The following is a 109,126-nucleotide window of genomic DNA, read 5'->3' on the forward strand; positions in this document are numbered from 1 at the left end:
CCGGCCTCGTTCTCCCGCAGGATCCCGATGATCTGCTCTTCCGTGAATCTCGCTCGTTTCATTCCGTCCGTCCTTTCAAGGGCCGGACTCTAGCTCCACGTGGAGGAAATTCTCAGGGGCACGTCAACGGTCCAATGGCCGTGACCTCCACGCCTGTCGCGACGTGCACCGCGGCACATTTCAGAAAGGCTCCGTTGCGGGTCAGCTCGAGAATGACTTCACCGATATCTTCCGTCATCGGTGCCATGCAGGTGGTGCAATACGCAGAGCGTTGAGGCGCTCCCTAGGCGGGAGATCCTGCGACTGCCGGGCCATGACAAACCAGTTCAGCTCTGGATGTGGCCATGGGCAGGCTGTGATCGCCAGGCCTGCCTCATTGGCCAGCCGGGTGATCCTATCTGGCATGTAAGAAACGCACTCGGGATAAACCCACTCCGCCGTCTCCACATGCGCGCCCCTGTCCTCATACCCCAACAACCAGTTAGCCAGGATGAGTCCCCCCGGTGCCAGAACTCTGGCAAACCCTTCCAATGCCAATCTGGTAGGAATCTCGCCCATGTGGGAGAACACGGACTGAGCTATGATGAAGTCAAAGGCTTCGCCAAACGTATCGGCTCGATAGTTGCGATTGTCATCGAACCGCGGACGCTTGAGTGTGCGGATATCGCTGCCTAGTTCATGTGCGAAGCCTTCTTCGATCAGTCGGGTTTCAGGCTCAATCCCGCAATAGCGATCAGGCATCAAATAGGGGATCACCAACCGGCCCAGACGGAGAGATCCACAGCCAAAATCCAAGACACGATGATGCTCACGTAGACCGAGCATGAAAAGCAGGGCGAATTGCGAGCCCGCCGCGAGGTCGTAGCGAGCAGGCTGACCAACAAACGCGCGATGGTGGGAGTAGGCAGATAGTGGCGGACGCGGACCGGTCATGGACGGAGTCTAGCCGGAGACCGCCCGTTCAGCCAACCGGTTCAGGCGACGGCAGGCAGTCGCACCACGTTGCAGTGGGTCCACAAGGCGTCCATGGCCTTGACCAGATCGTCCATCATCGCATCCGTGTGGTTTGGCGACGGCGTGAAGCGCAGCCTCTCGGTTCCCTTGGGCACGGTCGGATAGTTGATCGGCTGCACATAGACCCCGTACTGCTCCAGTAGCATGTCCGAGATCATCTTGCAGTGGACCGGATTGCCGACATGCACCGGCACAATGTGGCTGACGCTGGGCAGGACGGGAATGCCCGCCGCCGCGAACCGCGCTTTCAGCGTCGCCGCGCGCTCCTGGTGCGCCTCGCGCAGCGCGCCATTGGCCTTCAGATGCCGCACTGATGCCAAAGCTCCAGCCGTCAATGCCGGCGGCAGCGACGTGGTGAAGATGAACCCTGAGGCCCAGCTACGCACGGCATCTACGATGACGGCATCGGCCGCGATGTATCCACCCATGACGCCAATGGCCTTGCCGAGTGTGCATTCGACTATGTCGATGCCGTCCAGCACGCCGTCCCGCTCGGCCACGCCCGCGCCGGTCGCCCCATACAGGCCCACGGCGTGGACCTCGTCCAGGTAGGTCAGGGCATTATACTTTTTCGCTAAGGCGATGGTGCCAGCCAAGTCGGCGATGTCGCCGTCCATGGAATAGACGCTCTCGAAGGCGATCAGCTTGGGCGCATCGATCGGAGCGGCCGCCAGCAAGGCCTCCAGGTGCACCAGATCATTGTGCGCAAAGATGTGCCGCTCGCCGCCACCGTTGCGAATACCTGCAATCATCGAGGCGTGGTTCAGACTGTCGGAAAACGTGATCAGGCCCGGCAGTATCCGCTGCAGCGTCGTCAGCGTCGCCTCATTGGCCACGTAGCCGGAGGTGAACAGCAGCGCCGCCTCCTTCTGGTGCCAGCTGGCTAGCTCGGCCTCCAGATCGACGGCCGAGCGTGTAGTGCCCGAGATATTGCGCGTACCGCCCGCACCGGCACCGACAGCGTCGATCTCGGCCTGCATGGCTCCCAACACCTCGGGGTGCTGCCCCATGCCCAGATAGTCGTTGGAACACCAGACCACGACGTCCTGTTCAGAACCGTCCTCGCGCCGACGCAGGGCCCTGGGGAACTGCCCGCGCACGCGCTTCAGGTCGGCGAAGACGCGATAGCGCCCCTCGCCCTTGACCTGCTCTACCGAGCTCTCGAATGCCGCCTTGTAATCGAACAACCCTGACGCTCGTCTGGTCTTTAATCGGTAAGCGGTATGTGCGCCCACAGGCCATAAAAGTCTATCAACGATCGTTGCTAAATCGTCGCAACCGTTCACTTGATAACGATTATCAGGTAAGTTTTTGCCCTAGGTTTTCGGCAACTCATCCAGCTTGCCACGCAGCATCTGCAGGATGGCCGAGAAGTCGCGACCGCCGTAACCCAGCCCGTCGAACATCTGGAACAGCGCCTCGGTCTGGGCCCCCAGCGGTGTCGAGGCCCCCGACTTGGCCGCTGCGTCCTGGGCCAGCTTCAGGTCCTTCAGCATCATTGCCGTGGCGAAACCGCCGTCGTAGTTCCGGTTCGACGGGGCCGTTGGCACCGGGCCGGGCCAAGGATAATAGGTGGTCGTGGACCAGCTCTGACCCGAGGATTTGGCGACGATGTCGAACATCTTCACCGGGTCCAGCCCCAGCTTTTCCGCCAGGCCAATCGCCTCGCACGTGCCCAGCATGGTGATGCCCAGGATCATGTTGTTGCAGATCTTGGCCGCCTGCCCCGCCCCGTGATCACCGGCGCGGAAGGTCGCTCTGCTCATTGGTTCCAGCGCCGCCTCGATGCGGGCGAAGTCCGCCTCGTCACAGCCGACCATGAATGCCAGAGTGCCCGCGTCCGCCGCCATCGTCCCGCCCGACACCGGCGCATCGGCGAAGCCATAACCCGCCTCCTTGGCCAGAGCCGCGACCTTGCGCGCCGTGTCCACGTCGATGGTTGAACAGTCCAGGAGAATAGCTGAGGTCGGTGCAGCGCCGATGATCTGTTCGGCATAGACCTTCAGCACATGTGGCCCGGCGGGCAGCATGGTGATGACCACGTCCGCGTCTTTGACCGCCTCGGTCACCGACCCCACTGGGGTGCAGCCTGCGGCGGCGGCGCGGTCCAGCGCGGCCTGCGACAGGTCAAAGGCCGCCACGGCGTGACCGGCCTTCGCCTGATTGGCCGCCATGCCGCCGCCCATGTTGCCGAGGCCGATGAAGGCGATCTTGGAGGTTGTCATGGCGTCGTCTCCCGGTTCTTGTTTTGCTGGATGGTTAGCTGCTTGCGCGAGGCGACGCCAGCGCGAGCAGCGCGTTCCAAGCGTAACCGAACCTGTTATGCAGACGCGATGACCGACCTTCCCTCACTGCGCGACAGCCTGCATGCCCACGGCCTGCTGGCAAAGAAAAGTTTTGGCCAGCATTTCCTGCTGGACCTTAATGTGACACGCAAGATCGTGCGGCTGGCCGGCCCATTCGACGGGCGGGCCGTGATCGAGGTGGGTCCGGGTCCGGGCGGGCTGACGCGGGCGCTGCTGGAGAGTGAAGCGGGCTCGGTCGTGCTGGTCGAGAAGGATCCGCGCTTCCTGCCTCTGCTGAGCGAACTGGATGACGGCTCCGGACGATTGAAGATCGTCGAGGGCGATGCGCTGAAGGTGCGCGAGGCCGATCTGGTCGAAGGCCCGACGCATCTGGTGTCCAACCTGCCCTACAATGTCGGCACGCCTCTGCTGATCAAATGGCTGACGGGGCCGTGGACGCCGCATGCCCTGACCCTGATGTTCCAGAAGGAAGTGGCCGAGCGGATCGTGGCCGCGCCGGGCGACGACGCCTATGGCCGTCTGGCCGTCGTCTCCCAGGCCGTGGCCGAGGCGCGGCTGGTCATGCATCTGCCCGCCGCTGCCTTCACGCCGCCGCCCAAGGTGGCCTCGGCTGTCGTGCATCTGACCCCCCGCCCCAACCGGCCCGATGCGGAGACACTGAAGCGGCTGGAACGGGTCACCGCCGCCGCCTTCGGCCAGCGCCGCAAGATGCTGCGCTCCAGCCTGAAACCGCTCGGCGGCGCGGCTTTGTGCGAGGCGGCAGGGATCAGTCCGGAAGACCGGGCCGAGGTCATCGATCTGGCAGGTTTCCTGAGGCTGGCCGCCGCGCTCAAATAGTCTCCAGCAAAAAGGGCCGCCCACGAGGAGCGACCCTTACATTGTCAGCCAGAAACGAGGCTTGTCGTCAGGCGCAAGACCCCGCCAGAGGGGAGGTCAGGCTCAAACGGCTTGCCGCGTGAGGCGTGAGACAATGAGACATTCGACCACCTCCTTTCAATGTTGAACACTGACAGGAATGTAGCGATCGCTCGCCGTCCTTCAAGGTTTAGACGGCCTCGTTCAGCAGCCCGTCGCGATAGGTCTCGACCCACAGATTCCGCGCCCGGCGGCTGCGCTCGGCGTGATAGATGTGGGCCAGCTCGGCATAGGAGCGGTCGAAGTCGTCGTTGACGAAAACGTAGTCAAACTGGTCGCAGTGCTCGATCTCGCCCTTGGCATTGGCGATTCGGCGCTCGATGACCTCATCGGCGTCCTGCGAGCGCGTGACCAGTCGGCGGCGCAGCTCCTCCAGGCTGGGCGGCAGGATGAAGACGCGCACCGCATCCTCGGGGCATTTCTCGGCGATGTCGCGGGCCCCTTGCCAGTCGATGTCGAACAGGACGTCACGCCCCTCCGACAGGGCCTTATCGATGGGCGCGCGGGGGCTGCCGTAACGGGCCCCGTGAACGTCGGCCCATTCCAGAAAGGCGTCGGCGTCGATCAGGCGCTGGAACTCCGGATCGTCGACGAAATGATAGTCGCGGTCCGCGACCTCGCCCGGACGGATGGCGCGGGTGGTCATTGATACCGACAGCTCCAGCCCGCCGTGGTCGGCCATCAGGCGGCGGCACAGCGATGTCTTGCCCGCGCCCGACGGGCTGGCAACGATCAGGAGAACACCCCGGCGGGGCGTGCGTTCATTCGACATTCGAAACCTTGGGGCGGGCGACTCTGCGACTGGGCGCCGTCCTACTCCAGATGCACGTCATTGGACAGGCTGAGGCGCCGTTTGAGGCGTCGGCTGCTGTGGCACGCGGATCACCTGGGCTCCGGGCGGGACCACGACGCCGGGCGGCAGTTCCTGGGCAGGGTCCGTGGCTCCGGCATCGACCGCAGGCACTTCGGGCGGCAGGCCGGCCTTGCGCCGCTCGATCTCGCGCCAGCGGGCGACATTGGCCAGATGCTCCTGATAGGTGCGGGCGAAGGCATGACCACCCGAGCCGTCCGCGACGAAGAACAGGTCCTCGGTCCGCAGAGGGTTCAGAACGGCGGCGATGGAGGCCTCGCCCGGATTGGCGATGGGCGTCGGCGGCAGGCCGTCGATCCGGTAGGTGTTCCAGGGATTGGCCGCTTCCAGCTCGGACTGGCGGATGCCGCGCCCCAGGGGACGGCCCTTGGTGATGCCGTAGATGATGGTCGGATCGCTCTCCAGCCGCATGCCGGCGCGCAGACGGTTGGTGAAGACCCCGGCGACACGAGGGCGCTCGGCGGCAACGGCGGTTTCCTTCTCGACGATGGAGGCCAGGATGATGGCTTCGTCCAGGGTGCGGGCGACCGTCGCGGGGCTGCGCTGGGCCCAGAGGCGGGCGACAGCCTCGTCATGGGCGCGCTGCATGCGGGCGATGACCGACGCCCGGGTCTCCCCACGCGCAACCTCATAGGTTTCGGGCCACAGGGTGCCCTCCTCCGGAACCTCCTCGACCTCGCCGACCAGCACCGGTTCCTTCATCAGGATGTCCACCGCCTGGGCCGAGGACCAGCCTTCGGGCAGCGTCACGAAATGGCGAACGACCTTGCCGTCGACCAGCAGATTGATGACGGCATTCAGCGACGCGCCACTGGGTACCTCATACTCCCCCGCCCGCAGGCGGCGGGCCGAGCCGTTCAGGGCGACGGCGGCCTTGAATAGGTCGGTCGAGCGGATCACCCCTTCGGACTTCAGCTGAGCAGCGATGGCATTGACGCCGGACCCGCTGGACAGGGTCACAATGGTGGTCTCGCCGCTCCGCGCCGATGGACCGGGCGCATACAGCACGGCCCACAGCGCGATCAGGGCCGCAATGACGAAGAAGCCGAACGTGCCGGCCGCCGCCAGCAGGGCGGTCCTGCGCCCCGATCCCCGTTCGACGGACCGCCCGAACACCTAGTCGACCTTCCTGAAGATGACCGAGGCATTGGTGCCGCCAAAGCCGAAGCTGTTGGACATGGCGACATCGATCTTCATCGGCTTGCCCTTGTGCGGAACCAGATCGATCGGCGTTTCCATCTCGGGGTTGTCCAGATTGATGGTCGGTGGCGCGATCTGGTCGCGGATGGCCAACACGCTGAAGATCGATTCGATCGCGCCCGCAGCCCCCAGCAAATGTCCCGTCATGGACTTGGTCGATGACACGGCCAGGTTCTGGGCATGGTCGCCGACCAGCCCCTCGATGGCCTTCAGCTCGATCCAGTCAGCCATGGTCGAGGTGCCATGGGCATTGACGTAGTCCAGGTCCGAAGGCTGCAGCCCGGCCCGCTTCAGCGCCGCCTTCATGGCGCGCAGACCACCCTCGCCGTCTTCTGACGGGGCGGTGATGTGATAGGCGTCGCCGCTCATGCCGTAGCCGACGACCTCGGCATAGATTTTCGCCCCGCGGGCCCTGGCGTGTTCGTATTCTTCCAGGACCATGATCCCGGCCCCCTCGCCCATGACGAAGCCGGCGTGGTCCTTGTCATAGGGGCGGCTGGCCTTTTCGGGCGTGTCGTTGAAGGCGGTGCACAGCGCCTTGCAGGCCAGGAATCCCGCGATGCCGATGGGCACGATCGAACTCTCGGCCCCGCCCGCGACCATGACGTCCGCGTCGTCCAGCGCGATCATCCGGGCCGCGTCGCCGATGGCGTGGGCCCCGGTGGCGCAGGCGGTGACGACGGAGTGATTCGGCCCCTTCAGCCCGTGGCGGATCGAGATCTGGCCGCTGGTCAGATTGATCAGGGCCGAGGGGATGAAGAAGGGACTGACCCGACGCGGCCCCTGTTCCTTCAGGATGATGGCGGTGTCGGCGATGGGGCCCAGACCACCGATGCCGGAACCAACCATGACACCGGTGCGCTCGCGGTCCTCGTCGCTCTCGGGCTTCCAGTTGGCATCGGCCAAAGCTTCGTCGGCGGCGGCGATGGCATAGACGATGAAGTCGTCGACCCGCTTGCGATCCTTGGGCGACATGACCTTTTCGTGGTCAAACACGCCCGGCTGGTCCGGTGCACCGCCGCCGCGCCCATCCACCGTCGGGATCTCGCCCGCGATGGTGCAGCCATAGCCTTCGGTATCGAAGCTGGTGATCGGACCGATGCCCGAGCGCCCTTCCACGATGCCCTTCCAGTTATGCTCCACCCCCCAGCCGAGGGGTGTGAGAAGGCCGAGGCCGGTGACGACGACGCGACGCATGCGTGGCTGCTCCTTACAGAATCCAGGCCGTGAAACAGTAATGGCCGCCGGACGCCCCCGCTAGGGGGACATCGCGGCGGCCATCGATGCCGTGCGAAAAGGTGCTGGCGATCAGCCGGCCAGCTTCTCGTCGATGAACTTCACGGCGTCGCCGACCGTCTGGATGTGCTCGGCGGCGTCGTCCGGGATTTCGATATCGAATTGTTCTTCGAAGGCCATGACCAGTTCGACGTTGTCGAGCGAGTCAGCGCCCAGATCGTCGATGAAGCTGGCCTTTTCGGTGACCTTGTCCGGATCGGCGTCCAGGTGGTCGATGACGATCTTGCGGACGCGTTCCAGGGTGTCGGACATGGGTGTCTCTGCTTTTGGGGCCGCCGGGGCGGCTGTTGTCTCAAATCCTGCCGTAGGACGGCGATGGCGGCGACGCAAGCCTTCAACGAGGGATCGCGCCAACCGGTCTGCGGGGTTTAGCACAGTCGCGACGGGTGAAAATACCCCTCGTCGGCTCTACACCATCGCCATGCCGCCGTTCACATGCAGGGTCTGGCCCGTGACATAGGCGGCTTCATCGGACGACAGATAGACCGCGGCGGCGGCGATCTCGTCGCCGGTGCCCAGGCGGCCGGTGGGGATATTCTTCAGGATGGTCTCGCGCTGCGCATCGTTCAGCACATCGGTCATCGGCGAGGCGATGAAGCCCGGCGCGATGCAGTTGACGGTAATGCCGCGCGACCCGACTTCCTGCGCCAGCGACTTCGAAAAGCCGATCATGCCGGCCTTGGAGGCGGCATAGTTGGTCTGGCCGGGGTTGCCGGTGACGCCGACGACCGAGGTAACGCCGATGATCCGGCCCGAGCGACGCTTCATCATCCCCTTCATGGCGGCGCGCGACAGGCGGAAATAGCTTTCCAGATTGACCTTGATGACGTCGGAGAAATCCTCGTCCTTCATTCGCATCAGCAGGCCGTCCTTGGTGATGCCGGCATTGGCGACCAGGATGTCCAGCGGGCTGCCCGCGGCTTCTTCGGCGCGGGCGATCAGGCCGTCGACGGAGTCAGCGTCCGACAGATTGGCGGCGGCGGCGAACGCACGCTCGCCCAGATCCTTGGCCAGATCCTGCAGCACGGCTTCGCGCGTGCCCGAGAGGACGACGGTGGCACCCTGGGCATGCAGGGCGCGAGCGATGGCCCCGCCGATGCCGCCGGTCGCGCCGGTAACAAGGGCAGTCTTGCCGGTGAGATCAAACATCATCTTTTCCTTATGTCTCAGAGCGACTTCGCGAACGCTTCCAGGTCTTCGGGCGTATTCAAGGCCACGCTCTCCGCATCCGGGGCGATGCGTTTGGCCATTCCGGTCAGGACCTTGCCCGAACCGATCTCGGCGAAGCGGGTGACCCCACCCTCCCCGGCCATCCACTCCATCGACTCGCGCCAGCGGACGCGGCCTGTGACCTGTTCGACCAGCAGGCGGCGAATGACCTCCGGGTCGGTTTCCGGGCGGGCGGTGACGTTGGCGACCACGGCGACCGACGGGGCGACGATCTTGGCGTCGCTCAGCGCCTCGGCCATTTCGTCGGCTGCGGGCTGCATCAGCGGGCAGTGGAAGGGGGCCGAGACGTTCAGCGGAATGGCGCGGGCACCCAGTTCCTTGGCCCTTTCGATGGCGCGGTCGACGGCGGCCTTGTCGCCGGAGATGACGATATTGCCGGCGTTGTTGTCATTGGCGACGACGCAGATGCCGACCTCCGAGCCCGCAGCGGCGGCCGCCTCGGCCATAGCCAGATCGGTCTTGGGCCCGATCAGCGAGGCCATGGCCCCCTGCCCCACCGGCACGGCGCGCTGCATGGCCTGACCGCGCAGTTTCAGCAAACGAGCGGTATCGGCCAGGGTCAAGGCCCCGGCGGCGCACAGGGCCGAATACTCACCCAGTGAATGCCCGGCGACGAAGGCGGCGCGGGTGACATCCACGCCGAACTCGACCTTCAGCACGCGGGCGGCGGCCAGGGAGACGGCCATCAGGGCGGGCTGGGCATTTTCGGTCAGGGTCAGATGATCTTCCGGCCCCTCGCGCATCAGGACCGACAGCTTCTGGCCCAGGGCGTCATCGACCTCGGCATAGACCTCGCGCGCGCTGGCAAAGGCGTCTGCCAGAGACGCGCCCATGCCGACCGACTGGCTGCCTTGTCCGGGAAACAGGAGGGCGAGGGTCATGGATTGATCCGTAGTCCGTTGATTCAACGCCGCACGGGTTAGGCGAAAGGTGTCGCAGCGGCAAGCCGGGCCGCAAGAGCCGCTACTGGAACAACCCGATCAACTCCCGCCCCGCCAGGACGGCAAAGAGAACCGTTGCCCCGGTCAGCATCAGGTTCGATAGCCGGCCATTGCGCCATTCCCTCGGCACGCGATCGCTGTTCAGCAGCCACAACAGAGTCCCGGCGAGGAACGGCATGAAGACGCTGCCCAGCACCCCATAGGCCACGATCAGACCGAAAGGGCGATCCATGAACAGCAGGGCGATGGGCGGGATCGTCAGCCACAGGGCGTAGCCCCGGAAGGCCCGACTGCGCTCACCCCGAACAGCATCGTCTCCAGCCCGACCCCGGACGTGGGCGATGAAGTCGGCGAACATCAGGCTGACGCCCTGCCAGACACCCAGCAGACTGGAGAAGCTGGTCGCCCAGAAGCCGATCAGGAACAGGATCGAGATCGGTCGCCCGAACCGGTCGCGCAGCACCTGATCCAGATCCAGCAGGCCACGCTCGCCGCCCTGCAGCGCTATGCCCGCGCTGAACAGCAGTTCGGCCCCTACGATCAGCATGGCCACGACGAAGACGCCGGTGACGACATAACCGACGCGATTGTCCAGCCGCATAACCCGCATCCAGCCCGGCCCCTTCCAGCCTTTGGCATTCAGCCAGTAGCCATAGGCCGCCATGGTGATGGTGCCGCCGACCCCGCCGATCAGGCCAAGCGTATAGAAGGCCGAACCCGGCGGCAGGCTGGGCCACAGGCCGGTGGCGAGCGCGGGCAGGTCCGGCGCGACGATGACCGCCAGGCCGATGACGGTGACGAACATCACCCCGACGCAGGCGGTCATGACCTTTTCAAAAAGGCCGTAGTGGCCGAACCACACGAAGGCCAGGCCCGCCAGTCCGCTAATGATTCCCCATGCCTTGAGGTCGAGGACCGGAAACAGGGCCGCCAGCGGCAGGGCCGTCGCGGTCATGGCCGCCGCACCATAGACGAAGCCCCAGATGACGACATAGACGCCGAAATAGACGCCCGCCCAGTTCAGGGCGCCACCCAGACCACCCACCCGAAACGCGCCGCCCAGGCTGGTCCAGCCGTCAAAGATCGTGCGCTCGCCCGCCAGGGTCCAGCGCCCGACCGCCTCGGCCAGGGCGATCTTCAGCACAGTCCCCACGATCGCCGCCCACAGCAGGGCATAGCCGAGGCGTGATCCTGCGATCAGGGTGGCGACCAGATCGCCCGCCCCCACGCCTGTCGCGGCCACGACAATGCCGGGCCCGATCAGGGTCCAGCGGTTGCGGATGGGCGTCTCAAAGGTGCTCATGCCCCGACGCTAGTGCGCTTCGCCCGGCTAGAACAGCACCGCCGGGTTCATGATCCGCTGCGGGTCAATGGCCGCGCGGATGGCCTTCATGGTGCGGATCTCCAGCGGCGACTTGTAGCGCCGAGCCTCGTCCGTCTTCAGACGACCCAGACCGTGCTCGGCCGAGATGGAGCCGTCGTAGCGGGCGACGATGTCATGGACGATGCGCGACCCTTCCTCCCACCGCGCCAGGAAGGCCGAAAGATCGGCCCCCGGCCGGCACAGCACGTCGTAATGCATATTCCCATCGCCGACGTGGCCGAAGGCGCTGACCCGCGCGCCCGGATAAAAGCGCTCCACTGCCGCCGTCGCCTCATCGAGGAAGTCGGCGATACGCGAGACTGGGACGGAGACGTCGTGTTTCCAGCCGCCCCCCTCAGGCTTCTGGGCGGCGGACTGCTCCTCGCGCATCTTCCAGAAGGCTGCCCGCTGGGCATCGTTCTGGGCGATGGCAGCATCGGTGATCAGCCCGGTCTCGAAGGCCGCGCTCAGCAGCCGCTCCATCCCCGCCTCGGCCCCACCCGGCTCTCCGGACACCAGTTCGATCAGGACATACCAAGGCGCGCTGCTGTCCAGCGGTTCGCGCGTATCGGGGATGTGCCTGAGGGCAAACTCGACCCCTAGCCGCTTCATAAGCTCGAAGGCCTCGACCCCGCCACCCGTCTCCGATTTGGCCTTGGCCAGAAGGTCGATGGCGGCGTGCGGACTATCCAGACCCACCACGGCAGTCGCCCGGCTGCGCATGATCGGAAACAGCTTCAGCGTGGCAGCCGTGACGACACCCAGCGTGCCCTCCGCTCCGATCAGCAGTTGTTTCAGGTCATAGCCGGTGTTGTCCTTGCGCAGCCGTTTCAGGCCGTGGAACACCTCGCCGTCGGGCATGACCGCCTCGATGCCCAGCACCAGATCGCGCATGACGCCATAGCGGATCACGGCCGTGCCCCCCGCATTGGTCGAGATGACGCCGCCGATGGTCGCCGTGCCCTCAGCCGCCAGACTGAGCGGGAACATCCGGTTGGCGACAGCGGCGGCCTGCTGCGCCTCCAGCAGGGTCACCCCCGCCTCGACCGTCATGGCGTCGTCCAGCGGGGTGACATCGCGGATGGCCCGAAGCTTGCGCGTGGACAGCAACACCTCGCCGTGAGGAATCTGGCCCCCGACCAGACCGGTATCCCCGCCCTGGGGCACGATGGCTATGCGATGCTCGGCGCAAATTCGGACGGTCCGGGCGACCTCCTCCGTCGAGCGTGGGGTCAGCATCAGTGGGGTATTGCCCTGCCAGCGATTGCGCCATTCCGTCAGCCAGGGCGCGATGTCGGCCGGATCGTCTGTCCAGCCGCCGGGACCGAGGGCGGATTTCAGGGCGGTGAGGGCTTCGGGTGACGGGGAGGTCATGCGTCAGTTGTGTCAAAGTCATGGGCAGGGCGGAAGGGCAAAGCTAGGTTGAGGCATGACATCGGCCATTTCATCACCCATCCCTGCCGTCGGCGTCGTTTGCTTGCGCGGTGCCGAGGTCCTGCTCATCCGACGTGGCAAGCCGCCGCGGGTGGGCGAATGGAGCCTGCCGGGCGGGCGGATCGAGCCGGGCGAACGGGCCACGGACGCCGCCTTGCGTGAACTGGCCGAGGAAACCGGTGTCACGGCGCGGATCACTGGCCTGATCGACGTCGTGGACGGAATCTTCGCCGAGGCGGGGTTGCACTATATCCTGATCGACTATGCGGCCGAATGGGTGTCTGGGGAGCCCATCGCCGGCGACGATGCTCTGGAGGCGCGGTTCGTACCGCTGGATCAGGTCGAGGCTCTGATCGAATGGGCCGAGACGCGGCGCATCATCGCCCTGGCCGCCTCTCAACGGTAAAGATTACGCCATTGTCATCTTCGGCGTGTCCGGTTTCGCTGACGTTGGGCGAGCGGTGGTGCTAGGCTGAGCGCACAAGGGGAGGCTGTTGATGCTGTATTTCGCTATTTTCCTGGTCGTACTGGCCTTTGTGCTGCTGTTCAGCGTGGTCAAGATCGTGCCCCAGGGGCGCGAGTTCACCATCGAGCGGTTCGGCAAATATACCCGCACCCTGACCCCCGGCATCAGCCTGCTGACCCCCTTCGTGGAGCGGGTCGGGCGGCGCATGAACATGATGGAACAAGTCCTTGATGTTCCCCAGCAAGAGGTCATCACCAAGGATAATGCCATGGTCAAGGTGGACGCCATCGTCTTCATCCAGGTGATGGAGGCGTCGGCCGCGGCCTACCGGGTCGAGAACCTGCCCTATGCCATCACCCAGCTGTGCTCGACCAACCTGCGGACCGTGGTCGGGTCGATGGAGCTGGACGAGGTGCTGTTCCAGCGCGACAGCATCAACTCGCGCCTGCTGACCGTCATCGACGCCGCGACGGAGCCCTGGGGCGTCAAGGTCAACCGGATCGAGATCAAGGACCTGACCCCGCCAGTCGACATCACCAATGCCATGGCCCGTCAGATGAAGGCCGAGCGCGAACGCCGCGCCGTCATCACCGAGGCCGACGGCGAGAAACAGGCCGCCATCGCCCGCGCCGAGGGGGCCAAGCAGGCCGCCATCCTGGAGGCCGAGGGTCGCCGAGAAGCCGCCTTCCGCGACGCCGAGGCCCGCGAGCGCGAAGCCGAGGCCGAGGCCAAGGCGACCGCCATGGTGTCGGAAGCCATCGCGCGCGGTGACGTCAACGCCATCAACTACTTCGTCGCCCAGAAGTATGTGGAGGCCTTCGCCGAACTGGCCCGCAACCCGACGCAGAAGACGGTCATCGTCCCCGCCGAAATGTCCGGCCTGGTCGGCACCATCGCTGGCCTGGGCGAACTGGTCAGCCTCGCCAAGGATCAGCAGCAGTCTCGCAGCGACAGTCGCACCGCCGCACCGGTCCGCACCACGCCCCCTGCCCCGCCGCGTCCGCGCGGCTCTGTCCCGCCCACGGAGTAGGTCATGGACACCGTCGTCGATTTCTATGTCGCCAGCCCTTTCTGGATCTGGCTCGCGCTTGGCGTCATCCTGCTGGCGGTCGAGGCGGCCTTCTCGACCGAATGGCTGCTGTGGCCGGCGGTGTCGGCCGGCGTCGTTGCCGTGCTGACCGCCGTCGGCGTGCGGCTGGGCTTCGGGATAGAAATCCTGATCTTCGCCGTCCTGACCATCGCCTTCACCCTGCTGTCCCGTCGTCTGATTACTCGCGTCAATCCGACCGACACGCCCGACATCAACGCCCGCGACAGTCGCCTGATAGGCCAGAGGGCCCAGGTCATCGAGGGCTTCGTCGACGGTCGCGGGCGGGTGTTCGTCTCCGGAGCGGAATGGCCGGCGGACCTTGAAGGCGCGGCACCTAGCGTGGGCACCAGCGTGATCGTGGAAGGGGTCAATGGCCCTCGACTGACGGTGCGATCCATCTAGAGGCTACGTCCCTCGCATATCCTCGATGCCGCGATTCGCTAGCTGGTCGGCGCGTTCGTTCAGCTCGTGCCCGGCGTGGCCCTTGACCCAGTGCCATTTGACCTCGTGCCGGGCGCGCGCCGCGTCGAGACGTTTCCACAGGTCGTCGTTCTTGACCGGCTTCTTCTCGGCCGTCTTCCAGCCTCGGGCCTTCCACGGGCCGATCCATTTGGTGATGCCGTCCATAACATAGCGGCTGTCTGTATGCAGATCGACGCGACACGGCCGGGTCAGGGCCTCCAGCGCGCTGATCGCCGCCATCAACTCCATCCGGTTGTTGGTGGTCAGCGCCTCCCCGCCCCACAGCTCCTTTTCGTGCCCACCGCCCGTCTGCAAGATTGCGCCCCAGCCTCCGGGGCCGGGATTGCCCTTGCAGGCACCGTCGGTGTGGATGATCACGTGACTCATTCGCGCGTCCTAACAGGTTCGCTTGGCGTCGCGCCACTGAAGCGCCTATATGCGGGTCAAGATTCAGACGGGGCGCAGCGTCGCCCGACCGAGGAGAGAGTTCCGTGGGTTCATTCAGCATCTGGCACTGGGCCATCGTCGCCATCGTGGTCCTCCTGCTGTTCGGCGGACGTGGCAAGCTGTCCGCCATGATGGGCGACGCCGCCAAGGGCGTGAAAGCCTTCCGCGATGGCCTGAAAGACACCGACGAGACCAAGTCGTCGGACCAGCAGCGCGCGGGTGCCCTGCCCCGCACCGACGCCGAAAAAGAAGACCTGAAGCAATAGCCGCATCCGGCTGAGGAAACTGACGGATGGGTGGTCTGGGCCCCGGTATCGGGGGGTTCGAGTATTTGGTGATCGCAATCGTGGCCCTCGTTGTTGTAGGGCCCGAGCGGCTGCCGGTGCTCCTGCGCAAGCTGGGTAAACTGGTCGCCAAGGCGCGCGGCATGGCCAACGAATTCCGCAACAGCTTCGAGGACATGGCCCGTCAGTCCGAGCTGGATGAGCTTCGCAAGGAGGTCGAGGCCCTGCGCACCGGCGGAACCATGCACGCCCTCGGTGCCGATGCCGACGCGGCCTTCAAGGACATCCGCGCCGATCTGAACAAGCCGCTGGAGCCCGCGCCCGAACCCGCCGCCATGCTCGCTGCGCCAGATGAATGGCCGGACAGTCCGCCAGTCATGGCTCCCTTGGACACACCGCCTATGGAAGCCGAGCCACAGCCCGTCGCCGCCAAACCCCGCGCCCGCAAGACGTCGGCCAAGCCCAAGGCAGCGGCCAGGCCAAAAGCGACGACCACGAACCGCAAGCCCACCGCCGCCAAACCCCGCACGCCCCGCGCCAGCAAGGTGGACCTGTGAACCGGGCCGAGGCCGACGAGGCCGAGATCGAGGCGTCGCGCGCGCCCCTGATGCAGCATCTGATCGAGCTGCGCGGGCGGCTGATCGTCTGCGTCGTGGCCTTCATCCTGGCCTTCTTCGTCTGCTTCTTCTTCGCGGCCGACATCCAGATCTGGCTCATCAAGCCGTTCCAGGCCGCCTATGCCCTGCACGCCACGGCCCAGGCCGAGGGCGGGCACGGGTCAAATCCGTTCGAGCTGATCGCCGTCACCCTGGGCCTGCACCCCCTGCCCGCCGGGGCACCGACCGATCTGGTGCTCCAGGCCACCGGGCCTTTGGAACAGCTGTTCACCAAGATGAAGGTCGCCGGGTTCGGGGCCGTGGTCCTGGCCTTCCCCGTCCTGGCCTGGCAGCTCTACAAATTCGTGGCCCCGGGCCTGTACCGCAACGAAAAGGGTGCCTTCCTGCCCTTCCTTTTCATCGCGCCGATCCTGTTCGTGATTGGCGGGGCGCTGGTCTATTTCGTCATGCTGCCCTTCGTCATGTGGTTCTCGCTGAGCCAGCAGATTGTGACCGAAGGCATCTCGGTTCAGCTGAACACCAAGATTTCCGAATACCTCAGCCTGGTGACCTCGTTGATGCTCGCCTTCGGCCTTTGCTTCCAGTTGCCGGTCGTGACGACCCTGCTGGGTATGGCCGGTATCATCAGCTCGAAGCTGATGAGCGAAGGCCGTCGCTATGCTATCGTGGCCGTCGTCGTCGTCGCCGCCGTCGTGACCCCGCCCGACCCCATCAGCCAGCTGATGCTGGCCGCGCCCCTGGTCCTGCTCTACGAAATCTCGATCTGGTGCGTCCGGCTGATCGAGCTTCGCCGCAAGAAGGCGGATGAGGCCGAGGGGCTGACGGTCTAGGACAGCCGATCGCGGAAGGTGGTCCAGTCGAAAGACTTCACGACCCGCAGATCGTCGGTGTCGCTGTTCCACAACACGATGTCCGGCAAAGCGACGCCATTGAAGGTGGTCGTCTTCACCATCGAATAGTGGGCCTGATCCAGGAAGGCGATGCGGGTGCCAGACATCGGCCGTTCGGCGAATACATAGTCGCCGATGGTGTCGCCGGCCAGGCAGGACGGGCCGCCCAGGCGGACGGTGACGCCGGCTTCCGGTTCACGCAGCATGGCCGGGCGATAGGGAGCCTCGATTACATCGGGCATGTGGCAGGTGGCCGAGATATCCATGATGGCGATGGGCATGCCGTTGTCGAAGGTGTCCAGCACCTCTCCGATCAGAATGCCGGCATCCAGGGCCACGGCCTCGCCCGGCTCCAGATAGACCTGGACGCCGTGACGCCGGGCGATGTCGCGCAGGAAATCGACCAGCTGGTCGGTCTGGTAATCGGCACGGGTCACGTGATGGCCGCCACCGAGGTTGAGCCATTTCACACCAGCCATCATGGGAGCAAGCTTCGGTTCCACGGCGGCCCAGATGCGGGCCAGGGGCTCGAAATCCTGCTCACACAGGGCATGGATGTGCAGGCCGTCGACGCCCTGCATATGCTCGGGCTTCAGCTGCGACACCGGAAACCCGAGACGCGAACAGGGCTGGGCCGGGTCATACTTGGCCACCTCCCCTTCCGAATGTTCGGGGTTCAGGCGCAGGCCGATCTCGAACACCTGGCCCTCGGCGCGGGCGGCCGCGATCAGATCGGCAAAACGCGCGATCTGCTGCGGATTGTTGAAGATGACGTGGTCCGACAGACGCAGGATTTCGGGCAGGTCCTGCGCCGTATAGGCGGGCGAATAGGTGGTCAGCTCGCCCTTGTAGAACTGCCGCGCCAGGCGCGCTTCCCACAGGCCCGACGCACAGACGCCGTCCAGATACTCGCCCACGACATCGGCAAGCGACCACATGGAAAACGCCTTGAGCGCCAGCAGCACCCGGGCGTCGGCCCGGTCGCGCATATCCTTCAGCACCGCCAGATTGCGCCGCACCGCCATCTCGTCGACCACGAAGGCGGGCGAGGCGACGCGATTCAGGTCGAAGCGGGCAAACGCCCCCGGATCACCGGCTCGGGTTTCCATGCGTCAGGCCGCGATCAGAACGGCAGAGGAGCGTCCAGCTCCTCGACCGTCCAGGGCAGGCCATGCTTGTTCAGCATGTCCATGAAGGGATCGGGATCCAGCTGCTCGATGTTGAACACCCCTTCGCCCCTCCACTGGCCGGTCAGCATCAGGGCCGCGCCGATCATGGCGGGAACGCCGGTCGTGTAGCTGACGGCCTGGTTGCCGGTTTCGGCATAGGCTTCCTGGTGATCGCAGATGTTCTTCACATAGACGGTCTTCTGCACGCCGTCCTTTTCGCCGGTGGCGATGGTGCCGATGTTGGTCTTGCCCTTGGTGATGGGTCCCAGCGACGAAGGCTCGGGCAGCAGGGCCTTCAGGAATTCGATCGGGATGATCTCGCGGCCCTGGAACATCATCGGCTCGATCGAGGTCATGCCGATGTTTTCCAGCACCTCGAGGTGCTTCAGATAGCTGTCGCCGAAGGTCATCCAGAAGCGGATGCGCTTGATCTCCGGATAGAATTTCGCCAGCGATTCCAGTTCCTCATGATACATGAGGTACATGTTCTTGGGGCCCACACCCTCGAAGTCGAAGGTCTGTTTGTGGCTGAGCGCCGGGCCCTCGACCCACTGGCCGTTTTCCCAGTGACGCGAGTTGGCGGTCACTTCGCGCAGGTTGATCTCGGGATTGAAATTGGTCGCGAACGGCAGGCCGGTGTCGCCGCCGTTGCAGTCCAGGATGTCGAGCGTGTCGATCCGGTCCAGCAGATGCTTCTTGGTATAGGTGGCGAACACCGACGTAACGCCGGGGTCGAAGCCGCTGCCCAGCAAGGCCATCAGACCGGCCTCCTTGAAGCGATCCTGATAGGCCCACTGCCACTTGTATTCGAACTTGGCCTCGTCACGGGGTTCGTAGTTGGCGGTGTCGAGGTAGTGCACGCCGGCGGCCAGGCAGGCGTCCATGATGGCCAGGTCTTGGTACGGCAGGGCCAGGTTGACGACCAGCGCCGGCTCAACCTGCTTGATCAGGGCCGTGGTCGCCGCGACGTCATCGGCATCGAGCGCGGCGGTATCGATATCGACGCCAAAGCGCGCCTTCACGGATTCGGCAATGGCGTCGCATTTGGACTTGGTCCGGCTGGCCAGGGTGATGTGCGAGAAGATGTCGGTATTCATCGCCATCTTGTGGACCGCGACGGAACTGACGCCGCCCGCACCGATAACCAGCACCTTGCTCATTCAAGCACTCCTTAGGCTCAACAGATCGTAGGCCGGACCGGGGTCCGACGATTGGGGGCGGCTCTTATCACGCGGCGCCCCGCTTCGCTAACCCGATGCCCCAGGAATGTGACGGCATGACCCGCGACAGGTGGTCCGGACACGAAAAACCCCGGACGGCGGACCGTCCGGGGCGCTTTCGTCAGGCTGACCAGCCGATCAGCAGCTGTAGTACATGTCGAACTCGACCGGGTGCGGATGCAGTTGCAGACGCATGACCTCTTCCATCTTCAGCTCGATGTAGCTGTCGATGAAGTCGTCATCCATGACGCCGCCCTTCTTGAGGAAGGCGCGATCCTTGTCGAGGCTCTCGAGGGCCTCACGCAGCGAGCCGCAGACCTCGGGGATGTTGCCGCGCTCTTCCGGCGGCAGGTCGTACAGGTTCTTGTCGGCCGGTGCGCCCGGATCGATGCGGTTCTCGATCCCGTCCAGACCCGCCATCAGCAGGGCGACGAAGGTCAGATAGGGGTTGCCCATCGGATCAGGGAAGCGGGCTTCGATACGCTTGGCCTTGGGCGAATTGACCCACGGAATACGGATCGAGGCCGAGCGGTTGCGGGCCGAATAGGCCAGCTTCACCGGGGCTTCATAGCCGGGGACAAGACGCTTGTAGGAGTTGGTCGTCGAGTTGGCGAAGGCGTTGATGGCCTTGGCGTGCTTGATGATGCCGCCGATGTACCACAGACACATATCCGACAGACCGGCGTATTTGTCTCCGGCGAACAGCGGCTTGCCGTCCTTCCAGATCGACTGGTGCACGTGCATGCCACTGCCGTTGTCGCCAAAGGTCGGCTTGGCCATGAAGGTGGCGGACTTGCCGTAGGCAGCGGCGACGTTGTGGATCACGTATTTGTAGAGCTGCAGCCGGTCGGCCATGGTCAGCAGGTCGCTAAACTTCAGACCCAGCTCATGCTGAGCCGGGGCGACCTCGTGGTGGTGCTTTTCGGGTTGCATCCCCAGGTCGCGCATGACCCCCAGCATCTCGCCGCGCAGGTCCTGGGCGCTGTCGGTCGGGTTGACGGGGAAGTAGCCACCCTTGGGTCCCGGGCGATGGCCCATGTTTCCTTCCGAATACTCCGCACCCGTATTGGCCGGCAGTTCGATGGAGTCGTAGGTGTAGCCGGTGTCGTGCGGCTGGGTGCTCCAGCGCACGTCGTCGAAGATGAAGAACTCGGCTTCCGGTCCGAAGAAGACGGTGTCGCCCACGCCCGCCGACTGGACATAGGCCAGGGCCTTCTTGGCCATGGAGCGGCTGTCGCGGTTATAGGGCTCGCCCGTGTCGGGGTTCAGCACGTCGCAGAACAGGAACAGGGTCTTCTGCTGATAGAAGGGGTCGATCCAGGACGAAGACAGGTCGGGCTTCAGCAGCATGTCGCTCTCGTTGATCGCCTTCCAGCCCGCGATCGACGAGCCGTCGAACATGGTCCCTTCTTCCAGGAAGTCCTCGTCGACCAGGTCGATGTCGAAGGTGACGTGCTGCATGCGCCCCTTGGTGTCGGTGAAACGGAGGTCGACGTATTCGACGTCACCCTCCTTTATCTCCTTGAGGATCTTGGCTGCGGCGCTCATTTTGAAGGTCCTTCGGTCTTGTCGGGGAGGAGAAAGACGACCCCGCCCGAAAGCGTGGCCGGGTGGATGTCGGTCGGTCAGACGGCCTGTGCGCCCGTCTCTCCGGTTCGGATGCGGATGACGTCCAGCACGTCCGATACGAAGATCTTGCCGTCGCCGATCTTGCCCGTGCGGGCCGCCGTCTGGATGGCCTCGACGACCGAAGACACCATGTCGTCGGGAACCACCACCTCGATCTTGATCTTGGGCAGGAAGTCGATGACGTATTCGGCCCCGCGATACAGTTCCGAATGCCCTTTCTGGCGGCCATATCCCTTGGCCTCCAGAACGGTCATGCCCTGCACGCCGGCGTCCTGGAGCGCTTCCTTCACCTCGTCCAGCTTGAACGGCTTGATGACGGCTTCGATCTTCTTCATGGGCAACCCCGCGCGGGCTTGGAATGGCTATCCGCTCGGGGGGTAAAGGGACATTGCATTGCACAATTACGCAAGGGTATTTTCGCATCTGTCGTCATCCGTGAACGGAGAACCGGCGTGAGCAGCCAACCTCCCCTGCCCGACTGGCGCGACACCCTGCCCTGGCCAGGACCAGAGACGCACAAACATCAGCGTGGACGACTGGGCGTCGTGTCGGGGCGCGCCTATCAGACCGGGGCTGCCCGGCTGGCTGCGCGGGCCGGTTTGCGGATCGGTGCGGGCGTCGTCCGCATCCTGTGTCCGCCGGATGCCGTGGCGGTGATCGCCCCGGCGATCGAGGCCGTCATGCTGACGCCCTTCGGAGCGGTCGAGGCCTTGATCGAAGCGACCGAGGGCATGGATGCGGTCGTGATCGGACCGGCAGCCGGGATAACCGATGGGACGCGGGCCAATGTACGAGCACTGGCCGCGACGGGCGCAGCCCTTGTCGTCGATGCGGACGCCCTGACCGTCTTCGAGGGCTGGCCCCAGGATCTGTTCGACGTTCTGGACCGCGACGACGTCCTGACCCCGCATGAGGGCGAGTTCAAACGGCTGTTCCCCGGCCTGCTGGACAAGGGCCGCGAGACGGCGGCGCGAGAGGCGGCGAAACGCGTCGGCTGCATCGTCCTGCTGAAGGGACCCCAGACCCTGATCGCTGCGCCCGACGGACGACTGGCGGCAAATGACAACGGCACCCCCTGGCTGGCGACGGCGGGATCGGGCGATGTGCTGGCCGGGATGATCGGCGGCCTGATGGCCCAGCGGATGGACAGTTTCGACGCCACCCGCGCCGCCGCCTGGATGCATGCCGAGGCGGCGCGCGGGTTCGGGCCGGGCCTGATTGCCGAGGATTTGCCAGAGCGGCTGCCCGCAGTGCTGAGCGCCCTCTACGATCAGCGCTCCAAAGGCCTGTGACCGCGCGCCCGGTTCAATTCGTCATCAAAGCCGACTATCTGCACGCCTTCGCTTTCGGAGTGCCGCCTTGCTGATCGTCCTGTCCCCGGCCAAGCGGCTGGATTTCACCGAAGTCGCCGATGCGCCCGCCACGGCGCGGCGGTTCAGGGAAGACACGGCATCTCTGGCCGTCACGACCAGGCGGCTGACCCGACCGGACCTGCGTCGGCTGATGTCCATCTCCGACAAGCTGGCCGATCTGAATCGCGAGCGGTTTCAGGCCTTCGATCCCGAATCGGATGACGGCATCCAGGCAGCGTTCGCCTTTGCAGGTGATGTCTATGAGGGGCTCAGCGCGCGCGAACTGGACACGAAGGCTCTGAACTGGGCGCAGGATCACCTGCGCATCCTGTCCGGCTTCTACGGCCTGTTGCGGCCGCTGGATCGCATCCAGCCCTATCGGCTGGAAATGGGCACACGATTGAAGACCCGCCGCGGGTCCAGCCTTTACGATTTCTGGGGCGACCGGATTTCGCAGCAGCTGAACGCCGACGCCGAGGGTCAGGCCGATCCGACCCTGATCAATCTGGCCAGCCAGGAATATTTCGGAGCGGTCGACGCCAAGGCCTTGAAGCTGCCGGTCGTGACCCCGCACTTCAAGGAACAGAAGGATGGGGAGGCCCGCATCATCTCGTTCTTCGCCAAGAAGGCCCGCGGCTCCATGGCCCGCTTCGCCGTCGACGAACGGATCGACAAGGCCGAGGATCTGAAGGCCTTCGACCGCGACGGCTACCGCTTCGACAAGTCCGCATCCACCGACGTGGACTGGATATTCACCAGGTCGGGAAATTCGTGATTCCTTGTGTCGCCTTCGCAAACGCGAACGGCTAGGCTGACCACGGATTCCAGTTTGCGAGACGACCATGGTTCAGCAGCCCGCGCGTAACGACAACGCCACCTCCGACCAGCGCCTGCGCGACATCGGCGATCTGAACGGACAGGTCGCCGTGATCTCCGGCTCGACCTCGGGCATCGGTCTGGCCATCGCCAGAGCCGTGGCGCAGCGCGGCGGCAACGTCGTCCTGAACGGACTCGGCGATGCGGACCAGATCGAACGGACACGGGCGGGTCTGGAAGCCGAGACCGGCGCGCGCGTTCTGTACCATCCCGCCGACATGACCCACGGCGATCAGGTCGCCGACATGGTCGCCTTCGCCAAGACCCAGCTGGGACGCGTCGACATCCTGGTCAACAATGCCGGCATCCAGCATGTGGAGGCGGTCGAGGCCTTTCCCACCGACAAGTGGGAGCAGATCATCGCCATCAACCTGTCCTCGACCTTCTACGCCACCCGCGCCGCCATCCCGATGATGAAGGCCCAGGGACGCGGGCGGATCGTCAACATCGCATCGGCCCACGGCCTGGTCGCCAGCCCGTTCAAGTCGGCCTATGTCGCGGCCAAACATGGCGTGATCGGCTTCACCAAGACCGTCGCTCTTGAGCTGGCCCAGGACAATATCACCTGCAACGCCATCTGCCCCGGCTTCGTCCACACACCCATCGTGGACAAGCAGATCGACGACCAGGCCCGCACCCGCAACATGTCCAGGGAGGACGTGCTGAAAAACGTCATCCTGGGCTCCCAGCCGACCAAACAGTTCGTCACCACCGATCAACTGGTGGGCATGTTCCTGTACCTGGTCAGCGATCTTGGGGCCTCGGCCAACGGAGCCAGCTTCTCCATCGACGGCGGCTGGACCGCGCAGTAGCCGCAGAGGAAGGGGCCGAGACGATGCCGAAGACGTCCGCCCCGAAACGCCGTCCCGTCAGCCTGGCCCTGCAAGGGGGCGGCTCGCACGGTGCATTCCAGTGGGGCGTGCTGGACCGCCTGCTGGAAGACGAACGGCTGGACATCCGCGCCGTCACCGCCGCCTCGGCCGGGGCGATGAATGCGGCGGCCCTGATCACCGGTCTGGCGAAAGGCGGGGCGGAGGGTGCGCGGGCGCAGCTGGATCTGCTGTGGCGCGAGGTGAACCAGGCGGGCGGCCGCAATGTCTTCGGGGCCTCTGCGGGCAGTGCGCCGGGCTGGTTGAAGGACAGCGCCGCCTGGCGGGCGGGGGAAACCCTGGCCCTGTCCCTCAGTCCCTATCAGTTCAATCCCTTCAATCTGAACCCGCTTAAGCGGGTGATCGCCACAGCCGTGGACTTCGACGCGGTACGCCACTCCGACATCGCCCTGTTCGTCTCGACCACAGCGGTCCGTCAGGGGCGGGCCCGGGTGTTCAAGACGCCGGAGATGACGGCGGATATCCTGCTGGCCTCCGGCTGCCTGCCGCATCTGTTTCAAGCCGTGGAGATCGAGGGCGAGCCCTATTGGGACGGCGGCTATCTGGCCAATCCGGCGCTGTGGCCGCTGTTCTATGCCGATACGCCCGACGACATCCTGATGCTGCCGCTCAACCCGTTCGCACGCGATCAGGTGCCCCGCGCCGCCGACGAGATCGCCGATCGCCTGAACGAGATCGTCTTCAACGCCCCGCTGGTTGCCGAACTGCGCGCCGTGGCCTTTGTTCAGGAACTGATCGAGGCCGGCACGCTGAAACAAACGGGCAAGGACCGCTATCGGCGACTGTTGATGCACGCCATCGAGCCCGGCCCGTGGCTGGGCGGCCTATCCCTGTCCAGCAAGTTCGACACGGAGTGGAGCTTTCTTAACGACCTGAAAGCGCGCGGGCGCGAGGCAGGAGAGCAGTGGTTTGATAAGTGTTTCGACGCGGTGGGCGAGCGTTCCAGCGTGGATGTGCGCGAGCGGTTTCTCTAGCCGACGAACCCTGCCGCCCGCCTGAGCCGGTCGTTGATCGCCTCGCCCAATCCCTCGTTCGGAATAGGCGACACCGCGATCCCTGCAGGTCTGTCGCGATCGGCCTCGCGCAGCAGGCGGAACAGGCTGGCCGCCGCCTCACGCACATCTCCGGACAGGCTCAGGCTCCAGCGGGGATCGCCCACACCGTGACCGAAGCCGAGTAGAATTTCACCGTGTCGCCGCTCCGTCGCCTCGATCCGGACCGGCGCATCAGGAGCATAATGCAAAGTCAGCCGACCGGGCGAGCGGTGCCCCTCCCCCGCCGTATCCAGCGGGCCGATCAGCGCTTCAATCTCCTGACGCGTCACCGCTCCGGGCCGCAGCAGGGCGACGCGGCCGTCCAGCACCGACACCACCGCGCTTTCGACCCCGACGGCACATGGGCCACCGTCGATGGCGGCGGCGGCGGATGCCCCCGTCTCCTCCACCGCGTCGACGAAGGTCGTCGGGCTGGGCCGACCGGAACGATTGGCCGAGGGCGCGACGACGGCCCCGCCGAAGGCCGAGATGACCGCGCGGGCGCGGGCGTGGCCGGGAACGCGGACCGCTACACTGTCCAAACCCGCTCGGGCCAAGTCGCAGACCGCGCGGGTGTCCCTGACCGGAGCCACCAGGGTCAGCGGCCCGGGCCAGAAGGCCTCGGCCAGGCGACGGGCGCGATCGTCAAACACAGCCAGGCTCTCAGCCTGCGCCGCGTCGGCGACATGGGCGATCAGGGGGTTGAAGCGCGGACGGCCCTTGGCCTCGAAGATCGAGGCGACGGCGGCGGCGTTGGAGGCGTCGGCAGCGAGCCCATAGACGGTCTCGGTCGGCAGGATCACTAGTCGGCCCGCGCGCAGGGTGTCAGCCGCTTGCGCGTCCGAGGCCGACGTCAGGCGGGACGCGCCTGAAGCTGCACCCGCACGGTCACCCGCCTGTCCACCAGCCTGTTCCACGGCGCCGTCGTCCCTATGCCGAACTGTGTGCGGTCCACCACGAACGCGCCGGTCAGATGCGCCCGACCGTCGGTCAGACGCAAGTCCACCGGAAAGGCCAGCGGCCGCGTCACGCCCTTGATCGTCACATCGGCCCGCGCCGTATAGCGATCCCCGCCCAGCGGCTCCAGCGACTTCAGGGCGAACCGGATGGCGGGATATCGCGCCGCATCCAGAAAGCCCGCCCCCCTGGCCCGCGCGGTGACGGCGGACGGCTGCATGCGCAGCGAGCCGGTCTGGACCGTCACATCGGCACGACTGGCCGCGACATTGTCCGGATCGAAGACGATGTTCCCGGACCACTGCTCGAACCGGCCCGAATGGGTCCCGCCAAAGGCCCGCACGGACATCTCTATGCGTGAGGCGTCCCGCTCGATGGTCCAGTCGCTTCTCCCCTGCGCGCCTGCGGTCAGGCCGAACAGCGCCAGTGCGAGGAGCAGCCGCCGGATCATGGGCGACGCGGAATCAGCGGGATCATCCGGTGCAGGACGTTGTCCCGGTCGATGAAGTGATGCTTCAGCGCGCCCAGCACATGCAGAGCGATCAGGACGTACAGCCCCTTCACCACCAGGCCGTGGATGTCCATCAGCAGGCCCGCCGTCTCGCGCCCGCCGCCGATGGGCAACAGCGGCCAGTTGAACAGGCCGAACCAGACGATGTCACGCCCCGTGGCCGAGGATGCCGCCCATCCCGTCAGCGGGATGACGATCAACACGACGTAGAACAGCACATGCGTCACTCGCGCCACCAGCCTTTGCCAGACCGGCAGGCGCGACGGCAGGGCGATGGCCGGATTGGCCACCCGCCATGCAATCCGACCGAGCGTCAGCACCAGTATCCCCAGCCCCACCGACTTGTGCAGATTGATGAAGGTCCTCTGCGGGTCGCCCACCTCGTGCGCCGTGATCAGCAGGACTTGGGTCAGGACCAGTGCCGCAATGAGCCAGTGCAGGATCAGCGAAACGGTCGAATAGCGATTGCGGGGTTGGGCCACGATGACTCCTGCTCTGATGACCCCACCTTGGCCCAGCTTGCGCCTGTGGCCAAGCGTCCGCTTGCAAGACAGGGAGCGATCACGGCAAAAGTGGGTATCGATCTGCAACCGAGTGCCCGCCCATGACCTATCGCGCCCCGATCCGCGACCTGATGTTCACCCTGACCGAGGTTGCCGGCATCGACGATGTCGCCGCCACCGGGGCGTTTCCCGATTATGACGGCGAACTGATGGGCGCGGTGCTGGAGGCGGCGGGCCAGTTTTCGGAGGGCGTGCTGGCCCCCCTGAACAAGATCGGGGATCAGAAGGGCTCGCTCTATGCCAACGGCACGGTGACGGCCGCGCCCGGTTTCGCCGACGCCTATCGCCAGTTCGCCGAGGGCGGCTGGACGGGCCTCACGGCTTCCGCCGAGGCCGGCGGGCAGGCCCTGCCCAAGGCGCTGGAACTAGCGGCCTATGAGACTGTGCATTCCGCCAACATGGCCTTCGGCCTGTGCCCCATGCTGTCGCTGGCCGCGATCGAGGCGCTGGAGGCCCACGGCACGGAAGAGCAAAAGCGGGTCTATCTGCCTAAACTGGTCAGCGGCGAATGGACCGGGGCCATGGTCCTGACCGAGCCGCATGCGGGCTCGGACCTGGGCTCGCTGACGGCCACTGCGACGCCGAACGGCGACGGCACCTATGCCCTGAACGGCCAGAAGATCTTCATTACCTGGGGCGACCACGACGCCACCGACAACATCGTGCACATGGTGCTGGCTCGCCTGCCCGGTGCGCCCGCCGGGCCCAAGGGGATCAGCCTGTTCCTCGCCTCAAAATTCCACGTGAAGGAAGACGGCACCCTGGGCGACCGCAACGCCTTCCGGCCCGTCGGTGTTGAGCACAAGCTGGGCATCCACGCCTCACCTACCTGCGTCATGAGCTATGAGGGCGCGACGGCGACGCTTGTGGGCCAGCCTAATCAGGGCCTGTCGCACATGTTCGTCATGATGAACGCCGCGCGCCTGGCCGTGGGCGTCGAGGGCGTCGGCATCGCCGAAATGGCCTATCAGCACGCCTTGGCCTACGCACTTGATCGCAAACAGGGCCGCTCGGTCTGGACCGGCCAGTCCAATGCCCCGATCATCGACCACCCGGACGTACGCCGCACCCTGTCGGTCATGAAGGCGAAGATCGCCGCCGCCCGAGCCATCTGCCTTGCCACCGGCGTTGCCGCCGACCTGGCCAAACACGCCGCCACTGAAGAAGATCGTCGTCGCTGGAAAGGCCGCGAGGACCTGTTTACCCCCATCGCCAAGGCCTGGTCGACCGACATCGGCTGCGAGGTCGCGTCACAAGGCGTGCAGATCCACGGCGGCATGGGCTTCATCGAGGAAACAGGTGCGGCCCAATACTATCGCGACGCCCGCATCGCCCCGATCTACGAGGGCACCAACGGCATCCAGGCCATGGACCTGGTGGGCCGCAAACTGTCGATGGACGGCGGTCAGTCGGCCAAGGACCTGATCGCCGAGTTCAAGGCCACCCTGCCGGCCCTCGGCCGACTATATTCCGGCAAGCCCGTTGAAAGGTTCGCCAATGCCATCGAGGCCGTGCAGGACGCCACCCTCTGGATCCTCGACCGCAAGGCGGCGGCCGATGGGGCCGCCGACGTTCTGGCTGCGGCCGACGGCTATCTGAAGCTGCTGGGCGACGTCACCGGCGGCTGGATGCTGGCCAAGGGCGCGCTGGCCGCCAAGGCGCGTCTGGACGACGGTGGCGGCGACACCGCCTGGCTGGAAGGCAAGATCGCGCTGTACGAAGTCTATGCGGCCAACGTCCTGGGCCACGCCTCCAGCCGCCTGGCCACCATCGGTCAGGGCGGCGCGTTGCTGGAGCGGATGTCGGCCGAGGTGCTGGCGGGCTGATCCAGCAGGGCCACCGCCTCGCGGATATAGGCCGAGTGCAGGACGAAACCGATCCCGGTGCTCTCGCCCCGCACCCGCATCTCCTGCGCCAGAATGCCCGCGATATAGGGATGATCCGGCGCGGCTGTGGCTGACGTGCGCCTGGCCGACGGAACCCAGAATACCGGCCCGCCCGAATTGCCGGGGAAGACCGCAAAGTCCAGCAGGAAGCTGGGGAAGGCGTCGACGGGCGTCAGTGGCCAGGACGCGATCCGCCCGGTCTTCAGGATCGCAAACCCCGCCGTATTGGCCGAATAGCCGTGCGGATAGCCCAGCGTCAGCATCTCGTCCCCCGGCCCGACCTGCCAGCGCTCGAAAGCCTCGCGGTCGGCCAGCCAGTCCAGCGGAATGGCCGCTCGGGCGAAGGCTGGTGGAGCCGAAACCTCCATCACCGCAATGTCGCGCTCGGGATGCCGCGTCCAGGCCGCCTGCCCTTCCTCGGATCGGATACGAACCGGCTCGGGCGCGAACCGCCAGCGCCCCTCGGGCATTTGCACCCGCCAGCCGATCCGGGCCTCGGGCTTCGCCATCCCGTCCAGCACATGGGCGGCGGTGACCAGCACGGTGCGCGGCTGGCCGTCCGGACGCGGCGCGTCGATCAGAAATCCGGTGCCCACCCGGCGCGTGCCGTCATCGTTCGGCTGGTCGATCTGGACCGTCGCATTGATCAGCCCGACCGTCAGGTCCCACGTGGGGGCAGCGACATCCTGAGGGGGCGGCAGCAAGTCGAACATGGCGTAATCCCACGATGGGCGTTTGTTCATTTGACGGCGCGGCGGCACCGCGCACAAGGTGCGGCCCTCACCGACAGGGGCCGATCATGAACCGCCGCGACCTTCTCGCCACCTCCGCCGCCGCCCTCGCTGCGACCGCCCTTCCTGCCAACGCCCTCGCCCGCCCGTCTGGAGCCCCGATGCCGCAAAACCGCCCCGTCCCGCCGGTCGCCAAGAAGATCCCGGTCACCATCGAACAGCTGGGCCGCACCCGGACCGACGACTATCAGTGGATGAAGGACGACAACTGGCAGGCGGTGCTGCGCGACCCGACCCTGATCAAGGCCGACGTCAAGGAACACCTGACCGCCGAGAACGCCTATCGCGAGGCCATGCTGGCCTCCACCCTGCCGCTGCAGGCCACGATGTTCGAGGAGATGAAGGGCCGGATAAAGCAGGACGACAGTTCCGTCCCCGCCGCCGACGGGCCGTGGGAATATTATGTCGAGTACAAGACCGGCGATCAGCATCCCCGCTACATGCGCGTCGAACGTCAGGGCACCTTCATGGTCGACGGCCAGCCGGTCACAAAGAATTTCGTCGTCGCTCCGACTCCGCAACTGCTGCTGGACGCCAATGAACTGGCGAAGGGCAAGGCCTATTCGGAAGTCTCGGCCGCCGACCACAGCCCCGATCACAGCCTTTTCGCCTATGCAGAGGACGCGCAAGGGTCCGAGGTGCACCAGATTTATGTGAAGGACCTCGCCACCGGCGAGGTCCTGCCCGACCCGATCGGTTCGGCGGGCGGCAACTTCGCCTTCTCACCCGACAGCCAGTGGATCTTCTGGACCAACCGTGACGACAACGGCCGCCCCGACAAGATCTTCCGCCGTCCCGCGCGCGGTGGCGAGACGACGCTGGTTTATGAAGAAACCGACGAGGGCATGTTCCAGGGTGTAAGCGTCACCGCCGACAACCAGTTCATCGTCATCTCCATCGCCAATCAGGAAACGTCTGAGGCGCGGATCATTCTCGCCGCGACCCCGACGGCCGAGCCCGTCGTGCTGGAACCCCGCCACGTCGGCCGCCTGTACGATGCCGACCACTGGGGCGACCGCTGGGTCATCCGTACCAACGCCGACGACAGCGTGGACTTCAAGATCGTCGAGGCCCCGACCGACAATCCGGCCAAGGCCAACTGGACCGACCTTGTCCCGCACACGCCCGGCCGCTTCATCGAGGGCGTGTCGCTGGTGAAGGACTTCATCGGACGTCAGGAGCGCGCCGACGCCAATACCAGGATCGTCATCCGCGACCGCGCCGGTGCCGAGCACGAGATTGCCGTCGACGAACCCGCCTTCTCCCTCTCGCTGGCCGGGGCGTCGGAGTTCGACACCACGATCATGCGCTATGGCTACAACTCGCCGTCCACCCCGACCTCGACCTATGACTACGATCTGACGACGCGCGAACGAACCCTGCGCAAGGTGCAGGAGGTGCCGTCGGGCCATAATCCGGAAGACTATGTGGTCGAGCGGCTGAACGCGCCGGCCAGCGACGGCGAACTGGTGCCCGTCACCATCCTGCGGCGCAAGTCGACGCCGGTCGACGGCTCAGCTCCGCTGCTGCTCTACGGCTATGGCTCCTACGGCATTCCGATGGCGGCCAGCTTCTCGACCTCGCGGCTGTCGCTGGTCGATCGCGGCTGGATCTATGCCATCGCCCACATCCGGGGCGGGTCGGACAAGGGCTGGAACTGGTTCCTGTCGGCCCGCAAGATGACCAAGAAGAACACCTTCACCGACTTCATCGCCGCCGCCGAACATCTGATCCAGCGCCGCTATGCCACCGCCGGCAACATCGTGGCCCAAGGCGGGTCGGCCGGTGGCCTGCTGATGGGTGCGGTCAACAACATGCGGCCCGACCTGTGGGCCGGCGTGATTGGCCAGGTGCCCTTCGTCGACGTCATCAACACCATGTCGGACACCAGCCTGCCGCTGACTCCGCCCGAGTGGCCGGAATGGGGCAATCCGATCGAGGACGCCGAGGCTTACGATTACATGATGAGCTACAGCCCCTACGACCAGGTCGAGCCCAAGGCCTATCCGGCGGTCCTGGCCACCGGCGGCCTGTCCGACCCACGCGTCACCTATTGGGAGCCGGAGAAGTGGGTCGCCAAACTGCGGCCCGCGACCACCTCGGGCAAGCCCATCCTGCTGAAGATCAACATGGAAGCCGGGCACGGCGGGGCCTCGGGCCGCTTCGATTTCCTGAAGGAAGTCGCCCACGACTACGCCTTCGCCATCTGGGCCATCGACAAGGAGTGGGAGACGGCCTGAATCTGAAACGCCGCAGCCATGCACATTGTGGCGGCGAAGGTCTAACCCTATCCTTACCGCATGGTGTGGCTGCGGACAGTGATGATGCTGGCGGGAGTCTTCGCCGTCCTTTGGCTGGGCGGCGTCTCGACCCATGCAGTCGCCGATTCCCCGTTTCCTCCCTGTCATGAGGCGATGTCCAGCCACAGCAAGCCCGTCCAGCAGCATCATGCGCCGGATAAGGCCATGAAGAGCATGGCCTGTTGTGTAGCCTGCGTAGCCGGGCTCGATGTGCCGGTGATGCGGACAGTCGCGCACCGTATCGCTGTGCCGGTTTCCGACCGTGCCGAAGTCGTGCCGACCGGACGCATACCCGCGCCGGAGCACGGCCCGCCAAAAGCCTGATCAGGCCCACCACCGCCGGCGCGGCCCCGTGCCACGCCCTGATCAGACATTCTCCTATCAAGGAGCCTTCATGGCTTTCCGCTTCATCGCGCCCTTAGCCGGCGCATCCCTGCTCGTGCTCGCCCAAGTGGCCAGTGCGCAGGATCACACGCACCATCCGGCTCCGCAGACGCAGCCGTCGGTGCCCGGGCCCACCCCCTACTCCGACATCCATGCCGGTCACGACATGAGCCGAATGCAGGTTCAGCCGGCCACCATGGGTCATTCCGGCCACCACATGACCAGCCCACTCGGTCCCTGGCCCATGAGCCGCGATGCCTCAGGCACCAGCTGGCAACCCGACGCCGGGCGGCACGCCGGCGTCCACTGGAGCGATGGAGACTGGACCTTCATGGGTCACGCCCTGCTGAACCTGACCTATACACGTCAGAATGGAACGCGCGGTGACGACCAGACCTTCGTCTCCGGCATGATCATGGGTGCGGCACGACGTGACTTCGCCGACGGCTCGACCCTGAACTTGCGGCTGATGGCAAGCCCTGACCCGTTCATGGGCAAGTCGGGCTATCCCTTGCTGATGGCGGCGGGCGAGACAGCGGACGGGATCAACCCCCTGATCGATCGCCAGCATCCGCACGAACTGTTCATGGAAGCCTCGGTTAGCTATTCACGCCGCCTGTCCGATAGCGGCAGCGTCTTCGCCTACATCGGTTACCCCGGCGAGCCCGCGTTCGGCCCGCCCGCCTTCATGCACCGCATGAGCGCGATGGATGGCCCGGAGGCACCGATCACCCACCACTGGCTGGATTCGACGCACATCGTGTTCGGCGTAACGACCCTGGGCTGGGTCCATGACGGCTTCAAGCTGGAGGCCTCGGCCTTCAAAGGGCGCGAGCCGGATGAGGACCGGTTCGATTTCGACGCTCCTCGGCTGGACAGCTGGGCCGTGCGCGGCAGCTGGAACCCGTCACCCGAATGGTCGCTACAACTGTCTTATGCCGACGTCTCCGCGCCCGAGCAGCTAGAGCCTGACGAGGACGAGACCAAATGGTCGGCCAGCGCCATCCATGCTCGCAGCATCGGTAGCGACGGCTGGTGGTCCTCCACCTTGGCCTGGGGCCGCAAGACCAACGATCACGACGAGTCGAAGGACGCCTGGCTGGCCGAGACCGCTTTCAGCCCCGATGATCGCTGGACCGTTTTCGGACGAGCCGAAAGAATCCAGACAGATGAACTTGTTCCCGGTATCGGCGGCGGTCACGGCCCGCTGTACGAGGTCGCCAAGGTCTCGGCAGGTGTGATCCGTGACTGGCAGATCGCCGACAACGTTCGGTTCGGCGTCGGTGCACAGTATAGCGTCAACCACGTGCCGAACCGGCTGGAAGCGATCTACGGCGGCGATCCGGACGGTGGGACGATCTTACTGCGCCTAAAGATCGAGTAGGGGCTCCAGCGCCGCGTCGCGGGAGCGATCCTGCGGCGCGGCAAAGGCCGCTTTTATTCTTCCACAAGTGAAGAAGGATGGCTGGGGAACTAGGACTCGAACCTAGAACGACGGTACCAAAAACCGCTGTGTTACCATTACACCATTCCCCAGCAGGTCCGGCGTTTCCGGGGCCGAACCGCCGGAAGGCGTGCGAGATACGACAAGGGACGGCGGGATGCAAGGACCGGTTTTCAGACTATTTTCAAAGCCGTCGTTTCGCCGCTTGCGAGGGCTCGACCCCCTCGTTATACACCGCCTCCTTAAGTCGGAGTGTGGCTCAGCCTGGTAGAGCACTGCCTTCGGGAGGCAGGGGTCGGAGGTTCGAATCCTCTCACTCCGACCATTTTTCTGGCGCTAACGCTCGCCCCTCGGGGCTCGCTGGTTGGGCGGCATGTTTGGCCGCTACCGCTCACCGCGCGGCGGCTCGCTGCTTGAGCGGCGCATTGTTCCCGATCTTCTATTCAGCCTTGGCCGCGACAGCGTTCAGATGCGCGCCGACGGCTTCGATGGTGCGCTTGTTCAGAGCCTTACGGCGCGACAGGAGCTCGGGCGAGCCCGCATCGTAATCAGCCATCAGGCGATCGACGAACTCGCCTGACCGGACCTCGGCCAGAACGTCGTCCATGGCGCTGCGCGAAGGCTCACCGATAATGCGCGGCCCGGTCAGATAAGCCCCATACTCCGCCGTATTGGAGATGCGGGCAAAGGCCCCGGCGATCCCGCGCTCGTACATCAGGTCGGTGACCAGCTTCAGCTCATAGAAGGTCTCGAACCAGGCGACTTCAGGAGGATAACCGGCCTGGACCAGCTTCATGAAGGCCGCATCGACCAGCTCGGCCGTCCCGCCGCACAGGACGACCTGCTCACCGAACAGATCGCTTTCGCATTCGGCGGCAAGGGTTGTCTCCAGGATGCCCTTTCGCCCGCACCCCAGCGCCGCCGCATAGGACAGGCCCAGGGCATGCGCTCTACCTGAGGCATCCTGATGCACGCCGAACAGGCAGAAGACCCCCCGCCCTTCCTCGTACAGATCGCGGATGCGCGGCCCGATACCCTTGGGCGAGGCCAGGATAACGTCCAGATCGGCGCGCGGCTGGATCAGGCCAAACCTCACCGACAGGCCGTGGGCAAAGATCAGGGCGGCACCTGGCCGGATATTCGGCTCGATCTCGTCGGTCCAAAGATCGCGGTGCGCCTCGTCCGACACCATGACGGCGATGACATCGGCCCCGGCCGTCGCTTCACCCGCGGTCAGGACGGGAAAGCCGTCAGCTTTAGCCTTCGCCCGCGTGCCCGAGGTCGCCTTCAGCCCGATGACGATGTCGGTGACGCCCGAATCGCGCAGGTTCAGCGCATGCGTCCGGCCCTGGCTGCCATAGCCGATGATGGCGACGCGCTTGCCGCGAATGATCGACACGTCGCAGTCGCGGTCATGGAATACAGGCAGAGGAGCCGCTAGGGTCTGGGTCATGAGCACACAGATAGCGATTTCGGACGTGGTCGGCTTCTGGAAAGGAGCCGGTCCGCAAAAGTGGTTCGCCAAGGACGATGCCTTCGATGCCGAGTTCCACAGGCGGTTCCATGATGCCCATGTCGCGGCGGCGCGACGCGAGCTGGACCACTGGATAGAGACACCGGACGGGGCCCTGGCCCTCATGATCCTGCTGGACCAGTTCCCCCGAAACAGCTTTCGGGGCACTGCGCATCAGTTCGCTACCGACCCCCTCGCCTTGATGTTTGCCAATCAGGCGGTCGAGCGCGGGCATCACCTGGCGTTCGAGCCGCAGCTGAAGAACTTCGTCATCCTGCCCTTCGAACATTCCGAGCGGCTGGAGGATCAGGACCGCTATCTGGCCTTGGCGGACGGCGACGAAGAGCTGGTGAAATGGGGCAAGGTCCACCGTGACATCATCGTTCGCTTCGGACGGTTCCCCCACCGCAACGCCATGCTGGGCCGCGAAACGACGCCCGAGGAGCAGGCGTTTCTGGATGAGGGCGGTTTTGGGGGATAGGTCGTCTACATTGTGGACGGCACGACCATGGACCGGTGATTCGTGGCGCGAATCAGCGGCACACTTACGGTCATGAGCGCCGCCTTCGATTTCGCCGACATCCAAGCCCGCAGCGAGGCCGCGCCTGCCGATCATCCGGAATGGCAGTATCTGAATCTGCTGCGCGACATCCTGGACAATGGGGCGCGGCGCGACGACCGGACGGGCACGGGGACGCTGGGCGTGTTCGGACGCCAGATGCGCTTTGATCTGTCCAAGGGTTTCCCGCTTCTGACGACCAAGAAGCTGCATCTGCGGTCGATCATCGTGGAGTTGCTGTGGTTCCTGCGCGGCGAGACCAACATCGGCTATCTCAAGGACCACAACGTCCGCATCTGGGACGAATGGGCCGATGCCGAGGGCGAGCTGGGACCAGTGTATGGCAAGCAGTGGCGGTCCTGGACCGCGCCGGATGGCCGGGTCATCGACCAGATCGAGAAACTGGTCCACGGGCTGAAGACCAATCCCAACAGTCGCCGCCACATCGTCACGGCCTGGAACCCGGCGGACGTGGATGACATGGCCCTGCCGCCCTGCCACTGCCTGTTCCAGTTCTTCGTGGCCGACGGCAAGCTGAGCTGCCAGCTGTATCAGCGCAGCGCCGACGTCTTCCTGGGCGTGCCGTTCAACATCGCCTCCTACGCCCTGTTGACCATGATGATCGCCCAGGTCGTGGGGCTGGAGCCCGGAGAGTTCGTCCACACCTTCGGCGACGCCCACCTGTATCTGAACCACGTCGAACAGGCCGAGACCCAGCTGAGCCGCGAGCCGCTGTCCCTGCCGACCATGACCATCGCGCCCAAGCCTGACCTGTTCGCCTTTGGGCTGGAGGATTTCGCGCTCAGCGACTACGCCCCCTGGCCGCACATCAAGGCCCCGATCGCGGTCTGACTTAGCGCCACCCCCCTGACTGGACTTCACTCCATGCGCCTCATCGCCCTGCTGCTCGGCTTGGCTCTTTGCCTGAGCTCGCCTCTGTCTGCTGCTTTAGCTCAGACCCCGACACCCGATACGCCAGCCGGTGTTCAACACGCGAGCCTGTCTGCACCCGACGGACGCCTCATCGACGTCAGCATCTGGCCCGCCGTTCAAGAGCGGGGGGTGGTCGTATTCAGCCACGGGCTCAACAGCAGCCCCGAGCCCTACAACCGCATTCTCAAGGCCTGGGCCGATCATGGCTACACCGTGGTCGCCCCGCTTCACGTGGACTCTCTCAGGCATCCTGACCATGCCCGTTACGACAATCGGGCGGCTTTCGCCGCACGGATTACGGACCTCGCAGTGGTTCGGGGATATGTCGGCAACGCGCATCAAGGCAAACCCGTGATCGCTGCGGGACACTCGTTCGGTTCATTGCTGTCATTGATCTCGGCTGGGGCGGTCACCGCTGCCGGCCCGATGGGCGATCCCTCGGTCAAAGGCGTCATTGCCTTCTCATCGGCGGGTGATCTGCCGGGCCTCGTAAACCCGCAGACCTACGCCACGATGGCGCCCCCCCTGCTGATGATCACGGGCGATGCCGATATTGTCCCTGGCTTCGTTTCGGACTGGACCCAGCACCGCAGCCCGTTCGACCGCAGCCCGGCCGGCGACAAATATCTGATGGTGGTCGACGGCGGAAACCACGAACTGGTCGCCCGGTCGGACGACGCGATCTTCACTCTGATGGAGAACGCGACCGAGACTTTTCTGGACGCCTATGCGCTTGGAGACGCGACAGCCAAACAGACACTCACAACCTTGCCGATGCCTGATCGCGTCACGTGGGAACGCCGCTGACCATGGATTTGTCCGCGCTGTCCGCACAGGTGCTGCGCATCTCCGACATCTATGCCGCCGAGCACGGGATCGACCGGTCCGGCGACTGGGCGCTGTTGAAGCTGCAGGAAGAGCTGGGCGAGTTGACGGCCGAGCATCTGCGCGTCAGCGGGCGGGCGCGGGGTTCGGCGGATGCGCAGGCGCAGGCCGATGAGGCGGCGGACTTGCTGGGGATGCTGCTGATCTACTGTGACGGCGCGGGCATCGACCTCGAACAGGCCATGCGCCGCAAATGGCTGAAATGGCTGGATCAGGCCGCGGACTGATCCGCCGCCACCATCTTCATACCAGCCAGCGTCTGCCGTAGATCTGATGGATAGGCCTCGACCCATTCGACGGCGATGCTGTTCTTCAGCGCACCCATGGCCATGGTGGCTTTGAGCGCGATGACTTGACCGGCAACGGCGGGAACGACGACTTCGGCCTGATGGTTCTGCGCCCCCGCCAGACCGCCGAAGCTGAACGCAACGATATGATGGCCGGGTATCAGATGCAGGGCCGTGAAGCGCGGGCTTTTCAGCTGGGCCACTGGTCGGCCATCCAGATGGACGTTCATCCCCGCTGCCATCCCGACGAAGCCTTCGCGATAGACGACCAGCAAGGCATGGCCGGTCGCAGGCTGAAAGGACAGAGCGGCATCGCGCGCCTCGCCGCTGGCCATCGCCACCTTGCGGTTGCCCGCCAGATTGCCGCCGATCAGGGCTGTGAACGCCCCCAGCAACCCTCCCAGAATCCACGGCGCGATGCCGAACGACGTTCCTAGGCTGGCCGCCCAGGCCCCGAGACCAAACGCAATCACGAAGGCGACTACGAAACCGACGAAGCACCACAGGGCGATCTTGTTCACGAAACACTCCTACGCATCGACAACGCTGTTGCGGTAAAGCCTGACCGGATGCGCGGTTGCCGCTCGGCCGGATGTAATCGGGCACAGGATTGGGTAAGAACAGTTCACCGTTCCCCCAAAGTCAGAGGTTTCTCTTGCCCCTTGCCCGTATCGCCCTGGTCGTCGCGCGGGGCCGCAACGGCGTGATCGGCCGCGACGGCGACCTGCCCTGGCGGCTGCGCAGCGATCTGCAGCGGTTCAAGGCCATCACCGTGGGCAAACCCTGCATCATGGGCCGCAAGACCTGGGAAAGCCTGCCGCTGAAACCTCTGCCGGGGCGGCTGAATATCGTGCTGACCCGCGACGAGGCCTATGGGACCGACCATTCACCCAAGGGGGCTCTGGTCTGCACCAGCCTGGACGAGGCCATCGAGATCGCGCGCGAACAGGCCGAGGACGACGGGGTTGACGAAATCTGCGTGATCGGCGGCACGGCCCTGTTTGAAGCCACGCTGCCCCGTGCCAAACGGCTTTACATCACCGAGGTCGACGCCGCGCCGGATGGGGACGCCGTGTTTCCGGATTTCGACCAGACCGCCTTTGCGGAAACAGCATCAGAGGCGCACACCGCGGGCGATAAAGACGACCACGATTTCGTCTTCCGCGTGCTGGACCGCCGCTAGGCGCGGTCCTTGACCTCCGGCATCGCATCGGTGCCACACAGACGGTCCCAGAAGCGCAGGTGAAGGCCGAAGTTGGTCTTCATATGGGTATGGTGCCGACCGTGATGTGTGGCAGTGATCAGGTGACGACCCAGCGGTGAGCGCACCCAGCGATCCGGCCACATCTCCCAGCCGCAATGGTTCATCACCGCCGTCACGGTCATCACTGTCAGCAGCAGGGCCACGACCCAGACATTGATCGGGATCAAGAAGACCATCAGCGGCAAAAGCCAGGCCGTCAGCACCGCCTCGATCGGATCGAAGGCGAAGCTGGCAAAGGGACTGGGCTCACGCGAGCGGTGATGCCCGGCATGGGCGATGGCGAACAGTCGCGGATGATGCAGCAGCCGGTGCGTCCAGTAATAGTGGGTGTCCTGCACGATCAGCAGCAGCAGGAAACTGACTGGCAGCCACCACAGGCCGTACTGCGCCGGGTCCAGATACATCCGCGTCCCGCCCGCCTTGAACGCCTCCAGCGCTATGGCGGCCGGCAGGGCATAGATGGGCGTGGCGATCAGGGAGAAGCGGATTTCCTGAAGCATCAGACGGCGCGACGGGCGGTCCCGGTTCAGCTGCCGCCCCAGGCCCCGCGCCCTGCCCCACTGCATCCACCAGACCCCGCCCGCGATCAGCAGATACCGCAGCCCGATGATCAGGCTCAGCCAGGCAGTGGAGATCAGGACGTCGAGGAGCAAGGGAGGTTCTAGGGACTAGGTTTCAGGTTCTAGGGTGGCTTGATGCGCACCGCCCTGCCTAGACCCTAGCCCTAGAACCTATCTCCTGAAACCTAGAACCTAGGTGAGCGTCGCCATCGCCGAACGATCGAACGCCATCAGTTCGTCGTTGCGGCCGTCGCGGACCTTCTCGACCCAGCGCGAATCGGCCAGCAGGGCGCGACCGACGGCGATCAGGTCGAACTCGTCCCGCTCCATACGCTCGATCAGGCCGTCCAGCGACGCCGGATTTGAGCCCGCCCCACCGAAAGCTGCGATGAACTCGCCGTCCAGTCCAACCGAGCCGACGGAGATGGTCGGCTTCTTGGTGATGACCTTGGCCCAGCCGGCGAAGTTGAGGTCCGAGCCCTCGAACTCCGGCTCCCAGAAGCGGCGCTGTGAGCAGTGGAAGACGTCGACGCCCGCGTCGGACAACGGCAGGAGCCACTCGGCCATCTCGTCGGGATTCTGAGCGATCTTCGCGTCGTAGTCCTGCTGCTTCCACTGCGACAGGCGGATGATCAGGGGAATATCGGGGCCCAGGCCCTCACGCACGGCCTTGACGACCTCGACGCCGAAGCGAGCGCGCTCCGCGATTGTCGGGCCACCCCAGCGATCGTCCCGTGCGTTCAAACCCGCCCAGTAAAACTGATCGATCAGATAGCCGTGCGCGGAATGGATTTCAGCGGCGTCGAAGCCCAGATCGCGGGCTGCGCGGGCCGACCGACCGAAGGCGGCGATGGTGTCGGCGATGTCCTCTTCGGTCATGGCCTCATACTTTTGCTTGCCCGGAGCGACGAGACCGGAGGGGCTGTCGACCTGACCCAGGGGTTGCCAGTCCGCACCCTGTCCGCGCGCCGCGCCGACGTGCCAGATCTGTGGCGCGATCAGGCCTCCCGCGGCGTGAACCTCCTCTACCACCTTCTTCCATTCCGGCAGGGCCTCGCCATGAAAGACCGGGACGGCGGCGTCGTTGCGGGCGGCGGGCCGTTCGACCACCGTGCCTTCGGTGATGATCAGGCCCACGCCGCCCTCGGCCCGCCTGCGATAATAGGCGGCGACGTCGCTGGTCGGGATGCCGCCCGGCGAAAAGGACCGCGTCATCGGAGCCATGACGATGCGGTTCGGCAGGGTCAGGTTCTTGACGGTAAACGGACGGAACAGGGTCTCGACGGACATCGCGGTCTCTTTGGCAATCATCCCGGGGGAGCGGGACTGGAACCGCCAAGGTGGCGATTCAGGTTGCGTTTGAAAACCCTGTCGGGCCGAAAAAATTGGCTAGCCGCACGCCTCCTTCTTCGGGGCCGTGTCGGGGAAGTACCGGCGACCCAGCCACAGGGCGACGGAGACCAGCAGGATCAGCACCGGCACCTCGACCAGCGGCCCGATGACTGCCGCAAAGGCGACCGGCGAGGCCAGGCCGAAGGCGGCGATGGCGACGGCAATGGCCAGTTCGAAATTGTTGGAGGCCGCCGTGAAGGCGAGGGCCGTGGTGCGCGGATAGTCGGTCTGGATTAGCCGTCCCATCAGAAAGCTGACGATGAACATGACCAGAAAATAGATCGTCAGCGGAATGGCGATACGCAGGGCATCCAGCGGCAGGGCGACGACCTCGCCGCCCTTCAGACTGAACATGGCCGTGATCGTGAACAGCAGGGCGATCAGGGTCACCGGCCCGATGCGGGGCAGGAACCGCGTCTCGTACCAGTCGGCCCCCTTGCGGGCGATCAGCACGCGGCGGGTCAGAAAGCCGCCTATGAATGGCAGACCCAGATAGATCAGGACCGCGATGGCTATGGTCCAGAAACCGACGTCCACCACGCTGCCCTCCAGCCCGAACAGCGGCGGCAGGACCGTCAGGAACAGCCAGGCATAGACGCTGAAGAAGGCAATCTGGAAGATCGAGTTGAAGGCCACCAGACCGGCCACATACTGATTGTCGCCCCGCGCCAATTGGTTCCAGACCAGGACCATGGCGATGCAGCGGGCCAGGCCGATCAGGATTACCCCGGTCATGTATTCCGGCTGGTCGCGAAGGAAGATCACGGCCAGGGCGAACATCAGCACCGGACCCAATACCCAGTTCTGAAACAGCGACAGGGCCAGCACCCGCTTGTCGGCAAAGACCCGCGGCAATTCCTCGTACTTCACCCGCGCCAGGGGCGGATACATCATCAGGATCAGGCCGATGGCGATGGGGACATTGGTCGAGCCGACAGACAGGCTGTCGATCCAGCCCGGCAGGCCGGGCACCACGGTTCCGAGCAGAACGCCCAGCGCCATGGCCACGAATATCCACAAAGTAAGCCAGCGATCCAGAAAGGACAGGCGGGCTGGCCTGGCGACGGCGGCTTCGGTCATCCGCGAACCCGGCGTCCATCGCCATCGACGACGACCTCTCCATCTTCCTTGGTGAAAGGCTTGAGCCCCTCGGCCGGCAGCAGATCCAGAACCACCTCCGACGGGCGACACAGTTTGACGCCCAGAGGCGACACCACCAGCGGCCGGTTCATCAGGATCGGATGCGCCTCGACGGCATCAAGCAGCTGGTCGTCGGTGAGGGACGGGTCGCCCAGACCCAACTCGGCATAGGGCGTGCCCTTCTCACGCAGCAGGTCTCGGACACTGCCGCCCATGCGCTGGACCATCGACGCGACCAGGGCGCGGCTGGGCGGAGTCTTCAGATATTCAACGACATGCGGCTCGATCCCAACATGCCGGATCAGCGCCAGTGTGTTGCGCGACGTACCGCAGGCGGGGTTGTGGTAGATGACGACGTCCATGGGGCCTCAGGTGCAGCAGGGGGCCAGTTCGGCCACCAGGGGTTGGCACAGTTCCGATCGGCCCTGGCAGCAGTCCTTGACCAAAAACAGCACCAGATCGCTGAGTTGGCTCAGGTCGGCGCGATAGATGATCGAGCGGCTGTGGCGCGTCGCCGTGACCAGACCGGCGCGAGACAGCACACCCAGATGGGCCGACAGGGTATTGGCCGGGACCGACAGACGATCCGCAATCTCGCCCGCCGCCAGCCCCTCGGGCTCATGACGCACCAGCTGGCGGAAGGTCTCGAGACGTGTCGATTGGCTGAGCGCCGCAAAGCCAAGCAGGGCGGTTTCGGTTTCCATAGTTCCACGATAATGGAATTATGGATTCCTGCAAGACAGGATCGCCGTTCAGGTCAGCGCCAGAGCCTCTCGGACGGCACCGGCGAAGACCATAAACCGCTGGGCGACGTTGCCATCCGGCTCATTGACCACAACGGGCCGACCCGCATCGCCACCCTCGCGTAAACTGGCGTCCAGCGGCAGATCGCCGAGATAGAGCAAGTCCAGCCGCACCGCCTCGGCCTTGGCCCCTCCCCGCCCGAAGACGTCGCCGCTCATGTTCTCGATCAGGCCGAGAGTCGGCACCCCGACCTTCTGGAACAGGGCATGCGCCCGGCGGGCATCGGCCAGGGCGACTTCCTGCGGCGTGGAGACGATGACGGCGCCGTCCAGCGGCGTCTTCTGGATCAGCGTCAGCTGGACGTCGCCGGTACCGGGCGGCAGGTCGACGACAAGGATGTCCAGCGGAGCCTCTGCGGTGCCCCACCGCGTCTGGGTCAGCATCTGGGTCAGGGCCTGGGACGCCATCGGCCCGCGCCAGACCATGGCGTCGCCCGCCCCGGTCAGCAGGCCGACGGACATGGCCTTCAGCCCGAACGCCTCATGCGGCTGCATCATGCCGTCCCGGTATTCCGGTTTGCCGGAGAGGCCCAGCATCGTCGGCAGCGACGGGCCATAGACGTCAGCATCCAGCAGGCCCACGCGCAGCCCCTGCGCCGACAGGGCCGCCGCCAGATTGACCGCGACCGTGGACTTTCCCACCCCGCCCTTGCCGCTGGCGACGGCGAGGACACGGTGGACATACGCGGGACGGTCGGTCGGAACAGGAGCCCTGGCGCGAGTCTGATCCAACGCCTGGGGCGACAGGGAGGCGGTGCGGACAGGCTTGGTCGCGGGTGCGGTCTCGGCGGTCAGGACGACCGACACGCGGGTCATTCCAGGCAAGGCCTTCAGGGCAGCCTCTGCGGCTTCGCGGATCGGGGCGTACAAGGCGGTGTCGCCAGCCGGCACCTCCATGACGAAGCCCGCGCGATCGTCGGCGACGGTCAGCCCCTGCGCCAGTCCAGCCGCGACCAGCCCCTGCCCGGTCTTCGGGTCTAGGATGCCATCAAGGGTGGCGATGACGGTGTCGCGGTCGGGCAATGGCGCGGCCTCTGGAAAGAGCTTCGGGGTTGCGGGGCGTGTGCGGGCCTTCTATCGCCGAAAGCCCCCTTTCTGCGAGCGCCGATTTGTCCCGACCGCCCCTGATTGAACTGATCGCCGGCCCGACCGCCTCAGGCAAGTCGGCCCTGGCCATGGCGCGGGCACGCGAAACCGGAGCGGTCATCATCAATGCCGACAGCCAGCAGCTTTATGCCGATCTGCGTGTGCTGACCGCCCGGCCTTCGGTCGAGGACGAGGCAGAGATCGAGCACCGACTGTACGGGGTGGCCGATGCGGCTGAGGCCTGGTCCGTCGGTCGCTGGAGCCGGGCCGTCATGCCGATCCTTGCCGAACTGGCGGAGGCTGGGCGTCCGGCGCTGCTGGTCGGGGGGACGGGGCTGTATTTCATGGCTCTGACCAAGGGGCTGGCGGACATTCCAGATGTACCCAACGAAGTCCGCGATGCCGTCGAGCAGGGCTTCAATGCCGAAGGCGAGGTCGTCTTCCGCGATCGACTGTCCGCCTTCGACCCGCAGGCGGCACAGCGGATCGAGACGGGCGACCGTCAACGCCTGATCCGGGCCATGTCAGTGGCCGAGCACACCGGCCGAGCGCTCAGCGACTGGTCCGCCGACACGACGCCTCTGCTATCCCCGGGATCATGGACCGGCAGCATCGTCGAACCGGACAGGGCGACGCTCTACGACCGTTGCGACCGGCGCGTCGAAAGCATGATCTCGGACGGGGCGCTTGACGAGGTTCGGGCTTTGATCCGGCGAAACCTCGACTCCGCCCTGCCCGCGATGAAGGCCGTGGGCGTACGCGAATTGTCGGCGCATCTTGAGGGGACGACCACCCTGGACCAAGCCATCGCCGCCACCCAGAAAGCCACGCGGAACTATGCCAAGCGACAACTGACCTGGTTCCGCCACCAGACGGCGGATTGGCCCAGAGCGCGCTGAGATATTGAACCGCCACGCTGGCTAGTCGTTGTGGCTTCATGGACCCGCACGACATTCAGGACCGGGGCCTTTTCCCCGAAGGCCCGGCCGATCCGGCGGCAACGCTCGCCTTCGACGCGAGCCTGTGTCCCGAATGCGAAGGGCGCGGCACCCTGACGTCGGGCGACACCTGTCCCGTGTGCGAAGGCACCGGCAAGGCGACGGGACGCACCGGCGGCGGCTGAGGACCTTACGGCACCATGCCTCTTTGAACCTGTCGGCGGATGCCCTATATTGGTTCTGCCGGAGCTTGCTCCGGATATGGCGATAAACGCGCTTGTAATAAGCGGACCGGACCCGGGTGCGATTCCCGGCGGCTCCACCATTTTCTCCCGCGTATCGGCGGAAGGTATGGGGCCGACTAGCATCGACGGACGTGTAAAGAAGACTGCTTTCGCTCGTCCTGGCCCACCGTATCGGGCCATTTTCTAACTGCGAACGATAACTTCGCTGGGGAATACGCCGTCGCCGCGTAATGCGGTTCCGGTAATTCCAACTTAAGTCCTGGGGGTTCAGATCCTCAGGCGGGGCCGCCAGGGGGCCTGCCAACAGAACCCCTGGCACTATTTCCTTCATCGCCATCTTTCGCCCGTCGCGCGGCCCCGCTACACCTCGCGCGAACACGAGAGCGATCCATGGCCGAAGAGACGCCCCCCGTCGACGAGATGCACTACGACGCCTTGGCGCAGGATGCCCTGCGCGGCGTCATTCGCCTGGCGCTGGAGCGGGCCGCCATGCCCGAAGGCATCCCCGGCGCGCACCACTTCTACATCACCTTCAAGACCCGCGCGGCGGGCGTCAGCGTGCCGCCGGACGTTCTGGCCAAATACCCCGAAGAGATGACCGTGGTGCTGCAGCACCAGTATTGGGACCTGACGGTCGAGCCGACCCGGTTCTCGGTCATGCTGAAGTTCGGCGGTATGCCAAAGGTCCTGTCCATGCCCTATACGGCCGTGACGCGGTTCTACGATCCCTCGGTCCAGTTCCTGCTTCAGTTCGAGGAACCGGTAACGGTCGACGAGATCGTGCAGGAGATCGAGGCGGCCGAGCCCGCCAAGGCCCCCGCCCCAAGCGACGATGACGGTCCCAAGGTCGTCTCGCTGGACCAATTCCGCAAGAAATAGTCGATCGCTTCAGCGGCGCGGGAACGACCTGATCGTGATCCGCTCCCGCTCGCCCTGACGGCGCTCGACCAGCAAACGGGCGACCTGGCTGTCGTCGTGGAACAGATAGCCCTTGATCGCGTCCAGCAGGGCCTTGGCCAGATTGTCCAGGTCCATCCACGGCGGATCGCCGATATGCTCCATCAGGATTTCGACGGTGTAGTCGCCATAGGATGGCCGCGACGACCACTCCTTGCGCATGAATTCATAGACCAGCGGCTTGTAGTATTTGGCTTGGGTCGTCAGGCCCTCGATGGTGATCTCGACGACGTCGCCGACCTCACGGGCGCGGACCTTGCCGGTGCCGATCCAGCCGGCGGTCATGCCCTGGCCTCTGGTCGCATTATGGCCGCTCCGTCCTTGCCCCTTTGCGCCTCCGTGCTACACGCCTGCGCATTCCTCCGCCATGTCTGAGAGAGCCGCCCGCGCCATGACCGACCACCGCACCGAGACCGATACCTTTGGCCCGATCGAGGTCGCCTCGGATCGCTACTGGGGCGCACAGGCGCAGCGCAGCCTCGGCAATTTCAAGATCGGCTGGGAGAAGCAGCCCCTGCCCATCGTCCGCGCCCTAGGAATCGTCAAACGCGCGGCCGCCGAGACCAACATGGCGTTGGGCCGTCTGGACCCCGCCATCGGCGACGCCATCGTCAAGGCCGCAGACGAGGTCATCGAGGGCAAGCTGAACGATCACTTCCCGCTGGTGGTCTGGCAGACCGGATCGGGCACCCAGTCGAACATGAACGCCAATGAGGTGATCTCGAACCGCGCGATCGAGATGCTGGACGGCGAGATGGGATCCAAGAAGCCGGTCCACCCCAACGACCATGTCAACATGAGCCAGTCGTCCAACGACACCTATCCGACGGCCATGCATGTCGCCTGCGCCGAAGAGGTCGTCCACCGCCTGCTGCCAGCCCTTCAGACCCTGCATAACGCCCTGAACGACAAGGCGCAGGCGTGGAAGGACATCATCAAGATCGGCCGCACGCACACCCAGGACGCCACGCCCCTGACGCTGGGCCAGGAGTTCTCCGGCTACGTCCAGCAGGTCGCCAAGGGTATCGAGCGGATCGAATCCACACTGCCCGACCTCATGCAGCTGGCCCAGGGCGGCACGGCCGTCGGCACCGGCCTGAACGCGCCGGTCGGGTTCGCCGAGGGCGTGGCCGACAAGATCGCCCAGATCACCGGCCTGAAGTTCACGACCGCTCCCAACAAGTTCGAGGCGCTCGCCGCCCACGACGCTATGGTAATGAGCCACGGCGCGATCAACACGGTCGCGGCCAGCCTGTTCAAGATCGCCAACGACATTCGCTTCCTGGGCTCGGGGCCCCGCTCGGGCCTGGGCGAACTGGCCCTCCCGGAGAACGAGCCGGGTTCGTCGATCATGCCGGGCAAGGTCAACCCGACCCAGTGCGAGGCGCTGACGCAGGTTTGCGTCCAGGTGTTCGGCAACCACGCCGCCATTACCTTCGCAGGGTCACAGGGCCATTTCGAGCTGAACGTCTTCAACCCCGTGATGGCCTACAACTTCTTGCAGTCGGTGCGGCTGATGGCCGATGCCGCGGTCAGCTTTACCGAGAACTGCGTCGTCGGCATCGAGCCCCGGACCGACAACATCGAGCGTGGGCTGAACAATTCTCTGATGCTGGTCACGGCCCTGAACGGCAAGCTGGGCTATGACGCCTGCGCCAAGATCGCCAAGGCCGCTCACAAGAATGGCACGACCCTTCGCGAGGAGGCGGTCGGCGGCGGCTATCTGACCGACGCGGAGTTCGACGAAGCCGTGCGACCCGAGAAGATGATCTCGCCGGGGTGATGCATCTAGTACTGAGCGATGGTCGCTCCCCCTGCCTTATTGGCAGCGTCAAACCAGTGGTCAGGCCAGTCTGCAAGACTTCGAGTGATCATTCACTCGAGGAATTGACCCTAGATGACGAAGTCATAGACGATGTCGGCCAACGTGTGGTCCATCGTTCGCGCTGGCGCATCGCCCGTCGGGCAGTTGACCAATCGCGCCGGAACGCCGGCCACGGTGCATCCCGCCGGAACCGCCTTCAGCACCACCGACCCTGACGCCACCTTGGCGTAATCGCCGATCGCGATATTGCCCAGCACCTTGGCTCCGGCCCCCAACAGCACGCCGCGACCGATCTTGGGATGGCGATCGCCGCGCTCGGCGCCCGTACCGCCCAGAGTCACGCCATGCAGCATCGAAACTTCATCACCGATCATCGCCGTCTCGCCGATGACGATACCGGTGCCGTGGTCGAAGAACAGACCGGATCCCAGCGTCGCGGCCGGATGGATATCAACCTGAAACAGTTCCGACATCCGGCCCTGCATGTGAAAGGCCAGGGTTTCTCGCCCTTGTTGCCACAGCCAGTGCGCCACACGATGCGCCTGGATGGCCTGAAAGCCTTTGAAGTAGAGAAATGGCTGCAGCAACGACCGGATCGCCGGGTCGCGCTCGGCCACGGCCTGCAGGTCCGCCGCGGCCGCCGCCACGATCGCCGGATCGCCCTCGAACGCCTCGCGGCAGACCTCGCGCACCGACATCGGCCCCATCTCGTCATCGCCGATCTTGCGCGCGATCTGGAAACTGAGGGCGGCGGCCAGATCGCCATGCGCCAGGATGACGGCGTTCAACTGCGATGCCAGCAGTGGCTCATCCCGCGCCGCCTGCTCGGCCGAGGCGCGCAGCATGGCCCAGGTGTCGGGGGTTTGATCGCTCGCGGCGACGACTTCCAGCCTGGTCATGTCCGGCTCCTTCAGTGCGCGATCATAGGCCTGACAGCAGGGCCTTCGCCAATTCGGGCGGCAGTTCGCCCTCCCGCGCCATATGATAGGCCCGCAGGGCTGTCGCCACCGTAAACATGTCGCGCACCGCTCCGTTGCCGATTTATCGCAACAGATCGCCGAACGAGACGCGGACGACCCTGATGATCTCTGTCGGGTCCGGCGCGATCGGCACGGGCGTCAGCCCCCAGGCCAGCCAGGCCATGGCCCGTTCGTCTGTGACGGAGTTGCTCATCTCGGCCTTTAGCGCCTCGCGCCAGTGCGCGGCCTCCAGCCCCGCCTCCTCGGCCAGTTCGCGTTTGGCCCCTTCCAGCGGATCCTCGTCGAAGGGCGCGCCTCCCTCCGGCATTTCCCACGACCAATTCATCAGGGCGAACCGCTGTTGGCCCACCAGGGTGATCGTTCCGTCGTCATGGATCGGCAGCACCCCGACCGAAATATTCTGCGGCCGCATCACGACATAATCGGCATTCAGGCCGGTCGGCGCGGTGGCCGCATGACGGGTCAGCCGCATCCAGGGATTTTCGAACATCACGCTCGATCCCGCGTCCTCCCAAGCAGGCGGACGATCGCTCCCGTCGTCCCATGACGGGGTCGGCCTGTCGGCGTCGAAGGCTTTTCGGAAGTCGCTCATGCGACCGGGTATGGCGCCGACCCGCGCCCGTGCCTAGCTAGACCGCATGACCGATACCGATCTTGGCCTGGCCCTGCCGCTCCCCGTCGCCTCCACAGAGCTAGAGGATCGCCTCGCCCGCCGTCGCTCGGCACCGGCCCAGGCTCTGAGCATACCCGGCCCAACACGCGAACAGGTCGCCCGCATCCTCGAACTCGGGGCGCGAACGCCCGACCACGGCAAGCTCTTCCCCTGGCGGTTTGTTGTCCTCGGCCCAGAAAGCCGCTCCACACTCGCCGAGGCGTTCACCCCCCTGGCCCAGAACCAGCCGCAGCCGGACAAGGCCCGCGCCGTTCTGGGCAAGCTCACCGCCGCGCCCGTCACCATCCTGGTCGTGTCCAGCCCCGTGCCGAGCCAGAAGGTGCCGGTCTGGGAGCAGCAACTGTCCGCCGGGGCCGTCTGCATGAACCTGGAACACGCCGCCGGAGCGCTCGGCTTTTCTACCAGTTGGATCACCGACTGGTACAGCTATGATGCCGACGCGCTCAACCTTCTGGGGCTGACCGAGGGCGAACAGGTCGCCGGCTTCATCCACATCGGTACGTTGGCGGACCCGCCTCTGGAACGGCCCCGCCCGGACCTGTCGGTCAAGGTCGAATACTGCGATTAGTTCGGCTGTCCTGCCAGATAGCGGCTAGTCAACATCGGCTTGCCCAGCCAGTAACAGAGCTCCGCTGGCCGCTCGACGTCCCAGACGGCGAGATCGGCGATCTTGCCGGCTTCGATCATGCCGATGTCACCCTGTAGTCCCAGAGCCTTGGCCGCGATGCGTGTGGCCCCCGCCAGTGCCTCTTCCGGGGTCAACCGGAACTGCACGCAGGCGAGGTTCAGGGCCGCCGTCATCGACGTCACCGGCGACGTCCCGGGATTGCAGTCCGTCGCCACGGCCATCTCCACCCCATGCTGTCGAAACAGAGCGATGGGTGGCGGCGTCGTCTCGCGCAGCATCAGATAGGCTCCTGGCAGGAGCACGGCGACCACGCTCGCCTGCGCCATGGCCCGCACGCCCGCCCCGGTCGTGTGCTCGACATGGTCCGCACTCAGGGCTCCGTACTTTGCCGCCAGCTCTGCCCCGCCACCGTCCGACAGCTGATCCGCATGCAGCTTGACCGGCAGTCCCAAATCCCTCGCCTTGTCGAACAACCGCGCCACCTCGTTGGTCGAAAACGCTATGGGCTCGCAATAGGCATCGACCGCATCGACCAGGCCCTCGGTATGGGCAGCAGGCAGGATGTCGTCGATCGCCAGATCGACATAGGCCGCGCGGTCCGCGCGGTGTTCCGGCGGCACCGCGTGCAGGCCCAAGTAGCTGGTGCGGACCCGTACCCCCGCCTCGCGCCCGATCCGCCGCGCGACCCGCAGCATCTTCAGCTCGCTCTCGCGATCCAGGCCATAGCCCGACTTGATCTCGACTGTCGTCACACCGCTGGCCTTCAGCCCCTCCAGCCGGGTCAGGGCACTGGCGTAGAGGTCATCCTCCGACGCCGCCCGCGTCGCCGCCACGGACGATACGATCCCGCCCCCAGCACGCGCGATCTCCTCATAGGTCGCGCCGCCCAGCCGCTGTTCGAACTCGCCGGACCGGTCGCCGCCGAAGACCAGATGTGTATGGCAGTCGATCAGCCCCGGCGTCACCCAGCGGCCGTCCAGACGATCCGTCTGCACCGCTTGGTGTGAAGGCAGGTCGACGCGAGCCCCGACCCAGGCGATGCGTCCATCACGCACCAGAATAGCCCCGTCCTCGATTGTTCCGTAAGGCGCGCCGCCGGGCACCATCGTGGCCAGCTGGCAGTCGGTGATCAGGCGGTCGGCCCGGATCATCGCTGCTCGAACCCGGTTAGTAGTTCGCAGAACCACCGCCCGACCGTCAGCGACCCCAGATCGCCGATTTCCAGGGACGGATCGTACTCCGTCAGATCCACAGCCCTGACCCTGGCGCAGGCCCCGATGACTCGCGTAGCCTCGAAGAAGTCCTGCACCGACACGCCGACCGGCCTCGCCCCCGGTGACGCCGGCCACTGACTGCGGTCGATCAAGTCGATGTCGAAGTCGACATAGATGACGTCGCAAAGAGCGGACAGCCGCTCCAGCTCCTGCGCCACGACGGTCGCCAGCCCCTGATCTCGGCATTCGCGCGCCGTCCGGACCGCTATCCCCGCAGCCTTGGCCTTATCATGCGCCCGGCGCGTATTGGCAAAGGGGGCCAGCCCGACCTGACTAATCCGCTCCCCTGCCAGACCGTCCTCCAGCAGAGCCTGCACCGGATTGCCGTTGGTCAGCCCTTGATCCGTGTCGCGCAGATCGAAATGCGCATCCAGCGTCAGCAGGCCCGTCCGCGCCAGACCCAGCCCGTGCACACCGGGCCGCGTGATGGCGTTGTTGCCACCGACCAGTATGGTCAGGTTGCGCCCACCCTGCGCCGCAACCGTCTCACGAACAGGATCGAAAGCGTTGGCCGGCGAAACGGCCTTTAGCGCTAGGTCCCCGGCATCGTGCACACGGGTTGTCAGCTCGCGTTCCGTCTCGACATCGTATGTCGAAAAACGCGGCAGCACGGCCCGGAACGCCTTGGGCCCCAGATCGCAACGCCCCGGCGTCAACGACCGCTCGTTCAGCCCCGCCCCGATCAGGGCGACCGGCGCATCCGGGTGATCGCCGATCAGGTCGGCCACGCTGCGCCAGCCCAGCGCCTCTGAGTCTTCCAAGGTCATGGGCGGGCAGCGTAGAGAGACGGCCATGTCGACTCAACAGATGAACACTCGCGTCATCCGCAGCCCGCGCGGCCTCGAGATGACCGCAAAAACATGGGCCGCCGAGGCCGCCCTGCGCATGTTGATGAACAACCTCGACCCCGAGGTCGCCGAACGGCCCGAGGACCTGGTCGTCTATGGCGGGATCGGCAAGGCGGCGCGGGACTGGGCCAGCTTTGACCGGATCGTAGAATCCTTGCGCACGCTGGAAGCCGACGAGACCCTGCTGGTCCAGTCGGGCAAACCAGTCGGGGTGTTCCGAACGCACACGGACGCGCCGCGCGTGCTGATCGCCAACTCCAACCTGGTGCCCAAATGGGCGACCTGGGAGCATTTCAACGAACTGGATCGCAAGGGTCTGGCCATGTACGGCCAGATGACGGCCGGGTCGTGGATCTACATTGGCACCCAGGGCATCGTTCAGGGCACCTATGAGACCTTCATGGAGGCGGCGCGCCAGCACTGGGGCGGCGACACCTCGGGCAAATGGATCCTGACGGCGGGCCTGGGCGGCATGGGCGGGGCCCAGCCGCTGGCGGCGACCATGGCGGGAGCATCCTGCCTGGCCATCGAATGCCAGCGCAGCCGGATCGAGATGCGATTGCGTACCCGGTATCTGGACGTGATAGTCGAGACGCTGGATGAAGCTCTGGCCCTGATCGACGAGGCAGGCCGGACCGGAAAGCCCATATCCGTCGGCCTGTTGGGCAATGCGGCGGAAGTGCTGCCTGAAATGGTCCGAAGTGGCATCCGCCCCGATCTGGTGACGGACCAGACCAGCGCCCACGACCTGATCAACGGCTATCTGCCGGCCGGCTGGACCGTTGGGGAATGGGAGGACAGGCGCGTCTCCGACCCCACCGCCGTCGAGGCCGCGGCCCGCAAATCCTGCGCCATCCACGTTCAGGCCATGCTGGACTTCCAGGCGGCAGGCATCCCCGTCACCGACTATGGCAACAACATCCGCCAAGTCGCCTTCGACGAAGGCGTGACCGATGCCTTCAACTTCCCCGGCTTCGTCCCGGCCTATATCCGCCCGCTATTCTGTCGCGGAATCGGCCCGTTCCGCTGGGCGGCCCTGACCGGCGATCCGGACGACATCAAGAAGACCGATGCCGCCATGAAGCGGCTGTTCCCGGACAATGCGGGCCTGCACCGCTGGCTGGATATGGCGGGCGAGCGCATCGCCTTTCAGGGCCTGCCCGCCCGCATCTGCTGGATCGGCTTGGGCGACCGCCACCGCGCGGGCCTGCTGTTTAACGACATGGTTGCATCGGGCGAGCTATCCGGCCCCATCGTCATCGGCCGCGATCATCTGGACAGCGGCTCTGTCGCCAGCCCCAACCGCGAGACCGAGGCCATGATGGACGGCTCCGACGCCGTGTCCGACTGGCCGCTGTTGAACGCCCTTCTGAACACAGCCTCCGGCGCCAGCTGGGTCTCGCTCCACCACGGCGGCGGCGTCGGCATGGGCTACAGCCAGCATTCCGGCGTCGTCATCGTAGCGGACGGCACGCCCGAGGCCGCCGCGCGTCTGGAGCGCGTCCTCTGGAACGACCCCGCCACGGGCGTCATGCGCCACGCAGACGCGGGCTATGACATCGCCGCTTCAGCCGCCCGTGAACACGGGTTGAACTTGCCGAGCCTGAAAGCCTGATCATGAATGCTATCACCATCGGCTCTGGGCCACTGACCCTCGCTCAGCTTCGCGCCGTGCTCGAAAGCCCGGTCACGGTAGGTTTGACGGACGCCGCCTGGGCCGATGTCGACAAAGGGGCTGCCACGGTCGCGACCATCCTCGCCGATGGCCGCACCGTCTATGGCATCAACACCGGCTTCGGCTTGCTGGCCAACACCAGCATCGCGCCCGAAGACCTTGAAACCCTTCAGAAGAACCTGGTTCTCAGCCACGCCTGCGGGGTCGGGCCGCTGCTGGACGATGCTGTGGTCCGTCTGCTGATGGTGCTCAAGATCGCCAGTCTGTCCAAGGGGGCCTCCGGCATCCGGCGCGACACGCTGGAGACGCTGATCGTCCTGGTCAATGCCGACATCCTGCCCTGCATCCCTTCGAAAGGGTCGGTCGGGGCCTCGGGCGATCTGGCACCCCTGGCCCACATGTCCTGCGTCCTGATCGGCGTCGGCGAGGCCCGCTCGGGTGGCCAGACGCTATCCGCCGAAGACGCCCTGACGCGGGTCGGCCGTTCGCCGCTGACCCTGGGACCCAAGGAGGGTCTGGCCCTCCTGAACGGGACGCAATGCTCCACGGCGCTGGCTCTGGCCGGTCTTTTCGCAGCCGAGGCCACCTTGGCCGCCGCCATCGCCGCCGGGGCCCTGTCGGTCGATGCGCTGAAAGGGTCGGACGCGCCGTTCGATGCCCGCATCCACGCCCTGCGCGGCCAGCCAGGCCAGATCGACGTCGCCGCTCGTTTGCGTGCGCTGATGGCCGGTTCGGCCATCCGCGACAGCCACCGGGACGACTGTTCCAAGGTCCAGGACCCCTACTCCCTGCGCTGCCAGCCCCAGGTCATGGGGGCAACGCTGGACGTCCTGCGCAATGCCGCCGTTACGCTGGAGCGCGAGGCCAATGCCGTGACCGACAATCCGCTGGTCTTCATCGAGGACGGCGATGTCATATCCGGTGGCAACTTCCACGCCGAACCCGTTGGTTATGCAGCAGATCAGATCGCCATGTGCCTGTGCGAGATCGGCAATCTCTCGGAGCGACGCACCGCCATCCTGGTCGACCCCAAGATGAGCGAACTGCCCGCCTTTCTGGTCAGGGAAAGCGGCCTGAACTCCGGCTTTATGATCGCCCAAGTCACCGCCGCCGCCCTGGTCGCCGAGAACCGCATGGTCGCCCATCCCTGCGTCATCGATACCGTCCCGACGAGCGCCAACCAGGAAGACCACGTCTCCATGGCCACCCACGGCGCGCGCCGCCTGCTGGACATGGCCGAGAATACGGCCACCGTCGTCGGGATCGAACTGCTGGCGGCAGCGCAGGGGCTGGAATTCCACCGCCCCCTGACCTCCTCGCCCGAACTGGAGCAGGTTTTTGCCGTCGTCCGCGAGGCCGCCGCCCCCTACGCCAGCGACCACTATTTTGCCCCGGACATCGCCCGAGCGACCGACGGCGTGCGGGCGGGCCGGTACCGGGCTTTCGCTGGGGACCTGTTGCCGTCGGCCTAGTTCTCGAGTGCCGCGGCCTTCAGAGCCGTCAGATTGGCCGAGCCGGTGACGAAACAGGTCGTCCTCAACTGGCGAATCAGGATCTGGAAGTGCTCCACGACCGCCTCGGTCGAGACGGTGGCCGCCGCCAGCACGCCCGCCGCCTGACCGACCACATCGGCCCCCAGACGAATCGCCTTGGCCGCCTCCACGCCGTCGCGGATACCGCCCGAGCCGATCAGCATCAGGTCCGGACAGGCGGCGCGGACCTCGACAATCGACCGTGCGGTCGGAATGCCCCAGTCGGCAAAGGCGGCCGCATGCACCTTGTCCGCCGGATCGGTCGCCCGCTCACCCTCGACCGTCGCCCAGTTCGAGCCGCCGGCCCCGGCCACATCGATGGCGGCCACGCCCATTTCGGCCAGTCGCCGAGCGGTCGCGCCCGAGATCCCCGCACCCGTCTCCTTGACCACCACAGGCGCATCCAGCGCCTTGACCAAGGCCTCCAGCGCCGCGCCGACGCCCCACCAATCGCGGTCGCCCTCGGGCTGGCAGGCCTCCTGCAGGGGGTTCAGATGTACGATCAGGGCGTCCGCCGCGATCATGTCCAGCACCCGCCGCGCCTCGTCGACCCCGAACCCCTGCGTCAGCTGGGCCGCACCGATATTGGCCAGGATCGGCGTGTCCGGGGCCTTGAGCCTCAGGGCCATGTCCAGACCCGCACCTTGGCCCTCCAGCGCCGCCCGTTGCGAGCCCACCGCGAGAGCGATGCCCAAATGCTGGGCCGCCTCGGCCAGCCGCGCATTGATCGCCTCGGCCCGCGCCGGTCCGCCTGTCATCGAGCTGATCAGCAGCGGGGCCTTCAGCCGCCGCCCCAGAAAGTCGACGCCCAGATCGATCTTGCCGTGATCCAGGTCCGGCAAGGCTTCGTGCACGAAACGGATATCGCTGAACCCCGCATCGCGCCCGTGCCGCGCCTTCCCCGCCAGGATCACGTCCAGATGCTCGTCCTTGCGGTTTCGGATGGCGTCGTTCTGCATGAAATCGACCCTAGCGGCGAGCGGTCGCTGTTGGAACCGAAACCGAGCGGGCGTAGTGTCTCGCCATGATCGCCGTCTGGTTCACCCTTCTGACGCTCGCCGTCTTCTTCGCCATGGAGGGCGTGGCCTGGTGGACGCATCGCTACATCATGCACGGTCCTCTGGGCTGGGGCTGGCATCGCGACCATCATGAGCCGCACGACAAGGCCTTCGAGGTCAATGACCTGTATGGTGTGGTCGGCGCGCTGGTCGGGACGGGGCTGTTCGTCCTCGCCTGGCTGACAGGCCTGTGGTGGGTCCGCGCCATTGCCCTGGGCGTAACCCTGTACGGCCTCGTCTACGCCTTCGTGCACGACGGTCTGGTGCACCAAAGATGGCCATGGCGATGGATGCCGAAGAACGGCTATGCCCGTCGCCTGGTGCAGGCCCACAAGCTGCATCACGCGGTCCAGACCCGCGAAGGAGCCGTGTCTTTCGGCTTTGTCTTCGCCCCCGACCCGCATCGCCTCAGCGCCACGCTGAAGGCCCGCCGCGCCGCGCGCGCAGCCGACCTGCCCGCAGAGTGATTCTGTCCCCGATCACACGGACCCGGCAAACGGTGATCGGGCTTTCGCTGGCCGGACTGATTGTCTGCAGCTGGGTCGCCCTGCACGTCTGGGGCATCTTCTTCCAGCCTCTGACCTGGCCGGCCGTCATCGCCGCGCCGCTGCTGATCCTGACGCAGAGCTGGCTTGGGGCCGGCATGTTCATCGTCGCGCACGATGCCATGCACGGCTCGCTGGCTCCCGGCCGACCCCGTCTGAACGCCATGATCGGCCAGGTCTGCGTCGGGGCCTATGCGGCCTTCTCGTTCCGCCGCCTGAACGTCTGCCACCATCAGCATCACCGCAGCCCGGGCAGCGCCGACGATCCCGACTTCCACGCCGGGGATCCCATGCGGTTCGGACCGTGGTTCTATCGCTTCTTCACCCGCTACTTCGGCTGGCGCGAGTTCGCCATCGTGACGGCGGTGCTGCTCGCCTATCTGTTTATCTTCAAAGCCTCGCCCCTGAACGTCGCCCTGTTCTGGGGCCTGCCCGCCATCCTCAGCGCCCTGCAGCTGTTCGTCTTCGGCACCTGGATGCCGCATCGTCATGAGGCGTCAGGCGCGGCCTTCGCCGATCATCACAATGCCCGGACGGTGCCCATGCCGTGGCTGGCCTCGCTGCTGACCTGTTTTCATTTTGGCATGCATCACGAGCATCACCTGAGCCCGAGCACCCCCTGGTGGCGGCTGCCCGAAGCGCGGCGCGAAGCGCTTAGACTCGCGTCCACAGGGCCGGCCGCGGCGGCGGGGCCTTTCCACGATCCAGCACCTGGGTCCAGATCGCGATAAGCGCACCCCGCCCGAACAGCCACAGCTTCATGGCCCGCCCAACCGACACCCGCCGTTTCCAGACGCCCGGCCCGCCCCGCGCCACCTTGCGGCCGATCTCGCGATAGACCCCACGCGCCGCCGCGATCGCCATCGACGAGCGGAACGGCAGGCCCCGCAGCCCGTCGCGCGCGCTGTCGTAATAGGGCTCAGCCGCATCCAGCAGACGGCAGGTGACGGCGTGCACTGCCGCGCGGTTGGCCGGATCGGCCACAGCCTCGGGCGTCGGCGCGACCCCCGCCTCGCGCAGCCAGTCGGCGGGCAGATAGACCCGTCCGCCTTGCGCATCCTCGATCACGTCGCGCGAAATATTGGTCAGCTGGAACGCCAGTCCCAGATCCTGAGCCCGACGCAAAACCTCGGCGTCCGTCACCCCCATGACCCGCGCCATCATCACCCCGACGACACCCGCGACATGCCAGCAATAGGCCATGACGTCGTCCATTGTACGATAGTCGTGATGCTCCACATCCATGCGAAAGCCGTCGATCATGTCGATGGCCCAGCGCTCGGGCAGGCGATGGCGCAGCGCCACCCGCTGGAAGGCCGCAAAGGTCGGGTCTGACATCGGCTCGCCCGTCATGGCGCGGCGGGTCATGTCGTACAGCCGCGCCAGCCGACGCTTTTGCTCCTCGACCGTCAGTTCCTCATGGCCGAAGCCATGGTCCTGGCCATCGATCTCGTCGTCGCAGGCCCGGCACCAAGCGTACAGCAGCCAGGCATCCTCGCGCACCTCCGGCTCGAACAGCCGCGAGGCAGAGCGGAAGCTCTTGGACCCCTTGACGATCGAGGCCTTGGAGGCGGCGAGGACGGCGTCGGTCATGCGATGGCCTTCGCATCCTCCAGCATCAGACCCGCCGTCGCCTTGGCCGAACCGACCACGCCGGGAATGCCCGCGCCCGGATGGGTCCCGGCGCCGACGACATACAGGTTCGAGACCTTGTCATCGCGATTGTGCGTCCGGAACCAGGCGCTCTGCGTCAGGATCGGCTCCAGCGAGAAGGCCGAGCCCAGATGGGCGTGCAGGTCTTCCTTAAAGTCGCCGGGCGTATAGATGCGCGTGGTCACCAGATCGCGCCGCAGATTGGGGATGTAGCGCTCTTCCAGATAGTCGATGATCTTTTCGCGATACTCCGGACCCTTGACCGACCAGTCGATGTCGGCGGCCCCCAGATGCGGCACCGGCGACAGGACATAGTGGCTGCTCATCCCCTCCGGTGCCATCGAAGTGTCGGTGGCGCACGGGGCGTGCAGATACAGGGAGAAGTCGTCCGGTAGTTTCGGCCCCGCGAAAATCTCGCTGATCAGCTCGCGATATCGCGCCCCGAAACAGATGGTGTGATGGGCCAGCTGCGGCTGCGGCGTCTTCAGGCCAAAGTGCAGCACGAACAGCGACATCGAGAACCGCTTGGACTTCAGCGACTTCGCCTTGGCCTGACCGCGTGCGGTGTGGCCCAGCATCTCGTCATAGGTGTGGACCACGTCGGCATTGGACGCGACCATGTCGGCCGGGATGACCTCTCCACCTTCCAGCCGCACGCCGGTAGCGCGATCGCCCTGCATCTCGATGCGTTCGACCGGCGCATTCAGGCGGAAATCACCGCCCAGGTCCTGGAAGAACTTGACCAGTCCGGCGATCAGCGCCCCCGTCCCGCCGCGTGCGAACCACACTCCCCCACGCCGCTCCAGCGCATGGATCAGGGCATAGACCGAACTGGTCTTGAACGGGTCGCCTCCGACCAGCAGCGTGTGGAAGCTGAAGGCCTGGCGCAGGTGCGGATCCTCGATATAGCGCGCCACCATGGCATGGACGCTGTTCCAGCTTTCCAGCCGCGCCAGCTCCGGTGCCGCCTTGATCATCGACCAGAAGGACTGGAACGGCACAGCGCCCAGCTTGATGTAGCCTTCCTGGTACAATTCCTCGGAATACTGGTGGAACTTGTTGTAGCCCTCGACGTCCTTGGGATTGAAGGCTGCGATCTGGCGCTCCATCGCTGCCTGGTCGTCGTTGTAGTCGAAGGATTTTCCGTCTTCCCAGCACAGCCGATAGAAGGGATCGACCGGCATCAGGTCGACATAGTCCTTCAGTTCCGACCCCGTCCCCTCGAACAGTTCCTTCAGGCAGTCTGGATCGGTGATCACGGTCGGACCGGCGTCGAAGGTAAAGCCGTGTTCTTTCCAGACGTAGGCGCGACCACCCGGCTTGTCGCGCTTCTCGACAAGGGTCGTCTGAATGCCCGCGCGTTGCAGGCGGATGGCCAAGGCGATACCGCCGAAACCGGCTCCAACCACTACGGCCCGACGTGCGACTTGATCTCTCATGGTCGTGATCCCTGCCCCGACTCGCGAAGCTGCTGCAACGCCTTGCCCACGGGGACAGGCGGTTTTCCCGCAAGCAGGCGCAGCTTGTCGAGCGTGGTGATGTGCCCTGCGTAGAAGCGCCGCACGAGGCTTTCGCGCAGGCCGTAGAACCGCTGAAAGACGCGCCACCGCTCTTCCGGTTCCGCAGCGCGGAACAGCATGCGGTTCAGCAGGCGATAGAAGGCCCGATCCGCCCACGTCGCCTTGGAGTGCGTCTCCGTCAGCCGACGCAGCCCTTCGGAACTCAAATCGTCGCTGGCGGCCACCAGACGCGCCAGTCTGACCGCGTCAGGCAGGGAATAGCCGGTGACCGGGTGAAACAGCCCGGCCCACAGGCCCGCCCGCGCCACGGTTGGCTCCTCAGCCCAGAACGCGTCGATGTCGCCATCCAGGGCGATCGGCAGGACACCTTCTTCCTCGGCCACCACCGCCTCGACGCTCCAGCCGCGCGAGCGGATATAGGCGTCGATCCGCCCCCTAAGCGCCCCACGATCCAGTTCCGGCGTATCGGCATAATAGGTATCCTCGATCATCAACGTCCGGTCGTCGAACGGCAGCAGATAGACGAAGCGATAGGCTCCGTACTGGCGCACCGTCGCATCCATGATGGTCGGGCGGGTCAGGCCATGGGGCTCCGTGAGGCGTACCGTCCGCCCGACGAAATTCTGCCAGCCCAGGTCCAGCGTCCGCGTCGGCCTAGGCCCGCGCGCATCGATGACGCCCCGCGCCGTCAGCCTGCGCTGGTCCGACAGCGTCACTCCTGTCGTCTCGACCACCACCGCTTCTCCAGCGATCAGCCGATCCCTCAGCAAAGGGGCCACGGCTTTGTGCAGCCGCTCGGACGTCATGCTGTTGTACGGCGTCGCCAGCACCCGCGACCGCGCCGGAAAATAGACCTCATGCCCCTCGGCCCAGCGGTGCGCCACGGCGGGTGCCAGCCAGGCGCGATCCCGGTCTTCCAGATCGCTGTCGAAGAAGGACCAGGTGTGGTTGCCACCGATCCTCCCGTCCCGCTCGATAACCGCCAAGCGCAGGTCGGGCCGGTCCAGCGCCAGCCGCCAGGCGATCAGCCCCGCCGCCAGCCCGCCGCCGACCAGGATCAGATCATAGTCGTCGCCAGCATCACCCATGCAGTGGCTCTAGCACGTCAGGCGGGGCGACAAAGCGTCAGGGCTTCTTCTCGACCGTCAGGGCATAGCTGCCGGTCTGTCCCTGGACAAAAGCTCCGGCACGAATTTCATAGGTTCCGTCGGCAGGAGCCTTCCACTCCAGTTTGGCATGAGTATCCGACAGGCTGTCATCGTCCGATCCCAGGATTTCGAACTCGCCGTCCACCTGATCGCGTCCGATGAAGACCACGCTATCGAATTCGTTGGACACCATGGTCAGAACCAGTTCCTCGTCCTCCTTCAGCGTCACGCGATAGGCGTCGTAGAAGCTGTTGTCGGCAGCGGTGGCGTCGGTCTCGGTCAGTGTGCCCCGCGCGGTCGAGCCGACCAGCAGGCTGCCCGGCTTCGGCTGCGGCCCCCGGTCAATCAGTTCCAACGAATACAGTCCCTCGCCTTCCGACCCCAGGGGCGAGGCGCGCACCACATAGGTGCCGTCCTCCGGGATGGCGAAGTCCAGCCGCGAATCGGTACCTTCGCTCAAGCCGTCGTCATCGGAGGCCAACATGGAGAAGTCGCCCTCCGCATTACCGATCTGAAGATAGGTGTCGAAATCGCCCGAGCGCATGATGGCGCGCACGCGCTGCCCCTCGGAGGCGGTGAAGCTGTAGGCCTCGAAATGGCGACCGTCGCCGTCCTCATTGTCGGTTTCGCTGATCTCACCCTGGACCGTGGCCCCAAAGGCGAGCGGCTGGGGCGGCCGGTCAGGCTCGATCTCGGAGACCTTCAGGCTGTAGTCGCCCGTCGCGTCGGAGAACCCGCGCGCCGAAATGACATAGGATCCTGTCCTGGGCAGGATGAAGTTGATCCGGGCGTTCAGTCCCTCGGGCCCGCCGTCGTCGTCGGTGGCCAGGCTGGTCTCAGCCTCGTCGAACAGCTCCAGATAGCTGTCGAAATCCGAGGCCGTCATGTCGATACGAATGCGCTGACCCTCGCGCCCCTCGAACCGATAGCGATCGGCGGCAAAGCCGTCGGCGCTGCGGCCGTCGTCTTCGGAAAGTTCGCCCTCCACCGTGTCGCCGATGGCGATGGCCGTCGCCGCGATGGGAGCCGGCCCCTCCGACAGGCTCAGCTTGTAGTCGCCGGTACCGCTGTCCGACAGCGAGGTCGCCCTTACGACATAGCTACCTGCCTCCGGAGCCGTGAAAATCAGCCGCGAGTTCAGCTCCGTATCCGGCCCGTCGTCGTTCATGGCCAGTTCGGTGAAGACCTCGCCCTCCATCCGCCCCACCCGGACCACCGGATCGAAGGCACTGGAGACCAGATCGAAGGTGAACCGCTGGCCCGCCTCGGCTGTGAAGACATAGGCGTCGTAGTGCCCGCCCTCGTCCGTCTCCGCATCGTCGTCGGCCAGGGCACCGTTCCGCGTCTGACCCAGCGCGATCGAGCCAGGCTCCGGGGCCGGTACAGCCGGAGGCCGCTCCGTCAACGTAAGGGTGTAGTCGCCCCCCTCAAGCCCGGACAACGTTCGGGCATGCAGCAGATAGTCGCCGTCCCGGCTCGCCGTAAACCGCAGCCGCGAGTCGGTACCATCCCCCAGACCATCGTCATCGGACGCCAGCGCCTCGTCCTGCCCGCCCTCATAGATGGCCAGATAGGCGTCGAAATCTTCCGCCCGCAGCGTAAACTCCAACCGCTGCCCTGCCGCCGCCCGGAAGCGATAGACGTCATAGCGATACTCGTCATCGACCCCCACAGGATCGTCGGCGGTCAGGGCTCCCTGCACTTCGGTGCCGACATCCAGCGTCGCGACCGGCGGCGCGTCCGTCGATTGCGCCAGGGCGGGCACCGCGTTGAACAGCGCCAGCGCGCTGACGGCGGCGAGAATGGTCTGACGGCGCATGCAAATCCCTCGTGAAGTCGCGCCGATCATAGACGCCGAACCGGCCTGTCTGTAAATCGCTGACACCGCACGATTCCTGACTTCGGAGCCGAAACCATGACGGCCGCCCTCGCTCGCGCCTCCCTGATCGACGGCAAGGCGTTCGCCGTCGGACTGGTCGAGCGCGTCGCCGCCGCCTCCGCCCGGCTGGAAGCGACCCATGCCGTCAAGCCGGGCCTGGCGGTCGTGATTGTCGGCGAAGACCCCGCCAGCCAAATCTACGTCCGCAACAAGGGCGAGACGACCCTGCGTGCCGGCATGCGCTCCGAAACGCATCGCATGGCCCAGACCATCGGCCAGCATGAGCTGCTGGCCTTGATCGCCACGCTGAACGCCGACCCCGGCATTCACGGCATTCTGGTCCAGCTGCCCCTTCCCGCCCACATCGACAGTGCCGCCGTTCTGGGAGCCATCGATCCCGACAAGGATGTGGACGGCTTTCACGTGGTCAATGCCGGGCGGCTGGCCGTTGGCCTGCCGGGTCTGGTGCCCTGCACGCCGCTGGGGTGCCTGATGCTGCTGAAGGCGGAGCTGGGCGATCTGTCGGGTCTGAACGCCGTCATCGTCGGCCGCTCCAACATCGTCGGCAAGCCGATGGCGCAGTTGCTGCTGGGCGAAAGCTGCACCGTCACCATCGCCCACTCCCGCACCCGCGATCTGCCTGCCCTGTGCCGCACCGCCGACATTCTTGTCGCCGCGGTCGGTCGTCCGGAGATGATCCGGGGCGACTGGATCCGGCCCGGTGCCACCGTCATCGATGTCGGCATCAACCGTGTCCCCTCTCGCGATCCGGACAAGGCGGCCCAAGGCAAGACCCGGGTCGTCGGCGACGTCGCCTTCGACGAAGCCGTTGAGGTCGCCGGCCGGATCACCCCCGTCCCCGGCGGCGTCGGCCCCATGACCATCGCCTGCCTGCTGGCCAACACCTATACCGCCGCCTGCCGAAGCGCGGGGATAGCCCCTAACGATCTGAGCGCTTGATCGCTGTAGGCCGCGCAGATTCTGCCCTCGCTATCATTCCGCTAGGCATGGGTCCCAGCTGGGTGCCAAAACTGGCGGACAGCTGGCAGGCCGGTCATCTGGCCTCCACCGATGTGGGGGTGGCTCAGAACCTGTCGGCTTATGCCCTGATCCAGGCCGCCACCTTCATCGTCGTCTACCTGCTGACCTCGATCCAGCCCGTGCGGCGCTGAGTGACGCCCCGTCAGGTGCGTCAGGCGCGGATTCGCAAGGCGGCCCTGCAGCAGTTTCTGGCCCAAGGCCAGCACGTGCCCGAGGCCCGGACCGGCGTCCTGCTGTTCGCCTGCGCGGCCGATCGTCAGGTCGAGGTCATCGCCGACGAGGGCATTCACAGCCGGGTCGAGCCCGAAGTCTGGGCTGACGCCGCTCAGGCGCTGGCCCAGGGCCTGAAAGCCGGTGATCCTGTCGATGGCTTCCAGACGGCTATCGGCCTGTGCGGCGATGTACTGGCCCGACACTTCCCGCCACGGCCGCTGAACCGCAACGAGATCGCCGACAAGCTGGTCGTAATGTGACGCGTCTGTCAGGACGTCGCTTTGGCGTCGCAATCGGTGGCCATAGACCCTATCCGTTCGACTGCGCTTCTCACGGACCCGTATGCCCCGCCTGCTGACCTATAATGTGCATCGCTGTGTCGGGACCGACCGACGGCTGGACGTCGCCCGCGTCGCCGCCGTCATCGCCGAGCAGGAGCCGGACATTGTCTGCCTTCAGGAACTGGACGTCGGCCGCGCCCGCACCGGCCATGTCGACCAGGCCGAAGCCATCGCGCGCGACCTGGCCATGACCTTCCACTTCAACGCCGCCATGCGGATCGAGGCGGAGGAATACGGCGACGCCATTCTCAGCCTGCATCCTGAGCGGCTGTTGAAGTCTGGTGCTTTGCCAACCGTCCGCGGCGTGCCGGGGCTGGAGCCGCGCGGGGCTCTCTGGGCCGCGATCGATTTCGACGGCGTGACCCTGAACGTGATCAACACCCATCTGGGGCTGGTCCCGCGCGAACAGCGCCTTCAGGCCGCCGCCCTCATCGGCGCGGGTTGGGCCGGCCATCCGGACTGCAAGGGCCCGACCATCCTGACCGGCGACTTCAACGCCACTTCCATGACCCGGCCCTACAAGACCTTGACCCGGCATCTCGCCGATGCCCAGCGTCTGTTGAATTTGAAGCCATCGGTGAAGACCTTTCCTTCGACCTTTCCGACCATCCGGATCGACCACGCCTTCGTCACGCCGGACATCGTGCCGACGCGCATCTGGGCCCCGCGGTCGCCGCTGGCGCGCGCGGCCTCCGATCACCTTCCGCTGGTGATGGATTTCGAGATCAGGCCGACTGCAGCGGCAGCCGTCGCCGCGACCGGATCCTCCGCTTCCACGGCCTGAAGGCATCGGCGGTCGAGGTCGGATCACCCAGCTGAAACTCGGCGATCAGCCGCTCGATATTGGATGGAGCCGTTGCACCCAGTACCTTCATCCGCCCGGTATCGAACCGTAGCACCGCTTCGCCCACCGATCGGCTCAAGGCCTCGGCGGCGGCAAAGGCGTCGGTGTCCACGCCGATCCAGTGGCCCAGGGTCCTGTGTCGGAACCGGGCGATGGCCGCCCGCCCCTCCTCCGTGCCTGGCCGGGCCGCGATGTCGCATTCGGTATCGAACCCCAGCGACCGGTTGTTCAGATTGGTCGAGCCGATCCTCAGGATGTCGTCGTCATAGATCGACACCTTGGCATGAACGATGATCCGCTCATCTCCCTTGGTCCACGGCGTGAAGGCAAAGAACCGGTTGTGCCGGTCCGCCTGCTCGAGCCTGTACAGAACCTCTGACCGCGCCGTATCCATGGTTATCCGGTCAAACCAGCTGGGACTGGTACCGGTCGAGACCAGCACGATCTCCGGCCCGTCCCATTCCTCCAGCCGTTCGGCCAGGGCCGCAGCGATCACGGGCGAGGTGAAATACTGATTCTCCAGATAGATCAGCCGCTTGGCCTTTTTGATCAGATCCAGATGCAGGGCCTCGTTCTCCCGCACCTCCACCTTGGAATGCCAGCGCGGCTCGGTGCGAGCGATAGCCACGGGCGTGTCGCGCATGTCCGGCTCGACCTCGTCCGGCCAGGGATCATTGTCCGTGACATCCGGCAGGGTCTTCTCCCAAGTCGACTTGAACCAGCGATGCCGCGCCAGATCGCCCAGCGCCCTGGCCGCCGGCCCATCCATGACAGCCATGACCTCATGACGCGGCGAACAGATAACGCCCGACGGCTGGCACCGGCGCGGATCGCCGTCCAGATGCTCGGACGTGTCCCAGCGATCCGTCGCGATGTCGCCGCCTCCGACGAAGGCCACGGCATCGTCGATGATCACGACCTTCTGGTGATGGCAAGCCCCCGGAATGCCTGGATCGAGCCGGAACTCCACCATCCGCTTGCGAAACCAGCGTTGCGACTTGTGCGGATAGAAGCCCTGCGAGGCCGCGATCAGCAGCGGCGACTTCCAGATCAGCATCCGGACATCCAGCTCGGGCCGCGATCGCACCAGCCGACGCAACTGATGGCCGATCTGGGCCTGATGGTCGTGATGATGGCTCTCGGGGTCCAGCCGCGTGCGCGGGTCGAACTGCCAGCCCAGGATGACGATCGACTTCTGCGCCTTGGCGATCGAGGATCGCAGGGCTTCGAAATAGGAGTCGTTCTCCATCAGCACGGCCAGCCGACCGGCGGTTTCGACCCGCCAGCAATTCCGTCCGGGCTCGAAGGCCTGATCGTCCGCATCCGTCATGGTGCGACCCTAGCGCAAAAGCGTGACAACCGGTCCAGCCGAATGCTGAAGCTGCCACCCTTTCGACATGGATTGCCCAACCGCCGCTTTGCGAGCATACTGTCTCAGTCATTCTGACAGGGGACGTCGCCGATGCAGGCGCTTATCGAATTGATCGCGGGGTTCGTCGCCATGCTGGTGGCCGTCGCCCTGTCGCAATTCGGCATGAACGTCGATGTGCCGAACAAGCCTGAACGCGAAATCCGCCGCGTCCAGGACTGCGGCGATCAGCGCGCATCCACGGTGATTGTCGTAGCCGATAGCCCCCAGCGTAGCTGCTGATTCGTCCCCCGCCTTTCGACCTGAATCGCCTTTTCCCCTGTCGATTGAACCGCTAGGGTTTTCCTCGTCCACCCGGCGTCGCGCCTCGATGCCCTCTCGTGACGAGTTCGACGCACTATGAAGTCCCGCCAACGGCCTCCTCTGAACCTGTCATCCCTCGATCCCGTCGAGCCGGATCAGCATGACGAGGGCACAGCCGTCGCGGAGCCTGCGCCAGACCCCGCTCTCGACCTCGACCGTCCCATGTCCGAACGCCGTCGGCGTCGGTTGGCCGAGGAACAGGCTCGTCAGGCTCAAGCCCAAGCCGTGGGTCAAATGCGGGCCGAAAACCTTGCCGCCCCGGAACGGGCCGTAGCATTGGCGTCCGAGCCAGCCAAATCGTCTGCACAAGCCCCATTGGCACCGTATGACACGCAAGCGCTTCAGGCGACGGGCCGGGCGCGCAAGGCCGCCGCTCCGGGTGAAAACCGTGCCTATCTGATCGCTGGCCTCGCGTCCGCCGCCTGGGTCGCCGGCGTCGTCGCCTGGCTGACGTATGAGGTCAGCGCGGGCACCGCCGAGCTGGAGCCGCTCCGTCTCGCCGTCTATGCCCTGATCGCCCTCGCACCCGTCGGCCTGGCCATCCTGCTGGCCCATGCCGTGCGTCAGGGGGCCGGTCTCGCCGCCGAAACCCGCCGCGCGCGCGAACTGGCCGAGGCCTTGGTCGCCCCTACCGCGCTCGCGGCGCAGCAGACGGGCACCGTGCTGCAGTCCCTGCGCAACGACATCGATCTGGCCTCGGTCGCCGCTGAACGCGCCCGACACGACATGACCTTGCTGCGCGAGGCCCTGGTTCAGGAAACCACCCGCCTGACCGACGCCGCCGATGTCGCTGGCAGAACCGCTCGTCGTCTGGTCGAGCAGCTGGGGGCCGAGCGCAACGAGATGCAGGCCTTGGGCACCCGCCTCGACGCCCAGGCCACCGGCGTGGCCGATGCGGTCGAGCGCCAGTCCCGCATGGTCATCGACGCCTCCGACCTGGCCCAGACCCAGTTGCGAGAAGCCGAGGCCGCCCTCGCCGCTCGTGCCGCCGACCTGGCCGCCGCCGCCGGAGAGGCCCAGGACGCCGCCCGCCTCGCCGCAGATGACCTGGCCCGCCAGACCCTGCGTCTGGAGAATGCTGGCGCCGGCGTCGCCGAACAGATCCTCTCCGTCGAGGAAGGTCTGGGCCAGCAGCGCGCGGCCCTGGTCACCGCAGCCCTTGGCTTGCGCACCGATCAGGAGGATTTCTCGGCCCAGGTCGAGAGCCAGCGCGCCCAGCTGACCGAACAGCTGTCCGCCACCCGCTCCGTTACCCAGGATCTGGGCGACACCACCCAGCGCACAACGGAATCGATCAAGGACCTGGTCGAGGCCGCCACCGACCAGTTCCGCGCCCTCGTCGACATGTCCCAGCGCGAGGCCGACGGTTTCGACGCCGCCACCAAACTGGCCCTCGACAAGTTCGAGACCCTTGCCGCAGAGGCCCGCGACGCCCTGGTCGAGGAAACCCGGCGCGCCCTCGCCGCCCTTCAGGCCACAGCGGAAGAGTCGCGCCAAGCCGCCACCGAGGCCGCCGATCTGGCTCAGGTCCGCGTCGACCGCCTGGGCGAGGCCCTGTTCGAAGCGGCCCAGAAGGCCGATCAGGCCGCTGATACCCGCATCGACGGCGCGCGCCGGATCGTGGCCGAAACCGCCGGCATGGTCGATGAGGCTGGCGAACGCGCCCTGATGCGACTGGAAGCCACCGTCGAACGCATGAACGACGCCCTGGCGCGCATCGACGCCACTATCAGCGACCTGGACGACCGCACCGCCCGCCTGCCGCAGGAGGCCCAGTCCCGCGTGGAGGCCGTCCGCACCTCCGTCGAACAGGGCCTCGCTGCCCTGTCCGCCGCATCGCAGAAGGCCGCGGCCGATACCGAAGCCCTGGATGTCGGCTTCCAGGAACGCGTGCGCCGCAATTACGACATGCTGACCGAGGCCGTGCGGCTGATGGGCGTCGTCTCCGGCGAGCCTGCCGGTGGACGCCGACGCGAGCCGACGCCGGTGGCTCCGCCGCCCGTCGTCGAGGCCCCGGCCCGGCCCGACCCCGGCCTTCGCCCGGCCATCGCGCCCAAGGATGAAAACCGCGGCTTCGGCCAGCGCATCCGCCCGGTGCCAGAGCCCGAACCCCAGCCGGCCAACACCTTCGAACGCGAAACTTCAGGCCCGGCTGCGCGCGACGACGAGCCGCTGGATCTCGACACACCCCTGATGCCGCCGGTCGCGACCGAGGCTCTGGGCGAGCGCATCACGGCCGCCATTCGCCGCATGGGGGTCGACCCGAATGCGCTCCTGCCCCGGTCCCGCGTCGAAGAGGCGGCCCAGGCCGTGACCGCCGGCGACCCCGATCGCGCGCGTCAGATCGTGCGCCGCGTCGCCCCCGCCGCCGTACGCAGCGTCTCCCGCCGCGTCCTGACCGATCCGGACATGCGAGCCGATGCCGAGGCCTATGTGCGGGCCGTCTCCCGCGACCTCGGCATGCGCGCTGCGGCGCGAGATGGCGCAGGCGTGCTGGGTCAACTGACCTCCGACGGCGGCCGCGCCTATATGCTGCTGGACGCCGCCATCGGCGATCTGGGCTAAGCCCTCGAACGATTGTGTATTGACGGGACCCGCCTGTTTCCGACACGGTCCCGCCATCTGTCACAGTATCGTCATGCACAGGCGGGGGCCATGCTCGACACCCGATTGCTAGAGACGCCGGACACCCGACCGGCGATCGCCATCTGCGCCTATGAGATCGGTGACACCGGCTGGGATCCGGTCGAGGACCTGTCTGGCGAGCCCTGGAATCCGACGGGCGCGCGAACCCTGGCGATCGACCCCGCCGCGCCTGACGCCCTGGTCGCCACCCTCAGCGAAGCGCTCGGCTCTCCCGCCTGCCGCGGTCTTCTGCTGGTCGGACGAACGCGGCAGGAGGGCGGGTTCAAGCTGCAGATCCGCACCGAAAACCGCTCCCTTGACGGCACCCACAGGGGCAATCCCGACGGCCCCGGCGTCGCCCGCGCCACCGCCCCCACCGCCGAAATGGTGCGCGAAATCGCCGAAGCCGGTCTGAAGGCCAGCGTCAGCTCTGAGACCGAGGACGATGTCGGCAGCTATCTGCTGTATCGCGTCCTCGCGGCCCTGCCAGAGGGCATGGATACCCCGGCCGTCGGCCTGCTGCGCGCGCCCGTCGATGCCGCTGACGACCATGTCCAGAAGGCGGTCAAGGCCGCGGCCCAGGCGATCGCCCGGCATCTGGCCCCCCTGCCCCGTCCCCGCGCGGCCTGATCGCTCGCCGGGCCAGCCCCCCGCGCAGCATCAGCGCCGCCGCCAGCCCTAGACCAGCCAACACCACCATCGCCCAATAGCCGCCGGCTCCGAAGCGGTCGTACAGCGGCCCCGACACCATCGTCGCCAGACCGATCAGCACCCCGGCCGACAACACCGAACTCAGCGTCTGCGCCGCCGTATGCCCGTCCGATGGCGACAGCCGCTCCACCAATTGCACCCCCGCCAGGAAGGTCGCGGCAAAGGTCAGGGCATGCAGCGCCTGCAGCGGCCACAGCGCCCACAGCGGCGGTGCCATCGCCATCAGCGACCAGCGCAGGATGGAAGCGACGCATCCGATCACCAGCAGGCTCCAAGCCCCTATGCCGACCCGTCTGCGCCAGGGCTCCACGACCCACATCAGCGCGATCTCGACCACCACACCAAACGCCCAGAGCTGACCGGTGACCGCCGCACTGACCCCCTGCGACTGCCACAGGATGGCAGAGAAGCCGTACTGGAAGGCATGCGCCGCCTGAACCGCCCCGACGGCGAAAATGGCGAGCATGAAGACCGGATCGACCAGCAGCCGGCCCACTCCCTTGAACCGCTCGCGACCCCGCACCGTCGCGCCATCGGTCACGCGCTCGCTCGGCAGGACGACCGCGGCGACGACCACAATGCCCAGGGCCGCTACCACACTGGCGACGATCACCGCGTCCACCGGTGCACGCAGCAGCAGCGCCCCCATCCCCAGATTGGCCAGAACGAAGGCGGCCGACCCCGCGCCTCTCGGCAGCGAAAACGTAAAGCCATGCCGGGCCGCCAGCCGCAGGGTCAGCACATCGCTGAGCGGGATCAGCGCCGCCGCCGCCGTCGCCCCGACGAACCAGCCGATGGCCCAGCCCGCAAAGCCGCTCGCCAGCCCGGCCCCGGCATAGCCCGCCGCCATCACGGCCCCCAGGATGGCGATAGGGGCTCGCCGCGTCTGGAACCCGTCGGCCCAGACGGCCAGCGCAGGCCCCGTCACCAGCCGCCCCAGCATGGGGGCCGCCAGCAGCACGCCGATCTCGGCCCCGCTCAATCCCTGCGCGCGGAACCACAGCCCCGCGAACGGCAGGGTCACGCCATTGGCCGCGAACAGCAGTACATATTGCAGGGCCATGCTGGCGGCGGGGCGGACGGCGGGCGACATGAGACGGAGTCTAGCAGACCCGCCCGATTCCATGCTCTATCTAGTGTTCCATGATACTGTCACGCTTGCTCGCCCCCTTCGCCTGTCTGAACGGTGCCATGGCCGTCGCCCTGGGGGCCTTCGCCGCACATGGTGCCGGTCCTGCGGTCAAGACCCTGCTGACGACCGGGGCCCAGTATCAGATGATCCATGCCCTGCTGGCTCTCGTCTGCGTTCTCTGGCCGTCGCGTGACCGCCTGATCCTTATCGCCGGAGGAATGGCCGCCGCCGGTGGTCTGATCTTCTCGCTGGCGCTTTCCGCCATCGCCCTGCTCAGCCTGAAGGCGATGGGGGCCGTCGCTCCGATCGGCGGCCTGCTGATGATCCTGGCCTGGCTTCTGTTGGCCGTCTGCGCCCTGCGCGTTCCCTCAAAATCCGCCTGACCGGGCGAATACGAAAGACCGTTTACAGTATGGCTTTTCCCGCGCCCTCGACCCGCCGCGACCTCTATCCCGAGATCGAGGCCTATCAGACCGGCTTCATGGCGACCGACAGCGTCCATGAAATCTACTGGGAACAGAGCGGCAATCCGGACGGCATTCCGGTCATCGTCCTGCACGGCGGTCCCGGCGGAGCGGTCAATCCGGGCATGCGTCGCTATTTCGACCCCTCGAAGTATCGCATCGTCATGCTGGACCAGCGCGGCTGTGGCCGCAGCCGTCCGAACGCCTCGCTGGAGGACAACACCACCTGGACCCTGATCGCCGACATCGAGCGGCTGCGCGAACAACTGGGCATCGACAAATGGGTGGTCTTCGGCGGCAGCTGGGGCTCCACCCTGTCGCTGGCCTATGCCATCACCCATCCCGACCGCGCCCTGTCCCTGGTCCTGCGCGGCATCTTCCTGCTGACCAGGCCCGAACTGCACTGGTTCTATCAGGACGGGGCGTCCCACATCTTCCCCGACGCCTGGGAGCGGTTCCTGGAGCCCATCCCCGAGGATGAGCGTCACGACCTGATGGGGGCCTATTACAAGCGGCTGACCGGCGACGATGCGGCAGAACGCGACCGCTGCGCCATCGCCTGGTCCAGCTGGGAGGGCGAAACCGTCAGCGTCCAGGGTCCCGACGCCCGTCCCGACCGCTTCGCCGAGGCCGAATTCGCCGTGGCCTTCGCCCGGATTGAATGCTGGTACTTCATGAACGGCGGCTTCTTCCCCGAGGAAAACTGGCTGCTGAACAACGTCCACCGCATCCGCCATCTGCCCTGCTGGATCGCGCAAGGGCGCTTCGACGTCGTCACCCCCATGACCAGCGCCTGGGCCCTGCATCGCGCCTGGCCCGAGGCCAGACTAGACATCGTCCCCGACGCCGGCCACGCCTCCAGCGAACCGGGCATCATCGACAGCCTGGTCCGCGGAACCGATTGGGCGGCGGGGGTCTAAAGCCCCAGCTTGCCCTTAAGGATGTCGTTAACCGCGGCCGGATTGGCCTTGCCGCCTGTCGCCTTCATCACCTGACCGACAAACCAGCCCAGCGCCTGAGGCTTCTCGACGACGGCCGCGACCTTGTCGGGATTGGCGGCGATGATCTCGTCGATGGCCTTTTCGATCGCGCCGGTGTCGGTGACCTGTTTCAGGCCATGTTTCTCGACGACCTCTGCGGGTGAGCCCTCGCCGTTCCAGACGTGGTCGAACACCTCCTTGGCGATCTTCGACGAGATGACGTTGGTCTCGATCAGTTCGACCAGCTGGGCGACATGGGCGGCGGGCAGCGGGTTGTCGCTGAAGTCGCGGCCATCGGCGGCCAGGCGGGCGGACACCTCATTGGTCACCCAGTTGGACACCAGCTTGGCGTCGCGGCCCTTGGCTGCGGCTTCGAAATAGTCGGCCTTGGCCTGTTCCGAAATCAGCACCACGGCGTCGTATTGCGACAGGCCATAGTCGGCCATCAGCCGACGTCGCTTGGCGTCCGGCAGTTCCGGCAGGTCGGCCTTGATGGAGTCGATCCAGGCCTGTTCCAGCTCCAGCGGCAGCAGGTCGGGGTCGGGGAAGTAGCGATAGTCCATCGCCTCTTCCTTGGACCGCATCGAGCGGGTCTCACCGGCTGTGGGATCGTACAGGCGCGTCTCCTGATCGATCTTGCCGCCGTCCTCCAGGATTTCGATCTGGCGCCGGGCCTCATAGTTGATGGCCTGGCTGATGAAGCGGAACGAGTTGACGTTCTTGATCTCGCAGCGCGTGCCCAAGTGCGAGAAGTCGCCGGTTTTCTTGAAGCGGGCATAGCCGCCCTCGCGGCAGACCGAGACGTTGACGTCGGCGCGCAGATTGCCCTTCTCCATGTCACCGTCGCAGGTGCCCAGATAGACCAGGATGGTGCGGATCTTCTTGACGTAGGCCACCGCCTCTTCCGGCGAGCGGATGTCCGGACGAGACACGATCTCCATCAGGGCCGTGCCTGCGCGATTCAGGTCGACGTAGCTTTCTGTCGGCGAAAGGTCATGGATCAGCTTGCCCGCATCCTGTTCCAGGTGCAGCCGCTCAATGCCGACGTTGAAGAAGCTGCCGTCCTCGGCCTCCACCTCGACGACGCCCTCGCCGACGATGGGGAAATACAGCTGGCTGATCTGATAGCCGGTGGGCAGGTCGGGGTAAAAGTAGTTCTTGCGGTCGAACTGGCTGCGCTTGTTGATCTGCGCATTCAGGCCCAGGCCCGTGCGGACCGCCTGTTCGACGCAGTGTTTGTTCAGCGTCGGCAGCATGCCGGGAAAGCCCGCATCGACCAGCGACACCTGCTCGTTCGGCCCCGCGCCAAAGCCGACGGCGGCTCCGGAGAACAGCTTGGCCTTCGACGCCACCTGGGCGTGGATTTCCAGCCCCATGACGATTTCCCAGGCCCCGGTGCGGCCATGGATGAGTTTGTCAGTCACGCTCACCACCACTTCTCCGGCTTGGCCACAAACCCTGCCGCGTCTTCCAGCGCGCTCGCCACCTGGAACACTGTCGCCTCGTCCAGCGCCTTGCCGATGACCTGAAGGCCCAGCGGCAAGCCGCCACTATCCAGACCCGCTGGCACCGAAATCCCCGGCAGACCCGCCAGATTGGCGGTCACGGTGAAGATGTCGTTCAGATACATCTGCAGCGGATCGATCTGCTTGTCGCCCAGCGCAAAGGCCGCCGACGGCGTAGACGGGGTGACGATGGCATCGACCTTGTCCCACACATTGTCGAAGTCCTCGGCGATGCGGCGGCGGACCTTCAGCGCGCGGACGTAATAGGCGTCGTAGAAGCCAGCCGACAGCACATAGGCCCCGATGGTCAGGCGGCGCTGGACCTCCTTGCCGAAGCCCTCGGCGCGGCTGGTCTCGTACAGGTCCGTCAGGCTGGTGGTGCCCTCGGCGCGGTGGCCAAAGCGCATGCCGTCATAGCGGGCCAAGTTGGACGAGGCCTCGGCCGGGGCGACGATATAATAGGCCGGCAGGGCATATTTGGTGTGCGGCAGGCTGATCGGCACGATCTCGCAGCCCGCCGCCTTCAGCCAGGCGATGCCCTGGTCCCACAGGGCCTGGATCTCGGCAGGCATGCCGTCGACGACATATTCGGCGGGCACGCCGATGCGCAGCCCCTTGACCGACTTGCCCAGCGACTGGGTCCAGTCCGGCGTTTCAATGTCGAGACTCGTCGCGTCCTTCGGATCGAAGGAGCACATGGAGCGCAGCAGGATGGCGGCGTCCTCGACCGTCTTCGTGATCGGCCCGGCCTGGTCCAGCGAACTGGCGAAGGCCACCATGCCGAAGCGGCTAGCGCGGCCATAGGTGGGCTTGATCCCGACCGTGCCGGTGAAGGCGGCGGGCTGGCGGATCGAGCCGCCGGTGTCGGACGCGGTGGCGGCCAGGCAAAGGTCGCCAGCGACCGCCGAGGCCGAACCGCCGGAAGAGCCACCCGGCGTCAGTTCGGCGTTGGAGGTCTTGGACTTCCACGGATTCTTGACAGGACCGAAGGCCGAGGTCTCGTTGGACGAGCCCATGGCGAACTCGTCCATGTTCAGCTTGCCCAGCATGACCGCGCCGTCGGCCCACAGGTTGGCCGTGACGGTCGATTCATATGGCGGCACGAAGCCGCGCAGCATGTTCGACCCGGCCGTCGTCTGGACGCCCTGGGTACAGAACAGGTCCTTGATGCCCAGCGGCGCGCCTTCCAGCGCCCCGCCCTCGCCCCTGGCCAGGCGAGCGTCGGAGGCCCGCGCCATCTCCAGCGCCTTGTCTGTGGTCTGGACGACGAAGGCGTTCAGCGTCGGATTGGCGGCGTCGATGTTGGCGACGAAGGCCTTGGTGATTTCCTCGGACGAGAAGTCGCGGGCCTTGAGGCCGTCGATGGCAGCCTTGAGGGTCAATTTGGTCAGGTCGGACATTCTACTCGACCACCTTGGGTACGACGAAGAAGCCGTCGGCGGAGCGCGGCGCATTGGACAGGACGGCCTCGACCTTGCCGCCGTCGGTCACGACGTCGTCACGCAGGCGCATGGGCTGGGCCACATTGGAGGTCATGGGCTCCACGCCGTCGATGTCGACCTCGTCCAGCTGCTCGATCCAGGCCAGGATGCCGTTAAGCTCCTTGGCCAGCGGCTCCAGCCGGTCCTCGGGGGTCTTGATGCGGGCGAGGTGGGCGACCTTGCGCACCGTCGCGGCGTCGATGGCCATGCGGCCCTCCAGAAACAGTTCCAAGCGGGCGGGATTAGCGGCCCCGACTGGATTTCACAAGGATTCAGACGCCGCAACGGCTTTGACAGCGGGGCCGTGTGCGCCTACCGCCGCGCGGTGACCGAAATGACCCTCGAAGCCCTGTCCGCATCGACCCCGCCGGGAACCGCCTGGCTGGGGCTGGATCTGGGCGAGAAGACCATCGGTGTGGCCGTGTCCGACACCAGCCGGATGATCGCCAGCCCGCTGTCGCTGATCCGCAAGGTCAAGTTCACCCAGGATGCCGAGACCCTGTTCAAGATCATGAACGGGCGCGGTGTGTCGGGTCTGGTTATCGGCCTGCCGCTGAACATGGACGGCTCAGAAGGGCCACGCGCCCAGTCATGTCGGGCCTTTGCGCGCAATCTGCAGCGGTTGCGGCCGGTCCCCTACGCCTTCCAGGACGAGCGGCTGTCGACCAGTGCGGTGGAACGGTTCCTGATTGAGGACCTGGACCTGAACCGCAAGCGACGCGCCGATGTCGTGGACCGCACGGCCGCCGCCTGGATATTGCAGGGTGCGCTGGACCGGTTGCGCGCTTCCCCTCCCGCCTGACTGGCCCTATAGCCGGGCCTCGATGAGACAGCCCGACGCCCTCACCGATCTGATTCGCGAACGGCTGATGCCGTTTCCAAAGGCCCATTTCCTCGCCGCCGGCGACCTCAATGCCGCGATCGCCCCTGCCCTGCTGGATCTGGCCGACGCCTTCGTCGATCTGAACCGGTCCAATGCCAAGGGCCTGGACCTGATGCGCGGGCGCACGGTGGTGAACCTGTTCTTTGAAAACTCCACGCGGACCAGCGCTTCGTTCGAGATCGCGGCCAAGCGGCTGGGGGCGGATGTGACGGCGCTGTCGCCCAATACGTCCTCCGTGGCCAAGGGCGAGACCCTGATCGATACGGCGGCGACGCTGAACGCCATGAAGCCGGACGTGCTGGTTGTCCGCCATTCGGCTTCCGGCGCGGCGGATTTGCTCAGCCAGAAGGTCGGCTGTGCGGTCGTCAACGCCGGCGACGGGCGTCACGAGCATCCGACCCAGGCCCTGCTGGACCTGCTGAGCCTGCGCCGGGCGTTCGGCGATGTGGGCGGTCTGACGGTCGCCATCTGCGGCGACATCGCCCACAGCCGCGTGGCGCGGTCCAATGTGGCCCTGCTGTCGATGATGGGCGCGCGGGTGCGGCTGATCGGGCCGCCGACACTGGTGCCGGGCGATGCCGACCGCTGGGGCTGTGAGGTGTTTCACGACATGAAGGACGGTCTGCAGGGCTGCGACGTCGTGATGATGCTGCGTCTTCAGCTGGAGCGAATGGAGGGCGCGCTGGTGCCTTCGACCCGCGAATATTTCCGCTTCTGGGGCCTGGACCGCGAGAAGCTGGCCTGGGCCAAGCCCGGAGCGAAGGTCATGCATCCGGGGCCGATGAACCGGGGCGTGGAGATCGATTCCGACGTCGCCGACGACCTGTCGGTGTCCCTGATCCAGGATCAGGTCGAGATGGGCGTGGCGGCGAGAATGGCAGTCCTCGCGGCCCTGTCCGTACGGCTGGATGGAGACGCGGCATGAGCGCTCTCGCAATCCTGAACGCCCGCCTGATCGATCCGGCGTCCGACTATGACGGCCCCGGCGCGGTGCTGGTCGAGGACAGACAGATCGTCGAGGTGATCCGGGGCACTCATGCGGTCGCGCCCGCCGGTATCAAGGTCATCGACGCCGACGGCCGCTGTCTGGCCCCCGGCCTGATCGACATCCGGGTCAAGACGGGCGAGCCGGGCGCCGAACCCAGGGAGACGCTGAAATCGGCGGCCCAGTCGGCGGCGGCCGGCGGCGTCACCACCATCGTCATCCAGCCCGACACCGATCCGGCGCTCGACGACCCGGCCACGATCGACTTCATCCAGCGGCGCGGGGCCGCGCTGGGGCTGGTCAACGTCCGCGCCGCCGGGGCCGCCACCCGGACCTGCGACGGCCAGCGCATGGCCGAGATCGGTCTGATGGACGAAGCCGGTGCGGTGTACTTCACCGACGTCGACCGCGTGATCTCCAATACCCGCACCCTGCAGCGGGTCATGAGCTATGCCACCACCTTCAACGCCCTGATTTCCTGCCGCCCGGCTGATCCCTGGCTGTCGGAGGGGGCTGTGGCGACCAGTGGCGAACTGGCCACCCGACTGGGCCTGTCGTCGGTGCCCGCCATCGCCGAACGCATCCAGCTGGAGCGTGATCTGGCCCTGGTCGAACAGACAGGCGCGCGCTTCCTGGTGGACCAGATTTCGACCGAGGGCGCGCTGGAAACCCTGGCCCGCGCGCGCGCCAAGGGACTGGAGATCGCCGCCTCGGTGTCGGTCAACCACCTGTGCTTCAACGAGATCGACATCGGCGACTACCGCACCTTCTACCGGCTGGACCCGCCGCTCCGCAGCGAGGCCGACCGACAGGCCCTGATCGAGGCGGTGCGCGAAGGCCTGATCGACGTCATCACCTCCGCCCACGCCCCGGCCCCCGCCGAGGACAAGCGTCGGCCGTTCAGCGAGGCAACGCCCGGAGCCATCGGGCTGGAAACTCTGCTGCCCGCCGCCCTGACCCTGCATCACGAGGCGGGGCTGGACCTGCTGGATGTGCTGCGTCCCTTGACCCATGGCCCGGCCAGTCTGCTGGGCTTTGACGCGGGGCGCTTGGCCGAGGGCGCACCCGCCGACCTCATCCTGTTCGACGCCAACGCCCCCGTTGTGATCGACGCCGCCACGCTGAAATCCAAATCCAAGAACTCGCCGTTCGACGGCCGCCGCCTGCAAGGCAAGGTCTTGCTCACCGTCGTCGGTGGCCGCATCGTCCACGGCGACGTCTGACAGGAGCGAATCAGTTGCCCGAACCCGCCATGCCTTTCGCGGCTATGCTCGCCCTTATGGCGGTTGGCGGCTATCTGCTGGGCTCCATTCCGTTCGGCGTGATCCTGACGCGGCTGGGCGGCGCGGGCGACGTTCGCAGCATCGGCTCGGGCAATATCGGCGCGACCAATGTGCTGAGGACCGGGCGCAAGGACCTGGCCATCGCGACACTGCTGCTGGATGCGGGCAAGGGCGCGGCGGCTCTGCTGCTGGCCAAGTTCCTTCTGGGCGGTGCGAGCCAGAATGCCGAGATCGCGGGTGCAGTAGCCGGTGGGGCGGCGTTTCTCGGCCACCTCTTTCCCGTCTGGCTGAAGTTCAAGGGCGGCAAGGGCGTGGCGACCTTCTTTGGCCTGATGCTGGCGGCCTGGTGGCCGCTGGGGCTGGCGGCGGCGGCGATCTGGCTGCTGACCGCGGCCTTGCTGAGAATGTCGTCGCTGGCGGCTCTGGTCGCATCGGCCGCGGCTCCTTTGATTGCGCTAATTCCCGTGGCCGCGCTGAAACTGCCCGCGCCTCAGCCCATTGCCGTGCTGGCGGCGCTCACCGCCGTGCTGATCTGGGTTAGGCACCACGAGAATATCGCCCGGCTGCTGAAGGGCGTGGAACCGCGCATCGGGGCCAAGTCGGCGTGAGCACAGGCCTGAGCGAAGCCGAGCGGTTCGCGCGGGTCCGCCTGGCCCGGACGGACAAGGTCGGCCCAGTCACCTTTCGCCAGTTGCTGGATAGGTTCGGCAGTGCGGCTCGCGCGGTCGAGGCCCTGCCCGACCTGATCCGCAAGGGTGGCGGCACAGGTCATACCCTGCCCACCGTCGCGTCCGTCGAGGCCGAACTGGCGGCGGGCGAGCGGATCGGCGCGCGGCTGATCGTGCTGGGCGAGACCGACTATCCCGAAATGCTGGCCGCGCTCGACCCGCCGCCACCCCTGCTCTGGACGCGGGGCGATGTCAGGCTGTTGGCCCGGCCCTGCATCGGCATAGTCGGCGCGCGCATCGCCTCGGCCGGGGGCCAGCGAATCGCCCGTGGTCTGGCCCAGCAACTGGGTCAGGCGGGTCATGTCGTGGTGTCGGGTCTGGCGCGCGGCATAGACGGGGCGGCCCATGCAGGCGCGCTGGAAACCGGTACGGTCGCGGTTCTTGGCGGCGGGGTGGACGACATCTATCCGCCCGACAATGCCGACCTCTATGTCCAGATCATGGAGCGCGGCTGCATCGTGTCCGAAAGCCCGGTTGGGGCGCGAGCCCAGGCGCGGGACTTTCCTCGCCGCAACCGCATCATCTCAGGACTGTCGCGCGGAGTGATCGTCGTCGAGGCCGAGATTCGCTCCGGCTCGCTGATCACGGCGCGACTGGCCGGCGAACAAGGGCGCGATGTGTTCGCTGTGCCCGGCTCACCGCTGGATCCACGCTCAAAAGGACCAAACGAACTGCTGCGTCAGGGAGCAATACTCTGCGAGGGACTGGAGGATGTGGAGCGGGCGTTCAACACCCTGCGGACCCTGCGCGAACCGGAGCACGGCAACCCGTTCGACGGCGCGCCGGACGAACTGGACGAGGCCCTGATTGAACAGGTGGCAGGTCTGCTGTCCCCCACGCCGACGCCCCGCGACGAACTGGCCCGGGCGCTGGGCGTCTCGATCGGCACGGTGGCCGCAGCCCTTCTGGAACTCAGCCTGGCCGGCCGCGCGACCCTGCTGGCCGGAGGCCTGGTGTCCCGCTAGCTGGCCCGCCGGCGGCGCGCGGTCGGATCGCGCACAGGCTCGACCACCTTGGGCACATTGGCCAGTCGGGCTGCGGCCTCGAGAGCCTGGGCCAAAGCGGGGTCGCCGTCCCACAGCGCCATCTGCGCCAGCTCTGTCGACATGGCGCGGATGTACTCCCGCACCGGATAGTCGCCCAGATCGACAGCCCGCTCTGTCTGCCTGGGCTCGGAGGTCGTTGCCGTCTCGGTTCGCATGCCCAATCCCTCTCTCGCACCGATCATTTGTTGCACAACCACTGGTTCGTTCGCAATCTGGAACACAATCATGAATATCTTCTGACACGGGTGCGATTGACAGCGAGGCTTGAGCCAACCACCTTCCCGGCCCTCTGAAAGGCCCCCTCCCCGCATGAACCTCGTCGTCGTCGAGAGCCCCGCAAAGGCCAAGACCATCAACAAATATCTCGGCTCGGACTATACGGTTCTGGCCTCCTACGGTCACGTCCGCGACCTGCCGTCCAAGGATGGCTCGGTCCTGCCTGACGACGATTTCGCCATGTCTTGGGAGATCGACGCCAAGGCCTCCAAGCGTTTGAGCGAGATCGCCGAGGTCGCCAAGAAGTCCGACCGCGTCATCCTGGCCACCGACCCCGACCGCGAGGGCGAGGCGATCAGCTGGCATGTGCTGGAGATCCTGACCAAGAAGAAGGTGCTGAAGGACACGCACGTCGAGCGCGTCACCTTCAACGCCATTACAAAGTCGGCCGTGCTGGAGGCCATGGCGGCCCCGCGCCAGATCGACATGGAACTGGTCGAGGCCTATCTGGCCCGGCGCGCGCTGGACTATCTGGTCGGCTTCAACCTGTCGCCGGTCCTGTGGCGCAAGCTGCCGGGCGCGCGCTCGGCGGGCCGTGTGCAGTCGGTCGCCCTGCGCATCGTCGTCGATCGCGAGATGGAGATCGAGAAGTTCAAGCCTCAGGAATACTGGTCCGTCGAGGCTGACCTGAACGCCGACAGCCCGCCCTTCACGGCGCGATTGGTCAAACATGCCGGCAAGCGGGTGCAGCGTCTGGACATCGTGTCTGAGGCCATGGCGAAGGCGGCGCACGACGCCATCAACACCGGAACATTCTCCGTTACCTCCGTGGAGAAGAAGCCGGTCAAGCGCGCGCCCAGCCCGCCCTTCATGACCTCCACTCTGCAACAGGAGGCCAGCCGCAAGCTTGGCTTCACGGCGCAGCGCACCATGCAGGCAGCCCAGAAGCTGTACGAAGGGGTGGATGATCAGGGCGGCCTGATCACCTATATGCGGACCGACGGGCTGTACGTCAGCCCGGAAGGCATCGCCCAGGCGCGTGAAGTCATCGGCGACCGCTTCGGTCCAGCCTATGTCCCGGAGCAGCCGCGCTATTACAAGACCAAGGCCAAGAACGCCCAGGAAGCGCACGAGGCTATCCGCCCGACCAACATGACCCGTGCGCCCGAGACCTTGCGTCTCGATGGCGACCTGCAGAAGCTGTACGAACTGATCTGGAAGCGGACGATCGCCAGCCAGATGGAGTCGGCGCGTCTGGACCGCACCACGGTCGAGATCGAGGAGCCGACCGGCCAGACCGCCCTGCGCGCCACCGGTCAGGTCGTGGCTTTCGACGGCTTCATGGCCGTCTATGAAGAGGGTCGCGACGACAAACCCAAGGACGGTGCCGACGACGAGGACGACACCACCCGCCTGCCCGCGCTGAAGGAAGGGGCCGTCGCCCAGGTCGATGAGATCCGTACCGACCAGCATTTCACCGAACCGCCGCCGCGCTATTCGGAAGCGACCCTTGTCAAGAAGCTGGAAGAGCTGGGGATTGGCCGGCCTTCGACCTATGCCTCCATCCTGACGACGCTGCGCGACCGCGAATATGTCCGCGTCGACAAGAACCGCTTCTATCCGGAGGACAAGGGGCGACTGGTCACGGCTTTCCTGGAGCAGTTCTTCGCCAAATGGGTCGAATACGACTTCACCGCCGCGCTGGAAAACCGGCTGGACGAGGTTTCGGCGGGCGATCTGGACTGGAAGGTGCTGCTCCGCGAGTTCTGGACCGACTTCCATGCCGCGACCAGCGCGGCGGGCGAGCTGCGGACCACAGCCATTCTCGATGCGCTGAACGAGTCCTTGGGGCCACACATATTTCCGAAGAAGGAGGATGGGTCCGATCCGCGCGAATGCCCCCTGTGCCATCAGGGTCAGCTGAGCTTGAAGACCAGCCGGTTCGGGGCCTTCGTCGGCTGCTCGCGCTATCCCGACTGCAAATTTACCCGGCCTGTGGCGTCTCCCGATGCGACGGACGGCGGGGCCGAGGGGGGCGATCGCGAACTGGGCGTCGATCCCGCGACCGGCCAACCTGTTCAGCTGAAGATCGGCCGCTTTGGCCCCTATGTCGAAACTACCCCCCCCGGCGAGGAGAAGCCGAAACGTTCATCCCTGCCCAAGGGCTGGTCGCCCGCGTCGCTGACGCTGGATCAGGCCCTGCGCCTCCTGGCCCTGCCGCGCGAGGTCGGGCCGCATCCCGAGGACGGCAAGATGATCACGGCGGGCCTCGGTCGCTATGGCCCGTTCGTGCTGCACGCCGGCACATATGCTAATGTAGCCGACATCGACGAGGTGTTCGAGGTCGGGCTGAACCGTGCCGTCGTCCTGCTGGCCGAGAAGCGGGCGGGCAAGTTCGCCGGGCGTGGGGCAGCGGCAGCGCCGCTGAAGGACCTGGGTGCGCACCCGGAAACCGGCGAGCCTATCCACGTCATGGCCGGCCGCTTCGGTCCATATGTAAAGTCGGGCAAGATCAATGCGACCCTGCCCAAGGGCACGGCCCCTGAGGACCTGACGCTGGACGAGGCCCTGCCCCTGCTGGCAGCGCGGGCTGCGGCGGCACCGGCCAAGGGCAAGAAGGCTCCGGCCAAGAAGGCGGCACCGAAGAAGGCGGCGGCGAAGAAGCCTGCTGCCAAGAGACCAGCGGCAAAGAAGAAGGCCCCGGTGACAAAGGCCGAAAGCTGATCCCTCTCCCCTCGGCGAGACGACTATTTCCCGAGTAGCCGATCCCGCGCCGCATTCAGCCGTGACGCCAACCCCTCCGTGCCGCCCTGATCGGGATGAGCCCGGCCCATCAGGCGTTTCCAGGCGGCGTTGATTTGGCCGGGGGTGGCGTCGGCAGTGACGCCGAGCAACGACCGGGCCTCGGCATCAGTCAGGCCCGCGCTGCGGGGTGGCAGCGGGCGGTGGCGAGAGGCGAAGGTCAACCACAGTCCCGCGCCAATCAGGCCGACGGCGGGCAGCCAGGCGCTGCGAAAGGCCAGCAGGACGCCACAGCCGATCAGGACGGACGCGAACAGCGTCGCCGCAACCCGCCAGTGGGCCCGCCCGCGACGGCCGGAGTCCCGCTCGGTCTGACGGCCCAGCCGGATCAGGGCCCAGACGGCGACGGCGGCCAGGGCCAGCCAGGCAAGGCTCATGTGGTCACTGTGATCACGCCGCCGCGTCGAGCGGCGTCGACAGGGACGCGTCTTCCAGACCCAGGGCCTGCATAAGGTTACGCATCTCCTGACGCGCCGCGACATGGGCCAGCGACACCGCGACCGGGCGAATGTCGTTGTTCAGGTCTGCCACGGTCAGGCCAAACGGAAACAGCTCGCGATAAATGACCCTGTCGCGCAGGCCCGGCCCCATACGGAAGCCGACGCGCTTGGACAGTTTCTGCATCCGCTCTTCCAGGCGGCGGCGGTTGCGCGCCTCGGCCACAGCCAAGCGGTTGGCGACCACGATCCAGTCGATGGTGGCGTTGCGGCCGCGCGTGATCGCCCGCTGCTTGCGCGCCTCCCAGACGCTCTCGGAATAGATGGACGGCTTGATCAGGTCCATCGTCCCGGGATCGACCTGACCCAGCAGGTCGAAGTCGACGAAACTGTCATTCATCGGCGTGACGATCTGGTCGGCCAGGCCGTGGGCCAGCCGCGACAGGACGGTGTCACCGCCAGGCGTATCGATCAGGATGACGTCAGCGTTGGCCTGTGCCTCGGCGAAGGCAGCCTGGAACGTCGCGGTCTGCTCGGCCTCGTCCGCGCGGGCCAGGGCCTTGCCGTCGCCCAGATCAGGCTCGGTCGGCATGGGCAGGGGCTGCTGGTTGGCGGCGGACCAGGCGGCACGATTGGCGAAGAAGTGCGACAGCGACCGTTGGCGCAGATCCAGATCGATGATGGCCACCCGCTTGCCCGCATGCAGCAGGCCGGTGACGATGTGGATGGCCAGGGTGGACTTGCCGGCCCCGCCCTTTTCATTACCGACGACGATGACTGTGGGATCCGACATGGATGCGCTTGCCTCGATGCGACCGCCGACTCAGACGCGCGGTCATAGGCCTACAGGGTCGCGTCCGGCGCGCCGGACGTCAACGAGACCTTAACAGCATAACTGTGGATGCTCGAGCGTGGATGTCTCAGGTGGCGCGGTGGCACCACGGGTCATCGATCCCGGCCGCCGCACAGACGGCAGGCGCACCGGCGGGCGGCGTCTGGACCTTCAGCCGCACCAGACGGCGGCCGTTGACCTCAACGGTCTCGTAAACCGGCGTCAGCCCTTCCAGCGCCCAGGCGGCGCTGCCGGACTTCAGCCGGGCCCACGCCGCGCGCGCCGCTTCCTCGCTGGCATAGGCGCCCAGCTGGACCAGACCGGACGAGGGTCGCATGACCGTTTCCAGCGGCACATCCTGCGCGTGAATGGCCGGGCGCAGTGCTGCACCGTCTGCACCGTCTTCAACCTGCCGCACAACCGCGCGCGACACGACCGGCTTGACGGTATCGGCCACGCCATCGACTACGGCGTCCGTCGCCGAGGCGATGCCGTCACGCGCGTCCCAGAAGTCGTGCACATCCATGACATCGACCTTCAGCGCGGGTCGAAGGCCACCCTGCGCCTGCGCATTCACGGACTGACTTTTCGGCTGCGCCTGGCCTTCCAGCGGAATGTCGGCCACCTGCTGGGCCATCGTCTCGAAGCGGTGCGGGTCCTCGACGGCACCACAAGCACTGATCCCCGCCATGGCGAGCAGGACCAGCACTGGACGGACGCAAGCGACGAAGGTCATAAGGCACACCCTGCCACAGCGATTTTGAAAGCGGGTTAATGGACCAGACGATCCCTCCTACCCTGCCGCTCGTCACCACCGTCGCCGATCTACGCGAGACTGTCGGTGGCTGGAAGAAGCAGGGCCTCACTGTTGGCTTCGTCCCGACCATGGGGGCGCTTCACGAAGGGCATCTGACCCTGGTGCGCGAGGCCGGTCAGCAGGCCGACCGCGTGGTGGCCAGCGTTTTCGTCAATCCGACCCAGTTCGCGGCGCATGAGGATCTGGGCTCCTATCCGCGCCAAGAGGCGCGCGACGCGGAACTGCTGGCCGGCGCAGGATGCCACCTGATGTTCGCCCCGACGACGGGCGATATGTATCCTGAGGGGTTCTCCACCGGTGTCAGTGTGGGCGGACCGTCCGAAGGACTGGAGACCGACTTCCGCCCCCACTTCTTCGGCGGCGTCGCGGTGGTGGTGGCCAAGCTGCTGAACCAGGTCCAGGCCGATGTCGCCGTCTTCGGCGAGAAGGACTACCAGCAGCTGATGGTCGTGCGGCGCATGGTTCGAGATCTCGACATCCCCACTCGCATCGTCGGTGCCCCGACCCAGCGCGACGGCTATGGCCTGGCCCTGTCGTCGCGCAACGCCTATCTGTCAGCCGACGAGATCGAGGTGGCCCGGCGGCTGAACGGGATTCTGGCGTTGGCCGCAGCCGATGCGACGGCTGGAGCTTCGGTCGCGGAGATCGAGGCCCAGGCGGCCAGATCCCTTCTGGAGGCCGGTTTTGCCAAGGTGGACTATGTCGCCATCCGACAGGCCGACAGTCTGGCGACCTTCGACGCGGATAGGGTTGATCAACCGGGACGCATCCTCGCCGCCGCCTGGCTGGGCAAGACCCGGCTGATCGACAACATGGCGGTGCCGGCGGGCTGAACCGGTTCGCTAAGCCAGGTTGAGAGACATCTCCCCGCCCACCCATTCCACCCGCGACCGACGCCGCGCGTCATCCGCTGCCGCGTCATTACCCAACGCCGTCTCGGCCTGCGCCAGGACGAAATAGCTGTAGGGGTCGCTGGGCCAGTCTTCCAGCAGTTCGAAAACCTTGGCCCGCGCTGCGGCGGCGTCGCCCTTTGCCAGCAAGGCGGCGGCCAGGCTGCGGCGGATCGGGTACCAGATGATGGGAGGGTCGCCGCCCTCCTCGCCCATGCCCTGAATTTCGGCAGCACGACCGAACGCGGTGACGGCGGCGTCCGCATCGCCCGCCAGCATGGCCGCACGGCCTTCCAGGATACGCTGGCTGATCTCGACGAACCCGGCCCGCATCTCGACCATGGGTCCGGTCGCGAAGGACGGATGGCCACGCAGGGTAGCGATGGCCTCTGCCTCGGCTCGAACGGCTGCGACGTCACCGGCCCGCGCCGCCGCCTCACCCCGGGCATAGTGCCAGCTGATCTGCATCATCGGCAGGCTGTCGGCCGGCTTCTTCAGGGCGGCGACCTGCTCGGGCGACCCGTAGCGGCCATACAGGGCATAGGCATTGTTCGACATGGCCTGACGCCACAGATTGTCCGGCGACACCTCCGGATAGGTGGTCAGAAACCCTTCGGCCAGCCTCAGCCCCTCCTCGGCCCCGCCCACCATCAGCGCTCCGCCCATGCCGAAATGCAGGTTGTGGCCATGCAGCGGCATGCCGACCACTCCGCCCGGAGGAGCCGCCAGTTCGTTGTATCGCTTGTCCAGCGCCACGGCGTTGACGTTGGACATCATGGCGTCCTTGTAGCGCCCAACGCGATAGAAGGTGTGCGACGGCATGTGCACCAGATGGCTGGCCGACGGTGCGAGACGCGCCAGCCGCTCGCCGTAGGGTATGGCCTTGTGCGGATCGTCCGACCATTCGGTCAGGTGGATATACAGGTGGATGGTGCCGGGATCGTCCGGGGCCTTCGCCAGCGACGTCTCCAGAATGCTCATGGCTCGGGGGATGGCCGGATCGGCGGCCTTGCCGTCGTCGTCCCACCATGTCTCGGCCTTCAGCATCCAGGCATCGGCGGTCAGGGCGGCCAGGGTCACATCATCCGGATGGCGCAGCGCAATGCGATCCATTCGGGTGGCATAGCGTTCGGCACGCGTGGCCTCGCGGCCTGAATAGCGCTGGATCAGGGCGTCGATCATCTGGCGCTGCATCGGCGTGGCATGGCGGCCTAGACGACGGGCGTCGCGCGCGGCCTTCAGCGCCGTGAACTGACTGTCGGGATCGTTGCCGCCGCCGTTCAGGTTGGGCCCCAGCGCCCAGGCCTCGCCCCAGGCGCACATGGCGCAGCTCGGATCGAGCAAGCGGGCCTTGCGAAAGGCCCGCACCGATTCCGAATGCTCGAACGCCCAGCGCAACCTTATGCCGTGGTTGAACCAGGCCTGGGCTTCGGGATTGGCCGTATCGATCAGAAAGCCGCCGTCGCCAAATCCCTCGACCATAACCATGTCGGCCACGGGCGTGCCGCTATCGGCCGTGCCCGCGCGTCCGCAGACCTGCGGATTTTCGATCAGCTCCCGCGCTGCTCGATCCGCCGTCGCATCGGCCACGGCCGCAGGCGCACACATTATGCTGCCCAGACAGACGCCCGCCAGAAGAATGGTCCGCATGATCGTGTCTCCCTGCCCTGATACATCATGGACCGGGAGACGCGTCAGGCCAAGATCACCCGCAATCGACCGACTTGATGATGCCCGTCGCCTGATCGAAGCGCACATTTAGCCGATCGGGCCGCAGGTCGCGGGTCGTCGGACAGGTCGTGCAGACGATCCGAACATTGGCGTCGGGCGCGAAGGTCACCACGCCAACATGCGTGCCCACCAGCGACTGGGCGTCCGCCGCGTTGCAACGCTGCGGTCCACCCGCGACCGGCACGGCGGGCGCCGAGGCCTCCATCGGTGCGCATGCCGCAGCGCCCAAGGCTGCGACGGCAGCGATTGCCAGCGCCCTCATCCGCATTTGACCTGACGGATCACGCCGGTCGCTTCTTCATAGACGATGTTTAGTCGCGTGGGATTATAGTCCATCGTCACCGGGCAGGTCGTGCAGGTCACGCGCCAGGTCTCGTTGGCCGGCTTGGCGGGCAGTTCGGAGCGATTGCGGCCCACGAACCGCTGATACTGGTCGGCCTTGCACTGGGTCGGGCCATCGGCGGGCGGCATGGGCGTAGTCGTATCCTCCATCGGCGCACAGGCGGCGACCATCAGGCCGGTGGCGGCGAGAACGACAGTCAGGGTCTTCATGGCTTGGTCTCCCTAGGGTTCAGGCTTATCCGCAGCGGACCTGTTCGACGATCTCGGTGCGTTCGTTGAAGAAGATGTTCAGGCGATAGGGCGAATAGTCTTCGGTGATCGCGCATGTCGTGCAGGCGACCCGACGGTTCACAACCTGCACCGGCACGGGGATTTCGGTCTTGGGCTTGCCGACCAGCCATTGCAGTTCACCCGCCTTGCAGAGGTCAGCGGTCGGATCCTGCGGCACACGGCTGCCCACCGGCTGATTCAGCTGGGCTTCCTCGATGGTGCGCGGAGCCACGGCATCCGAAGCGGGCGTCGAACACGCGGCCAGTCCGGCCAGGGCAATCAGGCCGCCTTTTCCCAGCGCCCCTCGGGTGATTGTTTCCAGTAGGCCAGATTGGCCCCCGCGTCCTTCAGCGTCTTCCAGCGTACGCGGGCGCCGGTCAGCGCCGTCTCGTTCCGTCCGTCGAAGATGATGAAGCATCGCTGGAAACCCTCCGTTGCGCCCATGTCTGAGCCGTCCACGATGAACAGCGCCTGAGCGCCGTTTGGGTTCTCCGACGATTCGGTCAGCAGTATGGGCTGACGCGCCGACTCAGGCTGGTCCGCGCGGCCGTGGGCCAGAAAACTGTCGTCCCGATAGGTCCACAGCCGGGCGTCGAGGTCTTCCAGCAGCCGCGCATCCGAAGACCGGACCAGCGCCCGCCAGCCGCGCTCGCGCGTCTTCTCCAGCAGGCCGGGCAGCACCTCGTCCAGCGTGGATCGCTCCAGATGGTAGAACCAGATTTCCGGCTTGGCGTCAGACACCCGGCTCTACCTCTGCAGTCCCTCAGCCTTCGTAGGAATCCGCCACCATGCGGTCCAGGGTGCGCACACCCCAGCCGACAGCACCGTCGGGAACGGTCGGATTGCGGCTGTCCTTGACCCAGGCCACCGGCGCGATGTCGATGTGCGCCCAGGGTGTGCCATTGGTGAAGCGCTGCAGGAACAGGGCCGCGGTGATCGAGCCACCGGCGCGCCCGTTGCCGGTGTTCTTCACATCGGCGATCGGGGTGTCGATGTGGCGCTCGTAGAAGGTCGGGATCGGCATGCGCCAGGCGTTCTCGCCGACCTTGGGTGCCGCAGCCAGGAAGTTATCGGCCAGTTCGTCGGAGTTCGAGAACACCCCGGCGTACTCCAGCCCCAGGGCGATGATCATGGCACCGGTCAGGGTCGCCAGATCCAGCATGAACTTCGGCTTGAACCGCTCCTGCGTGTACCAGAGGCAGTCCGCCAGAACGAGGCGACCCTCGGCGTCAGTGTTCAGCACCTCGACGGTCTGGCCGGACAGCGACTCCACGACGTCACCCGGACGCTGGGCATTACCGTCGGGCATATTCTCGACCAGGCCGATCACGCCGACCGCGTTCACCTTGGCCTTGCGGCCAGCCAGCGCATGCATCAGGCCGGTCACGGCGGCCGAACCGCCCATGTCCCACTTCATCTCTTCCATGCCATCGGCGGGCTTCAGGCTGATGCCGCCGGTGTCGAAGGTGACGCCCTTGCCGACAAAGGCGATGGGCTGGTCGCCCTTGGTGCCGCCATTCCACTTCATGATGGCGACCTGGCTCTCGCGGCGGCTGCCCTGGCCGACGGCCAGCAGTGTGCGGAAGCCCAGTTTCTCGAGCTCCTTCTCGCCCAGGATCTCGACCTCGAGGCCCAGTTTTTCCAGGCCCTTGACGCGCTTGGCGAACTCGACCGGATAAAGAACGTTGGCGGGCTCGGCCACCAGATCGCGCGCAAACTCGACGGCCTCGGCCACCGGCGACAGGGCATCATAGGCGGCCTGGGCGGCGGCGACATCGGCGGCGACGACCCGGATCGTCTCGATCGACGGCGTCTTGGCGGGCTTTAGCGTCGTGCGGTATTTCAGGAAGCGATAGGCCGCCAGACGGGCGGCAAAGGCGGCGCGGCCCGCTTGCTCAGCGGTCAGATAATAGGCGTCGATTGTCAGTGAGGTTGCGCCCGACATTTTGACCGCGTGATAGGCGGCACCGGCGGCGGCTTCCAGCGCCAGGTCGTCGAACTTGTCGGCCTCGCCCGCGCCGGTCAGCACGATGGATGCGGCATTGACGCCCGCCGGTGCAGCCACGACCAGGGTGCTGTTGGTCCCGCCGGTAAAGCGGCTGTGGCTCATCGCCTTCGTCAGGCTGCCACCGGTCGCGGTGTCCAGATGGGTGCCCATGCCGACGAAGGCGCGGCCTTCGTGGACCAGGACAGCCAGAACCTCGGCGGCTTCGGCGGATGTGACGAACTCGATCTTCATGGACAACTCCCGCCGGGTGTTACGCCCTCGGCTGGCGATGGGTAGGACAAGGGACGCCACCGGTTTCGCCGGGGCATCGCGGTGTGTATTAGATGCGCTCCGCAGCCGCCACCCGCAACCGGGCGATTTCCACCGTTCATGACGCTGATTCAGAGATATCTCTTTCGCCAGATCGGCCGTCCCGTGGCGGCGGCATGCGCGGCCCTGGCCGGGATCGGCATTCTGAGCCAGAGCCTGGACCAGCTGGAGATCATCGTCGAACGTGGCCAGAGCGTTTGGGTCATGCTGAAGCTGACCCTTCTGGCCGTGCCTCAGCTGCTGGCGGTGATCCTGCCCATCGGCCTGTTCGTCGGCGCTCTGATCGCCCTCACCCGACTGCAACGCGAGCAGGAGCTGACGGCGGTTTTCGCCTCTGGGGTGACGCGATGGGCCGCGATTCGCCCCGCCATCCGTCTGGCGGCGATCGTGGCGATACTGACGCTCCTGATCACCACCATCGTCCAGCCCTGGGCCCAGCGCACGGCGCGCGCCGAGGCCTTCGCCATCCGCTCCGACATCGCCGCCCTGCTGGTCGAGGAAGGCGAGTTCGTCGAAGGTCCCGACGGCCTGACCGTATATGTCCAGCAGATCGAACAGAGCGGCCTGCTGAAGAACCTCTTCATCTACCTGCCCGACGGCGACGACGCGACGACCTGGGATGCAGCCGAGGCGCGGTTCGAGCGCATCGACGGCGCGCCGATGCTGACCATGCTGAACGGCTCGACCACCCGCTATTCCAGCCGGGGCGTTCTGACCTATGGCTCGTTCGACCGGAACGTCTTCGACCTGTCGCCCTACATCGACGCGACCGAACGTCCCCGGTTCAAGCCGACCGATCTTTATCTGACCCAGCTGTTCGACCCGGCCCCTCAGGACGTCGGCACTGTCGGATCGCGCGGTGAGCTGACGGCAGAGGGGCATGCCCGGCTCTCGGCCCCGCTCTATGCCCTCATGGCCATGGCCATGGCGCTGGCGGCCATCATGGGCGGGCAGTTCAGCCGCACCGGCTATTCCCTGCGCATCGCCAAGGCGGCGGCCGCCTTTCTCGTCGTGCGGGTGGTCGGCTACGGCATCGTGGCCGGCAGTGCCTGGAACAGCTGGCTGAACATCCTGCAGTATCTCTTGCCGATCGTGGCGACGGCGATCGCCCTGCGTCTGCTGTTCCGCGCTTTGAAGCCCCGTCGCAGCCGCCGCGTGAGACGCGCTCTGAAGGCTCAGGCCGCATGACCCGTCCGACACTTACCGCTCCGCTGTTCCGCCTCGGCCGGATCGAACGCTATGTGCTGGTCCAGCAGGCGCGTTCGCTCGCCGTGGCCCTCGGCATAATCGCCGCCCTGATCATGCTGATCGACTTCGTGGAGATATCGCGCGGCGTCGGCTCGGATGTCGATCTGTCGGCCGCGCGAATCCTGGGCCTCATGCTGCTGAAGTCGCCGCAGGTGATCGTGCAGCTCCTGCCCTTCGTCTTCCTGTTCGGAACATTGGCGGCCTATGTCGGCCTGAACAGGCGCAGCGAGCTGATCGCCATGCGCGCGGCCGGACTGTCGGCTTGGAGGTTCGTACTGCCCGCAGCGGGCGCGGCTTTTCTGTTCGGCGTGCTGACCGTCACCGTGTTGGGACCAATGTCGGCTTCGGCGGACGGACTATTCCAACGCGAGCGCGCACGGCTGTCCGGCTCGGTCGCCGGGGCCGACAGCAATCAAGCCGTCTGGATCCGCGAAGGCGACGACACGCGTCAGATGGTCATCCGCGCCGCGCGTCAGGATCGCGCCAGCGCCCGCCTGCTGGACGTCACCTTCTTCATCTACACCGCCGATGCCGACGGACTTCGCCAGTTCTCCGAACGCATCGATGCCCAGTCCGCGGCCCTGGCCCAGGGCCGATGGCGCCTGACCGATGCCCTGGGTGCCCAGGCCGGCCAGCGCGCCGTGCGCTATGCCACCCTGGACCTGCCCTCCAGCCTGGCTGACGACGAGGCATTCGAGCGATTTGCCCGTCCTCAGTCCACACCCTTCTGGTCCCTGCCCGGCCAGATCGCGCGCATCGAGGCGGCAGGCTTTTCGTCCACAGCCTATCGTTTGAGGCTGGACCAGCTCCTGGCCACACCCCTGATGTTCGCCGCCATGTCCATCCTCGCGGCCGCCTTCTCCTTGCGGCTGATGCGGTTGGGCGATCTGGCCAAGATGAGCACGGCGGCCGTCGTGCTGGGTTTCGGCTTCTTCTTCGTCAATCAGGCGGCGTCGGCTTTTGGCTCGGCAGAGGTCATACCGCCCTGGCTCGCGGCCTGGCTGCCGCCCTTGATGACGGCCCTCGCGGCCTTCACCTTGCTGTTCTATACCGAAGACGGCTAAGCGACCTGTTCGCCTGCGCCTTCCGTTTTCCCACCGATCCGAGTGACCCTGTATGCTGCGTAAGCGCCCTGCGCCCGAAACGGTCGGTTTGCGTCTGCGGCTGATGGCCGGTGCCGCCGTCCTGGCCATGGGTGCGACCGCACTGCCGGCCCTGGCCCAGGATACGGCGCCTGCCCAACCGGAACCCGACGGCCTGATCCAGGGGGCCGCCTATATCGAGGCCGACGCCGTCACCCGCGAGGGCGATATCGTCTCGGCCGTAGGAACGCTCGACCACCGCGCGCTCGGCCGCTTCAGCGGCAGCACCCTGCGGGCCCGCCAGTTCAACTACGATCTGGGTCTGGGGATCGCCTCCGCCGACGGTCAGGTCGAACTGACCGACGACGAGGGCAACACCGTCTTCGCCAGCTATCTGGAAACCGACTCGGATCTGAGGGCAGGCGTGGCGGTGGACTTCGCCACCCGTTTCGCCACCGGGGCCAGCCTGATGGCGGCCACGGCCGTCAGACGCAGCGAGAACGTCAACCAGCTGAACTACGCCATCTTCACGCCCTGCCCCATCTGCGACGCCGAGGGCAATCCCAAGGAACCCAGCCTTTCGATCCAGGCCGAGACCGTGGTGCAGGATGAAGGGCTGCGCGCCATCCTGTACCGCAACGCCGTGTTTCGCGTCGGCGGCGTGCCCGTCTTCTACCTGCCCTATTTCGCCCACCCCGATCCGACGGTCGAGCGTGCCTCGGGCTTTCTGGTGCCCATCCCCAGCTATGACGAAGGGCGCGGCGTCAGCCTGGAGGTGCCGTATCTGCAGGTCGCCTCGCCGTCCGAAGACTGGCTGATTAGCCCTCAGGTCAACACCCGCGTGGCACCCTTCCTGAACCTGCAATGGCGACGCAGGTTCGAGACGGGCACCGTCGTTGTCCGTGCCGGCGGCACCTATGAGCGCAACTTCGGCGACTTTGATCTGGACGGCGACGGCCGGGCCGAGAGCAACGTCGATTTCGGCGACCGCACGGCCCGCAGCTATCTTCTGGCCCACGGCTCATTCGATCCCGCCGGACCGTGGCGCGCCGGATTCACGGCCGAACGCACCTCCGACAAGACGCTCTTCGACCGCTATGACGTCCGCTCGCCCTATCAGGACAACGGCCTGTACTACGGCGACGAACGCCGCCTGATCAGCCAGCTGTATCTGGAGCATCAGACCCCGCGCTCCTACGTCTCCGTTGCGGCCTTCACGATCCAGAGCCTGCGTGTCGCCCAGTTCGATCCGGTCACGCCAGCGCTGAACGTCTTCGAGACGGACGGCTCCCTGCCGGTCGTCGCGCCGTTGATCGAAGCCCGTTGGGAACCCGAGGGGCCGATCTTCGGCGGGCGTCTCAGGCTCAAGGGCTCGGCGGTGTCCCTGTATCGTGACGACTACGTCGGCGGGCCAGTCCTGCGACCCGAGATCATTCCCACCGGCTCGACCCTGGGGCTGCCCGGCGTGGACAGTCGCCGCGTCTCGGGACAGGTGGAATGGCGGAGCACCCTCATTTCGCCCATGGGCATTCGCTGGGAACCCTTCGTCGATCTTCGCGCCGACATCTATTCCGTGGGTGATCTGCCGCCGATGATGGGGCTGGAGGAAGAGGCCATCACCAGAGGCCGTGCGACGGCCGGCGTCGATGTCAGCTATCCCCTGATCCGCCAGATGGGGCCCGGTGCCGACCTGATTCTGGAGCCCATGGCCCAGCTGTCGATCTCGTCGGATCCCGACCTCGATCCCCGCGTGCCGATCGAGGACAGTCAGGCCGTCGAACTAGACGAAAGCTCGCTGTTCCGCATCGACCGCTTCCCCGGCTACGACCTCTATGAAGGCGGCGCGCGCTTCACGGCCGGGGCCCGGGCCACGCTGCGTTGGGACAACGGTCGCCAGGCCAGCCTGTTCGTCGGCCGCAGCATCCGCGACGCCCAGGAAAACGCCTACCTCGCTCCGCTCCCGGACGATCCCGCCCGTTTGTACGACCCCTCCGGCCTCGGCTCGGACACTTCGGACTGGGTCGTGCAGGGCAGTTTCTCGCCCTCGGACCGCATCCGCGGCTGGGGTCACGCCACCATCGATTCTGCTGGAGAAATCCGCCGCGCCGAGGCGACCGTCGATGGGCGCTGGGGCCGCCGCAACCTGGCCAGCGTCAGCTATATCATCGACCGTTCGAACCCTCTGGAGGGGCCGAACAACCGGAACTACGAGTTCGTGCAGCTGACGGGCCAGCAGTTCGTTTACGGCAATTGGGGCGTGGCCGTCACGGGCATCGCGGACCTGGAACGCGATCTCATCACCCGCTCCGAGGTCGGGCTGTTGTTCGACGACGACTGTTACCGGTTCGAACTGGGGTGGCGCCGGGACAACACACGCGTCAGACCGACCGGCCCGTCCGAGGGCGTCTATGTGCGCCTAAACCTCGCCACTTTCGGCGGTACAGGGTATTGATCAAGCGAAAGGCGCTGAACGCCGCGCGACTCGGGGATATGCGAGACGCGATTTCCGGGCCGATCCGGGATCAGCGCCGCCACAGGAATCAGGACTGACATGCGTTTCGAGCGTTCCATCACAGGCCTAGCGGTCGCCGCCCTGCTGTCCAGCACCGCCCTGGCCCAGACGGCCCCGCAGACGCCGGGACCCGCGGCCGCCGGCGTGCCCAATCCGGCCGGACCCGCGACGCCTGCGGCCGCGCCTGCCCCTCAGTTTCAGCTTGCCGACGGCGTCCTGGCGACGGTCAACGACAGCGTCATCACCGGTTTCGACCTGCGCCAGCGGATGCTGCTGCTCATTGCCCAGACCCAAGTCCAGCCCACGCCGGAAAACCTGCCGGCCATTCGTCAGCAGGCGCTGAACCTCATCATCGACGAGCGACTGCAGAACCAGGAACTCGACCGCTATCCCGATATCAAGGCGACGGATGCCGAGGTCGAGGAAGAACTGACGGCCATGGCCTCCGAGGTCGGGGCAACCGCAGAGGCCTACGCCCAGTCCCTGGCCCAGTTCGGCATCCGCCCCTCGACGCTGCGTGAGCAGCTGCGTACCCAGATCGGCTGGCAGCGGCTGGTCGGCGGTCGCTTCCAGAGCCGCGCCCGGGTCAGCCAAGGGGCCGTGCAGGCCGCTCTTCGGCAGGCGACCGAAGCGGCCCTGAAGAAGCAGTATCTGATCGGTGAGATCTACATCGAATCCGCGCGCGTCGGCGGTCAGCAGGCAGCCTTGAACGGCGCGACCCAGCTGGTGCAGCAGATGGTGCAAGGTGCCCCCTTCCAGGCGGTGGCTCAGCAGTTCTCGGCTGCGCCTTCCGCCACCCGCGGCGGCGATGCCGGCTGGGTGGTCGAAGGCACGGTCCAGCCCGCCCTGCAGCAGGCCATGGATCAGCTCAGCCCCGGCGAACTGTCCCGTCCCATCCCTGTGGAAGGCGGCGTCTACATCCTGTACATGCGCGACAAGCGCGACGGTTCGACCTCCAGCCTGGCCCAGATCAAGCAGATGATGGTCGAACTGCCGGCGACGGCGACGGAGGCCCAGGTGGCCGCCGCGACCCAGCGTCTGGAGGCCCTGCGCCCGCAGCTGACGTGCGACAACATCCTGGCCCGCGCGACGTCGGAACAGGGATTGCTCGGCACTGATCTGGGCGAGGCCGATCCAGCGAACCTGCTGCCTCAGTTCCAGCAGGTCGCCCGCTCCGGTGCGGTCGGTTCGATCAGTACGCCGATCCGCACCCAGCTGGGCGTCCATCTGCTGGCCGTCTGCGGACGTCGCGCGGGCGGGGCCGAGGCTCCGAACGCCCAGCAGGTCGAAAACCGCCTGTTCGGCCAGAACCTGGCCACCCTTGGCCGTCGCTATATGCGCGACCTGCGTCAGGACGCGGCGATTGAGTTCAAATCCTGATGGTCTCGCCCCTGCCGCTGGCCCTGTCGATGGGCGAGCCGGCAGGTGTCGGGCCTGAGATTATCGCCAAGGCCTGGGCGGCGCTGAAGGAAGGCGGTCAGCCCTTTGTCGTCATCGGCGACGCGTCGCTCATGCGCGCTCAAGGTCATCCGGTGCAGGCCATCACGTCTCCGGCCGACGCACCCGGCGTGTTTGCGCGAGCCATTCCTGTGCTGGACCACCCCCTTTCAGCACAAGTCGTACCCGGTCGCCCGGACAGCGCCAATGCCGGGGCCGTGGCCGACTGGATCGAACAGGCGGTCAATCTGGCGCTGAATGGGCAGGTGGGCGGGATCGTCACAGCCCCCATCGCCAAGGCCCCGCTGTATGCCGCAGGGTTCCGCTTTCCCGGACATACGGAGTTCATCGCAGAACTGACGGCCGACGTGCCGTTCGCCGACACGCGCGGGCCGGTCATGATGCTGACGGCCCTGGACCTGAGGGCCTGTCTGGTGACCATCCACGCCTCCCTGGCCCAGGTGCCTGAGTTGGTCACGATCGAGCGCGTGTGTCGAACCGCGCGGGTGGTGCACGAAGCCATGCGGCGTGATTTCGGTATCGCCCGCCCGCGTCTGGCTCTGGCGGCACTGAACCCGCATGCGGGCGAGGGTGGAGCCATGGGGCTGGAGGAAATCGAAATCCTGGCCCCCGCCGTCGAAATCCTCCGCGCCGAGGGCATCGACATCTCCGACCCTCGCCCCGCCGACACTATGTTCCACGCCGAGGCGCGCGCCGGCTATGACGCCGCCGTCTGCCTGTATCACGACCAAGCGCTGATCCCGGTCAAGACACTGGATTTCTGGGGCGGCGTCAACGTGACCCTGGGCCTGCCGATCGTTCGTACGTCGCCCGACCACGGCACGGGCTTCGATATCGCCGGACGGGGCATCGCGCGACCGGACAGCCTGATTAAGGCCATCTGTGCCGCTGCGCAGATGTCTGCGGTGCGTCTCCGGACTAAATTGGTTTCCTGAAGCGATAGACGAATCGGTCGGTGCGTCCGCGAATGCTTTCGTCGAAGACGCTCAGCGTGTGGTCGTCGCTTGGCACCCGCACCGCATCGCTCTCGCCGTCGAAGACGAAGCCCGCGGCCTCGACTTGGCGGCGCAGTTCCGCCGCCTCGATCCGGTGCAGGGTTCCGGCCACGCTGATGCCCGCGCCGTCCGCCGCCTGATGATCCAGAATGACGTACAGCCCGCCCGGCTTCAGCGCCGCGAACACCGCCGCATTCATCGCCGCCACATCCACACCGAACCGGGGGATGGTGAAGTCGTGGTACTCCTCACCCATGAAGACGACGTCCAGCGGACGGTCGAACGTCATAGTCTCCAACGCCCCGGTCACGCGGCTGACGTTCGCATAGGTCGCGGCCAAGGTGTCGGCAAAGGCATTCTCGCGCCCCGCCGTCTGGTTGGGCACGAAGGCATATACCTTGCCGGTCTCGCCCACCGCCGGCGCGAACAGACGGGTGAAATAGCCTTCCTCGGGCCGGATGTCGGCCACGGCATCGCCCGGCCCGATCTGTGCGAAGGCCAGCATTTCGGCAGGTTTGCGCAGCGGATCGCGCGCCACCTCGGTTTCCAGCCGGCGCGGGTCGGCCAAAACGGAGGCATAATCAGCGGCCGTCGGTGCACTCATCGCAGCTGCTTCCTCAGCCGACACATAGACCGTCCGCGTCCCGCCATCGTTGGCGATGATCACGCACCCCGACAGGGCGACGGCACTGGCCGCCATGGCGGCGGCAAGGATCGAGGACTTCAGCATGGGGCTCTCCGAAACAGCCACGGATCAAGGCAATGGTTCGCGCTGCGACGCAAGCCCCGCGCACCGCTCAGTCAAGCGGCGTCCAGGCCTCGTCAGCAGCCAGAGGCGCAAAAAGGGCGTCCAGCGCCGCATCCGTGACGCCGTCCAGCGTATCGGGCGACCATTTCGGCGCATTGTCTTTATCCACGATCACGGCCCGCACGCCCTCCTGGAAGTCGTGGGTCTGAACGACCCGCCCGCCCAGGGCATATTCCATGGCCATATTGTCGGCAAAGTCGGTCAGGGTCGCCCCGGTGCGAATCTGGCGCAGCGACACTTTCAGCGACTGCGGCGACTTGGTCTTCAGCGTCGCCAGTTGCGCCAGCGCCCAGTCCGACCCGTCTGCCTCGAGCGCCGCGAAAATCTCCTCGACGGTGTCGAAGGCGAATAGCCGGTCGATGGCCTCCAGATGCGCCTCGATCGGGGCCTCGCCCGCATCGTCCTCCAGCCCGTCCGCCACATCGACCGGGTGCGCCGGATCGGCCGACAGGATGGCGCGGAAAGCCTCCAGCGCATCACTGGGCAGATAGTGGGTGTGGATACCTAGGAACACCGTATCCGCCGCCTTCAGCCGCGCGCCCGTCAGCGCCAGCCAGACCCCCGTCTGACCCGGCAGCCGCGGCAGGAACCAGCCGCCGCCGACATCCGGGAACAGCCCGATCCCCGTCTCCGGCATGGCATAGGTCGTCCGCTCGGTCGCGATCCGCACGACGGCCGGCTCGGATATACCGACCCCTCCGCCCATGACGATGCCATCGACCAGCGCCGTGATCGGCTTCGGATAGTCGAACATCAGATGATTCAGCCGGTATTCGGTCTTGAAGAAGGCTTTGGCCTCCGACGCATCCCCTGCCCCGCTCTCGGCGATCATCCGGATGTCGCCCCCGGCACAGAACCCTCGCTCGCCCGCATGGTCGATCAGCACCGACTTGACCGCGTCATCCTGACGCCAGTCCAGCAGCGCCCGCGTCATCGCCTCGCACATACCCCGGTTCAGCGCATGCAGCGCCTTGGGCCGGTTCAGTGTGATGATGCCCACGCCAGAGGCGATGCGGGTCAGGATTGCGGGTTCGGTTGTCATGAGGGGCTGATACGGCGAGGGCGCGGATGGGTCCAGCCTACTGACGCATCATCTCGCGCGCCGTGATCACCCGCATGATCTCATTGGTGCCTTCCAGAATGCGGTGCACCCGCAGGTCGCGCACGATCCGCTCCAGCGGATAGTCCTTCAGATAGCCGTAGCCACCGTGCAGTTGCAGCGCCTCGTCCGCGATCTGGAAACAGACGTCGGTGGCGAACCGCTTGGCCATGGCGCACCATTTGGTCTTCTCCGGATGATCGGTGTCGATGGCCCAGGCACCGCGCAGCACCAGCAGCCGCGCGGCCTCCAGCTGTGTCGCCATGTCGGCCAGCTTGAACTGGGTGTTCTGGAACTCGGCCAGTGCCTTGCCGAACTGCTTGCGACTGGCGACGTAGTCCTGGGCCGTCTCCAGCGCCAGACGCGCCCCGCCTAGCGAACAGGCCGCGATGTTCAAACGCCCGCCGTCCAGCCCCATCATGGCGTAGCGGAAACCGTCGCCCTCCTGCCCCAGCAGATTGGCCACCGGCACGCGGCAGTCGTCGAACTGGACGATGGCGGTCGGCTGACTGTTCCAGCCCATCTTCTTTTCCTGCGCCCCGAACGACAGGCCGGGTGTGCCCAGATCGACGACGAAGGCCGAAATGCCCTTGGCTCCCGGCTCGCCGGTGCGGGCCATGACCACATAGACGTCCGACGTCCCGGCCCCGGAGATGAAGGCCTTGGAGCCATTCAGCACATAGTGATCGCCGTCCAGCCGGGCCGTCGTGCGCATGGCGGCCGCATCCGACCCCGAACCCGGCTCGGTCAGGCAGTAGCTGGCGATCTTCTCCATCGACACCAGCGACGGCACATACCGGCCCCTCAGGTCGGCGGAGCCGAACCTGTCGATCATCCACGTCGCCATGTTGTGAATACTGATGAAGGCCGCGGTCGATACATCGCCACGCGACAGCTCCTCGAAGATCACCGCCGCCTCGACGCGGCCCAGCGCCATCCCGCCGTGCTCCTCAGCCGTATAGATGCCGCAAAATCCCATCTCCGCCGCCTGGCGCATCGTCTCGACGGGGAAGGTCTTGGTCTCGTCCCACTCCGCGCTGAGCGGGGCCAGCTCAGCCTCGGCAAAGGCCCGCGCCGCATCCTGAATGGCGCGCTGATCGTCGTTGAGGGCGAAATCCATAAAGCGTTCCCTTCGCGTTTTGGGCGTTCTAGCCTCTTCCCTCTCCCGGCGGGAGAGGGCTTGAGCGCACGGCTGCGCAGCCGTCGTCCTTGCGCGCCACCTTCTCCCAACGGGTGAAGGAAGCTAAGGGGGGGCATGACCCAGCCTTTCGCGCCTGCCGCCTTCCCCTACGCCCGTCCGCGCCGCCTGCGCTCGAGCCCTTGGGTGCGTCGTCTGGTCGCCGAGACCACCCTGACCCCCGCCGACCTGATCTGGCCCCTGATCGTCCATGACGGAGCCGAGGACCGCGTCCCCGTCGCCTCCATGCCCGGCGTCTTTCGCCTGTCGCCCAAGGCGGCGGCCGAGGCAGCGAAGGAGGCCCACGGCCTGGGTATCTCCATGGTCGCCTTGTTCCCCAATGTCGACGGCGCGATCAAGGATGCGATCGGAACCGGCGCGACCGATCCCGACGGCCTGATCCCCGACTGCATCAGGGCCATCAAGGATGCGGTGCCGGACATCGGCGTCATGACCGACGTGGCGCTGGACTGCTACACCGACCACGGCCACGACGGCGTGGTCGAGGACGGGCGGGTGCTGAACGACGCCTCGCTGGAGCGGTTGGCCGAGCAGGCCTTCATCCACGCCCATGCCGGGGCCGATGTCGTGGCCCCCTCCGACATGATGGACGGCCGCGTCCAGGCCATCCGCGAGGCGCTGGAAGCCAACGGCCTGCACGACACCATGATCCTGTCCTATGCGGCCAAGTTCGCCTCGGCCTTCTACGGCCCCTACCGCGACGCCGTCGGCTCGGCCGCCATGCTGGTCGGCGACAAGAAGACCTACCAGATGGACTATGCCAACTCCGACGAGGCTCTGCGCGAGGTCGCCATGGACATCTCCGAGGGGGCCGACGCCGTCATGGTCAAGCCCGGCATGCCCTATCTCGACATCGTCCGCCGGGTGCACGAAACCTTCCGCGTCCCGACCTTCGCCTATCAGGTCAGCGGCGAATACGCGATGATGCAGGCCTCCATCGCCAACGGCTGGCTGGACCAAGACCGCGCCATCCTGGAAACCCTGCACGGCTTCAAGCGGGCCGGCTGTGCCGGCGTGCTAACTTACTTTGCGCCCCAGGCGGCGCGGCTGCTGGCTTAGCCATTAAAGGCGATGATCACTTTGCGATGCTGTGGCGCGACGATGATCACGCGGCTTCCAGATCCTCTCGCATAGTAGGCGCCAGGCGAACTGATAATCCGGTTGATCTCTGCCACGACTGATGCCTTCAGGTGGCACCGGAAATCTCCATAGTCCACGTAGGCGGCAATACCGGGTTCTCGACCGCAAGAATGTTCCCCATGTCCGCTCCACATTGGAGCCACAGGCGTTTTGGTCCAGCCATAGTAGCCATTGGCTCTGGACGATCTGCTGTTCTGTAAGAAAACAAGTCCTTTGCGTTCCATCAGGTCAGCACTCTTGTCAGTCATACGCATGACGATAAGACCCGTATCCTGACCACCTGGACCGAACCCGAACGTGGCGACTTTTCGGTACTGCACGATCGGCGCATCGACGCCTCGAGGAAGCCAGCCTTGATAGTAGCGGTAGCTGTAGAGTTCCCAGCAGAACCAGGGCACCGCCAACACCGTCACAAGCACCAATAGGCAGCCCACTCGCCGATCTCGACGCTGGCTTTTTTCGGCCATGATGCCCTACTCCGTCGTCGCTACCACAGAGGTCTTTGACTAGATGAGTTAGAGCTCAAGTTTTGCACTCCAACCGTCGAACCCAACCTCCACATTGTCCGGCACGACGGCTCTCAGCGCCTCATAGTCCAGGTCCAGATGCAGGTTGGTCAGCACCGCGCGCCTGACACCCGATCGCGCGATCCAGTCCAGAGTCTTGTCGACGTGGGCGTGGGTCGGATGGGGCGTCCAACGCAGGGCGTCGACGATCCACAGGTCGCAGCCGCGCACGGCCTCCAGCGCCGCCTCGTCCAGGTCCGACACATCGCTGGAATAGGCCACAGGCCCGATGCGATAGCCGACCGAGCGGATGGGTCCGTGTGCCTGGTTGAAGGTCACGACCGGCACCTCGCCACCCGCGCCGCCCACCGACCAGTGCTGGCCGTGCGGCGGAATCAGATGCGCGTCCAGAATGGCGGGATAGCCCTCGACGCTCTCGAAGATATAGCCGAACCGCGTCGTCAGGGCGTCCATCGTCGCCTGGTCCATCCAGGCCGGGATGCGCCGCCGCGTGCGCATGGCAAAGACCCTCAGGTCGTCGATGCCGTGCGTCTGGTCCGCGTGGTCATGGGTATAGAGGACGGCATCCACATGCCGGATGCTCGCCGCCAGCGCCTGCTCCCTCAGGTCCGGCGAGGTGTCGATCAGCACGCTGGTCACGCCGTCAGGCCCATGCCGCCGGATCAGGGCCGAGCAGCGGCTGCGGCGGTTTTTCGGCTCGGCCGGATTGCAGTCGCCCCAGTCGCCGTCCCCGCGCGGCACCCCGCCCGACGATCCGCTGCCCAGGATGACGACTTCCAGCTCGCTCATGCGCCTGCAGGCCTCGGGATCCGGTCGAACAGGGTGAAGAAGGCGTCCGTCGTGCGCGCCTCGGCCTCCTCGCGGGACCAGCCCCGAATCTCGGCCAGCTTGTCCAGCACATGACCGATGAACGCCGGCTCATTGCGCCGCCCCCGATACGGGATGGGGGCCAGATAGGGGCAGTCGGTCTCCACGATGATCCGGTCCGCCGGCATGGCCGCGATGACCTCGCGCACATCGCCCGCCGCCTTGAAGGTGGCGATCCCGGAGACGGAGTACCACGCTCCGAGTTCTGCTGCTTTTTCCGCTAGTTCTGCACCAGACGTATAGCAATGCATCAGGAACCGGAACGGCCCGATGGCCATCTCCTCCTCCAGAATATCGCCCATCACCGCATCCGCCTCGCGTGTGTGCACCACCAGCGGCAGGCCCGTCTGGCGTGCGGCGGCGATATGCTGGCGAAACACCGCCGCCTGTACGTCACGCGGGCTGAAGTCGTAGTGGAAATCCAGCCCGCACTCGCCGATCCCCACCACCCGGTCCCGCCCTGCAAGTTCCACCAGACGCGCCGCCGTCAGGTCGGTGTGGTCCTTGGCCTCATGCGGATGCGCCCCCACCGTGCACCAGATGTCCGGATGCGCCATGGCCAGGCCGTGCGTCGCCGCGAAGGTCGACAGCTTGTCCGATATCTCGACCATCAGCCCGACGCCCGCCTCGCGCGCGCGCGCGATAACGGCGTCGCGGTCATCGTCGAACTGCGGCGCATGCAGGTTCACATGGCTGTCGATCAGCATCAGCGCGCCCCCGCCTGAGCCTTGGTCCTCTGCAGGTCCGCCAGCGCGCCCGCCAGCACATCGGCCCGATCCAAATTGATCGCTGCCGCCCGGTCGGGCAGTTCGGACAGCCGTGTCCACAGCTCGGCCCAGCGGGCCCCGGACGCGCCCTCGTTCAGCGCCCTGATCTTCACCGCCGCGATCAGCCGCTCCATCAGGGTCTCGAACCGCGCCTGCCCCTCCGCGCCCCGGAACTTGTCGGCGACCGCCATGGCTTCGGCCCGATCCACGACGTCGGCATTGACCCAGTCCTGTGCCAGCTGATCAGCCTCCAGTGTCGCGCCGGACGCCAGGGCCAGCGCCTGTCCGGGCGATCCGGCCGCCATGCCCGCGATCCGCGCCGCCTCGGCGGAGGGCACTCCTGTCCGATTGCGCACCAGCTCCTCCAGCGCATGCTCGGGCCACACCGGAAAGGCCAGCCGCCGGCACCGCGAGCGGATCGTGGCCAATAGCCGCCCGGGCGCATGGGTCACCAGAAACAGCACGCCGCTCTCAGGCGGCTCCTCAAGAACCTTCAGCAAGGCATTGGCAGCATTCAGGTTCAGGTCATCGGCTGCATCGATGATCGCTACTCGCGCCTGAGCCTGCGACGGGCTCTTGGAAAAGAACTCCGGCAGCTCCCGCGCCTGATCGACCGAGATCGACTTCTTGATCTTGCCGCCCTCGACCGCCCGCTCCAGCACCAGCAGGTCAGGATGCGACTGGGCGGAGATTAGCCGCGCCACCGGATCGTCCGGCCGCGTCCCCAGCAGACCCCGCGACGTATCGGGTGCAGCCCCCAGCAGCCGCCGCGCCGCGCGATAGGCGAACGTCGCCTTGCCCGATCCCTCAACCCCGCACAGCAGCCATGCGTGATGCAGTCGCCCGCGCGACTGGGCATCCAGAAACGCGGCCTCCGCCTTCGCGTCGGGAATCAGGTCGAACCGGTCGCGGGGATGGTCGCTCACAGCAGCCGCCCTTGGACCGCCGCCCAGACCCGCTCGGTCACCGTATCCATGTCGCCGTCGGCGTCGATGACGACACAGCGATCATGCGTCCGCGCGATCTCCAGAAAGCCACGGCGCAGCCGTTCGTGAAACGCCAGCCCCTTGGACTCGAACCGCGTCTCGAACAGGCCCCGCCCGAACGCCCGCTCCAGTCCGACCTCGACCGGCAGGTCGAACACCAGAGTCAGGTCCGGCTGCGTCACCCCCACCACAGCGGCGTCCAGCGCCTCGATGAAATCTGCGGGCGTACCGCCACCCACCCCCTGATAGGCGCGGCTGGAATCGGCGAAGCGGTCACAGACCACCCAGCGCCCGGCCTCCAGCGCAGGTCGCACGGTCCGCTCCAGATGGTCCGACCGGGCCGCGAACATCAGCAAGGTCTCGGTCATCGGCGACCAGCGCCCGGCGTCGCCGTTCAGGGCCAGATTGCGGATCTCCTCGGCCCCTTGAGAGCCGCCCGGCTCGCGGGTCTGCACGACCTCCAGATCGCGCGCGCGCAGCCGCTCGACCAGGCGCGCGACCTGGGTCGACTTGCCGGTGCCTTCGCCGCCTTCGAATGTGATGAATCTGCCCTGGGTCACCGGCGCACAATGGCGACGCCGGGCGTCTTCGCAAGCCTTACTGTCCCGATATCAACAGGGCGTCGGGATAGCCCCGCGATATGACCGCCCGCCGCGACCGTTCCGCCGCACTGGCATCGGGCCAGGGCCCCACCAGCACCCGCCAGGCCCCGCCCGCCTCCTGCTCGACCCGCGCGCTGCCGCCCAGATTGTCAGCCGCACGCCGCGCCGCCCGCGCATCGGCCCAGGCCCCGGCTTGCACCCACTGGCCCGCAGCAGTCGATGCGGGCGAGGACGCCCTGACCACAGGGGTGGGTGCCTCATAGCGCACCGGTTCGGAAACGGATCTCGACACCGGCTCTGGCCCTCGAGCCGCCCCCTGCCCGCCCGCCACCGACAGATAGGGCACCGGCCCGCGCAAGGCCGCCGGAGCCGCCGCCACAGGCTCGGCCGCCGCATATTGCATCGTCGTGCCTCCACCCTCGCGCGGGGCCCGGCCCAGATAGCGCACCCGCACCTCGCCCACGCCCCGCTGCAACAGGTCCAGCGCCTCCGCTGCCCCGCGCGACAGGTCGATGATCCGCCCTTCAGCAAACGGTCCGCGATCATTGACCCGCACCACGATGCGTCGCCCATTGGCCAGATTGGTCACTTCCACCAGTCCAGGCAGCGGCAGGGTCTTGTGCGCCGCCGTCAGCGCATGCATGTCGAACCGCTCGCCCGTTGCCGTCGGGCGTCCGTTGAACTGCGCCCCGTACCAGGACGCCAGCCCCGTCTCGTCATAGTTTGGCTGTTCCTCGGGCCGGTACCACCGCCCCCGGATCTGATAAGGCCGCATGGTCCCCGACACGATCGGCGCCGGATCGGTCACCACCGGCATCCGACCGGCATCCGCCAGACGCCCGCCCCCGCCAATGCCGCCCGACGAGGCCCCGCTGGCACACGCCGCCAGCAGCGACATCGCTGCCGCCACGACCAGACCCTTCGCAATTCTAGCCGTCACCGCGCCGCTCCCGCATCGAACTCAGGCGGTCAGTATCGGAGAACAGATTTCCGCTTTGGTTAACGCAACCTTCTGCGCTATGTCGCCGGTCCGCACGGTGCATGGCCCTCACAGGCCTGCCGTCGATCAGGAAGTGTGGCCGAGTGGTTTAAGGCACTGGTCTTGAAAACCAGCGACGGTGAAAGCCGTCCGTGGGTTCGAATCCCACCGCTTCCGCCAGAATCGCTGCACCTTCCGTGATCGTAGTACGAGGCACAGCATGCAGATCGGCACTCTCACCGCCCCTGATGGCCAGCCGGTCAAGCGCAAGCCATTCTACGCGCAGCTTTATTTCCAGGTGCTCTTTGCCATCTTCATGGGCGGGCTGATCGGGCATTTCTTCCCCAGCACGATCGGACCGGACGGCCAGGCCATAGCGGGTCTGGGCGAGCAGCTGAAACCCCTGGGTGATGGCTTCATCAAGCTGGTGAAGATGATCATCGCGCCGGTGATCTTCCTGACCATCGTCACCGGCATCGCGGGCATGAGCAATCTGGGCAGTGTCGGCCGTGTGGTCGGCAAGGCCTTCGCCTATTTCCTGACTTTCTCGACCCTGGCTCTGATCGTCGGCCTGATTA

The 109,126-nt window shown here is 66.2% G+C and carries 115 protein-coding genes, 3 tRNA genes and 1 other RNA gene (1 of these 119 cut by a window edge); 55 read left to right on the plus strand and 64 right to left on the minus strand.

The features are described from left to right. Positions 1 to 112: 112 nt before the first annotated feature. The 4 genes from ACE3TH_RS00005 to mmsB form a co-directional block, all read right to left on the minus strand. Positions 113 to 247, minus strand: a complete 135-nt coding sequence (locus tag ACE3TH_RS00005; protein ID WP_374596179.1) for a hypothetical protein — start codon at positions 245 to 247, stop codon at positions 113 to 115. Further along, on the minus strand, positions 235 to 933 hold the full coding sequence (locus ACE3TH_RS00010) for a class I SAM-dependent methyltransferase (protein ID WP_374596181.1): 699 nt from the start codon (positions 931 to 933) through the stop codon (positions 235 to 237). The genes ACE3TH_RS00005 and ACE3TH_RS00010 overlap by 13 nt, the downstream gene beginning before the upstream one ends. A 41-nt stretch (positions 934 to 974) precedes the next feature. After that, a complete protein-coding gene (gene hemA / locus ACE3TH_RS00015; protein ID WP_374596183.1) occupies positions 975 to 2,201 on the minus strand; it encodes a 5-aminolevulinate synthase in 1,227 nt (408 codons plus the stop codon). Positions 2,202 to 2,330: 129 nt separating this feature from the next. Beyond that, positions 2,331 to 3,338: a 3-hydroxyisobutyrate dehydrogenase gene (gene mmsB / locus ACE3TH_RS00020; RefSeq protein ID WP_374597075.1), complete on the minus strand. Its 1,008-nt coding sequence runs from the start codon at positions 3,336 to 3,338 to the stop codon at positions 2,331 to 2,333. Between the two features lie 9 nt (positions 3,339 to 3,347). Here mmsB and rsmA point away from each other — a divergent pair, with 9 nt between their 5' ends. Continuing rightward, positions 3,348 to 4,157, plus strand: coding sequence for a 16S rRNA (adenine(1518)-N(6)/adenine(1519)-N(6))-dimethyltransferase RsmA (rsmA, locus tag ACE3TH_RS00025; protein WP_374596185.1), 810 nt, complete (start codon positions 3,348 to 3,350; stop codon positions 4,155 to 4,157). Between the two features lie 208 nt (positions 4,158 to 4,365). Here the strand turns inward: rsmA and gmk are convergent, their stop codons facing one another. The 8 genes from gmk to ACE3TH_RS00065 form a co-directional block, all read right to left on the minus strand. Further along, entirely contained in the window at positions 4,366 to 5,007 is a 642-nt protein-coding gene (gene gmk / locus ACE3TH_RS00030) for a guanylate kinase (protein WP_374596187.1), read from the minus strand. Positions 5,008 to 5,064: 57 nt separating this feature from the next. Then, a complete protein-coding gene (gene mltG / locus ACE3TH_RS00035; RefSeq protein WP_374596189.1) occupies positions 5,065 to 6,222 on the minus strand; it encodes an endolytic transglycosylase MltG in 1,158 nt (385 codons plus the stop codon). Continuing rightward, a complete protein-coding gene (gene fabF / locus ACE3TH_RS00040) occupies positions 6,223 to 7,503 on the minus strand; it encodes a beta-ketoacyl-ACP synthase II (RefSeq protein WP_374596191.1) in 1,281 nt (426 codons plus the stop codon). A gap of 111 nt (positions 7,504 to 7,614) precedes the next feature. Continuing rightward, the gene (locus ACE3TH_RS00045; protein WP_292169615.1) at positions 7,615 to 7,854 is read right to left on the minus strand and encodes an acyl carrier protein; all 240 of its coding nucleotides are present in this window, start codon (positions 7,852 to 7,854) and stop codon (positions 7,615 to 7,617) included. A 156-nt stretch (positions 7,855 to 8,010) separates the two neighbouring features. After that, positions 8,011 to 8,751, minus strand: coding sequence for a 3-oxoacyl-[acyl-carrier-protein] reductase (gene fabG, locus ACE3TH_RS00050; protein WP_374596193.1), 741 nt, complete (start codon positions 8,749 to 8,751; stop codon positions 8,011 to 8,013). A gap of 17 nt (positions 8,752 to 8,768) precedes the next feature. Then, complete coding sequence (gene fabD / locus ACE3TH_RS00055) at positions 8,769 to 9,713, minus strand: ACP S-malonyltransferase (RefSeq protein ID WP_374596195.1); 945 nt, start codon at positions 9,711 to 9,713, stop codon at positions 8,769 to 8,771. An 82-nt stretch (positions 9,714 to 9,795) separates the two neighbouring features. Next, on the minus strand, positions 9,796 to 11,076 hold the full coding sequence (locus tag ACE3TH_RS00060; protein WP_374596197.1) for an Nramp family divalent metal transporter: 1,281 nt from the start codon (positions 11,074 to 11,076) through the stop codon (positions 9,796 to 9,798). Between the two features lie 27 nt (positions 11,077 to 11,103). Beyond that, positions 11,104 to 12,510 carry an FAD-binding oxidoreductase gene (locus tag ACE3TH_RS00065; RefSeq protein ID WP_374596199.1) on the minus strand — a complete coding sequence of 469 codons (1,407 nt, stop codon included), beginning with the start codon at positions 12,508 to 12,510 and terminating at the stop codon, positions 11,104 to 11,106. Positions 12,511 to 12,565: 55 nt separating this feature from the next. On the opposite strand from ACE3TH_RS00065, the gene ACE3TH_RS00070 reads away from it, so the two are divergent. The 3 genes from ACE3TH_RS00070 to ACE3TH_RS00080 all read left to right on the plus strand — a co-directional run bounded on the left by ACE3TH_RS00070 (position 12,566) and on the right by ACE3TH_RS00080 (position 14,528). Further along, positions 12,566 to 12,976 carry an NUDIX hydrolase gene (locus ACE3TH_RS00070; RefSeq protein ID WP_374596201.1) on the plus strand — a complete coding sequence of 137 codons (411 nt, stop codon included), beginning with the start codon at positions 12,566 to 12,568 and terminating at the stop codon, positions 12,974 to 12,976. Between the two features lie 91 nt (positions 12,977 to 13,067). After that, positions 13,068 to 14,066, plus strand: coding sequence for an SPFH domain-containing protein (locus tag ACE3TH_RS00075; RefSeq protein WP_374596203.1), 999 nt, complete (start codon positions 13,068 to 13,070; stop codon positions 14,064 to 14,066). Between the two features lie 3 nt (positions 14,067 to 14,069). Continuing rightward, entirely contained in the window at positions 14,070 to 14,528 is a 459-nt protein-coding gene (locus tag ACE3TH_RS00080; RefSeq protein ID WP_374596205.1) for an NfeD family protein, read from the plus strand. A gap of 3 nt (positions 14,529 to 14,531) precedes the next feature. On the opposite strand, the gene rnhA is transcribed toward ACE3TH_RS00080, so the two are convergent. Next, on the minus strand, positions 14,532 to 14,975 hold the full coding sequence (rnhA, locus tag ACE3TH_RS00085; RefSeq protein WP_374596207.1) for a ribonuclease HI: 444 nt from the start codon (positions 14,973 to 14,975) through the stop codon (positions 14,532 to 14,534). A gap of 104 nt (positions 14,976 to 15,079) precedes the next feature. Between rnhA and ACE3TH_RS00090 the strand changes: the two genes are divergently transcribed. Genes ACE3TH_RS00090 through tatC form a run of 3 tightly spaced genes read left to right on the plus strand, consistent with a single transcriptional unit; the run spans position 15,080 to position 16,766 of the window. Next, entirely contained in the window at positions 15,080 to 15,301 is a 222-nt protein-coding gene (locus tag ACE3TH_RS00090) for a twin-arginine translocase TatA/TatE family subunit (RefSeq protein ID WP_292169257.1), read from the plus strand. 26 nt (positions 15,302 to 15,327) lie between these two features. Then, positions 15,328 to 15,876, plus strand: a complete 549-nt coding sequence (gene tatB / locus ACE3TH_RS00095) for a Sec-independent protein translocase protein TatB (protein WP_374596209.1) — start codon at positions 15,328 to 15,330, stop codon at positions 15,874 to 15,876. Next, positions 15,873 to 16,766 (plus strand): twin-arginine translocase subunit TatC, encoded by an 894-nt coding sequence (gene tatC / locus ACE3TH_RS00100; protein WP_374596211.1) that lies wholly within the window; start codon positions 15,873 to 15,875, stop codon positions 16,764 to 16,766. Before tatB ends, tatC begins: the two co-directional genes overlap by 4 nt. On the opposite strand, the gene ACE3TH_RS00105 is transcribed toward tatC, so the two are convergent. The 4 genes from ACE3TH_RS00105 to ACE3TH_RS00120 form a co-directional block, all read right to left on the minus strand. Then, positions 16,763 to 17,935 (minus strand): carboxynorspermidine decarboxylase, encoded by a 1,173-nt coding sequence (locus tag ACE3TH_RS00105; protein ID WP_374596213.1) that lies wholly within the window; start codon positions 17,933 to 17,935, stop codon positions 16,763 to 16,765. The genes tatC and ACE3TH_RS00105 overlap by 4 nt on opposite strands. Before the next feature lie 14 nt (positions 17,936 to 17,949). Then, the gene (locus tag ACE3TH_RS00110) at positions 17,950 to 19,155 is read right to left on the minus strand and encodes a saccharopine dehydrogenase C-terminal domain-containing protein (RefSeq protein WP_374596215.1); all 1,206 of its coding nucleotides are present in this window, start codon (positions 19,153 to 19,155) and stop codon (positions 17,950 to 17,952) included. 198 nt (positions 19,156 to 19,353) lie between these two features. Next, positions 19,354 to 20,763: a type I glutamate--ammonia ligase gene (glnA, locus tag ACE3TH_RS00115; protein WP_374596217.1), complete on the minus strand. Its 1,410-nt coding sequence runs from the start codon at positions 20,761 to 20,763 to the stop codon at positions 19,354 to 19,356. A 77-nt stretch (positions 20,764 to 20,840) separates the two neighbouring features. Next, a complete protein-coding gene (locus ACE3TH_RS00120) occupies positions 20,841 to 21,179 on the minus strand; it encodes a P-II family nitrogen regulator (protein WP_292169244.1) in 339 nt (112 codons plus the stop codon). A 117-nt stretch (positions 21,180 to 21,296) separates the two neighbouring features. Here ACE3TH_RS00120 and ACE3TH_RS00125 point away from each other — a divergent pair, with 117 nt between their 5' ends. The 4 genes from ACE3TH_RS00125 to ACE3TH_RS00140 all read left to right on the plus strand — a co-directional run bounded on the left by ACE3TH_RS00125 (position 21,297) and on the right by ACE3TH_RS00140 (position 24,936). Next, positions 21,297 to 22,136: an NAD(P)H-hydrate dehydratase gene (locus ACE3TH_RS00125; RefSeq protein WP_374596219.1), complete on the plus strand. Its 840-nt coding sequence runs from the start codon at positions 21,297 to 21,299 to the stop codon at positions 22,134 to 22,136. Positions 22,137 to 22,203: 67 nt separating this feature from the next. Next, the gene (gene yaaA / locus ACE3TH_RS00130) at positions 22,204 to 22,971 is read left to right on the plus strand and encodes a peroxide stress protein YaaA (RefSeq protein ID WP_374596221.1); all 768 of its coding nucleotides are present in this window, start codon (positions 22,204 to 22,206) and stop codon (positions 22,969 to 22,971) included. Between the two features lie 67 nt (positions 22,972 to 23,038). Further along, complete coding sequence (locus tag ACE3TH_RS00135) at positions 23,039 to 23,884, plus strand: 3-hydroxybutyrate dehydrogenase (RefSeq protein WP_374596223.1); 846 nt, start codon at positions 23,039 to 23,041, stop codon at positions 23,882 to 23,884. Positions 23,885 to 23,907: 23 nt separating this feature from the next. Beyond that, complete coding sequence (locus ACE3TH_RS00140; protein ID WP_374596225.1) at positions 23,908 to 24,936, plus strand: patatin-like phospholipase family protein; 1,029 nt, start codon at positions 23,908 to 23,910, stop codon at positions 24,934 to 24,936. On the opposite strand, the gene ACE3TH_RS00145 is transcribed toward ACE3TH_RS00140, so the two are convergent. The 3 genes from ACE3TH_RS00145 to ACE3TH_RS00155 are packed head-to-tail and all read right to left on the minus strand — an operon-like array spanning position 24,933 to position 26,946. Further along, positions 24,933 to 25,853 (minus strand): L-threonylcarbamoyladenylate synthase, encoded by a 921-nt coding sequence (locus ACE3TH_RS00145; RefSeq protein WP_374597077.1) that lies wholly within the window; start codon positions 25,851 to 25,853, stop codon positions 24,933 to 24,935. The genes ACE3TH_RS00140 and ACE3TH_RS00145 overlap by 4 nt on opposite strands. Further along, positions 25,850 to 26,404: a YceI family protein gene (locus ACE3TH_RS00150; RefSeq protein ID WP_374596227.1), complete on the minus strand. Its 555-nt coding sequence runs from the start codon at positions 26,402 to 26,404 to the stop codon at positions 25,850 to 25,852. The genes ACE3TH_RS00145 and ACE3TH_RS00150 overlap by 4 nt, the downstream gene beginning before the upstream one ends. Continuing rightward, positions 26,401 to 26,946 (minus strand): cytochrome b, encoded by a 546-nt coding sequence (locus ACE3TH_RS00155; RefSeq protein ID WP_374596229.1) that lies wholly within the window; start codon positions 26,944 to 26,946, stop codon positions 26,401 to 26,403. The genes ACE3TH_RS00150 and ACE3TH_RS00155 overlap by 4 nt, the downstream gene beginning before the upstream one ends. Positions 26,947 to 27,068: 122 nt before the next feature. Between ACE3TH_RS00155 and ACE3TH_RS00160 the strand changes: the two genes are divergently transcribed. Then, complete coding sequence (locus ACE3TH_RS00160; RefSeq protein WP_374596231.1) at positions 27,069 to 28,853, plus strand: acyl-CoA dehydrogenase; 1,785 nt, start codon at positions 27,069 to 27,071, stop codon at positions 28,851 to 28,853. Here the strand turns inward: ACE3TH_RS00160 and ACE3TH_RS00165 are convergent. Further along, the gene (locus tag ACE3TH_RS00165; RefSeq protein WP_374596233.1) at positions 28,802 to 29,626 is read right to left on the minus strand and encodes a serine protease; all 825 of its coding nucleotides are present in this window, start codon (positions 29,624 to 29,626) and stop codon (positions 28,802 to 28,804) included. The genes ACE3TH_RS00160 and ACE3TH_RS00165 overlap by 52 nt on opposite strands. An 86-nt stretch (positions 29,627 to 29,712) precedes the next feature. On the opposite strand from ACE3TH_RS00165, the gene ACE3TH_RS00170 reads away from it, so the two are divergent. The 3 genes from ACE3TH_RS00170 to ACE3TH_RS00180 all read left to right on the plus strand — a co-directional run bounded on the left by ACE3TH_RS00170 (position 29,713) and on the right by ACE3TH_RS00180 (position 33,772). Further along, positions 29,713 to 31,944, plus strand: coding sequence for a S9 family peptidase (locus tag ACE3TH_RS00170; RefSeq protein WP_374596235.1), 2,232 nt, complete (start codon positions 29,713 to 29,715; stop codon positions 31,942 to 31,944). Between the two features lie 81 nt (positions 31,945 to 32,025). Continuing rightward, positions 32,026 to 32,328: a hypothetical protein gene (locus ACE3TH_RS00175; protein WP_374596237.1), complete on the plus strand. Its 303-nt coding sequence runs from the start codon at positions 32,026 to 32,028 to the stop codon at positions 32,326 to 32,328. A gap of 70 nt (positions 32,329 to 32,398) precedes the next feature. Beyond that, the gene (locus tag ACE3TH_RS00180) at positions 32,399 to 33,772 is read left to right on the plus strand and encodes a hypothetical protein (protein ID WP_374596239.1); all 1,374 of its coding nucleotides are present in this window, start codon (positions 32,399 to 32,401) and stop codon (positions 33,770 to 33,772) included. 78 nt (positions 33,773 to 33,850) lie between these two features. Here the strand turns inward: ACE3TH_RS00180 and ACE3TH_RS00185 are convergent. Beyond that, positions 33,851 to 33,924, minus strand: a tRNA-Gln gene (locus ACE3TH_RS00185). A gap of 156 nt (positions 33,925 to 34,080) precedes the next feature. On the opposite strand from ACE3TH_RS00185, the gene ACE3TH_RS00190 reads away from it, so the two are divergent. After that, positions 34,081 to 34,157 (plus strand) — tRNA-Pro (locus tag ACE3TH_RS00190). A 114-nt stretch (positions 34,158 to 34,271) separates the two neighbouring features. Here the strand turns inward: ACE3TH_RS00190 and ilvC are convergent. Further along, positions 34,272 to 35,285 carry a ketol-acid reductoisomerase gene (gene ilvC / locus ACE3TH_RS00195; RefSeq protein WP_374596241.1) on the minus strand — a complete coding sequence of 338 codons (1,014 nt, stop codon included), beginning with the start codon at positions 35,283 to 35,285 and terminating at the stop codon, positions 34,272 to 34,274. On the opposite strand from ilvC, the gene ACE3TH_RS00200 reads away from it, so the two are divergent. The 4 genes from ACE3TH_RS00200 to ACE3TH_RS00215 all read left to right on the plus strand — a co-directional run bounded on the left by ACE3TH_RS00200 (position 35,284) and on the right by ACE3TH_RS00215 (position 37,949). Then, positions 35,284 to 35,826, plus strand: coding sequence for a DUF924 family protein (locus ACE3TH_RS00200; protein WP_374596243.1), 543 nt, complete (start codon positions 35,284 to 35,286; stop codon positions 35,824 to 35,826). The two genes, ilvC and ACE3TH_RS00200, sit on opposite strands and share 2 nt — an antisense overlap. Before the next feature lie 72 nt (positions 35,827 to 35,898). Beyond that, positions 35,899 to 36,756, plus strand: coding sequence for a thymidylate synthase (locus ACE3TH_RS00205; RefSeq protein WP_374597079.1), 858 nt, complete (start codon positions 35,899 to 35,901; stop codon positions 36,754 to 36,756). Between the two features lie 33 nt (positions 36,757 to 36,789). Then, the gene (locus ACE3TH_RS00210) at positions 36,790 to 37,644 is read left to right on the plus strand and encodes an alpha/beta hydrolase family protein (RefSeq protein ID WP_374596245.1); all 855 of its coding nucleotides are present in this window, start codon (positions 36,790 to 36,792) and stop codon (positions 37,642 to 37,644) included. A 2-nt stretch (positions 37,645 to 37,646) separates the two neighbouring features. After that, complete coding sequence (locus ACE3TH_RS00215) at positions 37,647 to 37,949, plus strand: phosphoribosyl-ATP pyrophosphohydrolase (RefSeq protein WP_374596247.1); 303 nt, start codon at positions 37,647 to 37,649, stop codon at positions 37,947 to 37,949. Here ACE3TH_RS00215 and ACE3TH_RS00220 read toward each other — a convergent pair. Then, positions 37,934 to 38,530, minus strand: a complete 597-nt coding sequence (locus tag ACE3TH_RS00220; RefSeq protein ID WP_374596249.1) for a hypothetical protein — start codon at positions 38,528 to 38,530, stop codon at positions 37,934 to 37,936. The two genes, ACE3TH_RS00215 and ACE3TH_RS00220, sit on opposite strands and share 16 nt — an antisense overlap. Before the next feature lie 134 nt (positions 38,531 to 38,664). On the opposite strand from ACE3TH_RS00220, the gene ACE3TH_RS00225 reads away from it, so the two are divergent. Next, entirely contained in the window at positions 38,665 to 39,192 is a 528-nt protein-coding gene (locus ACE3TH_RS00225; protein ID WP_374596251.1) for a dihydrofolate reductase, read from the plus strand. On the opposite strand, the gene ACE3TH_RS00230 is transcribed toward ACE3TH_RS00225, so the two are convergent. The 6 genes from ACE3TH_RS00230 to ACE3TH_RS00255 all read right to left on the minus strand — a co-directional run bounded on the left by ACE3TH_RS00230 (position 39,189) and on the right by ACE3TH_RS00255 (position 44,191). After that, entirely contained in the window at positions 39,189 to 39,926 is a 738-nt protein-coding gene (locus ACE3TH_RS00230) for a sterol desaturase family protein (RefSeq protein WP_374596253.1), read from the minus strand. The genes ACE3TH_RS00225 and ACE3TH_RS00230 overlap by 4 nt on opposite strands. Before the next feature lie 99 nt (positions 39,927 to 40,025). Then, the gene (locus tag ACE3TH_RS00235) at positions 40,026 to 41,123 is read right to left on the minus strand and encodes an NADH:flavin oxidoreductase (protein ID WP_374596255.1); all 1,098 of its coding nucleotides are present in this window, start codon (positions 41,121 to 41,123) and stop codon (positions 40,026 to 40,028) included. 99 nt (positions 41,124 to 41,222) lie between these two features. After that, on the minus strand, positions 41,223 to 42,305 hold the full coding sequence (gene arsB, locus ACE3TH_RS00240) for an ACR3 family arsenite efflux transporter (RefSeq protein WP_374596257.1): 1,083 nt from the start codon (positions 42,303 to 42,305) through the stop codon (positions 41,223 to 41,225). Beyond that, complete coding sequence (gene arsC / locus ACE3TH_RS00245) at positions 42,302 to 42,727, minus strand: arsenate reductase (glutaredoxin) (RefSeq protein ID WP_374596259.1); 426 nt, start codon at positions 42,725 to 42,727, stop codon at positions 42,302 to 42,304. The genes arsB and arsC overlap by 4 nt, the downstream gene beginning before the upstream one ends. A 6-nt stretch (positions 42,728 to 42,733) precedes the next feature. Next, entirely contained in the window at positions 42,734 to 43,069 is a 336-nt protein-coding gene (locus ACE3TH_RS00250; protein WP_374596261.1) for an ArsR/SmtB family transcription factor, read from the minus strand. A 48-nt stretch (positions 43,070 to 43,117) separates the two neighbouring features. After that, entirely contained in the window at positions 43,118 to 44,191 is a 1,074-nt protein-coding gene (locus ACE3TH_RS00255) for a P-loop NTPase (RefSeq protein ID WP_374596263.1), read from the minus strand. A gap of 86 nt (positions 44,192 to 44,277) precedes the next feature. Here ACE3TH_RS00255 and miaA point away from each other — a divergent pair, with 86 nt between their 5' ends. From miaA to ACE3TH_RS00275, 4 genes are all read left to right on the plus strand, one after another. Next, positions 44,278 to 45,153: a tRNA (adenosine(37)-N6)-dimethylallyltransferase MiaA gene (gene miaA, locus ACE3TH_RS00260; RefSeq protein ID WP_374596265.1), complete on the plus strand. Its 876-nt coding sequence runs from the start codon at positions 44,278 to 44,280 to the stop codon at positions 45,151 to 45,153. A 38-nt stretch (positions 45,154 to 45,191) separates the two neighbouring features. Further along, positions 45,192 to 45,377, plus strand: coding sequence for a hypothetical protein (locus tag ACE3TH_RS00265; RefSeq protein ID WP_374596267.1), 186 nt, complete (start codon positions 45,192 to 45,194; stop codon positions 45,375 to 45,377). Positions 45,378 to 45,395: 18 nt separating this feature from the next. Further along, positions 45,396 to 45,757: a transfer-messenger RNA gene (gene ssrA / locus ACE3TH_RS00270) on the plus strand. A gap of 70 nt (positions 45,758 to 45,827) precedes the next feature. Next, positions 45,828 to 46,316, plus strand: a complete 489-nt coding sequence (locus tag ACE3TH_RS00275; RefSeq protein WP_374596269.1) for an SspB family protein — start codon at positions 45,828 to 45,830, stop codon at positions 46,314 to 46,316. Positions 46,317 to 46,325: 9 nt separating this feature from the next. Here ACE3TH_RS00275 and ACE3TH_RS00280 read toward each other — a convergent pair whose 3' ends face one another. Next, entirely contained in the window at positions 46,326 to 46,679 is a 354-nt protein-coding gene (locus ACE3TH_RS00280) for a RusA family crossover junction endodeoxyribonuclease (RefSeq protein ID WP_374596271.1), read from the minus strand. A 106-nt stretch (positions 46,680 to 46,785) separates the two neighbouring features. Between ACE3TH_RS00280 and fumC the strand changes: the two genes are divergently transcribed. Then, complete coding sequence (fumC, locus tag ACE3TH_RS00285) at positions 46,786 to 48,177, plus strand: class II fumarate hydratase (protein WP_374597081.1); 1,392 nt, start codon at positions 46,786 to 46,788, stop codon at positions 48,175 to 48,177. 110 nt (positions 48,178 to 48,287) lie between these two features. Here fumC and cysE read toward each other — a convergent pair whose 3' ends face one another. After that, positions 48,288 to 49,118 (minus strand): serine O-acetyltransferase, encoded by an 831-nt coding sequence (gene cysE / locus ACE3TH_RS00290; RefSeq protein ID WP_374596273.1) that lies wholly within the window; start codon positions 49,116 to 49,118, stop codon positions 48,288 to 48,290. A 142-nt stretch (positions 49,119 to 49,260) separates the two neighbouring features. Then, positions 49,261 to 49,689, minus strand: a complete 429-nt coding sequence (locus ACE3TH_RS00295) for an NUDIX domain-containing protein (RefSeq protein WP_374596274.1) — start codon at positions 49,687 to 49,689, stop codon at positions 49,261 to 49,263. A gap of 148 nt (positions 49,690 to 49,837) precedes the next feature. On the opposite strand from ACE3TH_RS00295, the gene ACE3TH_RS00300 reads away from it, so the two are divergent. After that, positions 49,838 to 50,440 (plus strand): nitroreductase, encoded by a 603-nt coding sequence (locus ACE3TH_RS00300; RefSeq protein ID WP_374596276.1) that lies wholly within the window; start codon positions 49,838 to 49,840, stop codon positions 50,438 to 50,440. On the opposite strand, the gene hutI is transcribed toward ACE3TH_RS00300, so the two are convergent. Both hutI and ACE3TH_RS00310 read right to left on the minus strand, forming a co-directional pair. Next, on the minus strand, positions 50,437 to 51,648 hold the full coding sequence (gene hutI / locus ACE3TH_RS00305) for an imidazolonepropionase (RefSeq protein WP_374597083.1): 1,212 nt from the start codon (positions 51,646 to 51,648) through the stop codon (positions 50,437 to 50,439). The genes ACE3TH_RS00300 and hutI overlap by 4 nt on opposite strands. Further along, on the minus strand, positions 51,648 to 52,568 hold the full coding sequence (locus ACE3TH_RS00310) for an arginase family protein (RefSeq protein WP_374596278.1): 921 nt from the start codon (positions 52,566 to 52,568) through the stop codon (positions 51,648 to 51,650). Before ACE3TH_RS00310 ends, hutI begins: the two co-directional genes overlap by 1 nt. On the opposite strand from ACE3TH_RS00310, the gene hutU reads away from it, so the two are divergent. Together hutU and hutH are read left to right on the plus strand one after the other, a co-directional pair. After that, the gene (hutU, locus tag ACE3TH_RS00315; RefSeq protein ID WP_374596280.1) at positions 52,567 to 54,237 is read left to right on the plus strand and encodes a urocanate hydratase; all 1,671 of its coding nucleotides are present in this window, start codon (positions 52,567 to 52,569) and stop codon (positions 54,235 to 54,237) included. The genes ACE3TH_RS00310 and hutU overlap by 2 nt on opposite strands. Before the next feature lie 2 nt (positions 54,238 to 54,239). Then, positions 54,240 to 55,769, plus strand: a complete 1,530-nt coding sequence (gene hutH / locus ACE3TH_RS00320) for a histidine ammonia-lyase (RefSeq protein WP_374596282.1) — start codon at positions 54,240 to 54,242, stop codon at positions 55,767 to 55,769. Here hutH and fni read toward each other — a convergent pair. After that, positions 55,766 to 56,788: a type 2 isopentenyl-diphosphate Delta-isomerase gene (gene fni / locus ACE3TH_RS00325; protein WP_374596284.1), complete on the minus strand. Its 1,023-nt coding sequence runs from the start codon at positions 56,786 to 56,788 to the stop codon at positions 55,766 to 55,768. The genes hutH and fni overlap by 4 nt on opposite strands. Positions 56,789 to 56,853: 65 nt before the next feature. Here fni and ACE3TH_RS00330 point away from each other — a divergent pair, with 65 nt between their 5' ends. Further along, positions 56,854 to 57,354, plus strand: a complete 501-nt coding sequence (locus ACE3TH_RS00330; protein ID WP_374596286.1) for a sterol desaturase family protein — start codon at positions 56,854 to 56,856, stop codon at positions 57,352 to 57,354. A 32-nt stretch (positions 57,355 to 57,386) separates the two neighbouring features. Further along, positions 57,387 to 58,163 (plus strand): fatty acid desaturase, encoded by a 777-nt coding sequence (locus ACE3TH_RS00335; protein ID WP_374596288.1) that lies wholly within the window; start codon positions 57,387 to 57,389, stop codon positions 58,161 to 58,163. On the opposite strand, the gene ACE3TH_RS00340 is transcribed toward ACE3TH_RS00335, so the two are convergent. Genes ACE3TH_RS00340 through ACE3TH_RS00355 form a run of 4 tightly spaced genes read right to left on the minus strand, consistent with a single transcriptional unit; the run spans position 58,087 to position 63,572 of the window. After that, positions 58,087 to 59,025: a phytoene/squalene synthase family protein gene (locus ACE3TH_RS00340; RefSeq protein WP_374596290.1), complete on the minus strand. Its 939-nt coding sequence runs from the start codon at positions 59,023 to 59,025 to the stop codon at positions 58,087 to 58,089. The two genes, ACE3TH_RS00335 and ACE3TH_RS00340, sit on opposite strands and share 77 nt — an antisense overlap. Then, positions 59,022 to 60,524 carry a phytoene desaturase gene (locus ACE3TH_RS00345; protein ID WP_374596292.1) on the minus strand — a complete coding sequence of 501 codons (1,503 nt, stop codon included), beginning with the start codon at positions 60,522 to 60,524 and terminating at the stop codon, positions 59,022 to 59,024. Before ACE3TH_RS00345 ends, ACE3TH_RS00340 begins: the two co-directional genes overlap by 4 nt. Beyond that, positions 60,521 to 61,693, minus strand: coding sequence for a lycopene beta-cyclase CrtY (crtY, locus tag ACE3TH_RS00350; protein WP_374596294.1), 1,173 nt, complete (start codon positions 61,691 to 61,693; stop codon positions 60,521 to 60,523). The genes ACE3TH_RS00345 and crtY overlap by 4 nt, the downstream gene beginning before the upstream one ends. 37 nt (positions 61,694 to 61,730) lie before the next feature. Then, positions 61,731 to 63,572 (minus strand): PPC domain-containing protein, encoded by a 1,842-nt coding sequence (locus ACE3TH_RS00355; RefSeq protein WP_374596296.1) that lies wholly within the window; start codon positions 63,570 to 63,572, stop codon positions 61,731 to 61,733. Between the two features lie 96 nt (positions 63,573 to 63,668). Here ACE3TH_RS00355 and ACE3TH_RS00360 point away from each other — a divergent pair, with 96 nt between their 5' ends. From ACE3TH_RS00360 to ACE3TH_RS00375, 4 genes are all read left to right on the plus strand, one after another. Beyond that, positions 63,669 to 64,592 (plus strand): bifunctional methylenetetrahydrofolate dehydrogenase/methenyltetrahydrofolate cyclohydrolase, encoded by a 924-nt coding sequence (locus ACE3TH_RS00360; RefSeq protein WP_374596298.1) that lies wholly within the window; start codon positions 63,669 to 63,671, stop codon positions 64,590 to 64,592. A 47-nt stretch (positions 64,593 to 64,639) separates the two neighbouring features. Beyond that, complete coding sequence (locus tag ACE3TH_RS00365) at positions 64,640 to 64,804, plus strand: hypothetical protein (protein ID WP_374596300.1); 165 nt, start codon at positions 64,640 to 64,642, stop codon at positions 64,802 to 64,804. Beyond that, positions 64,805 to 65,146, plus strand: coding sequence for a TPM domain-containing protein (locus ACE3TH_RS00370; protein ID WP_374596302.1), 342 nt, complete (start codon positions 64,805 to 64,807; stop codon positions 65,144 to 65,146). A gap of 82 nt (positions 65,147 to 65,228) precedes the next feature. After that, complete coding sequence (locus ACE3TH_RS00375) at positions 65,229 to 66,011, plus strand: endonuclease/exonuclease/phosphatase family protein (protein ID WP_374596304.1); 783 nt, start codon at positions 65,229 to 65,231, stop codon at positions 66,009 to 66,011. Here the strand turns inward: ACE3TH_RS00375 and ACE3TH_RS00380 are convergent. Then, positions 65,953 to 67,401: a phospholipase D-like domain-containing protein gene (locus ACE3TH_RS00380; RefSeq protein ID WP_374596306.1), complete on the minus strand. Its 1,449-nt coding sequence runs from the start codon at positions 67,399 to 67,401 to the stop codon at positions 65,953 to 65,955. The genes ACE3TH_RS00375 and ACE3TH_RS00380 overlap by 59 nt on opposite strands. 132 nt (positions 67,402 to 67,533) lie before the next feature. Between ACE3TH_RS00380 and ACE3TH_RS00385 the strand changes: the two genes are divergently transcribed. The 3 genes from ACE3TH_RS00385 to ACE3TH_RS00395 all read left to right on the plus strand — a co-directional run bounded on the left by ACE3TH_RS00385 (position 67,534) and on the right by ACE3TH_RS00395 (position 71,058). Then, positions 67,534 to 67,722 carry a hypothetical protein gene (locus ACE3TH_RS00385; RefSeq protein ID WP_374596308.1) on the plus strand — a complete coding sequence of 63 codons (189 nt, stop codon included), beginning with the start codon at positions 67,534 to 67,536 and terminating at the stop codon, positions 67,720 to 67,722. Between the two features lie 117 nt (positions 67,723 to 67,839). Continuing rightward, the gene (locus tag ACE3TH_RS00390) at positions 67,840 to 70,368 is read left to right on the plus strand and encodes a tipN (RefSeq protein WP_374596310.1); all 2,529 of its coding nucleotides are present in this window, start codon (positions 67,840 to 67,842) and stop codon (positions 70,366 to 70,368) included. Between the two features lie 90 nt (positions 70,369 to 70,458). Then, positions 70,459 to 71,058 carry a hypothetical protein gene (locus tag ACE3TH_RS00395; RefSeq protein ID WP_374596312.1) on the plus strand — a complete coding sequence of 200 codons (600 nt, stop codon included), beginning with the start codon at positions 70,459 to 70,461 and terminating at the stop codon, positions 71,056 to 71,058. Here ACE3TH_RS00395 and ACE3TH_RS00400 read toward each other — a convergent pair. Further along, positions 70,994 to 72,232, minus strand: coding sequence for an MFS transporter (locus tag ACE3TH_RS00400; RefSeq protein ID WP_374596314.1), 1,239 nt, complete (start codon positions 72,230 to 72,232; stop codon positions 70,994 to 70,996). The genes ACE3TH_RS00395 and ACE3TH_RS00400 overlap by 65 nt on opposite strands. 50 nt (positions 72,233 to 72,282) lie before the next feature. Between ACE3TH_RS00400 and ACE3TH_RS00405 the strand changes: the two genes are divergently transcribed. After that, positions 72,283 to 72,654, plus strand: a complete 372-nt coding sequence (locus ACE3TH_RS00405) for a DUF423 domain-containing protein (protein ID WP_374596316.1) — start codon at positions 72,283 to 72,285, stop codon at positions 72,652 to 72,654. A 29-nt stretch (positions 72,655 to 72,683) separates the two neighbouring features. Next, positions 72,684 to 73,655, plus strand: coding sequence for a prolyl aminopeptidase (gene pip, locus ACE3TH_RS00410; RefSeq protein ID WP_374596318.1), 972 nt, complete (start codon positions 72,684 to 72,686; stop codon positions 73,653 to 73,655). Here pip and gatB read toward each other — a convergent pair. The 3 genes from gatB to gatC are packed head-to-tail and all read right to left on the minus strand — an operon-like array spanning position 73,652 to position 76,909. Then, positions 73,652 to 75,145 carry an Asp-tRNA(Asn)/Glu-tRNA(Gln) amidotransferase subunit GatB gene (gatB, locus tag ACE3TH_RS00415; RefSeq protein WP_374596320.1) on the minus strand — a complete coding sequence of 498 codons (1,494 nt, stop codon included), beginning with the start codon at positions 75,143 to 75,145 and terminating at the stop codon, positions 73,652 to 73,654. The genes pip and gatB overlap by 4 nt on opposite strands. Further along, positions 75,142 to 76,620, minus strand: coding sequence for an Asp-tRNA(Asn)/Glu-tRNA(Gln) amidotransferase subunit GatA (gene gatA / locus ACE3TH_RS00420; protein ID WP_374596322.1), 1,479 nt, complete (start codon positions 76,618 to 76,620; stop codon positions 75,142 to 75,144). Before gatA ends, gatB begins: the two co-directional genes overlap by 4 nt. A 1-nt stretch (position 76,621) precedes the next feature. Then, a complete protein-coding gene (gene gatC, locus ACE3TH_RS00425; RefSeq protein WP_296167647.1) occupies positions 76,622 to 76,909 on the minus strand; it encodes an Asp-tRNA(Asn)/Glu-tRNA(Gln) amidotransferase subunit GatC in 288 nt (95 codons plus the stop codon). A gap of 126 nt (positions 76,910 to 77,035) precedes the next feature. Between gatC and ruvX the strand changes: the two genes are divergently transcribed. Genes ruvX through dprA form a run of 5 tightly spaced genes read left to right on the plus strand, consistent with a single transcriptional unit; the run spans position 77,036 to position 81,545 of the window. Then, the gene (gene ruvX / locus ACE3TH_RS00430) at positions 77,036 to 77,503 is read left to right on the plus strand and encodes a Holliday junction resolvase RuvX (RefSeq protein ID WP_374596324.1); all 468 of its coding nucleotides are present in this window, start codon (positions 77,036 to 77,038) and stop codon (positions 77,501 to 77,503) included. A 22-nt stretch (positions 77,504 to 77,525) separates the two neighbouring features. Further along, positions 77,526 to 78,509: an aspartate carbamoyltransferase catalytic subunit gene (locus ACE3TH_RS00435; protein WP_374596326.1), complete on the plus strand. Its 984-nt coding sequence runs from the start codon at positions 77,526 to 77,528 to the stop codon at positions 78,507 to 78,509. Continuing rightward, a complete protein-coding gene (pyrC, locus tag ACE3TH_RS00440) occupies positions 78,506 to 79,792 on the plus strand; it encodes a dihydroorotase (RefSeq protein ID WP_374596328.1) in 1,287 nt (428 codons plus the stop codon). Before ACE3TH_RS00435 ends, pyrC begins: the two co-directional genes overlap by 4 nt. A gap of 29 nt (positions 79,793 to 79,821) precedes the next feature. Continuing rightward, the gene (plsY, locus tag ACE3TH_RS00445) at positions 79,822 to 80,460 is read left to right on the plus strand and encodes a glycerol-3-phosphate 1-O-acyltransferase PlsY (protein WP_374597085.1); all 639 of its coding nucleotides are present in this window, start codon (positions 79,822 to 79,824) and stop codon (positions 80,458 to 80,460) included. Continuing rightward, on the plus strand, positions 80,457 to 81,545 hold the full coding sequence (dprA, locus tag ACE3TH_RS00450; RefSeq protein ID WP_374596330.1) for a DNA-processing protein DprA: 1,089 nt from the start codon (positions 80,457 to 80,459) through the stop codon (positions 81,543 to 81,545). Before plsY ends, dprA begins: the two co-directional genes overlap by 4 nt. Here the strand turns inward: dprA and ACE3TH_RS00455 are convergent. Then, positions 81,542 to 81,781: a hypothetical protein gene (locus ACE3TH_RS00455; protein ID WP_374596332.1), complete on the minus strand. Its 240-nt coding sequence runs from the start codon at positions 81,779 to 81,781 to the stop codon at positions 81,542 to 81,544. The two genes, dprA and ACE3TH_RS00455, sit on opposite strands and share 4 nt — an antisense overlap. 154 nt (positions 81,782 to 81,935) lie before the next feature. Here ACE3TH_RS00455 and topA point away from each other — a divergent pair, with 154 nt between their 5' ends. After that, complete coding sequence (topA, locus tag ACE3TH_RS00460) at positions 81,936 to 84,566, plus strand: type I DNA topoisomerase (RefSeq protein WP_374596334.1); 2,631 nt, start codon at positions 81,936 to 81,938, stop codon at positions 84,564 to 84,566. A 23-nt stretch (positions 84,567 to 84,589) separates the two neighbouring features. On the opposite strand, the gene ACE3TH_RS00465 is transcribed toward topA, so the two are convergent. The 3 genes from ACE3TH_RS00465 to ACE3TH_RS00475 all read right to left on the minus strand — a co-directional run bounded on the left by ACE3TH_RS00465 (position 84,590) and on the right by ACE3TH_RS00475 (position 86,649). Continuing rightward, positions 84,590 to 85,021, minus strand: coding sequence for a J domain-containing protein (locus tag ACE3TH_RS00465; RefSeq protein WP_374596336.1), 432 nt, complete (start codon positions 85,019 to 85,021; stop codon positions 84,590 to 84,592). 13 nt (positions 85,022 to 85,034) lie between these two features. Then, positions 85,035 to 85,874: a division plane positioning ATPase MipZ gene (locus ACE3TH_RS00470; protein ID WP_374596338.1), complete on the minus strand. Its 840-nt coding sequence runs from the start codon at positions 85,872 to 85,874 to the stop codon at positions 85,035 to 85,037. A 127-nt stretch (positions 85,875 to 86,001) separates the two neighbouring features. Beyond that, on the minus strand, positions 86,002 to 86,649 hold the full coding sequence (locus ACE3TH_RS00475; RefSeq protein WP_374596340.1) for a hypothetical protein: 648 nt from the start codon (positions 86,647 to 86,649) through the stop codon (positions 86,002 to 86,004). A 38-nt stretch (positions 86,650 to 86,687) separates the two neighbouring features. Between ACE3TH_RS00475 and panC the strand changes: the two genes are divergently transcribed. Further along, entirely contained in the window at positions 86,688 to 87,563 is an 876-nt protein-coding gene (panC, locus tag ACE3TH_RS00480; protein ID WP_374596342.1) for a pantoate--beta-alanine ligase, read from the plus strand. 9 nt (positions 87,564 to 87,572) lie between these two features. On the opposite strand, the gene ACE3TH_RS00485 is transcribed toward panC, so the two are convergent. Genes ACE3TH_RS00485 through ACE3TH_RS00510 form a run of 6 tightly spaced genes read right to left on the minus strand, consistent with a single transcriptional unit; the run spans position 87,573 to position 92,202 of the window. After that, positions 87,573 to 89,270: a hypothetical protein gene (locus ACE3TH_RS00485; RefSeq protein WP_374596344.1), complete on the minus strand. Its 1,698-nt coding sequence runs from the start codon at positions 89,268 to 89,270 to the stop codon at positions 87,573 to 87,575. Positions 89,271 to 89,325: 55 nt separating this feature from the next. Further along, positions 89,326 to 89,613, minus strand: coding sequence for a peptidase inhibitor I78 (locus ACE3TH_RS00490; RefSeq protein ID WP_374596346.1), 288 nt, complete (start codon positions 89,611 to 89,613; stop codon positions 89,326 to 89,328). Further along, entirely contained in the window at positions 89,610 to 89,903 is a 294-nt protein-coding gene (locus ACE3TH_RS00495; RefSeq protein WP_374596347.1) for an I78 family peptidase inhibitor, read from the minus strand. The genes ACE3TH_RS00490 and ACE3TH_RS00495 overlap by 4 nt, the downstream gene beginning before the upstream one ends. A gap of 25 nt (positions 89,904 to 89,928) precedes the next feature. After that, positions 89,929 to 90,195 carry a hypothetical protein gene (locus ACE3TH_RS00500; RefSeq protein ID WP_374596349.1) on the minus strand — a complete coding sequence of 89 codons (267 nt, stop codon included), beginning with the start codon at positions 90,193 to 90,195 and terminating at the stop codon, positions 89,929 to 89,931. Between the two features lie 47 nt (positions 90,196 to 90,242). Further along, positions 90,243 to 90,704, minus strand: a complete 462-nt coding sequence (locus tag ACE3TH_RS00505; RefSeq protein WP_374596351.1) for a DNA polymerase III subunit chi — start codon at positions 90,702 to 90,704, stop codon at positions 90,243 to 90,245. Positions 90,705 to 90,726: 22 nt separating this feature from the next. Further along, positions 90,727 to 92,202, minus strand: a complete 1,476-nt coding sequence (locus ACE3TH_RS00510; protein ID WP_374596353.1) for a leucyl aminopeptidase — start codon at positions 92,200 to 92,202, stop codon at positions 90,727 to 90,729. A 138-nt stretch (positions 92,203 to 92,340) separates the two neighbouring features. Here ACE3TH_RS00510 and ACE3TH_RS00515 point away from each other — a divergent pair, with 138 nt between their 5' ends. The 5 genes from ACE3TH_RS00515 (at position 92,341) to pdxA (ending at position 99,515) form a co-directional block, all read left to right on the plus strand. Beyond that, on the plus strand, positions 92,341 to 93,468 hold the full coding sequence (locus ACE3TH_RS00515) for an LptF/LptG family permease (protein WP_374596354.1): 1,128 nt from the start codon (positions 92,341 to 92,343) through the stop codon (positions 93,466 to 93,468). After that, positions 93,465 to 94,592, plus strand: a complete 1,128-nt coding sequence (gene lptG / locus ACE3TH_RS00520) for an LPS export ABC transporter permease LptG (RefSeq protein WP_374596356.1) — start codon at positions 93,465 to 93,467, stop codon at positions 94,590 to 94,592. The genes ACE3TH_RS00515 and lptG overlap by 4 nt, the downstream gene beginning before the upstream one ends. Positions 94,593 to 94,644: 52 nt before the next feature. After that, on the plus strand, positions 94,645 to 97,062 hold the full coding sequence (locus tag ACE3TH_RS00525; protein ID WP_374596358.1) for an LPS-assembly protein LptD: 2,418 nt from the start codon (positions 94,645 to 94,647) through the stop codon (positions 97,060 to 97,062). A gap of 99 nt (positions 97,063 to 97,161) precedes the next feature. Then, positions 97,162 to 98,502 carry a peptidylprolyl isomerase gene (locus tag ACE3TH_RS00530; protein WP_374596360.1) on the plus strand — a complete coding sequence of 447 codons (1,341 nt, stop codon included), beginning with the start codon at positions 97,162 to 97,164 and terminating at the stop codon, positions 98,500 to 98,502. Then, positions 98,502 to 99,515, plus strand: coding sequence for a 4-hydroxythreonine-4-phosphate dehydrogenase PdxA (pdxA, locus tag ACE3TH_RS00535; protein WP_374596362.1), 1,014 nt, complete (start codon positions 98,502 to 98,504; stop codon positions 99,513 to 99,515). The genes ACE3TH_RS00530 and pdxA overlap by 1 nt, the downstream gene beginning before the upstream one ends. Here pdxA and ACE3TH_RS00540 read toward each other — a convergent pair. The 3 genes from ACE3TH_RS00540 to ACE3TH_RS00550 form a co-directional block, all read right to left on the minus strand. Continuing rightward, a complete protein-coding gene (locus ACE3TH_RS00540) occupies positions 99,499 to 100,305 on the minus strand; it encodes a class I SAM-dependent methyltransferase (RefSeq protein ID WP_374596364.1) in 807 nt (268 codons plus the stop codon). The genes pdxA and ACE3TH_RS00540 overlap by 17 nt on opposite strands. Before the next feature lie 67 nt (positions 100,306 to 100,372). Then, positions 100,373 to 101,425 (minus strand): enoyl-CoA hydratase/isomerase family protein, encoded by a 1,053-nt coding sequence (locus tag ACE3TH_RS00545; RefSeq protein ID WP_374596366.1) that lies wholly within the window; start codon positions 101,423 to 101,425, stop codon positions 100,373 to 100,375. A gap of 37 nt (positions 101,426 to 101,462) precedes the next feature. Further along, positions 101,463 to 102,602, minus strand: a complete 1,140-nt coding sequence (locus ACE3TH_RS00550) for an isobutyryl-CoA dehydrogenase (RefSeq protein WP_374596368.1) — start codon at positions 102,600 to 102,602, stop codon at positions 101,463 to 101,465. A gap of 135 nt (positions 102,603 to 102,737) precedes the next feature. On the opposite strand from ACE3TH_RS00550, the gene hemB reads away from it, so the two are divergent. Beyond that, positions 102,738 to 103,739, plus strand: a complete 1,002-nt coding sequence (gene hemB, locus ACE3TH_RS00555) for a porphobilinogen synthase (RefSeq protein WP_374596370.1) — start codon at positions 102,738 to 102,740, stop codon at positions 103,737 to 103,739. Here hemB and ACE3TH_RS00560 read toward each other — a convergent pair. The 6 genes from ACE3TH_RS00560 to ACE3TH_RS00585 are packed head-to-tail and all read right to left on the minus strand — an operon-like array spanning position 103,736 to position 108,509. Further along, on the minus strand, positions 103,736 to 104,287 hold the full coding sequence (locus tag ACE3TH_RS00560; RefSeq protein WP_374596372.1) for a hypothetical protein: 552 nt from the start codon (positions 104,285 to 104,287) through the stop codon (positions 103,736 to 103,738). The genes hemB and ACE3TH_RS00560 overlap by 4 nt on opposite strands. Positions 104,288 to 104,335: 48 nt before the next feature. Further along, complete coding sequence (locus ACE3TH_RS00565; RefSeq protein ID WP_374596374.1) at positions 104,336 to 105,136, minus strand: MBL fold metallo-hydrolase; 801 nt, start codon at positions 105,134 to 105,136, stop codon at positions 104,336 to 104,338. Beyond that, the gene (locus ACE3TH_RS00570) at positions 105,133 to 105,921 is read right to left on the minus strand and encodes a TatD family hydrolase (RefSeq protein ID WP_374596376.1); all 789 of its coding nucleotides are present in this window, start codon (positions 105,919 to 105,921) and stop codon (positions 105,133 to 105,135) included. The genes ACE3TH_RS00565 and ACE3TH_RS00570 overlap by 4 nt, the downstream gene beginning before the upstream one ends. Further along, complete coding sequence (locus ACE3TH_RS00575) at positions 105,921 to 106,907, minus strand: DNA polymerase III subunit delta' (protein WP_374596378.1); 987 nt, start codon at positions 106,905 to 106,907, stop codon at positions 105,921 to 105,923. Before ACE3TH_RS00575 ends, ACE3TH_RS00570 begins: the two co-directional genes overlap by 1 nt. Further along, positions 106,904 to 107,527 carry a dTMP kinase gene (gene tmk / locus ACE3TH_RS00580; protein WP_374596380.1) on the minus strand — a complete coding sequence of 208 codons (624 nt, stop codon included), beginning with the start codon at positions 107,525 to 107,527 and terminating at the stop codon, positions 106,904 to 106,906. The genes ACE3TH_RS00575 and tmk overlap by 4 nt, the downstream gene beginning before the upstream one ends. Positions 107,528 to 107,564: 37 nt before the next feature. Beyond that, entirely contained in the window at positions 107,565 to 108,509 is a 945-nt protein-coding gene (locus ACE3TH_RS00585) for a septal ring lytic transglycosylase RlpA family protein (protein WP_374596382.1), read from the minus strand. Between the two features lie 129 nt (positions 108,510 to 108,638). On the opposite strand from ACE3TH_RS00585, the gene ACE3TH_RS00590 reads away from it, so the two are divergent. Then, a tRNA-Ser gene (locus ACE3TH_RS00590) sits at positions 108,639 to 108,728 on the plus strand. 40 nt (positions 108,729 to 108,768) lie between these two features. Then, a protein-coding gene (locus tag ACE3TH_RS00595; protein WP_374596384.1) for a dicarboxylate/amino acid:cation symporter crosses the window boundary here: on the plus strand, positions 108,769 to 109,126 show its start. 1,040 nt of this gene lie beyond the right edge of the window; 358 of the gene's 1,398 nt are visible here — the first part of the coding sequence; the start codon lies at positions 108,769 to 108,771; its stop codon lies beyond the right edge, outside the window.

It is taken from the genome of Brevundimonas sp. (assembly GCF_041919755.1).
Taxonomy (GTDB): Bacteria; Pseudomonadota; Alphaproteobacteria; order Caulobacterales; family Caulobacteraceae; genus Brevundimonas.

What these genes read in the sequence shown, in the direction of transcription:
- ACE3TH_RS00160 (WP_374596231.1), top strand. Translation starts at nt 27,069, where the DNA reads ATGACCTATCGCGCCCCGATCCGCGACCTGATGTTCACCCTGACCGAG.
- ACE3TH_RS00175 (WP_374596237.1), top strand. Translation starts at nt 32,026, where the DNA reads ATGATGCTGGCGGGAGTCTTCGCCGTCCTTTGGCTGGGCGGCGTCTCG.
- fabG (WP_374596193.1), bottom strand. Translation starts at nt 8,751, where the DNA reads ATGTTTGATCTCACCGGCAAGACTGCCCTTGTTACCGGCGCGACCGGC.
- cysE (WP_374596273.1), bottom strand. Translation starts at nt 49,118, where the DNA reads ATGACCAGGCTGGAAGTCGTCGCCGCGAGCGATCAAACCCCCGACACC.
- ACE3TH_RS00510 (WP_374596353.1), bottom strand. Translation starts at nt 92,202, where the DNA reads ATGAAGATCGAGTTCGTCACATCCGCCGAAGCCGCCGAGGTTCTGGCT.
- ACE3TH_RS00310 (WP_374596278.1), bottom strand. Translation starts at nt 52,568, where the DNA reads ATGGCCGTCTCTCTACGCTGCCCGCCCATGACCTTGGAAGACTCAGAG.
- ACE3TH_RS00170 (WP_374596235.1), top strand. Translation starts at nt 29,713, where the DNA reads ATGAACCGCCGCGACCTTCTCGCCACCTCCGCCGCCGCCCTCGCTGCG.
- ACE3TH_RS00405 (WP_374596316.1), top strand. Translation starts at nt 72,283, where the DNA reads ATGATACTGTCACGCTTGCTCGCCCCCTTCGCCTGTCTGAACGGTGCC.
- gatC (WP_296167647.1), bottom strand. Translation starts at nt 76,909, where the DNA reads ATGGCCATCGACGCCGCGACGGTGCGCAAGGTCGCCCACCTCGCCCGC.
- lptG (WP_374596356.1), top strand. Translation starts at nt 93,465, where the DNA reads ATGACCCGTCCGACACTTACCGCTCCGCTGTTCCGCCTCGGCCGGATC.
- ACE3TH_RS00375 (WP_374596304.1), top strand. Translation starts at nt 65,229, where the DNA reads ATGCCCCGCCTGCTGACCTATAATGTGCATCGCTGTGTCGGGACCGAC.
- ACE3TH_RS00360 (WP_374596298.1), top strand. Translation starts at nt 63,669, where the DNA reads ATGACGGCCGCCCTCGCTCGCGCCTCCCTGATCGACGGCAAGGCGTTC.
- ACE3TH_RS00180 (WP_374596239.1), top strand. Translation starts at nt 32,399, where the DNA reads ATGGCTTTCCGCTTCATCGCGCCCTTAGCCGGCGCATCCCTGCTCGTG.
- ACE3TH_RS00140 (WP_374596225.1), top strand. Translation starts at nt 23,908, where the DNA reads ATGCCGAAGACGTCCGCCCCGAAACGCCGTCCCGTCAGCCTGGCCCTG.
- ACE3TH_RS00200 (WP_374596243.1), top strand. Translation starts at nt 35,284, where the DNA reads ATGAGCACACAGATAGCGATTTCGGACGTGGTCGGCTTCTGGAAAGGA.
- ACE3TH_RS00540 (WP_374596364.1), bottom strand. Translation starts at nt 100,305, where the DNA reads ATGCTGAAGTCCTCGATCCTTGCCGCCGCCATGGCGGCCAGTGCCGTC.
- fni (WP_374596284.1), bottom strand. Translation starts at nt 56,788, where the DNA reads ATGCAGAACGACGCCATCCGAAACCGCAAGGACGAGCATCTGGACGTG.
- ACE3TH_RS00455 (WP_374596332.1), bottom strand. Translation starts at nt 81,781, where the DNA reads ATGCGAACCGAGACGGCAACGACCTCCGAGCCCAGGCAGACAGAGCGG.
- ACE3TH_RS00395 (WP_374596312.1), top strand. Translation starts at nt 70,459, where the DNA reads ATGCTCGACACCCGATTGCTAGAGACGCCGGACACCCGACCGGCGATC.
- ACE3TH_RS00295 (WP_374596274.1), bottom strand. Translation starts at nt 49,689, where the DNA reads ATGTTCGAAAATCCCTGGATGCGGCTGACCCGTCATGCGGCCACCGCG.
- ACE3TH_RS00250 (WP_374596261.1), bottom strand. Translation starts at nt 43,069, where the DNA reads ATGGAAACCGAAACCGCCCTGCTTGGCTTTGCGGCGCTCAGCCAATCG.
- arsC (WP_374596259.1), bottom strand. Translation starts at nt 42,727, where the DNA reads ATGGACGTCGTCATCTACCACAACCCCGCCTGCGGTACGTCGCGCAAC.
- ACE3TH_RS00400 (WP_374596314.1), bottom strand. Translation starts at nt 72,232, where the DNA reads ATGTCGCCCGCCGTCCGCCCCGCCGCCAGCATGGCCCTGCAATATGTA.
- arsB (WP_374596257.1), bottom strand. Translation starts at nt 42,305, where the DNA reads ATGACCGAAGCCGCCGTCGCCAGGCCAGCCCGCCTGTCCTTTCTGGAT.
- ACE3TH_RS00565 (WP_374596374.1), bottom strand. Translation starts at nt 105,136, where the DNA reads ATGAGCGAGCTGGAAGTCGTCATCCTGGGCAGCGGATCGTCGGGCGGG.
- plsY (WP_374597085.1), top strand. Translation starts at nt 79,822, where the DNA reads ATGCCTTTCGCGGCTATGCTCGCCCTTATGGCGGTTGGCGGCTATCTG.
- ACE3TH_RS00385 (WP_374596308.1), top strand. Translation starts at nt 67,534, where the DNA reads ATGCAGGCGCTTATCGAATTGATCGCGGGGTTCGTCGCCATGCTGGTG.
- ACE3TH_RS00065 (WP_374596199.1), bottom strand. Translation starts at nt 12,510, where the DNA reads ATGACCTCCCCGTCACCCGAAGCCCTCACCGCCCTGAAATCCGCCCTC.
- ACE3TH_RS00210 (WP_374596245.1), top strand. Translation starts at nt 36,790, where the DNA reads ATGCGCCTCATCGCCCTGCTGCTCGGCTTGGCTCTTTGCCTGAGCTCG.
- hemB (WP_374596370.1), top strand. Translation starts at nt 102,738, where the DNA reads ATGACCCAGCCTTTCGCGCCTGCCGCCTTCCCCTACGCCCGTCCGCGC.
- hutH (WP_374596282.1), top strand. Translation starts at nt 54,240, where the DNA reads ATGAATGCTATCACCATCGGCTCTGGGCCACTGACCCTCGCTCAGCTT.
- ACE3TH_RS00080 (WP_374596205.1), top strand. Translation starts at nt 14,070, where the DNA reads ATGGACACCGTCGTCGATTTCTATGTCGCCAGCCCTTTCTGGATCTGG.
- ilvC (WP_374596241.1), bottom strand. Translation starts at nt 35,285, where the DNA reads ATGACCCAGACCCTAGCGGCTCCTCTGCCTGTATTCCATGACCGCGAC.
- ACE3TH_RS00355 (WP_374596296.1), bottom strand. Translation starts at nt 63,572, where the DNA reads ATGCGCCGTCAGACCATTCTCGCCGCCGTCAGCGCGCTGGCGCTGTTC.
- ACE3TH_RS00465 (WP_374596336.1), bottom strand. Translation starts at nt 85,021, where the DNA reads ATGAGCCTTGCCTGGCTGGCCCTGGCCGCCGTCGCCGTCTGGGCCCTG.
- ACE3TH_RS00105 (WP_374596213.1), bottom strand. Translation starts at nt 17,935, where the DNA reads ATGGAAACCCGAGCCGGTGATCCGGGGGCGTTTGCCCGCTTCGACCTG.
- ACE3TH_RS00135 (WP_374596223.1), top strand. Translation starts at nt 23,039, where the DNA reads ATGGTTCAGCAGCCCGCGCGTAACGACAACGCCACCTCCGACCAGCGC.
- ACE3TH_RS00560 (WP_374596372.1), bottom strand. Translation starts at nt 104,287, where the DNA reads ATGGCCGAAAAAAGCCAGCGTCGAGATCGGCGAGTGGGCTGCCTATTG.
- ACE3TH_RS00060 (WP_374596197.1), bottom strand. Translation starts at nt 11,076, where the DNA reads ATGAGCACCTTTGAGACGCCCATCCGCAACCGCTGGACCCTGATCGGG.
- ACE3TH_RS00525 (WP_374596358.1), top strand. Translation starts at nt 94,645, where the DNA reads ATGCTGCGTAAGCGCCCTGCGCCCGAAACGGTCGGTTTGCGTCTGCGG.
- ACE3TH_RS00490 (WP_374596346.1), bottom strand. Translation starts at nt 89,613, where the DNA reads ATGAGGGCGCTGGCAATCGCTGCCGTCGCAGCCTTGGGCGCTGCGGCA.
- fumC (WP_374597081.1), top strand. Translation starts at nt 46,786, where the DNA reads ATGACCGACCACCGCACCGAGACCGATACCTTTGGCCCGATCGAGGTC.
- ACE3TH_RS00570 (WP_374596376.1), bottom strand. Translation starts at nt 105,921, where the DNA reads ATGCTGATCGACAGCCATGTGAACCTGCATGCGCCGCAGTTCGACGAT.
- ruvX (WP_374596324.1), top strand. Translation starts at nt 77,036, where the DNA reads ATGACCCTCGAAGCCCTGTCCGCATCGACCCCGCCGGGAACCGCCTGG.
- ACE3TH_RS00330 (WP_374596286.1), top strand. Translation starts at nt 56,854, where the DNA reads ATGATCGCCGTCTGGTTCACCCTTCTGACGCTCGCCGTCTTCTTCGCC.
- ACE3TH_RS00390 (WP_374596310.1), top strand. Translation starts at nt 67,840, where the DNA reads ATGAAGTCCCGCCAACGGCCTCCTCTGAACCTGTCATCCCTCGATCCC.
- ACE3TH_RS00475 (WP_374596340.1), bottom strand. Translation starts at nt 86,649, where the DNA reads ATGACCTTCGTCGCTTGCGTCCGTCCAGTGCTGGTCCTGCTCGCCATG.
- hutU (WP_374596280.1), top strand. Translation starts at nt 52,567, where the DNA reads ATGTCGACTCAACAGATGAACACTCGCGTCATCCGCAGCCCGCGCGGC.
- ACE3TH_RS00005 (WP_374596179.1), bottom strand. Translation starts at nt 247, where the DNA reads ATGGCACCGATGACGGAAGATATCGGTGAAGTCATTCTCGAGCTGACC.
- rsmA (WP_374596185.1), top strand. Translation starts at nt 3,348, where the DNA reads ATGACCGACCTTCCCTCACTGCGCGACAGCCTGCATGCCCACGGCCTG.
- topA (WP_374596334.1), top strand. Translation starts at nt 81,936, where the DNA reads ATGAACCTCGTCGTCGTCGAGAGCCCCGCAAAGGCCAAGACCATCAAC.
- ACE3TH_RS00110 (WP_374596215.1), bottom strand. Translation starts at nt 19,155, where the DNA reads ATGAGCAAGGTGCTGGTTATCGGTGCGGGCGGCGTCAGTTCCGTCGCG.
- pyrC (WP_374596328.1), top strand. Translation starts at nt 78,506, where the DNA reads ATGAGCGCTCTCGCAATCCTGAACGCCCGCCTGATCGATCCGGCGTCC.
- ACE3TH_RS00280 (WP_374596271.1), bottom strand. Translation starts at nt 46,679, where the DNA reads ATGACCGCCGGCTGGATCGGCACCGGCAAGGTCCGCGCCCGTGAGGTC.
- ACE3TH_RS00265 (WP_374596267.1), top strand. Translation starts at nt 45,192, where the DNA reads ATGGACCCGCACGACATTCAGGACCGGGGCCTTTTCCCCGAAGGCCCG.
- ACE3TH_RS00120 (WP_292169244.1), bottom strand. Translation starts at nt 21,179, where the DNA reads ATGAAGAAGATCGAAGCCGTCATCAAGCCGTTCAAGCTGGACGAGGTG.
- ACE3TH_RS00215 (WP_374596247.1), top strand. Translation starts at nt 37,647, where the DNA reads ATGGATTTGTCCGCGCTGTCCGCACAGGTGCTGCGCATCTCCGACATC.
- ACE3TH_RS00205 (WP_374597079.1), top strand. Translation starts at nt 35,899, where the DNA reads ATGAGCGCCGCCTTCGATTTCGCCGACATCCAAGCCCGCAGCGAGGCC.
- ACE3TH_RS00550 (WP_374596368.1), bottom strand. Translation starts at nt 102,602, where the DNA reads ATGGATTTCGCCCTCAACGACGATCAGCGCGCCATTCAGGATGCGGCG.
- pdxA (WP_374596362.1), top strand. Translation starts at nt 98,502, where the DNA reads ATGGTCTCGCCCCTGCCGCTGGCCCTGTCGATGGGCGAGCCGGCAGGT.
- ACE3TH_RS00235 (WP_374596255.1), bottom strand. Translation starts at nt 41,123, where the DNA reads ATGTCCGTCGAGACCCTGTTCCGTCCGTTTACCGTCAAGAACCTGACC.
- tatB (WP_374596209.1), top strand. Translation starts at nt 15,328, where the DNA reads ATGGGTGGTCTGGGCCCCGGTATCGGGGGGTTCGAGTATTTGGTGATC.
- ACE3TH_RS00365 (WP_374596300.1), top strand. Translation starts at nt 64,640, where the DNA reads ATGGGTCCCAGCTGGGTGCCAAAACTGGCGGACAGCTGGCAGGCCGGT.
- fabF (WP_374596191.1), bottom strand. Translation starts at nt 7,503, where the DNA reads ATGCGTCGCGTCGTCGTCACCGGCCTCGGCCTTCTCACACCCCTCGGC.
- ACE3TH_RS00275 (WP_374596269.1), top strand. Translation starts at nt 45,828, where the DNA reads ATGGCCGAAGAGACGCCCCCCGTCGACGAGATGCACTACGACGCCTTG.
- ACE3TH_RS00495 (WP_374596347.1), bottom strand. Translation starts at nt 89,903, where the DNA reads ATGAAGACCCTGACTGTCGTTCTCGCCGCCACCGGCCTGATGGTCGCC.
- ACE3TH_RS00345 (WP_374596292.1), bottom strand. Translation starts at nt 60,524, where the DNA reads ATGAGAGATCAAGTCGCACGTCGGGCCGTAGTGGTTGGAGCCGGTTTC.
- glnA (WP_374596217.1), bottom strand. Translation starts at nt 20,763, where the DNA reads ATGAGCGCCGCAGCCAAGATCCTCAAGGAGATAAAGGAGGGTGACGTC.
- pip (WP_374596318.1), top strand. Translation starts at nt 72,684, where the DNA reads ATGGCTTTTCCCGCGCCCTCGACCCGCCGCGACCTCTATCCCGAGATC.
- gmk (WP_374596187.1), bottom strand. Translation starts at nt 5,007, where the DNA reads ATGTCGAATGAACGCACGCCCCGCCGGGGTGTTCTCCTGATCGTTGCC.
- ACE3TH_RS00545 (WP_374596366.1), bottom strand. Translation starts at nt 101,425, where the DNA reads ATGACAACCGAACCCGCAATCCTGACCCGCATCGCCTCTGGCGTGGGC.
- crtY (WP_374596294.1), bottom strand. Translation starts at nt 61,693, where the DNA reads ATGGGTGATGCTGGCGACGACTATGATCTGATCCTGGTCGGCGGCGGG.
- ACE3TH_RS00300 (WP_374596276.1), top strand. Translation starts at nt 49,838, where the DNA reads ATGACCGATACCGATCTTGGCCTGGCCCTGCCGCTCCCCGTCGCCTCC.
- ACE3TH_RS00045 (WP_292169615.1), bottom strand. Translation starts at nt 7,854, where the DNA reads ATGTCCGACACCCTGGAACGCGTCCGCAAGATCGTCATCGACCACCTG.
- ACE3TH_RS00485 (WP_374596344.1), bottom strand. Translation starts at nt 89,270, where the DNA reads ATGCGGACCATTCTTCTGGCGGGCGTCTGTCTGGGCAGCATAATGTGT.
- ACE3TH_RS00435 (WP_374596326.1), top strand. Translation starts at nt 77,526, where the DNA reads ATGAGACAGCCCGACGCCCTCACCGATCTGATTCGCGAACGGCTGATG.
- ACE3TH_RS00165 (WP_374596233.1), bottom strand. Translation starts at nt 29,626, where the DNA reads ATGTTCGACTTGCTGCCGCCCCCTCAGGATGTCGCTGCCCCCACGTGG.
- gatA (WP_374596322.1), bottom strand. Translation starts at nt 76,620, where the DNA reads ATGTCCGACCTGACCAAATTGACCCTCAAGGCTGCCATCGACGGCCTC.
- ACE3TH_RS00380 (WP_374596306.1), bottom strand. Translation starts at nt 67,401, where the DNA reads ATGACGGATGCGGACGATCAGGCCTTCGAGCCCGGACGGAATTGCTGG.
- ACE3TH_RS00150 (WP_374596227.1), bottom strand. Translation starts at nt 26,404, where the DNA reads ATGATCCGGCGGCTGCTCCTCGCACTGGCGCTGTTCGGCCTGACCGCA.
- ACE3TH_RS00070 (WP_374596201.1), top strand. Translation starts at nt 12,566, where the DNA reads ATGACATCGGCCATTTCATCACCCATCCCTGCCGTCGGCGTCGTTTGC.
- ACE3TH_RS00530 (WP_374596360.1), top strand. Translation starts at nt 97,162, where the DNA reads ATGCGTTTCGAGCGTTCCATCACAGGCCTAGCGGTCGCCGCCCTGCTG.
- ACE3TH_RS00340 (WP_374596290.1), bottom strand. Translation starts at nt 59,025, where the DNA reads ATGACCGACGCCGTCCTCGCCGCCTCCAAGGCCTCGATCGTCAAGGGG.
- ACE3TH_RS00515 (WP_374596354.1), top strand. Translation starts at nt 92,341, where the DNA reads ATGACGCTGATTCAGAGATATCTCTTTCGCCAGATCGGCCGTCCCGTG.
- ACE3TH_RS00010 (WP_374596181.1), bottom strand. Translation starts at nt 933, where the DNA reads ATGACCGGTCCGCGTCCGCCACTATCTGCCTACTCCCACCATCGCGCG.
- panC (WP_374596342.1), top strand. Translation starts at nt 86,688, where the DNA reads ATGGACCAGACGATCCCTCCTACCCTGCCGCTCGTCACCACCGTCGCC.
- fabD (WP_374596195.1), bottom strand. Translation starts at nt 9,713, where the DNA reads ATGACCCTCGCCCTCCTGTTTCCCGGACAAGGCAGCCAGTCGGTCGGC.
- ACE3TH_RS00075 (WP_374596203.1), top strand. Translation starts at nt 13,068, where the DNA reads ATGCTGTATTTCGCTATTTTCCTGGTCGTACTGGCCTTTGTGCTGCTG.
- rnhA (WP_374596207.1), bottom strand. Translation starts at nt 14,975, where the DNA reads ATGAGTCACGTGATCATCCACACCGACGGTGCCTGCAAGGGCAATCCC.
- ACE3TH_RS00470 (WP_374596338.1), bottom strand. Translation starts at nt 85,874, where the DNA reads ATGTCGGATCCCACAGTCATCGTCGTCGGTAATGAAAAGGGCGGGGCC.